The sequence below is a fragment of the Vibrio sp. R11-SG3-ISO9 genome (assembly GCF_059834255.1).
In genome coordinates this window covers 57,672-173,014 of the sequence record NZ_JCBDGU010000039.1, presented here as the reverse complement: position 1 = coordinate 173,014, position 115,343 = coordinate 57,672, and the positions used below count along the sequence as shown (strand labels likewise).

Sequence of the window (115,343 nt, the reverse complement as noted above, 5' to 3'; positions counted from 1 at the left end):
TGCGGCGCTTAATGCTTCTATATCACGGTTTTTAATTACGTAACGCAATCTAAACAACATCAAGCCTGCAGCGACGGTTAACCCTGTTAAGATGCCTACCCAAAAACCTGTCTCGCCCATAGCCGGAACTACATAGTCGGTGAGGCCGAGTACTATACCCATCGGCAATGCCAAGCCCCAGTAAGATGCAATCGCTAGAAACATTGGAATTTTAGTGTCTTTGTATCCACGTAGAGCACCATTCGCCGATGTTTGCAGTGCGTCACTAAATTGGTACATGGCGGTAAAAACAAGTAGTGTGGCCGCAGTTGCACTTATGGCTGGATCCGTCGTATAAAGTCGAATGATCCAATCAGGAAACAATAAGAAAGTCGCAACTGATAGCAGTGAAATCATTGCTGCCACTAAAATGCCGATTTTGCTGCGCTCAATCGCGCTCATTTCGTTTTTCTCACCTAGGGCATGACCAACGCGAATAGTAATGCCAAATGAGATGCTCATTGGAATTACGTAAGTCATGCTCGAAATATTCAGTGCAATTTGTGCAGCAGCTACGTTTTCGGCCCCAATACGACCAATCATAAGCGCAATAACCGCAAAAATACTGCCACACACCGCAATGTTCATTCCGATAGGTAAGCCAAGCTTTAGCAAGTGAAACATCTCTTTAGCTTTAGGTGCTGCGTCAGAGAAGTTGATAATCGTCTTGTAATGATGATGTGCGCGGATGTATGAATAGAGCATGCCCGACATTATCCAGTACACCAAACTTGTCGCCCAACCACAGCCAACAGCGCCCATTTCTGGGAAACCAAACTTACCGTAAATCAGAACGTAGTTAACCGGGATATTCACCAATAAGCCAATGACGGAGATGATCATCGGCACCTTAGTGTTGTTCATGCCTTCACAGAAGCCATTCAAGGTGTAGAACAGAGCAATGCCCGGTACACCAAAGGCCAGTGCGAACGCATAGTCACTACCAATTGGGATGATCTCTGAAGCAACACCAATCCACTCCAAAATAGGTTTGGCGCTAACAAGGTAGGCAATCAGTATGACGCTAGCGATCAGCGCTAGCCAAACCATCTGGAAGAACTCGACAGAGACACTTCGAAAGTCTCTCGCGCCTCTGTGGTACGCCACCACCGGCGTTAACGCCATGATAATACCGCGCAATAACAGCAGTACAGGGATCCAAAGGCTGGTTCCTAAGGCAATGGCAGCAAGATCTGCAGGGCTCACTTGGCCAGCCATGGTGGTATCCACAAAGCCCATCGCTTGTGTTGCAATTTGAGTCAGAATGATTGGAATCGAAAGCTGCATAAGAGCACCCGATTCGCGAGTAAAAGGACGTAGTTTGTTCAACATGAGTGTAAGAAACACCAATATAAATGCACCAATGATGGCAGGATGGCGGATGTGCATTTTAGGGTGTGCCCGTTAGGCGGCGTCAATATAAACACCTTACCGTACACGGTCAAGTGTTGAGTTTATGGTCCCATTTTTAGCATTCGTTAAGTAAATCACCTATTGCGTAACATAGACTTCTATTATGGAAAAACTAGCAGTTGTACAATTGATGGCGTATCTAATATTTAGGAAGTAGCACGCTTAGTGTGTTGTTTTTTATGATAATAAACACTGATGACGTACGATTTGAGGAATGTTGAATGGAGAACATCATTGATGAATTGGTCGCTCAGGGCTTTGAAGTATCTGGGGGAGATTCAGGTATAAAAGTTAAGATTAGTGCAATTACTGGCAAAGCAACTATCCGTAAAAATGCTTATTCAAATCGATTTGTTGTATCAAGCCACTCCTGGGTTCAACTTGCCGGATTATCTTTGACATTTTTTTCTATCTTGTTGTCTTTGTTCAGTTTCTGGGGACAATCAACGCCAAGCGGTACACTGTTGTATATTGTTTCAATAGGTATCCCGTTGGTGTTTTCAGGTTTTGTGTCAGTGATCATTGCTGAGATCCAGCTGCAACCTGTACGACAAATCGTACGAATGGCCAATATGAAGCTATCAGACCACTTACAGAATAATAGTTAGTGATTCATTTTAATTAGAAACGTTCCTAATGCCGACTCTCTTCCCAGAGTTGGTTATCCCATCTTAAGTGTTAATCCCGCTCTAAATGCTACAAAGTTGCAACCGTGAACTTATTTCGACGATAAAAGTTTGAAGAGCCTCGAAATGCGCGTTGGTTTAGTCTGATAATCTCCTTGATTTGACTGAGGGACAGCACTAATGATTGATCGGGAAAAGCTTGCAAGAGCTGACACTTACTTACGTTCTGTCGGGTTGTCATGTAACACAGACAAAACAATTTTATACCGATTTTTAAGAAGTAGAGGCGTCGCGTTGAAGCCCGTTTACTGGGAATCTTTTCACAAAAACGTGATATTGAAATTCACTGAATTCTTCATTGTGTATCTTGCTATTACCTATCTCTTTAGTTTGGCTCAGGATGAGGCGAGATTTATTAATACGCTCTTTAGTGCCGTTTTCGTCAGTTCAGTATTCTCCTTTGTTTTGAGTCTTTATTATCATTTTCAATCTAGAAGAAATGGCCTGAAAGATTGGAACAATATATAGAAACGGCAAGGGTTGAATTTTATAAGCTAGGAGAGATTCTTATGAGCGACCAATATGATTCAGAAACATCGAAACATTATGCAGCGTATCGTCCACCGATACATGGAAAAATATTGGAACACGCTTTAAGAGAAACAAGTCAAACAACATTTAATCTAGGCTTGGATATAGGGTGTGGTACTGGGGTCTCAACAGAAGTACTACGTCAGTATTGTGTAAACGTGGTTGGTATCGATCCGAGTATTGATATGCTCACAAAAGCACAGAGTCAAACAGGTGTAAGTTTCGCCCAAGGAAAAGGTGAGTGCATTCCACTTGGCGCTCATTCTGTGGACATCGTAACTTTCGCTGGTTCACTCTCTTATGCGAACAAAAGCTTGGTAGTGTCTGAATTACTTCGTGTTTGTCGCTCTAATGCGTTTATTGTTGCTTACGATTTCAAAGTGATGTTATCTGAATTTTTGGATCGTTTAGGTGCACAACTTCCACCACCTTCTTCTCAATACAATCATGCTGAAAACTTTACGGGTTTTAATGACCTTTATGAACTCAAAGTTTATGGCTGCGATATCACGATAGAAATGAGTGCTAAGCAGCTTTCTCATGTGTTGTTCTCCTCTACCAAATATTACAAGGTTCTTGTTGAACGCTTCGGTGCTGACGATACTTTTACGAAAGTCGTTGAAGCGCTAGGAGAGGATGAAACTCATCACGTCAAAGTAGAGACTTACTATTCAACCTATCAAGTGAAAGCGTGACTATAAGAAGCATGAAAGTACTGATATCAGGTTCCAATGGTTATGTCGGCCGTCACGTGACGCAATTATTTAAGGAAATTAGGGTTGAGGTGTATCTCTATGATAGGAAACGAAGCTCAGTTATCTGTCCTGAAGGCATTTATGAGAGATACTCGAAATTTGAAGATTACTTTGATGTTGTGATTAATTGCGCGAGACCTCATTGGTCAGAATATTCGCCACCAGAAATAGCCAATATCGAGTCCAAATTACTATTAAAGCTAGATAGCTTGGCAAAAGTAGGGGCGACAAAGATCCACACATCGGGCGTTTGGCTATTTGGGAAAGCAAACTACGATGAGTTAAGAGGGTTTAAACTCAAACCACTGTCTATTGTTGAGCCGGATGTAACAACGATTGAGCGAGCGCTAAGGCATAAATGGCATGTCGTTTATTGCCCGAGTTTGGTTTATGGCGGTGTAAACTGTCAGTTGATGAGGATTGTTGAAACGTTAGATGGATCTCTATCAGTGGCGACGCCAACACAAGGGCGTAACCGATATATACATGTCGAAGATATCGCGCACTTCTATTTATCTTTAGTACAAAACCAACCGGATACCAGGCAACATTTTATCGCAGAGAAAGAAGGTTACACTCCCGCAGATTTTGGCCGTCTACTTTTACAGGCTAGCTTGATTAAAAAGATCAACAGTATGGATTGGGTGGAATTTGAATCTCGGTTTGGTTCTTCTGCTGTTGAGATAGAAAGGTTGAACCTTGAACTACCCGTTAGTCCAATGTTCAAATCAACCTCAACTTTACGCCATTACATAGAAAACTCTTTTAATAAACGCGATAAGTAAGCTCTGCTGAAGAACCTTTCATATTGGCAAACACTTTGTCACGCAACCCGATAAATTTTAAAACAATATGTCATCATTTAGCTCCCAAATGAAAATGATTGTCATTTAATTTCTTTTTGAGTTACTCTATGTGAAATTTTACTACAGAGTGATATGCTTAAAGTTGAGCATTGAAATGGCATTTAACCATAGATAAAGTCAGGTTATACGTTTGCTCTGGTCTATTTTTAATCGGTTATACCTCTTTTGTTCTACCCCTTTTGGGTAGTTCATTTTCGTAATTGATTTACATCATATTTTCATTTTCTTTCATAATTCATTATTCGCTCAGTTAAGAAAATTATAACCTTTCAGGAATTCTTATGAGCAAGATGAAGCTAGTCGTAATCGGTAACGGGATGGTAGGCCATCGCTATATCGAAGATTTAGTCGAGAAGACAGACGTAGCCAACATGGACATTACGGTGTTCTGTGAAGAGCCACGTGTTGCGTATGACCGCGTACACCTTTCTTCTTACTTTTCACACCACACAGCAGACGAACTTTCTTTAGTTAAAGAGGGCTTCTACGAGAAACATGGTATCAACATGTTGATCGGCGAACGCGCTATCACAGTAAACCGTGAGAAGAAGATTGTTTATTCAAGCTCTGGTCGTGAAATCCAATACGACAAGCTGATCATGGCGACGGGTTCTTTCCCGTTCGTTCCACCTATTAAAGGCCGCGAGAGCAAAGATTGCTTTGTGTACCGTACTATCGAAGATCTTAAAGCGATCGAAGCGTGTGCGAAGAAGAGCAAAGTGGGTGTTGTAATCGGTGGTGGTCTTCTAGGCCTTGAAGCAGCTGGTGCTCTAAAAGCACTAGGTGTAGAGACTCATGTGGTTGAGTTTGCTCCTAAGCTAATGGCTGAGCAACTGGACCAAGCGGGTGGTAACCAACTTCGTCAAAAAATTGAAAGCATGGGTGTGAAAGTTCACACTAGCAAAAACACGCTTGAAATTGCTCCTGAAGGTAAAGAAGCACGTAACGTTATGCGTTTTGCAGACGGTACAGAGCTAGAAACTGACTTCATCGTATTCTCTGCGGGTATCCGCCCTCAAGATAAACTTGCTCGTGACATGAAGCTAGACGTTGCTCCACGCGGCGGTATCGCTATCAACGATTTCTGTCAGACTTCTGATGACAGCATCTACGCTATCGGTGAATGTGCGTCTTGGAACGAAACTTTCTACGGTCTAGTTGCGCCAGGTTACAAGATGGCGACTGTAGCGGTTGACCATATCGTTGGTAACGACAGCAAGTTTGAAGGTGCTGACATGTCTGCGAAGCTTAAGCTTCTAGGCGTGAAAGTAGGTTCAATTGGTGACGCTAACGGCCGTACTCCTGGCTGTAAGAGCTACGTTTACCAAAACGAAGAGCAAGAAGTCTACAAACGTCTAATCGTTTCTGAAGACAACAAGAAACTGCTTGGTGCAGTAATGGTTGGTGATACGTCTGATTACGGCGATCTTCTACAGCTTATGCTGAACGAAATCGACCTACCAGAGCACCCAGATGCGCTAATCCTACCTGCTCACGCTGGTGCAGAGAAGCCAACACTAGGCGCTGACGCACTGCCTGAGTCTGCAGTTATCTGTTCTTGTTTTGATGTTACAAAAGGCAAGATTGCAGAAGCGGTTGCTCAAGGTCACCACACTATTGGTGATATCAAAGCAGTAACGGGTGCTGGTACTGGTTGTGGTGGTTGTATCCCTCTAGTGACTTCTGTTCTAAACGCTGAGCTTGAAAAAGCCGGTGTTGAAGTGAAAGACGACGTATGTGAGCACTTTGCTTACTCTCGTCAGGAGCTATTCCACCTAGTACGCATCGGTGAAATCAAGTCGTTTGAAGAGCTACTTGAGAAGCACGGTACGGGTTACGGTTGTGAAGTATGTAAGCCACTTGCTGGTTCTATCCTTGCTTCAAACTGGGGTGACCACATCCTTAAGCCGTCTCTAGTTAAGCTGCACGATACCAACGATAACTTCCTAGGTAACATCCAAAAAGATGGTACTTACTCTGTTATCCCACGTATGGCAGGTGGTGAAGTGACGCCAGCAGCTCTAGCAGCATTGGCTAACGTTGCAGCAGAATACAACCTATACACGAAAGTGACAGGTGCTCAACGTATTGGTCTATTCGGCGCTCAGAAAGATGACCTTCCAACAATCTGGAAGAAACTAATCGAAGCGGGTTACGAGACTGGTCAAGCTTACGGTAAGTCACTGCGTATGGCTAAGACATGTGTCGGTTCTACTTGGTGTCGTTACGGTGTACAAGATTCTGTTGGTCTTGGTGTAATGATTGAGAACCGTTACAAAGGCATCCGTACTCCTCATAAGATGAAGTTCGGTGTATCTGGCTGTACTCGTGAGTGTGCAGAAGCGCAAGGTAAAGACCTTGGTATTATCGCGACAGATGCAGGTTGGAATATGTACGTGTGTGGTAACGGTGGTATGAAACCTCGTCACGCAACACTACTAGCAGGCGACCTAGACCAAGAAACACTAATCAAGTACATCGACCGTTTCATGATGTTCTACATTCGTACTGCTGCGCCACTACAACGCACTTCAGTATGGTTTGAGAACCTAGAAGGTGGCATCGACTACCTACGTGAAGTCATCATGGAAGACAAACTAGGCATCAATGATCAACTAGAAGCTGATATTGCTGGCCTAATTGAAAACTTCAGCTGTGAATGGACTGACACTATCAACGACGAAACACAATTGAAGCGTTTCTCTCACTTCATCAACTCTGATGAGCGTGATGACAACGTAATGTTCGTAACTGATGGTCGTGAGCAACACCGTCCAGCGACATTTACTGAAAAACACCCAGAAGCGAAGGGCGATATCCTTCACGTAGCGGCAGAGTAATAGGGGAACGACATCATGGCATTTACAAAAGTTTGTAAAATCGAAGACATCATCCCAGGTACTGGTGTTGTGGCACTGCTAAACGGCGAGCAAGTAGCAATCTTCCGCCCACGTGCAACAGAAGAAGTGTTCGCAATTAACAACATGGACCCATTTTTCCAGTCAAACGTGCTTTCTCGCGGCCTTATCGTTGAGCACAAAGATGAGCTATGGGTTGCAAGTCCACTGAAGAAGCAACGCTTCAATCTAGCGACTGGCCTATGCATGGAAGATGAGCGTATGAGCGTGAAATCTTACAAAGCACGTGTTGTTAAAGGTGCAGTAGAAGTCGCGGCGTAATCACTAAGATTCGATAGTTCAAGGGCTCTAGTGAGTAATGATTGTCATGACGACAACTAGAGCCTTTTCCTATCCAATTTTAACTTTTATTTTTAACTTTTAGTAAGGGCAATTTATGTCTGCTTTAAAACCTGTAGAATTCGTACAAACCATGATCGATGTTGGTGAAGCGAAAACAAAAACAAGTACTCGTGATCTTATTCTACGAGGCACGATGGCTGGTGTGATCCTTTCACTTGCTGTTGTAGTCGCGATTACAACTATTGTACAAACAGGTATCGGTATCGTTGGTGCACTTGTGTTCCCAGTGGGCTTTGTGATTCTAAGTATCATGGGCTACGACTTGGTAACAGGTGTATTCGGTCTAGCGCCACTAGCTAAATTCGATAATCGCCCAGGTATCACTTGGGGTAAAATCTTCCGTTGTTGGGGTCTTGTTGGTCTAGGTAACCTGCTTGGTTCTCTACTTGTTGCGTTCTTGGTTGCTGTTTCTCTAACAGGTAACTTTTCTCTAGATCCAAACGCAGTAGCTCAAAAGTTCATTGCGGTTTCAACTGCGCGTAGCCTAGGTTTTGAAAACATGGGTATGGACGGATGGATTACGTGTTTCGTACGCGGCATCTTCTGTAACCTTATGGTTTGTCTAGGTGTAATTGGTAACATGACTGCACGTTCTATGCCTGGCAAAGTTGCGATGATGTGGTTCCCAATCTTCATCTTCTTCGCACTAGTGTTTGAGCACACAGTAGTAAACATGTTCCTATTCCCACTAGGTATGATTCTAGGTGCTGACTTCGGTATTGCGACTTGGTTGAACTTCAACCTTATCCCAACAATCCTAGGTAACATCGTTGGTGGTCTAGTGATGACTTGTATCCCACTTTACCTAACTCACGCTAAAACAGCGCCAGCGATTAAATAATCCTGACCTGAGTGATTAAGCGAATGAATTAACGGAAAGGCTCTGCAGTATACTGTGGGGCCTTTTTAGCTTCTTTACCTCGTTTATCTTCTCTAGCATCGTTACCTTCTTTGGTTGTGAACATCAATATTCACTATGCTTTAAAGAGTACGACAGCCAGTGATAAAGAATTGCAACGAGAATAACCAAAAACGTTAATTCAATTAGTTATGAAATATGCAAAAACTGTGATCGACGAGATGTTTTCTTGTTGATACAGTGAATTACAGCAAAATAATTAAAATAGGCGTAAGCAATGAGTGAGCAAGCAGTAGAAAAAGGTTTTGTTTCTTTGGTGGGTGCCGGTCCTGGTGACCCTGATTTATTAACCGTTAAAGCAGCACGAGTGATTCAACAAGCTGACGTTGTGGTATACGACCGCCTCGTATCTAAGGCAATCCTAGCGATGGCTAACCCAGATGCAGAGATGCTTTATGTTGGTAAAAAATTAGATCATCATTGCGTACCACAAGATCAAATCAATCAACTACTTGTGACTAAAGCTCAAGAAAACAAACGCGTTGTACGTTTGAAAGGTGGTGACTCATTTATTTTTGGCCGTGGTGGTGAAGAGTGTGAAACCCTTGCTGAGAATGATGTTGCTTTTGAGGTTGTACCTGGGATTACGGCTGCTGCTGGAGCGACTGCTTATGCAGGTATCCCTCTAACGCATCGCGATCACGCACAAAGCGTACAGTTCATTACGGGTCACCTTAAGAAAGACGGTGAAGATATTGACTGGAAATCATTGGCTCAACACAACCACACCATCGTTTTCTACATGGGACTGAAAGAGAGTCCAAATATTCAGAAAAACCTGACTGACAACGGCATGCGCCAAGATATGCCTGTAGCGATTATCGAAAATGGTACGCGTCAGGAACAGAGGGTGTTTAGAGGTGGCTTGAGCGATTTGGCTGAGCTCGCTTCACAAGCTAAGAGCCCAGCATTGATTGTCGTTGGCAGTGTTGCTCAACTGCACGAGAAGCTGGCTTGGTTCAACCAACAATAACAACTTCTATTTGCTTGCCTAAATGCTGCAGCGGCTGGATTGTCGCTGCATCTCTTGCTGGCGCATCGGCATTTGGTCGATGAAGTTAGCTAAGAACGCCCAATCGGTAGTGCCACTCCATCGGTGTTTCTCTTTACCATCCTTGCCTATCAAAATCCCTGTGTGCTTACCCTTTGGGATCTCATAGATTTTCTTAACCGCTTCTAAGTTGAACTCTTCTTTTAGCCAACTCGGCATGGTGTAACCGTTCTCGGCAATAACCATAACCACAATGTCGCGTTCGTCGATTTGGCAGTTGTTGATCAAAACACTATTCATAAACTCTTTGACCTTGGTGTCTTGGTCTGGCGCAAACAGGATAACACTGCGATGTGGCAAACTGTGTGAGTGTTCATAGGCCGGGTAGGCGAGGGCAGTGTGAGAGCAAGCAACGATGCCTGCAATAGCGAGTAATCTTCCTAACATCCTATGACTCCTTTCAAACAACGCGTGTTGTTGTCACTAAAAACGCTCTAAAGAACTGTTTTTGAAAACGAGAGCAACAAACTCTGCACAATAATCAAGCAACGATTAAATGCCGATACGTAAAGCATAGTTGATAGGTTCAAAATCAACGATAAGCGACTCGCATTTATTAAGCAGATCGAATAGGGTAAAGGCTTATTTTTAAGAACCCAATAAAGGCATAGCGCCACAGGCACCATACATGGAAAATATTGCGATTCTGGTTGATGTTCAAAACGTGTATTACACAACAAGAGATAAGTATCGAAGTAATTTCGATTACAACCAATTTTGGTATGTGGCAACCACGGGGCGAAACGTCGTATCAGCTAATGCTTACGCAATTTCTAGCCAAGACCCAAAACAGCGTCAGTTCCATCATATCCTCCGAGGGGTGGGTTTCGATGTAAAACTAAAACCTTTCATTCAACGACGTGATGGCAGTGCTAAGGGCGATTGGGATGTCGGTATTGCGTTAGATGCAATCGAGTTGGCAGAGTCTGTCGATACGATCATTCTGGTTTCTGGTGATGGGGACTTCGAGATCTTAGTTGAACGTATGAAATCACGCTTCAATACAAAGGTGGAAGTCTACGGTGTACCGGGGTTAACAGCTCAAAATCTCATCGATTCTGCAACAAAATTTGTTCCAATCGAGAAAGATCTCCTAATGTAGCCAAATAGTGCAATTTTATAATTGAAATCAATTTTATGATAATTAAAATGCAAACCATTATTATTTAATGGGTGGTGGTGATGTCTCGCATTTTAGTCGTTGACGATGATATTCAGTTATGTGAATTGCTCTCTGAAGTGTTAGAAGCAGAGGGTTATCATGTTGATAAGGTCCATTGTGGCGAGAGTGCATTGGAGTTTATTCAGCAGAATCCGGTAGATCTGGTTCTACTAGATGTGATGCTTCCGAACCTTAACGGGTTACAGGTGGCAAGACGCATTTGCCAGCGCTTTGCCACTCCGATTCTTATGCTAACAGCGCTTAATGATGACGCCTCCATGCTAGATGGTTATCAAGCCGGTGCCGATCAGTACATCGCTAAGCCGTTCAACGTACCTGAGCTTCTAACACGAATTAAAGTGATTCTTCGTCGCGTTGGATTCGAGCGTCAGCGTCAATCTGTTGCAAGCTCGAACGAAGGCTTGTGTGAGCAACTGGCTCGTATACCTCTGACTGGGACAGAAAAAGACCTGCTTGATTACCTGATTAAGCATAATGGCATTGTTGTTTCTAAGTCTGATCTTCAAGTTCACGTGCTTAAGAGAGAGTTGTGCCCATTCGATCGTAACCTTGATATGCATATCAGCAACATCCGTCGTAAGTTAGTACAGGCGGGTATTTCAAAGCAGCACATTAAAACAGTGCGCGGCAAAGGCTACAGTTACTTAGAGTCTGTAAGTGCATGAGTTCACGTTATTTTCGTTGTCCTTCTTTTATTGAAAAACGTAAGGACGGTTTGACGTTTCAGCTGTTTGCCTACCTAACGATCATTATTGTCAGCATTTTTATCTTTCAGGGTATTGCGGAAAAGGCGTTAATGAGAGCCTTGCTAAAAGTTCCGGAGTCAGTGAAGTCAGATGTGTTAGATCTGGCTTACCAAGCCGATATCTTGATTGAAGAAGGGGATATGGATGAATTGGCGGATTGGGCCAATGCACAAGAGTACTATCTATTCGTGCTCGATAAAGATAAACATCCAATCACCCATCGCCACATGCACCCACACTTTGAGTTCAAATTGAGGTTCTTAAGGGATCTGGATCACCAGCTTGATGCGCAAGTAAATCAACCTATTCTTGGTATTCCTTTGAAACATGACAATCTGTTAGTGGTTCAGTTTCCTAGGTACTTTCACCCTGCTCATACCTTTTCGACTTACTCTTCATTGATGAAGGTGTTTATTGCTTTTGTCATTTTGATTTTGTTCTCTCAGATCCTCTCAAGGCGTCTCCAGCAGCCTTTAGATCGATTACGCGAAGCAAGTCGTCGATTAGCGCAAGGTGATTTCTCTGTCGAGGTTGTGTCTGAGCTGAAATCGAACACTCGTGAATTTAACGAACTAGCAAGCGACTTCGACCATATGACACAAGAGATCAAGTCGCTGGGTGAGAAGCAACGGCGTCTAATTCGTGATGTTTCTCATGAGCTAAGAACCCCACTGGCAAGACAAAACTTAGTGTTGCACCTGCTACGTAACAGTGTTGAAGATAAATCGGTGCGCCTGATTGATAGACTTGAGAATGAAACCAAGGAGATGAATGACCTCGTTGGCGAAATTCTCGAATATAGCCGTTTAGAGAATGCACGCTATGACGCTGATGTGACTTCTATGAACGTTGAACATTACTGTTCTCTGCTGGTTTCTGAAATGCAACACGACCTTAAAGGTGAGCAAACGCTGGTGGCTCATTTGTCGAATCAGACACCAAGTGTCGACCTTGATGAAAGGCTTGTCCTTCGTGTAGTGAGAAATATTGTTGGTAATGCCATTAAATATGCAGGACCAGAAGCGCGTATTGCATTGACCACGTATTACTACGAAGAAAGTTCGACCAAGCGTTACACTGTCATTTCAATAGAAGACAATGGTCCAGGTATTCCAGATGAGCAACTTTCGAGTGTGTTTAGCCCTTTCACTCGCCTAGAATCAGCGCGTGATAAAAAGTCAGGCGGTTATGGTTTAGGCTTAGCTATTGTTAAAGAGTCGATGGCGGTGATGAATGGCCATGTAAAGGCAGAGAACAAATCGGAAGGAGGGTTGAGGATCAATCTTATGTTCCCAGTTCAGCCTTAAATTAAATCGAAAACGCGATAGATAACATGAAAGCGGCTCCTGTATTAAGGGGCCGCTTTCGTTTCTACTCTACGCCGCTGTCGCGTTGGCTTGTTTGACATAATGCTGCAGCGCTGTGAGAGAGAGCGACTTAGAATAATACCAACCTTGTATCGAAATAGAGTCGTCATGAGGAATTAAATCGAGTTGCTGTTGAGTTTCAACGCCTTCCACCACACAGCTTAAATCTAGCTCTTGAGCGACTCTTAACATTGCGTAGAAGACCCGTTTGCCTTTTTCGTTGTCTAACGCTAACACAAAGCTACGGTCAATTTTAATGCAGTCCACATCAAACTGATTTAGATAGCTCAAAGATGAAAAACCAACGCCAAAGTCATCTAGGAAGATCTTACACCCGAGTTTCTTGAGGCGTTGTAGTGATTCCAACACTTTAGTTGTGTCTGTAACTAAGCTTTCTTCAGTGATCTCAATACGGACCCATTTGGCTACGGGCTCAATGGTTCGACAAATACGGTTCATTACCTCTTTATCTAATAGAGTCTCAGGTGTGATGTTGATGCTGGTAGGTAGCACCAACTGATTTACTTGAGAGACCTTGAGGTCGGACACCACTTTTTTGACCGTCCATAAATCGATATCTGGCATCATGTTCGCTTGCTCGAAATAGGGAAGGAATGCACCAGGGTAGAGTATCTCACCGGACACCGGGTCTTTGGCTCGAATTAATGCTTCACACGAAATTACTTTGCCTGATGCGGTTTGAACTTGAGGCTGATACTCCATACAGAAATCGATTTGAGCATAGCGGCGTAAACCTTGTTCTAATTCCAGCGTCGCTTTTTGCTTGCTCACTTTTTCGGAGATTCTATCTGCGCTCAAAACGTCGGCTTCTTCACGACGTCTAGAGTAACTAGAGTCAAAAAATGGAAATGCGATGCGGTCGGCTAGATTGAGTTTGTTCATTCGCATTACAAATGGCGTGTAAATAGTAAGGTCAACCAAGATCAGTAAGCATTGCAGTAACACCGCATTGAAATCCCCCTGAGTCGCCAACCAGCCGTTAAAGAGCACCGGGCTACTGAATGGGACAACAACCGATGGTATCGTCACAAGGCCCGCAGTGAGTACCGTATGAGATATAACTAAGTTAACGACAGGAACAATAAGGAAGGGCCAAAACAGTCGCGGATTAAAGATGATTGGAAGCCCGAATAATAGGATTTCATTGATGTTTAAAAGTACTAACGGTAAGGCGGCTATCGCGATCAGTTTGGAGGCTCTGTCTTTGGCAAAGAAAAGCAGTGAGATTACTAAGCCCAATGTACCACCACAACCGCCAATAAAAACAAAGATAGCCATCATGGAGTGATTTACTGCTGGGGTGTTTTGAGTCAGTGATGCTTGCTCAGGCACCGCTGCAATCAAAACATCGATCCAAGGTAACAGTGCGTAGTAACCATGGATGCCGATAAACCACAAGAAGGAGTTAAATAGTGAGTACAAAACGCCGAATGCTAGCGAGGAGTACTCGAACAGGTGGTCAAGCCCACCAAAATCGAGGAAATAACTGAAGAGTGATACAAGCAACCAGCTGACGTTTAACATTAAAACTGCAGCAATGATTGAAGGCACAATAAGGTTGAGTGAATCTTTTACCGTTTTTCCTACTTGTTCACTTCTTACAATTTTTAGCCATTTCTTTCGATAGAAGAAAGCAATCAGCGGGATGCTATAGAGTGGAGTTACTACCGAAATGATGAGTTCAAATGTAACTTTTACGTCAGAGAATATCTGATGGAACAGCGCAAGATAGACAATAGAGATAAGTGCGATAGGTGGGCGAGGCAGACGCCATTGCATCGCTAAGATGTAAGAGAGCGCAGCAGTCAAAAGGATAGGGAATATTGTATTTAACTGATGAGAAGCGTTATAGAGCGTTTGAACCCAATATCTATCTTTGCCAACGGTAAACTCACCGATAGAGGCACAGAATAAAATGAGAGAAGAGATCATCAGGCAAGGAAGGATCCAAAGAAGCCCTTCACGTATCGCAAGCATCTGATTCGCTAATACCAATCTTGCTGTTGGTAAGAATCGTTTTCTGTTGTTTGTAAGCTCTTGATCCATATGAGCACTTATACCGAGATGATTTAACGGTTATTGTACCAATTACTCGAGAGCTATCTATGATTTTATGTAAATATGAAGCAATGATTTTCATATATGAGACATATGTTTATAGCTGAATGAGAGTGGTTGGTTATGGATGGCGAAAGTAAAACAAAAACGCCGCTTCATGAGAAGCGGCGTTGCGTTATTTTGTGAAAAGAGATTATGCTTGGCGAGCTAGATTCACTTGCTCTTCTTTTTCACCTGCTGCAGGGTCGTTGAAGCGTGCTTCGTCGAATGCACCTTCTGACTTAGCAACAATAATAGAGACTGCGCTGTCACCTGTAATGTTAACCGCAGTACGGATCATATCCAGTAGACGGTCAACACCCATGATAAGAGCAATACCTTCTAACGGTAGACCAACTTGGTTAAGAACCATTGCTAGCATAACCAGACCAACACCAGGAACACCTGCTGTACCTACAGAGGCTAGGGTAGCTGTCATGATAACCATTAGGTAATCAGTCATAGATAGGTCGATGTTGTACGCTTGAGCGATGAACGCTGTTGCAACACCCTGCATGATAGCTGTACCGTCCATGTTTACTGTCGCGCCTAGAGGTACAGTAAACGAAGCTACTTTGTTATCAACACCCATACGGTTCTTCGCTGTTTCCATTGTTACAGGAATTGTCGCGTTTGAAGAAGCCGTAGAGAATGCGAACATGATAGCGTCTTCCATTTTACGTAGGAACGTAATTGGATTTAGGCCAGTAAAACCTTTTAGCATTAAGCTGTAAGTCACTAGGCCGTGAAGTACAAGGGTACCCGCAAGAACTAGGAAGTATTCAGCAAGGTTCCAAATCGCACCCAAGCCAAGACCAGAGAACAGTTTCGCCATCAAGAAGAACACACCGTAAGGCGCTAGGTTCATCAGTAGCGCAACAAGCTTCATGATTACTTCGTTAAGATCTTGGAATACAGCTGCAATACGTTCACCCGGCTTGCCCGCTGCACTAATTGCAATACCAAACAATACCGCGAATACGATTACTTGAAGTGTTTTACCTTCTGCCATCGCTTGGATAGGGTTGGTTGGGAACATGTCGATGATGACTTGGCCTAGAGAAGGCGCATCAGCTGATTTGAATGAGCTAGCTGCGGTTAGGTCAGCACCAGCACCAGGTTGGAAGAAATTACCGATTGTTAGAGCAAGGGTAATTGCAACCGCTGTAGTACCAATGTAAAGAGCCAGTGTTTTACCGCCCATACGACCCAACGTAGATAGGTCTTTCAAAGAACTAGTACCGCATACTAGTGATACAAAGACCAAAGGAACAACAAGCATTTTTAAGCTGGCAACAAAGATTTTGCCGCCGACTTCGAATAGTCCGTTAACAATGTATGTATTAACAAAGCCACTTTCTGCAAATAGGGATTGAATGGCGAATCCCACTAAGATACCTGCGACCATACCGAGAATAACGCGGCCGGTCAGAGACATAGGTTTCTTGGTATTCATTTAGAACACTCCTTTTAATTATAACTTTGAGACCTTTCAAAGTGAGCGGCAGATTAGCAGTCGCAAGATTAAATAAAAAAACAAAATTGTTAGACAGAATTATAGATGTGATCAAAGTCACCTGATTTTTATCGATAAAAACAAAATAAACACAAAGTTAGATCATTATATTTAACATTTGTTACTGATTTTTAATGGCTTTCTCAATAATCAGTGAAGTGGATCGAGTTACATATGAAAGGATGATTTCGTATCGACTTAACGGCTTTTAACGCATGATTGCGGCTGAAATCGCACTGATTCGACATTTAAGCGAATAATGCGTGAATCCAATATCGGTAACTGAGTAAATAACCTAATAAAACGGGCAGTTACCGCAATGCCTTTACATAACTTTACAAATGCAAAGATTGTAAATTTAATGCAAATAGTAATGGTTATCACTTATATTCCCCTCCGAAATATTCAGTAGTACCGGAAACGGTAGATCAAGCAACGTACCGAAAGGACAGTTACTTGAATAATAAAAAAGAGTCGGAGAAAAGGACATGTTTTCAAAAAGCCCATTGGCTTTGGTGATTGGCGCAGTATTGGCGTCACCAGCTGTATTAGCAGAAACAGCAAAAACAGATGAGCATATGGTTGTTGAAGGCCGTGACTACGGTTACAAGGCAGACACTAACACAACAGCAATGCGCATGGAGGCAACTCAGCTAGAGACTCCAGGACAAGTTTCAATCATTGATGGGCAAATTATCGATGAGCAACGTGCTAGCACGCTAGGTGAAGTACTAAAGAATGATGCTTCTATTTCTGCAGGTTCGAAATCAACGAACCGTGAACGTTTTAGCCTACGTGGTTTCTCTCTTGAAAGTAGCTCAGGTTACCTGCGTGATGGCGTACAACACTGGTCACACTACCGCCAACCGGTTGAACTGTTAGAAAGAGTAGAAGTACTGAAAGGCCCTGCAGGTCTACTATATGGTAAGTCTGCACCGGGTGGTCTTGTAAACATGGTAGCTAAGAAGCCTACTTACGAGACTCAAGTGAACGTGAGCCAAGATATCGGTTCTGATAACTACACTCGCACTGTTGCTGACGTGAGCGGTTCTCTTAACGATGATCAAACACTTCGCGCTCGCGTAATTGTTTCTCAAGAAAACCAAGATTCATACCGCACTCGCTTTGATGGCACTGATGTAGAAACAGAACGTTTTGTTGGTGGCTTATTCGTTGATTACGACATTAACGAAGATGTGATGCTTTCTCTACACTACGACCGTACGCAAGAGCTAGGTGATCTAGACAATGGTTCAAAGATCGATACAACTACGGGTAAAGTGATCAACCCAGATATCGTTAACGACCAACGTTTTGCGCAGACAGACAACGATGTAGCAAACTACGGTGCAACGATTGCGGCAAACATCAATGAAACGTGGTCTGTAAAGACGGGTATCTCACGTCAGTTCTACGAGCGTCAACGTACAGAGTCTAACAATACTGTCTACCAAACTGGCAGCGAGTATGGCTACAAAGTTTCGGACCGTCATGACGAGTGGACATTTGACACAGCTTACGTTGATTTCACTGGCGACTTCGATGCATTTGGCGTAAACCACCGTCTACTAGTTGGTGCTAACGGTCTTCATTACGATTACAAGCGTCTGTACGCATCAGGCTACGCATGTAAAAATGCAACAGAAGCGGAAGCAATCAAAGAGTGTGGCAACGGCTTCGACATGCCATCAGACATCAGCTACAAGAACGATACCTCAGTGTCTCATTCTGAGAGCCAACACTACGGTCTATATGTACAAGACTTAGTGACTCTAAATGAACAGTGGCAGGTTCTTGCGGGTGTTCGTTTCGCTTACGATAAGACCATCAGCAGCTCTGATAAAGAAGAAAGCTACAACAACATTCTTCCTAAAGCGGGTCTAATCTACTCGCCAGCAGAAAATGGCTCTATCTACGCGGTTTACTCTGAGAGCTTTGAGCCAGTAAGTGAAATTTCTGATTCAAGTGATGTTAACTTCGGTAAAGAGCAAGATGCGAAGAAAGGTACACTTTACGAAGTAGGTACTAAGTGGGAGCTATTCGATGAGCGTTTGTTTGTTTCTGGCGCACTATTCCAGATTACGCAATCGAACATGCAAGTTACAGAAGACCTAGCAACTCCAGTAAATGGTGCTGACCAAATCACAACGCAAGTGGGTGAACAGGTTCACACTGGTGCTGAGCTTGCTGCGACGGGTTACCTAACAGAAGCATTTTCTCTAAGCGCTTCAACAATGTTCCTAGATGCAGAATATAAAAATGATCCTGCACTAGAAGGTAAAACGCCAGCTGACGTGCCTGAGTTCACTGCTAGCATTTGGTCTACATATGCATTCAATAACGGTACAGATGTAAACCTAGGTGTTTACCACGTAGGCGAGCGTTATGCTGAGAGTGCAAACACGTTCAAGAAAGATGCATATACTCGCGTAGACATGGGTGTGGCACACACGTTTAAATACGACGAGAACCTAGACTTTGTAGCTCGTTTCAATGTAGAAAACCTATTTGATACTGACTACCTAGAGGGTGGTAGCACAAGTGGTGTAGTGGTTGGCGAAGGCCGTAACTACATGGCGACGCTACAAGTTAAGTACTAATTTGTTAGCAAACAATAGACGTTAAGTTAATGAATAGGGGGGAAGTTTTGGCTTTCCCCTTTGTTCGTTATTTTTTTACAAAAATATCCCTAGCCAAGTGAGTGACTTTTAATGATAATGAGAGTGCTTATCAATAAAATTCATTTGAACTTCTTCTAAAGTAATTGACGACAACTATGAATCTTCTAAAAACCAGTCTTGCCCTAGCGATTAGCATGATGGCAACGTCTTCAATAGCAAGCAGCTTAGATCAAGCGCAAGCTATCCAAAACAAGACCAACAACGCCTCGGCTGCAAGCCAAAAGGTTATCGATAAAAGCTCTGAAACGAGCTTAGCCCTCAAAGCGGAAATTGAGCGCTTACAGGAAGAAGTGAAAAACCTAGAAATTTATCACGACCACCTAGCTGCCTTAGTTGAAAGCCAAAATAAAGAAGCTGACAGCATTAATGCTCAGATCGATGAGATCAAATACACACGTCAAGGTGTTGTGCCACTGATGTATCAGATGATTGATGGCTTGCAGGTATTGGTCGAGAAAGATGTACCAATTAAAAAAGAACAACGTCTAGAACGTGTCGAAAAGCTGAAAGCGATGATGACACGCGCAGATGTTAGCGATGCAGAAAAATACCGCCGTATTCTTGAAGCGTACCAAATTGAAATGGATTACGGTATCAAACTGGGTGTTTACCAAGGCCGTATCGAGCTTAGCGATAACAAAGTGATTGAGGCAGACGTACTTCATTTAGGTCGCGCTTCTCTTGTAGCTCGTAATCTGAATGGCACTCAGTACTGGTCTTGGAACCAAGTGGCGAATCAATGGCAAGCTCAAGATGCTTCAATGAAATCTGAGCTAGATAAGGCTTTTGATATCGCAAGCCAACAGGCGGCACCAAGCCTGATCACTCTTCCTGTATCTTTGACTGTTGCGGAGGCTAAATAATGAAACTGAAACCTTTAGCAACCTTAATTTGTATCTCTACACTGACTCTTTCTGGCTTTGCTCACGCAAACACTAATGAACTTGTTGGTAAAGCAGCGACTGAAAACAAAGCTCAAGCATCGCATAACGTTGCTCGTGAATCTGGCTTTAAACAGACAGAGAAAGAACTAAAAGCACTTCGTGCTGAACTTGAAGCAAAGCGTAAGCAGATCCAAGAACAGACAGATGTTTTGACAAAGACGTTTAGCGACAATGAAAACACGCTAGCACGCCTTGAAGAGAAGCTGCGCCTAGAGACAGGTAGCCTTGGTGAACTGTTTGGTGTTGTTCGTCAAAATGCCAAAGAGCTTGAAGTTGAGCTTCACAACACAGTAAACAGTGTTGACCGTGCTGAGCACACTAAAACTGTTGATGAAATCATCGACGCGAAATCTCTTCCTTCGATGCCACAACTGACAGCACTGTGGTTAAGCATGTCTGAGCAGATTCAAGCGAGTAGCGAGCTTTCGAAGAATCAGATCGCATTCATTGATGGTGAGGGTACAACGAGTCAAGTTGATGCTTACCGTATCGGTTCATTAGGCCTAGTGACAGAGCAAGGCTACGTTAACTGGAACACACAGCGTGGCGATGCTATCGCTTACTTTAAGCAACCGGATAACGGTCCAACGCTTACATCACTGAGCACACTGGCGTCTGGTACTCCATCTAACATCGTTGTCGACCCGTCACGTGGTTTCATGCTAGAGCAACTGGCTCTGACTCCAAGCCTTCAAGACCGCCTAGAAGCGGGTGGTGTAGTAGGTAAAGTGATTCTTGGTCTACTTGCGATTGGTCTTATCATTGCACTTGTTCGTGGTATCGCACTTGCGGTTGCTCGACACAAGATTCGTTCTCAACTTAAGAAGCCTGAACAACCAGGTAATAACCCTCTAGGTCGTATTCTTGCTGTTTACAATAAAGAGCAAACTCAATCTGTTGAAGCATTGGAACTGCGTCTACTTGAAGCGGTAGTAGATGAGCAAACGCATTTAGAGAAAGGCTTGTCGATGCTTAAGCTGCTTGCAGCACTGGCTCCAATGCTTGGTCTATTGGGTACTGTGACAGGTATGATCGAAACTTTCCAAGTGATTACTCAGTTTGGTAATGGCGATCCAAAAGTGATGGCTGGTGGTATTTCTATGGCACTGGTTACGACAGTTCTTGGTCTTGTTGCTGCAATGCCACTGCTATTAGCTCACAACTTATTGAGCACTCAATCAGAGAATATTCGTAACATCCTTGAGAAACAGGGTATTGGTTTAGTTGCTGAGCAAGCAGAAAAAGCGACTCAACCAAAGGCGGATGTTGAGCCAATGGGGACAGCGGCGTAATGGATATCTTGTTGTCTAGTTCACTTTTTTCCAGTGACTGGCTGCTATCCTTGTCTGATTTCATGGAGCAGGGCGGTTTCGTCCTGTGGTGGTTGGCTGCTGTCGTACTCGTATATTGGGTACTGGTAGTTGAACGCGTTCTTTACTTGGCGTTTTATTTCCCAAAACAGCGTAAAGCCTGGATTGAACAATGGAATGAACGACATGACCAATCGTCTTGGCACGCGAAAGCGATTCGAGAAGGTTGGTTGGGTCAAGCAAGCCTATTACTTAATCAGAATTTAAACTTCATCAAACTCTTAGTTGCAATCTGTCCAATGCTAGGTCTGCTTGGCACAGTAACGGGCATGATCTCTGTGTTTGATGTAATGGCGACACAAGGCAGTAGCGATCCTAAGCTGATGGCTTCGGGCATCTCTCTAGCTACACTGCCAACAATGGCAGGTATGGTTGCAGCCTTAGCGGGTATGTTTGTTCATGCTCGTTTGGCGAAAGTATGCAGTCGCTTAGAAATAAAATTAGAAAAATCATTAAGGAGTCAACGATGAGACTCGGAAGACGTCATTCCAAAAACGAAGAGGCTCAAATCGACCTGACTTCGATGCTTGATATTGTATTTATCATGCTTATCTTCTTTATCGTGACGAGCTCATTTGTACGTGAGTCTGGGGTGGAAGTTAATCGCCCTCAAGCATCTAACGTTGTTAGCCAAAAAGATGCGGGTATCTTTGTTGCGATAACATCAGCTAATGATATCTACATTGATAAACGTCTGATTGATGTTGAGCGTGTACAAGCGACCCTTGAACACTTGCTGCTTGAGCAACCTGAAGCATCACTTGTCATTCAAGCGGATGAGCATGCTTATAACGGCACAGTTGTTAAGGTGATGGATGCTGCGAAAGGTGCTGGCGTTAAAAACATAGCGCTTGCCGCTGAACAGCGATAGCGTAGGGGAGTTCGCCGATGATTCGCTTATTTCTCGCTCTACCTATCGCCAGTGCCTTAGGTTTGGCTCTATTCTCGTTTATGGCTTGGATGGTGGACAATGGTCACCAACGTGCTCCTGAGAAAAGTGAGAGCCTAACCTTCAACATGGTGATGATGGAGCAAGAACAAGAAGTTCAGAGAAGACAACGTGCCGTTCCAGAGCAACCAGAGATGCCAGAGCCACCACCAGAAGCTCAAGCCTCAACATCGCAAGCGAACGTTACGCCTTTGAATACGATGTCTTCATTACCAGCGTTGGATGTGGACACTGCAATCGAAGGAGTTGCTATTAAAGCGCCAACGTTTTCGGATATCGGTACGAGTCAACAAGTGATGCCTCTGTATCGTGTTGAACCTCGATATCCAGCCAAGGCACTAAAGCGTGGTGCAGAAGGTTTTGTTTCGTTGAGTTTTACTATCGATGAAACTGGACGCCCAACAAATATTCAAGTAATTGGTGCTGAACCTAGGCGTATGTTTGAACGCGCAGCCATGCGTGCGCTCAAAAAGTGGAAGTACCAACCTAAGATAGTCAATGGTAAAGCAGTGGCTCAAACAGGGATAACGGTTAAAATTGACTTTAAGATGGATAAATGATGAAAAAAGTATGGATGTTAGCAGGCCTGATATTGATGCCCTTTGTCATAGAAGCCAAGGAGCTTAGTCAATATACAGCGATACGTGTGCAGAAAGCTGGTCAGTTAGCGCAAGACGAGAAAATTAAAGAAGCTATAGAGACTCTGGTTAGTATAGAAACTGAGCGAGCCTACGACAAAGCGTATATATCTTTTCGGCTAGGTAGTTACTATTGGCAAACTGATAACACATCAGCAGCGATCAAGCAGTTAACATATGCTGTTGATTCAGGGCTTCTTTTAAATGATCAACCTTGGTTTGCGCAACGAATGTTGGCTGATCTGTTATTGAATGAACAAGAGTTTAAAAAAGCCTTACCTCATTACTACGAGCTGGTCAAAACTGTACCGGAGACTGAAAAGACAGATCAGCTTTGGTTACGTATTGCTCAAGTAGAGTATCGACTTGAGAGTTGGCAAAAAATTCTATCAGCGATTGCTAAATATGAGGAGTTCAACAAGGCACCTGAACTCCTGCCTTTATCACTTAAATTTAGTGCTCAATACGAACTCAAACAGTGGAAGCAGTCTATTCAAACGCTCGAAAGTTTGATAACTCTACAACCGGACCAGGCCAAATGGTGGCGTTACTTGGCGAGTATTCAGATCACATTAGATCGTAGTCGAGATGCGTTGAACACACTCGCATTGGCTGAATTACAAGGTGTCGAGATCAGCGACTCTGATCGTCGTTTAATGGCACAACTGTATGCTAAACGTGGTATTCCAGAACGTGCCGCAAAAGAAATCAGTAAGCTGAGTAACGCATCGAGTGACGCGCAGCTACTTGCAGAGCAAGCAACGTACTGGCAATTGGCTCGCGAATGGGACCAAGCTATTGAAATCTGGACTCTAGCGGCTAAGCAGAAACCAAAATATCACTGGAATGTTGCTCAACTCATGGTGCAACAGGGTTATTACAGCAAAGCCTTGGTCGAACTGGATAAAGTCAAAGAGAAGGATAAGCAAGCGGATGTTGCGCTGGCTAAAGTTCGTTCTTGGTACAAACTAAAAGACCTTGAGAAAGCTCTGATTCATGCCAAGAAAGCAGAGAATCTAGAGTCTTCTAAAACGGCTCAAGGTTGGATCAAATACCTGTCTCAGCTCCGCAGAGTGAGCAATAACGACGCTGTCTAACTCTCGAAGTTATAAGGCCTTGTTCTAAACTCTATTTAAAACGCCATCGACTTACGTTGATGGCGTTTTTTTATAAATCTCACATCTAAATTCAATCACTTATCACTCCAAAAGCCTTACAAACGTAAACAATGTAAATTGAATGCCAATAAGAATGATTATCAACTAAATTGTCGCCCATAAATATTATAGGTACGTTTGGTATGTGGTTAAAAAGTAGGGCGGTTCAAATGTGGGCGCGCCGCCTTCATGTGTATATCTCAATGGCACTTCTTCTGGTGGTGTTGTTCTTCTCAGTAACTGGCATCACTCTAAATAGGCCAGAGCTTTTTGAGGCTTCGAAGCCAAATATTCAAAGTCATTCATTGACCTTACCTAGTCACCTATTCACGGTTCAAAATGAGCGATTGACCCCTAATGCAAAAGCTTTTCAACAGTTTTTGGTTGAAAAAGCAGACATATCGGGTACGCCTTCAGGCCTGGACATCTATACAGAAATTGAAGATGGCGAGCTATTGATTGGCGAAGTCTCAATGGATTTCAAAGGACCAGGTTATAACGCGTCTGTGTTCGCAGATGTGGTGATGCAAACCGTTGAAGTTGAGACGACAGATTATGGCGTTATCGCTTTGCTCAATGATCTGCATAAAGGTCGAAATAGCGGAGAGGTATGGAAGTGGTTCATCGATATCACTGCGCTTTTGATGATCTTCTTCGTGATCACTGGTGTGTGTTTATTACTTCCCAAAAAGAAAACGCTCAATACATCGATTAAGTGGATGCTGTTTGGATCTGTGTTGTCTTGGTTTATCTATTTTGTTGCTGTTCCGTAGTGCTGTTTAGTAGCGCTATAAACAAGTTAAATGGACTTTTTAAGGTTAAATAATGAAAAAAATCACCTGGAGTAAAGCTCTGATTGCGCTTTCTCTTCTTCCGACGTTCAGTATGGCTCAATCGTTGCCTGAATCGGCAAAGTTAGACGTTCAATTCGAATTACCAAAAATTGATACCACTATGTACGCAAGGCCTTATGTTGCTGTATGGGTGGAGGATAGCTCTCGTAAATCTGTAAAAACCATCGAATTGTGGGTGGGTAAAGATGAATGGCTGAAAGATCTCCGTAGTTGGTGGAGAAAAGTAGGGCGTTACGACCGCGAATTGGTTGATGCGGTTACTTCTGCGACGCGCCCAGCTGGTCAGTACCGATTCGTATGGGACGGAAAAAGTGATAGCGGTGAAAAGTTAGAACAAGGCGAATACACGATTCACATCGAAGTGGTTCGTGAGCACGGTGGTCGTAACTACTTACGTCAAAAAGTAATGCTCGGTAGCGAAAACGTCAGCTACCAACTAAAGCCTACCGAAGAAACTGGCGAAATTACTCTAGATTACCTAGTGAATTAATCACCCTACGAAATACAAAGCACATAAGCAGCTTTAAAACTCTATTAATCGATTTATACAGAAAGAATGGACTTATTCATGATGAAACAAACAAAGATGAAAGCGTTAGCTCTCGCTGGCGTTATGGCATTCGGTCTTGCAGCGACCACAACGGCTCAAGCACACCCACGCTGGATTCTTCCTTCTCATTTTACAGTTTCTAAAGAGGGCGGCGATTGGTTAACTTTTGATGTGACAGCGTCTCACGGAACATTTGTTTTTGATAAGCCTGCTGGTAGCGAAAGCGCACAAATCATCATGCCAGATGGCCGCAAAGAGCGCCCAAACTTTGTTATCCGCGGTAAACGCCGTTCAAGCTTTGACTTCTATTTTGAAGAAGAAGGCACGCACAAGGTCGCGGTAAACAACGTTCCTTCTTACTACACGCAGTATAAAGCAGGCCGTCGCGACACTGTAAAATGGATGCGCGCTAACAAAGCAGAGCGTGATGCGTTGCTTCCTGAAAAGGCTCGTGATGTTGTGACTCAAATTAGCTACACCCGAGCGGAAAGCTACATTACCGTGGGTAAGCCGACTGAGAAGGCGTTTGAGATTGAAGGCAAGCTGCTTGAGATGAAACCTATTACTCACCCTGCAGATATCATTGAAGGTGAACCGGTTACTTTCCAATTCTTCTACAACGGAGAGATTCAGAAAGGCGTAACTGCGGAAATTACACGTGAAGGTACACTTTATCGTAACCACCAAGAGCAGATTGATGTGGTGAGCGATGAAAATGGCGAAATTACATTTACACCAGATGTAGCGGGTCGTTACGTAATGAAAGCAAACTACAAAGGTGAACTGAAAGACAACCCATTAGCGGACAAAGCAAGTTCAAATGTTCACCTAACATTTGAAGCGCTTCTTCAATAATCGATAGAAAAAGACGGTTTTATATTTAGGGCTCACTTGAGCCCTTTGTTGCTCAGTAAAGACACTGAGTTTTCCCTTTGCTAGGTAAAGAGTTATGAGAATAAAAACAAAATTAATCGGTTTAGCTAAACCATGTTTGGCTTTGGGTCTTGGCGTGATCGCGTTACCAGCACAGGCACACTTCCCATTAATGAGCTGCTGGTTTGAGAACGAGATTGTTGCATGTGAAGCGGGTTACTCTGATGGTAGTAAGGCAATCGACTATTCAGTTGAAATGTTTGACTACGAAGACAACTTAATTGCCAAAGAGATGACGGATAAACGCTCTATCGCTGAATTCAAGAAGCCAGACGCGGACTTTTACATCGTGTTTGATTCGGGGCACGAGTTTCCTGTTGAAGTTGATGTCGTTGAGATCAGTGAAAAATGATCATTCAGTCTGTTAGAGCCGATACTGGCGGCAGAGAAGGTAAATGGGTGGCACTGATCATCGCTTCTATCTTAGGCTTTGCAACACTTGCTATACCATACCACCAAGCAGAAATTCACGTCACTACCGCATTTGAGCATCAGATTCTTGTTACCGACGTTGAACAAGAAAACCTCGCTATGCTTGCAGAGCTTCGATTGGCTCATGAAGAAATCCGGGATCTTTATCTAGACAATGATGAGCAATGGTCCGATGTAGAGTTCCTGCAAGAGGAATGGGTAGCGCCATTTACTCAAGATCAAAGCTGGAAAAGAAAAGGTGAACACAGCTGGAAGCTTCTAGGTTCAGGTTACTATTTTTCCTCACCGAAGCTAGAAGGTTTTGCCGACTCTTTTCTGATGAACGCAAACTCTATCGCTCCCGAGATTTGGATTAATCTGAAAGGTCAGGTTGAAGCACCAACGAAATTCGATATTGATTCATTATCAGCAGCAGGATGGAAGCAGGTGGTTACAGAGTCAGAAGCTTTGGTAAATCAGCATCACGAAGATGATGCACATTAAAAAAATATGAGAGAGCGCATGCGAATTATTACACTATTTGTCCTATTCTGGGCGTCTTTAAGCTCTATGTTTGCGAACGCCGCAGACTACAAAATTGATGAAAACAAACTGACTGTCGGCATCACACTTCAGCCTTACTATAGCTACGTTAAAGCGGTAGTTGGTGATAAAGTTAATATCCTCCCTTTGGTTGATGCAGGCTTTAACCCTCACAACTACTTGCCACAACCAAACGACTTAAAACGCCTCAGCCAGATGGATGCGATTGTTGTGAATGGTATTGGTCACGATGATTTCGCACTTAAAGTCATTGCTGCGTCACAACGTAACGACTTAGTGGTGATTGAAGCGAATAAAGAAGTGCCTCTACTGCCTGCACTCGGGCAATCTGTAGGCCAAGGTGCAGTAAATCCTCATACTTTCGTTGGGCTTTCTACGACTATCCAAAAGGTTTACACCATTGCTAGCGAACTATCTAAGCTTGACCCTGATAATGCGAAGTTTTACCGCAAGAATGCCCGCAAATACGCAAAGCAATTCCGTTACATGAAACGTGATGCGATGCTTTCTTTGGGTGAGCTAGACACGTCTGGGATGAAAGTAGCCACAACTCACAATGCTTACGGTTACATCTTACAAGAATTTGGTGTTGACGTAGCGGCGGTAATTGAACCAGCACACGGTGTAGAGCCAAGCGCAAGTCAACTTCAAGAAACTATCGAGAAGATCCGCCAATCGGGTATTGATGTACTCTTCTACGAACTGAATATGCCTAACCGCTTTGTCGACACCATTGAAACTGAAACCGGTGTTCAGTTATATCGCTTCTCACACATGACGCATGGTGAATATGAAGACGACAAAGTCGAAGTTGAAATGAAACAAAATTTAGAAACCCTGATCGAAGCGATGAAGTTCGCTGCTAAGAATCAATCAGAAAAAGGGAAGGCATAATGCAAGGCCCTTCAATTTCTATCAATCGGCTCGGTCTCCAATACGATAATAATGTCATTCTTGAGGACATTTCTCTTGAGTTGGGCTCTGGCGAGTGTCATGTGATCATGGGACCAAACGGTGGTGGTAAAACATCTCTGCTTCGCTCAGTTCTCGGTTTAACGCCTTTTAGTGGTGACATCGATATCCATTGGCCAGAAAAGCCAAGTATTGGTTATGTACCTCAGAAAGCGACTTTTGAGGCGAGTCTACCGCTAACTGTCATGGATTTCGTATTGCTTAACCAGAGCCGTGTACCATTGTTTTGGCGTCGTAAATCTAAGCAATTGCAAATGGCTTTGTCCCAACTAGACCGCGTCGGTATGGCAACACGTAGCGACCGCCGTATGGGACAGCTATCGGGTGGTGAACAGCAACGTGTTTTGTTTGCTCAAGCGCTACTGGATAACCCAAGCCTTCTGGTGCTTGATGAGCCAACTACAGGCATGGATGAACAAGGTGTTAGATATTTAGAGTCGCTCATTCGTGAGTGTGTTGATGAGGGTAGAACAATCCTTGCTGTTCATCACGACGTTACAGCCGTAAGACGACTCGAAGCGAATGTTCATGTTGTGAATCGTGGGTTGGTTGACAGTGGCGCGCATCAAGAAGTGTTGCACCCGAGCAAGATCGAAAGCTTATTCCAACACTATAGCAGTGGCTCAAATTACACCAAACAGTCGGAGGTAGCGTAATGGATTGGCTACGTGAATTGGCGGTTTCTGGTGTTGAGGCTGGCATACTGTCTGAAAGTTTTATGTATGCCTTTATGGTAAACGCACTGGTGGCAGCTCTATTGTTAGGCCCGTTACTTGGTGGCTTAGGTACTTTGGTTATTGCTAAGCGTTTGGCATTTTTCTCTGAGGCCGTTGGTCACGCCGCATTGACGGGGATTGCTATCGGAGTGTTACTTGGCGAGCCACCAGAGAATCCGTTTATTGGCCTTTTCAGCTTCTGCATGATCTTCGCATTGTTACTGCATTTCGTAAGAAACAGAACCAACGTTCCTTATGATACTTTGGTGGGGGTATTTTTAGCATTGGCGTTAGCTGTGGGCGCGGCGCTTTTGATGTATGTCGCGCGTAAGATCAACATCCATATGCTAGAGAACGTGTTGTTTGGTTCGATATTAACAGTGACGGACCGCGACTTAGCGATTCTAGCAGGAAGCTGCGCATTGATTATCTTGCTACTGATTCCAACGTTTAACCGTATTCTACTGACCTGTATTAGCCCTGATATTGCAAAAGTGCGCGGTTACAACACCAGTTTCTACGACTATCTGTTCGTAATGATGATCACCTTGGTTACCATCGCTGCGGTTAAGATTGTTGGAGCTGTGTTGGTGGGCGCACTGTTGCTTATCCCAGGCGCTACAGCTCGTTTGTTAACAAAGCGCATGGGCAGTTTTGTGCTGTTATCTGCGTTGTTAGCAACCATTGCGTGTTTAGTAGGAACCATATTACCGATGGAGCTGAAACTTCCAGTCCCTTCAGGTGCATCTATCATTATCGTGTCTGCAAGCTTCTTCCTTCTGGCGACACTATATCGAATCGTGAGAAAAGCGTAATGATTAATCGAAAGTTAAAGAAAGTAGGGCTAGCGTCGAGTTTAGCGACTGTGTGCATATTCTCTGCAGCAAGCCATGCGGAAGATATTTTGGTCAGCACACCTGTGACTTATGCATTGGCGACTGAATTAACAAAAGGCACAGAGCTAACAACGGAATACCTACCTCCAAAGCGATACGGTATTGAACGTTTGCCGAATTGGTTCTCAACGAAAGGCCAAGCGAAAGTCATGGCGTCGGGTGCGGAAGCAACGGTAGCGCTAACTCTGGGCTCAGTATGGCCTGAGGACCCAACGTTTGTACATGCGAGGCAAGCCAATATTCGTCTGGTCGAGGTAGATGCTGCACAAGCTATTACACCGAGAGCACAGGGCGTGGCTGCGTTGACGTTGCCGAATGGCCAAGTATCAAAATATGCGTGGTTGAATCCGACGAACTTAACTCGCATGGCGGCAATTGTTGCAGACGATTTTAAAAAGCTTTGGCCTACGAAAGCTGAGCAGATTGAAGGCAACCTACAACGTATCATGTTGGACGTGCGCGAGCTGATCAATCAACAACAAGCTGTGCTTCTCGATAATGAAGTAGATTCCGTAGTGTTGCTTAATGAAAGCCTTGAAGATTTTGCGTCAGGCAGTCAGTTGTTCGTTGAAGAGAGATTGTTCACGGCGGAACTAGAGTGGTCAGAACAAGACAAAGCAAACCTTAAAGCGTTGTTTGAAGATGATGATTCGTTATGGCTAGTCACATCACGAAAGCCAACCAAACTACTTAAATCTTTGGTACCAGAAAGTCGCATTTTGGTGGTCGACTCGTTAGATCGTTGGGGGCGTGCAGGTATTGACTCACAGATGCCATTAAAACGCTGGGAGCTAAAACCAGTTAAGAGCTAACTTCGATAACATCCATAACTAAAAAAGCAGCCACGAGGGCTGCTTTTTCGTATTTATGATTCGATACAGTGAATCTGTTTTATTCAGACGCGGTATCGCTATCGCTGCTTGTTTCAGAAGAAAGGTCACTTTGCTCTGCAGCAGCTTGTTGTGCTTTCTCTTCTTCTTCCATTTTTGCGCGCTCAGCTTTTGAGATGTAGCGAGGTTTATTGCTCTTATGCAGCTTGGCGTTCGCCTTTTTCTGTTTCTTTTTTAATATATCATTGATCTTTTTCTTGCGATTCATGGCTGCATAACCTTGTAATTTATTAAGGCGTTGGAGGATAATCATTTTAGATAAATAACTCAATGCTTGAGTGGCGATTTAACGCAATGAGATAAGGACATGATAGGTAGGCGAATACGATTCGTCTGTATACACAAAGGAGTGTGGATTTGTCGCTCAATGGTTGGCAAGTGAGAGTTCATGTACCAAAGCAAAGATATATTAATTGGTGGGTTAGCAACCGAGTTTAAAACGGTTGTTGCTATGGTTGAGATCTATTGTAAAGATCATCATAAGACGAACGTTCTGTGTCAGGAGTGCACCGCTCTGCTTGAGTATGCAGAGACGCGTTTGGACCGATGTCCATATGGTGAGGCAAAACCAACTTGCAATAAGTGTCCAATACACTGTTATAAACCTGACCCTAAAGAACAGATGCGCTTGGTCATGCGCTACTCAGGGCCGAGGATGTTACTTAAACATCCAATATTGGCGATTCGTCACCTGTTACACGAAAGGCGTGTTGCTCCAATTAAGCCCGAAGCGAATGCTTCAAATCGCCATGTAAGGATGAGTAAGAACAAATAGAATAAGGGCCTGTCAGTCAGGCCCTTATCTTTGATATTATCATTGTGTGTCAGTAGACATGTTTAGAAAAGTGTTAAGCTGTTTGAGGCTCTTCTGTACTAATCGTCAGGTTATTGATCCAACGGCGGCTCATATAGCGATGTGAACAGATCGCTAACTTCACCACTTCTTCTACTAACATCAGTCCGTAGATGTATTTGAAATCCCACCCTGCAATGAAGGCGCCGTAGAAGCAGACGGGAATACCCACCATCCACATTGCGATAAAGTCCATTCTTAGGCAGAAAGGGTTATCTCCGCCTGCGCGAATAATACCGTTGATGATCACCATGTTTAGCATACGAATCACCACCGCAAAGCACATGATAGTGATTGCTGGTGATGCAAGTGGGTAGAGTGCAGTCTCATCGAGGTTTAGCCATGTAAGAACATGTTCTTTGCCCATAAATAGAGCAGCACCCACTAGTACGCCGAAACCTACTACCGCTTTAATAAACGTCAGCCCCATACGCATCGCTTGGTCAAACTCGTCACGACCAAGTGAATGACCAAGCAACACTGAGCACGCGACGGATATACCGAAGAACACGGAATAACAAAGCGACTCAAAAGGCGCCAACATAGAGAACACAGCAAGCTCAGTGGTTCCCATGTGACCAAAGATCATTTGATACGCCATAGTCCCAACAGCCCAAAGAACGGCGTTAAGCGTCAATGGCAATGCTAACCGACGGTAAGAAAGCCATAACGAAGGGCGGTGCATTGAGCTCTCTGTTGTTAGCAACCAGTGTTTTTTCACTCTCATGTACGCGTACATCATGCCGACTTGAATTAAGCGCGCTAATGTTGTCGCTAAAGCTGCACCCGCTACGCCCATCGCTGGTAAACCAAATGCACCTTGAATCAGCACAAAGTTTAACGCGATGTTTAGTGCGATGGTAATCGCACCCAGAATCAGCGGTGTCACGGTATCTCCAGAAGAACGCATGCTTGCTTCTGTCACAATCACAATGTGTGTCAGTAGCAATACTGGGAAACCGTACCAAAGATAAGTTGCACCTAAGTCAATGACAGATTGATCGCTGGTTTGCAGCATCATTAACAGTTTTGCTCCTAAGGTGATTACCAAGGTAACAGGTACCAGTACCTTAAGACCGAACGTCATAGCGATTGAGGTCACGGTGCGAGCGCTCTTGCGGTCACTTTTGCCCCAATATTGAGCAACCAGCGTACCGTTTGCTGATGCTAGTCCTGCCATAATCATAATAGCGACGAAATGCCATTTTGATGCGATTCCCACAGCGGCAGCGGCTTCCATACCAAAATCACTCACCATTAGCACATCGGCTAAGGCAAGTATTGCAACCAAGGCGCTTTGTAAGGCGACAGGCAAACCAAGCTTGATTATACGAGATAAAAGGTGCTCTGGCTTGTGGATGGCATTTGAGTTAGGGTTAATGTTCGTGGTCATAAGCTCTCCAATTGATGGCAGAACTATAGTGATTTGGAAGAGATAAAAACATGTTCAAAAAACAACAAAGCCTGTGCAAATCCGTCATTGATGAAATGAAACCAAAAACCGTTTGGCAAGATGAAGTCTTTCTTGCCGAAACATGTAAAGAGCGGTTTTTGACCGTTGAAGATATTCCAGAAATGAAACGAAGTGGTGTATTCATGGGGGGAATGGCGAAGCTGTATGATCAGTATTGGGTCGAGCGAGAGCGAGTGAACGTTCATACTTTGATTTTCACTCAAGAAGGAGGAGGAATCTTAACCACGCCAGATTATGTCCAAGAGATCTCTCCTTACACTTTGGTTGTCCTTCCGGCGGGTAGCGCGTTTCGCTTTGAATTAGACCCACAACAAAACTTTTGGAAAATGGCGTGGATGCTATTGCCTGATACTGAACAGTGGGAGCACATTGCAGACTTAGGTCAGTCGATTGTGCCGTTCAGTGAGTGTGAGCAAGTCTGGTCATTAATGAATCTGATCTACTTTGAGATCGGAGGACGAGCTAGCTATCGCAAGTTGTTGGTCAGTGAAATCGTAAGAATGCTGACCGGATTTGAACCTAAGTCCACCAGCACAACAGCGCGAGTTCAAGCGCTCTACAATGAAATCGAAAGTAGCTTACACCTGCCTTGGACTGTTGCAGGTATGGCGGAACAGGTATTTGTTAGTGAAGAACAACTGAATAGGGTGACTAAGTCTCTGTTCCACATGTCACCAAGGAGTAAGCTGATTCAGTTAAGAATGGAAAAAGCCGCAAGTTTACTCAAGTATCGAGAATGGTCGATCTCGATGATCTCACATCGTTTGGGCTATAAAGATCCATATAATTTCTCGCACCGATTTAAAAAGCACTTTGGACTATCTCCAAGCCAATATCGTAAGCGGCTGATTGACCATGTTAAGTAATTAAAGGGCTAAATGATCATTGTTCGATTTTGCTGATGTAGAAAGCAAAGTAATGAATGAAAGAACGAGAGTGTTATTGGCCGGAGTGAGAATGCAGTGATGAGTGCTTGTGTTAGATTCGACAAGAAAATTTGGCGCTGAACTTAGTGTGTGGAGTGTACTAAAGTTTCAGCGCCAAAGTGTTTGTGGAGAAGCTTATTATTCGCCCGCAATTTGTAGGTGAGAGCGCTTTAGGCTTGCAATCAACATGTAGATCGTTGTCGCCAAAAGAGAGGCAAACAAGTAGGTAAACAAACCTGCTTGAGAATCCATGAAGCTATCCGCGACGATCGGGCCAGCAACCGAGCCAATGCTGTAGCAAAGTAGCATCACTTGCGTTACAGACACCAGGTAGCTTGGGTCTAAGTTGCGGCAACCTAGGTTAATTGCAATTGGGTATAGAGCGAATGTCGCCATCCCAAGTGCAAAAAGGCTCATGCCTAGCACGTAAAGGCCTGCGTTAAGTGTCAGTACCGCAATGCTAGCAACGCCCATTAGGCTAAATAGTGCCATCAATAGGACTTGACCAACATATTTAGACAACAAAGTGACAACCGGTTGTACTGCCATACCACCAATGATAACCAGTGCCATTAGGCCACCAATGTCTTCGTGTGCAATGTTACGCTGTTCTAGTTCTACAGGCATCAGACCGTAGATAGCACCTAATGTTAAGCCGGACACAATGCAGCCGATAAGCGCGCTGTGGCTCAGTTTGCTGATCTGCTTAAGTGACAATGTTTGTGCGTCGTGCATCTGTGGTGCGGTTGCTTGACCGTAAAGCAATACAATGATCGCGCCGAACAACAGTGTGAACATTGCAATGAACGGCACGCCACCAGTGATACCTAAGTAACCAATGCCTAACTGACCAATAGCAGAGCCACCGTAAAGTGAACACATGTAAATAGCCAAGCGTTTTGCACGTTGAGACTCTTCACCGCTCATTAGCCAAGATTCAACGATGACAAAGATACCCGCAACAGAGATACCCGCAATGAATCGTGCTGCTAACCAGACTGCTGCATTAGGAAGTAATGGCAGTACAAGAATCGTTGCGATAAACACACTTAAGCAAAGCACGAATGCACGTTGGTGACCAACTTTTGCAATCGCACGCTCAATCAGTAACGTGCCTGCTAATAGACCTGCATAGAACGCACTTGCTAACCAACTCGATAATGAGCTTTCTAGACCGTACTCAGATAACATTAATGGCAAAGAGCTCATCAAGTAACCTGATGCAATCGCGTAGAAAGACAGTGCAATAACTGGAACGGTTATGCGAGTGTTGGTTTGGATGTTGTCCAATGCGGGAGCCTCTATATAGTTGTGGAACAGTGAATTTTCCGCGACTATGGGGCACAAAGGGCGTTAGGTAAAACGAATTAAAATGACCGTTAAGATAAAGGATTTTTATCGAGCAGAATCGATAAATTAACGGCACAAGACAAACCCGAAAGCGGGTCGAAATGACGTTAAAACCGGTTAATTGATTGTGCGTCCAATAAAATTTGGACACAGATTTGAGGTGTTTTATTCGGCGGTATTGATTAACACAGTCGCTTTACTCTAATGGCGCTTCCGAAAGAAGGCTTTTTCGAAAGGCTCGGGGTGCAACACCGCTCCATTTTCGAAACGCATGTCGAAAGTTGGCACTGTCCGAAAAACCGATACGCTCAGAGATCTCTTCAATCGAAAATTGAGTTGAGTGCAAATAGTGTTTAGCTAGGTGAAAGCGCACATGATCGAGAATTTGTTGGTAGCTGGTATCGCAGGTTTTCAGGTGACGTCTTAGTGTTCGTGATGACATACCTAACTGTTTGGAGAGTGCTTCAATAGAAGGGTAGTTGCCAGGGTTCTCGAGAAAACACTGCGTAACTTGTTCTCGCAGGTTGCTTGGTGAACTGATCTTTTTAAGTAGATCATCACAAGAGTTGAGACACATTTTTAGTGTTATAGGATTAGCGGTTGGCAACGGTGCATAGAGGCAAGCCGAATCAAACTCCCATTCCAACTGTTGGCTATCGAATTCGACAGGGCAATGAAAAACTTCTTGGTAACGATGCCCGTATTCTGGTTCAGGGTAGGGAAAACGAATCACCTTTGAAGGAAAAGGCTGTTGCATTACTTCTTCGCATAGGCTTTGAATCGCTGCAAACCAGTATTCACAGCAGAAAGGTAGTAGGCCTTCGATATCGACAAGCTGTTCTGCGCGAAAATAACCGGTCTTTTCATTCACCGACATGGTTTTCTTGAGAACGGGTCCCGCAAGTTTTAAGTATTTAAATCCCATCAATAAAGAGTCGAGTAGGGTATTGCTACTAAAAACCGCATACCCTAAAACGCCAAAATCACTAAAGCGAGCCTGTAGCCCAACATTCAGCCCTAGTTCCTTCTCTTCAGTGATAGCCAGCGCATTACTGTATACAGCGAGCTTCTGTGCAAGGGAGATATGAGCATCAGGGGCTGCAAGCTGCAATGGATCAATATGGGTGCCTTCGAGTAAATCAGGGATTGGAACTCGAGTGTCTAAATAACGTAGCAATAACTGGACGTCCAAAATCCCAAAAGCTTGTAAATCGGGCTCATAAACCGCGCATTGCTCCATAATAGTCCTCCTAGTCTCACCCAAACAGTAACAATTCCCATTGCTTTGTCCGAATATCACCGTTTTTTGTCTTTATGCAACCTGTGTTGGATGTTATCAAAATGTTGTAATCATGAAAGTTCGATGATTGCTAAAGGAGACATGGAGTCCTAAAAGCATTCGGTAAACGCGATGAAATTTGAAATGGATCTAGCTGGTGGCGATGTATTAACGGCTTTATCGTTACATTGTCACTTGAATATGAGGAGAGCATGATGCACAACCTGGCAGTAAACCTAGAACGTAGCGCGGCAATATTCCCTAAGAAACCTGCATTGCAATGGCAAGACAAACAAATAAGTTATCAAGAACTTAACGAGTTGTCTGGTAAGGTTGCCTTTCATTTGAAGCAGCTTGGTATACAACGAGGTGACAAGGTAGCTTTATCTTGCCCTAATACCGCTGAATTCGTTATTGCTTATTATGGGATTCTTAAAGCGGGTGCTGTTGTGGTTCCGTTAAATATTCTATTTAAGGCTCGTGAAGTTGAATACCACCTCAAAGATTCGGACGCCAAGGCGTTCTTATGTCATCAAGGCGATCCAACTTTGCCTATTGCTGATTTTGGTAAGCAAGGCTTTGACCAAGTGGAAGGATGCGAACACTTTGTATTAATGAATGACGTGACTTCTGATGCCGAAAGCCAATTCAAACGTTGGTTAGAAGCCAGTGAACAAGAATTCGGCCACAGACAATTAGAAGCGCAGGTAGTCGCCGGTGATGATACGGCGGTTATCCTCTATACCTCAGGTACGACGGGACAACCTAAAGGTGCGGAACTGTCGCATACCAACATGCACACTAACGCAATGTCTTCACAATATCTGATGAGGTTAGAGTACAGTGACACCACACTCGCAACATTGCCGTTGTTCCACAGTTTTGGCCAAACTGTGATGATGAACGCCAGTATCTTAACGGGTGCGACAATTGTCATGATTCAGCGTTTTGATCCTTCAGATGTAATTGATCAGATTATTGATCACAAGGTGAGTGTGTTTGCTGGGGTACCTACTATGTACATGGCTATCCTTAAAGCAGGACAAGCGTGCCAAGAGCGCTCAGACAAAGTCAAACATAGCCTAAGGCTTGGTGTTTCAGGCGGTGCTTCAATGCCCGTGGAAACTATCCGTCAGTTTGAAAAACAGTTTGAATTACCCATTTTAGAAGGTTATGGACTATCAGAAACAGCGCCCGTTGCGACATTCAATCATATTGATGGTGATAGAGTCGCGGGCAGTGTTGGTCAGCCGTTATGTGGTCACTTGATTAAAGTGACAGACATTGAGGGAAATAGCGTTGTTCGGGGCGAGTTGGGGGAGATATGCATTAAAAGCCCGAGTGTAATGAAAGGCTATTACAAGAGGCCCAAAGCGACAGAAGAGAGTATTCGTGATGGATGGTTTCTAACTGGTGACATCGGAAAGCTTGATGACCATGGTAATCTGTTCATTGTTGACCGTGTGAAAGACATGATCATCCGTGGTGGCTATAACGTTTACCCGCGTGAGATTGAAGAAGTTCTAATGTGTCATCCAGATGTAGAGATGGCGGCCGTAGTTGGTGCGCCGGATGATAAGCTTGGTGAAGAGGTTCACGCTCATGTTGTTGTACGTGAACTGGCGTCGGTCAATGCCAAAGAGCTTCAGTCTTGGTGTCGTAGTCAGTTGGCTGATTACAAATACCCTCGACATGTGTATATACGCACAGTTCTACCAATGACAGCGACAGGTAAGGTTCTAAAACGAGAATTAAGCCCAACACAAGGAAAGGAGTTCATCAATGATGCAGTATGATTTCATTATTGTCGGAGGCGGCTCTGCGGGCTGCGTATTGGCTTCTCGGCTCTCAGAAGACCCTAATGTTGAGGTCTGTTTGTTAGAGGCTGGTGGTAAAGACAATAGCCCTTTGATTCATACACCTGTCGGTGTTGCCGCCATTATGCCGACAAAGATTCACAACTGGGGTTTTGAGACGGTTCCTCAACCAGGTTTGAATGGACGTAAAGGGTATCAACCACGCGGTAAAACATTGGGTGGTTCTAGTTCTATCAATGCCATGATGTACGCCCGTGGTCACAAATATGATTACGATTTATGGCAAGAACTAGGGAACGCAGGATGGAGCTATCACGATTGTTTGCCTTACTTTAAGAAGGCAGAGAACAACGAACAACACTGCGATGATTATCATGGACAAGGTGGTCCGTTGAACGTCGCTAACCTTCGCAGCCCAAGTCGAATGATTGAGCGTTACTTAGACGCTTGTGAATCCATCGGTGTACCACGAAACCCAGACATTAACGGTGCAGAGCAATTTGGCGCAATGGCAACTCAAGTGACTCAGTTAAACGGAGAGCGATGTAGTGCCGCCAAAGCTTATCTAACCCCAAACCTAGATCGAAAGAACCTAACCGTTGTCACCAATGCAACAGTTCATAAGGTGTTGTTTGAGGGAAAAACAGCAGTCGGCATTGAATACGGCACAAAAGGGCAATCATTTCAGATCGGTGCGCGCAAAGAAGTCGTACTATCTGCAGGGGCCTTCGGTTCACCGCAAATTCTGATGTTGTCAGGCGTAGGCCCAACAAATGAGCTTGAACAGCATGGATTGCCAATAGTTCACTCGTTAGAAGGTGTCGGGCAAAATCTTCAAGATCACATCGACCTGATTCACAGCTACAAGTGCAGCGACAAACATGAGACGTTTGGTATATCGCTGCAAATGAGCGCGGACATGACCAAAGCGCTACCTTTATGGCTCAAAGAGCGAACGGGCAAAATGACCAGTAATTTTGCTGAAGGTATTGGTTTCTTTTATTCCGAGCAGGGTTTGACGGTACCAGACCTAGAATTTGTGTTTGTCGTCGCTGTTGTCGATGACCATGCACGGAAAATTCATATGAGTCATGGATTCAGTTCTCACGTCACTCTATTGAGGCCTAAAAGTCGTGGAACAGTGACACTTCAAAGCAATAACCCATACGATCCACCAAAGATCGATCCGGCATTCTTCAGTGATCCAGACGATATGCAAGTGATGATAAAAGGATGGAAGAAACAATATCAAATGATGGAAAGCGCGCCGTTTGATGATGTTCGCGGAGCAAACTTTTATCCAGTCGACGCTTCAGATGACCAAGCCATTGAGCAAGATATTCGAAATCGTGCAGATACTCAGTATCACCCTGTCGGTACTTGTAAAATGGGTACGGCATCGGACAATACCGCAGTGGTGGATGAAGACCTTAAGGTTTATGGATTACAAGGAATCAGAGTGGTTGATGCGTCTATTATGCCAACCTTAGTTGGGGCGAATACCAATGCACCGACGATCATGATTGCTGAGAAGATTTCTGATCAGATCAAAAAGGAGCACGGCTTGTGTGAAGTTCGAGAGCCAGAAGAAGGTGAGATGACAAAAGAGCGTGAGCTAGCGATTTAAATGCGATATTAAGGCTTTTTATCGCCATATCTAACAAAGTGTTGCGGTTTAAGTAAGTACGCGAGAAAAGTCAGAACAGTGTAGGCTGTTCTGACTTAATGTATTTATTTGGTTAGAGCTTGATTAAGCCACTGATCAAATTGGCCTTTTGGTAAAGCGCCATTAATAGTGTCCACCACTTTACCTTGTTTAAACACCATAACGGTTGGAATACTACGAATAGCAAACTGAGCGGCGAGCTGTTGTTGCTCTTCGGTATTGATCTTCACAAAGCGCACATTGCCGTTTCGTTCAGCGGCAACATCACTAAATACCGGTGCAAAGCCGACACATGGATTACACCATGTTGCCCAGAAATCGACCACAACAGGTTGGGCACTGTTAAGTAGCGTTGAAAAGTTAACACTGGTTCCTTCCACTGGCGCACCATCTAGAAGTAGCGCTTTACACTTACCACATGTCGGGCTTTCTGAAACTCGCTCAGAGGGAACACGGTTAACACCCTGACAAGCAGGGCAACGAGTATTGAATGTAGACATAACTTTCTCTTTTTATTGCTCCACATTGACTAACGCGATTTACGAACTAGCCCCTGTGTGCTTATACTGTTTGAAACAACACTACGATACTCAAATAAAAACAAACAATAAATAGGTAAATGATGACAAAGTTTTACGCTGAAATTACCGGGTGGGGAAAGTGTCTACCGCCAGCGACGCTCTCCAATGATGACCTCAGTACTTTTATCGATACGTCTGACGAGTGGATTCGTACAAGAACAGGGATTGAAAACAGAAGAATTAGCCACGTTAATACATCTGATTTAGCGACAGTTGCAGCTCAGCATGCTATGGCTTGTGCTGGTTTGACTGCTGATGATATTGATATCGTCATTGTTGCGACTTGCTCTCCTGACTCTCTTATTCCAAACACCGCTTCAAAAGTACAGCAAAACCTTGGTATTAAAGGCGCAGCAGCATTTGACTTGAATGCTGCGTGTACTGGCTTCCTTTATGGTCTTGAAACGGCGACGCGCTTAATTCAAGCGGGTAACTACCGTAACGCGATCGTCATTGGCGCTGAGAGACTGTCTTTCTTCATTGATTGGACCAAGCGTGATACTGCAGTTCTATTTGGTGATGGAGCTGGTGCTGCTGTGCTGTCTCGCACTGAAAAGCAAGTTGGTCTACAACAAGCTCAAATTGGTTGTGATGCGGAAGGCCGTGATATTCTAGCGGTGCCTAAGTTCGGTACTTCTATGGATCGCTTTGCAGCAGACAATGGTTACTGGGATTTTGACTTCGTTGGTAAAGAGATCTTCAAGCGTGCAGTGAAAGGCATGGGGGCAGCCGCTCATACAGTTCTCAGCCGCACTGGTATCTCAACGGACAACATTGATGTGGTTATCCCACACCAAGCGAACATCCGTATTATTCATACTTTGTGTGACATGGCGGGTATTGAAAAAGAGAAGGCCTTCGTTAACATTCAGAATTACGGTAATACCTCTGCCGCAACTGTGCCTATTGCTATGTGTGAAGCGCTTGAACAGGGTGCTGTTAAGCCAGGTGCGAATATTCTTGTTGCTGCCTTTGGCGCAGGTCTTACATGGGGTGCTGGTCACATTACTTGGGGTGAGCGTGTTGAACCATTAGGGACTTCGGATGCTACACTTCCAGAGAATGATAAATCGGCGCTGGAGCTTTTAGAAAAAGCAATTTTACACTGTAAAACACGCCCTAATTCAGAGATGTAATTTGATGAACGTAAGGTTAATGCAAGCTGACGACCTTGATGGTGCAGCTATCGTTCACCAACAAGCGTTTGTACGCCAAACTAAGTCAAAAGAGTGGTTACAATGTAACTTAAATGCATCTCCACGCTTCATTAACTTCGTATTGGAGCTTGATGGAGAGATTCAAGGTTACATTATCTGGGTTCAAAAAAGCGGTTTTCGTCCAGAAGCTGTTTTAGAGCTAGAGCAATTGGCTGTTTCTACTGAACAACAAGGTAAAGGCTTAGGCCGTACACTGATACTTGATTCGTTAAAAGTAGTTAAAGAAGTGCTAGCTGAACAAGGCTCAACGCTCAAACATGTTTTGGTGACGACTCGTGCAGATAACTTTGCACAGCAGTTGTACAAATCAACACTGGGTGCTGAGGTTGAGACCACGATTTCAAACCTATACTCGGCTGATGAAGTACTCATGATCGCAAGAAACGTAGGTCAACGAATTTAGTTTGCTGTGTTTTTTAAAACGCCCGCAGTGATTTGTCTCTCTGCGGACGTTTTGTCGTTTTCCTAGCTTGCGGCTTTTGACTATTATTTTGAGTTGCGACTCTTACTTTTGAATTGAGTTAATGTCCTAACGTTCTATCTGCGTTGATACAGGGCAGTGATCACTAAGAAAGTAATCAAGGACATCTTGAGAAGGGAACACGTATTGTTTTGTCGATGATGTACTCAAATCGTCACTGACTACAATGTGGTCGATCAGAGAGCGGAATTGATGAGTACGGTTTTTGTTGCGGTTGGAGCGTACTTTACAGTCCGCCGCCGTTGAACGGGTTGCCAATTGCGCTCGGTTGTTTTCACTCAGTACAGACCAAAGCCAATCACCACGATAGGATAGGTTATGGTTGAAATCACCCAGTACCGCATAACTCTGTTGTTTCTTTTCCCGTTCTACTATCCAATCATTTAACACCTTAGCTTGCTGCTTGAGTCGCTCACAGTTGTTATTGCGCTTGTAAGCACCGCTACAACCCGCTTTTAAGTGTACCGAGAGCAAATGTACCGGCTTATCATGAAGCTCCGCTACAATGTAGCTTGCAAACCTAAGCTTACTGCCAGAGCGTGTTTCAAGCTTTAAGTCGGGCTTATTAACGACATTAATATTTTGCCTAACAGCGAAGCCTGTGTATTGGTTTACATCTGAGAACTGGTTCGCTTTGTAGCGGTTAGATGCTCGGTCAGACATTACGATACGAAAATCAGGACCAACAACGCGCTTTATCGCTTCAATATTATCGACCTCTTGGAATGCCATCACATCACTATCGAGTTGCTTAAAGTGATAATTGAGTTGGTTAAAATCATCCCGCGTACGAAGCTCACTCATTTTATTCACAGCCTCATTGGTTGATAACCATTCAATATTCCAACTAGATATGCTTAAAGGTGCACTTAAAACGGTACTACTAAATAGGCAGGTGGTGATAACCCACTTTTGAAGTCTATTCACGGCATTTTTCTCTGAATTTTATGTTGATTTTCCCTGAGGCGTTATCCTACAACACTTGGCAAAAATTCAAGGCTTTTTAGCCACTTTTTTATTGTTACATTGTTTCTTTTTCGACTTGAGAGATAACGTCATAAGATTGAATTGATCTTAGTCAGCACTCCTCTTTTATTGATCCAAATCAATACCCGCGTTTGGTGGTTCTCGTTAAATACGCCACAATATCTAGTGTTAGTTAAACGATAAATCGCTCTATATAGTGTGTTTGTGGATAAGTCTGTGAATACCTAGAGAGTAAGGAGAAGTGGTGAAATCAATCGTAATCAAGCGTGATGGCTCAAGAGCTCCATTCAGCAGAGATCGCATCCAAGCTGCAGTGGAAGCAGCATCAGAAAAGTCAGATAAGGAAATTGCCATTTATGCTTTGAATGTGGCATTGGCTGTGGAATTAAAGCTCGAAGAGTACGATGAAGTTCATATCTCTGAAATTCAAACCATGGTTGAGAATGAGCTTATGCAGGGACCTTATAAGTCTCTTGCTCGTGCGTACATTGAATACCGCCACGACCGCGATATTGCGCGTGAGAAGCAAAGTGCTTTGACACGCGAAATCGAAGGTCTGATTGAAGAGAGCAACGTTGACCTAATCAACGAAAATGCCAACAAAGACGGTAAAGTGATTCCAACACAGCGTGATCTTCTTGCTGGTATCGTGGCCAAACACTATGCGAAAACACACATTTTGCCACGCGATATCGTTCAAGCGCACGAAAGCGGCGACATTCATTATCACGATCTAGATTACGCACCATTCTTTCCGATGTTTAACTGCATGCTGATCGACTTAAAAGGCATGTTAACTCATGGTTTTAAGATGGGTAACGCAGAGATTGATACACCAAAATCAATCTCAACCGCGACAGCTGTAACAGCCCAGATTATTGCACAAGTGGCGAGCCACATTTACGGCGGCACGACGATCAACCGTATTGATGAAGTACTAGAACCTTATGTAATGGCGAGCTACGAAAAGCACCTTCAGCTTGCTAAAGAGTGGGACATTCATAACCCTGAAGCCTTTGCTATCGCTCGCACTGAGAAAGAGTGTTACGACGCATTCCAATCGCTAGAGTACGAAGTAAACACGCTACATACGGCGAATGGCCAAACACCATTTGTGACGTTTGGTTTTGGTTTAGGCGAAAGCTGGGGATCGAAATTGATCCAACAATCGATCTTGAAAAACCGCATCGCTGGCCTTGGTAAGAACCGTAAAACAGCGGTATTCCCAAAACTGGTTTTTGCAATCAAAGATGGCCTAAACCACAAGTCAGATGATCCGAATTACGATATCAAACAGCTAGCGCTTGAGTGTGCTTCTAAGCGCATGTACCCAGATATCCTTAACTACGACAAAGTTGTAGAAGTGACAGGTTCATTCAAAACACCGATGGGCTGCCGTAGCTTCCTAAATACTTACGAAGAAAACGGTGAGCTTATCCATGAAGGTCGTAACAACTTAGGTGTTGTGAGCCTTAACCTGCCACGCATTGCTATCAATGCGAAAGGCGACATGACTAAGTTCTACGCATTGCTAGACGAAAAGTTAAAACTGGCTCGTCGTGCACTAGAGACACGTATCAGCCGTCTTGAAAACGTTAAAGCACGTGTTGCGCCGATTCTTTATATGGAAGGTGCGTGTGGCGTTCGTCTGAAAGCTGACGATTCGATTGCAGATATCTTTAAGAACGGCCGTGCTTCGGTGTCTCTTGGTTATATCGGTATTCATGAAGCGATGACTGCGTTATTTGGTACAGAAACGCACCTTTACGATGACACAGAAATGCGCAACAAGGCACTTGAGCTTGTTCAATACATGAAACGCGAAGTGGAAACTTGGACCAAAGAGACAGGTTATGCGTTCAGCCTATACGGCACGCCAAGTGAAAACCTATGTAGTCGTTTCTGCAGTATCGATACTAAAGAGTTTGGTGTAATTGAAGGTGTAACGGACCGTGGTTACTACACCAACAGCTTCCACCTAGATGTTCAGAAGAAGGTTAACCCTTACGATAAGATCGATTTTGAGATGCCTTACCCAGAGATCTCAAGTGGTGGTTTTATTTGTTACGGCGAATTCCCTAACATGCAGAAGAATATCGAAGCGCTTGAAAACGTTTGGGATTACAGTTACTCACGCGTGCCTTACTACGGTACAAATACACCGATTGATGAGTGTTACGAGTGTGGTTATAACGGTGAGTTCGACTGTACGAGCAAAGGCTTTACTTGCCCTAAATGTGGTAACCATGACTCAACCAAAGTGTCAGTAACACGCCGCGTGTGTGGTTACCTAGGCAGTCCAGACGCTCGACCATTTAACTTTGGTAAGCAGGAAGAAGTTAAACGTCGCGTTAAGCATCTGTAACTCGACACGACTTCTAATCTGTTAAGCGAGGACTCCCTCTCATGTTAGAGGGAGTTTAGTCGTTTGAATCAAGCGGTCTTATCCTAAATATCGGCAACTCTATGAATTATCATCAATATCATCCAATCGACGTCGTAAATGGTCCCGGTACACGCTGTACACTATTTGTGTCTGGTTGCGTTCATCAGTGTCGTGGCTGCTATAATCAGTCAACACAGCGCTTAGACTCTGGTCACCTGTTCACTCAGGAGCTTGAGGATCACATTATTGCCGATCTTAACGATGAGCGAATCAAGCGTCGTGGGCTTTCTCTGTCTGGTGGTGATCCTTTGCATCCAGCGAATGTGGCTGATGTCTTGAAACTGGTTAAGCGCGTTAAAAGTGAATGCCAAAACAAAGATATTTGGATGTGGACGGGTTATGAGTTAGATGAACTCGACGAAAAGCAGAAAGAGGTGTTGAGCTATATTGATACCTTAATTGATGGCCGTTTTGAGCAAGATAAAGCCGATCCTATGTTGGATTGGCGTGGTAGTTCTAACCAAATAATTCATCGTTTCACTGACATTTAATCTTTTCTCGCTTAATCGAAGAAATAAGGGCTTATCCGCAGCTTAAACTGCAAATGAAGCCCTTAGGTGTGAGTTCTTTAGTTATTCCCGCGACTACATTGTCCTTCTTGGTTGCTCTTCGATGAGATTGTTAATCCATTTCTTCGATTGAATGCGTTGGCTTGTGAGTGCGATTTTGACCAACTCTTCAAGTAAAACAATCAACATCACCCATTCTAACGGCCAGCCCAAAACCAGTGCTGTGTAGTAGGCGAGTGGTATGCCGATCGCCCATTGTCCAAACAGATCGATAAAGATACTGTAGTTAATATCGCCACCGCTTTTCAGTACGCCTCCAATACCAACCATATTGAACACTCGTAGAATCATACCCAGTGCAATCACCAAAGTGACGTTTACCGCAGTCTCTTTTAACTCTAGGTGTGTTAACTGTACTAGGTAAACAATCACTGGTTTTGCGATAAAGCAGAGTAGTGCAAGGACTATTGCAAGCCCGCAACTGACTAATACATAGCCCCAAGCCGTGTTCTCGACTCTTTGATAGTTCTGTGCGCCTATTTCGTTACCTAGAACGATAGAAGCTGCAACGGCAAATCCCATAAAGGCAGAGATCAATATGCTTTCGACAGGTGACAGTAGTGAAATGATAGCCAGTTCACCGACGCCCATTTGGCCCACTATGACGTTGTAAATCAGCAAGCCACCAGCCCACGCAGTATCGTGGATGAGCATTGGCATAGCAATAGTTAGGTACTTTTTCCTATGTTTAACAACTATGGCATCTCGCCAGTTGCTGAGTGTTGGAAAAAGATGGGCGTAATGTTCTTTCGCCAAAACAAGTAGTGCGACAGTCTGAACAAACCTTGACACAGTGGTACCGACAGCGGCGCCAACTACGCCCAGTTCTGGGAAACCGAATAAGCCGAAAATGAGAAGCGCATTGAGCACAGCGTTGACCAAGATGGCAAAGATGCTGATCTTAGTGGGTAGCTTGGCTTCGCCAACGGATCGAAGGGCACTTTCTAATGGTACGACGATAGCGGTGCCGATAAGGCTGGCTCCTGTTATCCAAAGGTAGTCCGTTGCCTGTTGAACGTAATCAGGATCTGAGGCCACAACAGATACTACTGATTCAGGAGCCAATAAATAAACCGCAACAAATGGCACTATAGCGATGATGGATAACGCCCATGATTGCGCCAGCGTGCGACGAATGCCATTAAAATTACTTGCACCAAAATATTGCGAAGCTAGCACGCTTACAGCCCCGCTAATTCCAGACACCATAATCAAGTTGAAGAAAAAGATTCTGTTGCCCACACCAACTGCGGCTGTTGCTGTATCACCTAATTGGTTAACCATAAAGATGTCGATAACGCCGAGTAAAGAAAACATCATGGTTTGAAGTGAGACAGGCAGACCGATTTGTATTAGCTTTTGCCAAAATTCTTTGTCTAAATGACGATATGTAGAGCGCATCGCAATTCCTTGCTAGTTGATATGCAAGAAGTTTATCTAGGTTTTATTTGGCTGTATTTTCTGTACTCATCATTAACTTTTGCCAAACTCTCCATTTGGTATGGATAGCGCAAGCATGGGATTAGGTCAGTCAATGAGCGAAAAACAAGAACGCTATGAAATATCTGATACCACCCACCAAGAGTTTGTCGACCAAAGCCACGTATTGGCGTTTGAGCAGCTTGGGATTGTTCAATGCGGTACAGCCTCCTGCAGAGATTTCTTTTCTGTTTATCGTAAGAATCAACAAAAGCACATGTTGCTGTTTACTGTACGTGGCAAAGGGTGGCTAGAGAGTGGGGCGTGTCGTTACATTCTTGAGCCAGGATCATGTATTATCGTACCTGCTGGCATTGAAAATGGTTTTGGGATTGAGGAAGAGACTTGGCAGATAGCATGGATTTTCCTGTCCCGAGATAAGCGGTGGTCAAATATTGATAATGATATTTTATACACTTTGACGCCAGCAGCAGAAGTCGTCGCTTCTTGCATACATACCTTGCTTCGAAGTATTTCACTTCCCATAGATCTCGGTGGTGCGATTGCTATTCATAGCGTTGCTCAAATCGAAGCTTTGATCAATGCGCCGATTCCACAGCAATTGTCGAGAAACGCAATCCGCTTAAAGCAAGTTTTCGACACTGCTCAAAAGCAGTTGCACAAAGAGTGGAATGTTCACGAGTTAGCTAACTTGTTTCCATGCTCTGAACCGCATTTCCATAGGTTGTGCCAGCGTTACTATTCTCATAGCCCTATGACTCATCTCATGCGTATGAGGATGGAATATGCGGCACGACTACTTCGCTCAAGTGATTGGTCAATACAACATATCGGTGAGATAGTGGGTTATCCAAATGCAGCAAACTTCAGTACACGCTTCAAGGCATGGTCTGGCATGACGCCAAGGCAATTCAAACAGAGCGCACCATAGCTACATTGCTAAGTGCAATGATTAGGAAAGGTCAACACCAGTAAACAGCGTTCAATCTATCAACGAAGTCGGTCGATAAATCGACGGTTATCAGATTACTTATGCTAACTAAGCGCTTCTAATAAAAAATGTTTCTGATTTGACTATGATAATGTTAACGTAAAACTCATTACTTGAATTTCAAAGGGTTGTGACTTTCATGTTTTCACATCTACCAAAACCAACTTTAGATCCAATTCTCTCTCTTTCTGTGGCTTACCGTGGCGATGAACGTCCAAACAAAGTCGACCTTGGCATTGGTGTTTACCGCAACAACCAAGGTGAGACGCCAATCATGAAGGCCGTTTCAATGGCACAAGATATTGTCGTTGAAAACCAGAAAACCAAAGCTTACGTTGGCCTAGCGGGTTGCGAAGAGTTTAACCAAAGTATGATCGACCTGTTGTTGAAAGGAACTTCAGCAATGGATCGTGTTGCTGCCATTCAAACGCCAGGTGCGAGTGGTGCACTGCGCATGCTGGGTGATCTTATGAAAGTCGCGCAGCCAGATACAACGGTTTGGATCTCTAATCCAAGCTACGTGAACCACCAACCTGTGATGGAGGCGGCAGGACTTAAAGTTAAGCACTACTCTTACTTTAGTCCTGAAACAAAACAGGTTGATACAGCAAGAATGCTCGAAGAGCTTTCACAAGCGGGTCCTAATGATGTTGTGCTACTGCATGGCTGTTGTCATAACCCAACGGGTGCTGACATCGACTTTGCTGCATGGCAGGAAATCACCGCGCTATCACAGAAGAATGGCTTCTTACCGTTTGTTGATATTGCTTACCAAGGTTTTGGTGATGGTCTTGAAGAAGACGCAAAAGGTCTTCAATTCATGGCAGACAATGTTGAAGAGATGCTAATCACAACTTCGTGCTCGAAAAATTTCGGTTTGTATCGTGAAAGAACGGGCGCTGCAATCGTCGTTGGTAAAAGCAGCCAAGAAGTGGGTAACGCGAAAGGTAAACTTCTTACCCTTGCTCGTTCTACTTACACTATGCCGCCAGATCACGGTGCTGCACTCGTGAAAACAATTCTTCAAAATCAAGAGTTAACACGCATTTGGAAGCAAGAATTGAGTGAGATGCAGGGCCGTTTGTTAAATCTTCGCCAAACATTATGCAATGAATTGCGAAATACTTATAACACGTCACACTTTGACTTCATTGAAAGCCATAAAGGTATGTTTACTGTACTAGGCTTTAAAGAAGCTCAAATGAATCAATTACGTGAAGAGTATGGCATTTATGGTGTTGGTGACGGTCGCATCAATATCGCAGGTCTTTCAGAATCGCATATTCCTTACGTAGCTAACGCAATCGCTAATGTATCAAAATAAAATGGTGACTGAATGTACAATTGGAAAGCAATTATAACCCTGATGTTAAGTGGTGGCCTTGTTGCTTGTTCGACGACGAGTCAAGTTCCTGTCGAGCCAGAGCAGAAACCACAAATCGAGCAACCTGTTGTTGACGATTCAAGTAAAGCGGACGAAAAAGACGGGGAGTCTTCTAAAGATCCCGTAACTGAACCTGAAAAAGAGCCAGAAAAAGTCGAGAAACCTGCTGAGCCAGAAAAGAAACCAGTGCCGCCTAAAAAACCAGAGAAAGTAACGAAAACCTCTGATGGTAAGTTAATTCTTGGAGAAGAAGAGTGGGTTTATGTTCCTGGTTTAGAAGAGTCGTTTAAAGCACGCGTTGATACAGGTGCAACAACATCTTCAATCAGTGCCACTGATATCATTCCTTTCGAGCGAGACGGCAAAGACTGGGTTAAGTTCAAAGTTGAACACGATGGCATTAAGAGTCAAGAAGTGAGCTTACCGGTTGAGCGCTGGGTTAAGATTAAACAGTCAAGTGCAGAAGGCACACAACGCCGTGCCGTGATTGTTGCTAACATCCAGATTGGTGATCTTAAAGATAAAACGGAATTCACATTGGCTGACCGTACTCACCTAACTTACCCATTGCTATTGGGTCGTAGCTTCTTTAGAGACGTAGCGGTAGTAGACGTGAGTAAGAAATACGTTCAAGACAAAGTTAAAAAGTAATCATTACTCATTAAATTTTGTTGGAAGATTGATACAAATAAAAATCCCGATAAGCGTATAACTTATCGGGATTTTTTATTTAGTGGCGCAGTGGTTTAGTACTTGAACAGTTGTACTTGAGTGTTAAGCTGCTGCGCAATGCCACGCAACTCTTCTGACAGATGGCGTGAGTTGTCTGCCTCTGTCGACATTTTGTCAGATACGTCGTTCACAAGTTGGATATTCTTACTCACTTCACCCGTTACCGTGCGCTGCTCAGACGCTGCATTCGATATGTGCGATGCCATGTCGGAGATCTGTTGAATTGACGCCGCGATTTGCTCTAGTGCTTCTGTCGCATTGTTCGCATCATCAACGCTTGATTGCGCTAGATTTTGGCTGCGCTCCATAGATTCTACCGCAGAGACACTGTTTTTCTGTAACGTTTCAATCATTTCGCGAATTTCATCAGTCGAGCTGTGAGTACGTTGTGAAAGGACGCGGACCTCATCTGCAACGACAGCAAATCCGCGGCCTTGTTCACCTGCACGAGCTGCTTCGATGGCGGCATTAAGAGCAAGTAGGTTAGTTTGCTCTGCAATGTCTGAAATCGTAGAGAGAATCGCATTGATATCTAGTGCGTTCTTTTCTAGCTCTTGGATAATCCCAGATGCATTCTCTACTTGTTCAGCTAAGCTCGTGATTGATTCTTGGTTACGGATGATTACACGTTTTCCTTGCTCGCAGTTTTCTGTCGAGCTTATGGCTGAATCCGCGGTCATCTGAGCATTGTTCGCCACTTCTTCTGCTGTTGCCGACATTTCGTGCACTGCAGTCGCTATTTGTGAGATTTCGTGAAGCTGGACCGTTAAACCATCGCTAGTCTGGCGAGCAACATTGGTACTCACTTCTGATTGTTCATTAAGCTGGCTTGATGAGTGAGCAATATCACGAACAATTTCTTGAAGCTTGGCAATAAAGGCATTTACGTGCAAAGCCAATGTCCCAATTTCATCTTTACTGTTCACAGAAATACGCTGCGTAAGATCACCGTTGCCTTTCGACAGCGCTTCCATAGCTGTACTAAGTGTTGTGAGAGGTGCGAGTGCTTTCTTAATCACAAACATAGCAACGAAGGCAATGACGACTAACTGCAACATGCCAAAGATTGCCGATTGACGCAGTAGCGATCGATAAGACGCAAAAGATTTGGTTTTATCGATAACGATAGTGAAATACCAATCAGTGTGAGGGACTTTTTGTGCAGATAGGAATGATTCTGAATCGCCGATGACCATTTCTTCAAACTCTGAGCGACTCGCGATCGACTTGATCTTCTGTGCCGAGAGGTTGTTGGAGATGTTGGATATAGATTTCAACGTCAATGAACGATCTTTGTGAGCGACAATCTTGCCTGAACCATCAACTAGAAATGCATAAACACCCGGTTGCTCAACGTTAACTATGTCATTAACCAGTGCGGTGAGATTCAAATCTGCACCAATAACGCCTGAATAGCCATTTGTATTAAAAGGGGATGCAATGGTAACAACCAGTTCATTGGTGGCAACGTCTAAGTAAGGTTCTGTCACGACGGTACGACCTTGAGCCATTGGATTTTTGTACCAATCTCTGGTGCGTGGGTCGTAGCCTTCTGGTACAGGGAGATCAACACCTTGTAAAAAGCGGCCATCAGAAAGGCCGGCGTAGGCGATTTGGAAGCGTCCAGCGTTAGTACTTTGTGTAAAGTAGCTCTCTGGTGAACTTGTGTACTTGAAGGCGTCTTTCGCAGCATTAACTACGTTAATTCGGCCTTCAATCCACTTTTCAATGCCCGATACATTAGAAGTCGTTAATGTATTTGAGTATTGTTGAACTGAACGGTACGTCTCATTCAACAGCTGCTTACCTGTGACGTAAGTCTGAATCATCGTCATTGCGAAAATGATGACAACAAATATCAGAGTCAGTTTGTTTTTTATCGATATGCTGTTACCACCCATTACGGTACTCCATCTCTCAGCAAAATTTGTGAGAGATTAGCAGTACGCCATGTTGCGGTAAAGTGATTTTATCGCTTAGTCGTTAAATATTTATATTGCTTATGTTTCTCATGATTTTTAGTGATAAAAATCTAAATAAATTAATGAGTTAAACAATAAGAAATCAAGAGTAACTTAGAAACCAAATCGCGCTGACATCAGCACTTGGTGACCATAAGTACCGTTGTTACGCATATCAACACCGACAGACAGTTGTTCTGTTGAGTGGAAACGCGCACCAAAGCCTACGATAGAGTTAGTCCCATCATTATCGATAAGCTGACCGAGGCGAGCATTAACTTCGATGTTTGCCATTAACCATGCTTTCACACCAACGTTAACTTCGGTTTTAAAGCTGTTATCATCATTGCGTTCGATATTGTGCAGTAGCATTTGACCGTAAATGTCAGCAAACTGACCAATCGGGCCGTTGAAGCCAATGCCACCTGCTGCATCCCAGTCACTTTCAAAGCCGGTATCCACACGACCGATGAAGTGTGCGTTTTGGGTAAATAACGTTGTGAATTCGCCACCAAATGTACTTGGGCTAGCACCCATTCGGATTTCAAAAGTGTTGTAGTTGAAATTGTTCGCCGACGCGGCAAATGAACACAGCGTGGTTAATCCGATCAGTAGCGTTTTTTTTGCGTAACCCTGCATGGTGACTCCAATTTTTTGTATTTAGGGCAGTATATACAAAAAAGCCTGCAATATGCAGGCCATTTTAATTAGAGTCGATCGAGATTATAGAATTTGGATATGGTCAACTTCGATCTCTGGAGTTTTGCCACCTTCGTATTCACCAAAGATACGTACTTGTGTTTCAGCGGTCAGTGGTTGAGCTAGCTTGATATCGTCATCTAACTCGATTTGAATTTCACTTTGGCCGTCAGAGAAGATGAACTTGTCGTTGCGAACCTGGCGAACGATCTTACCATCTACAATAGCTTCTTGTTCGGAGAACATGCTTGTGTTTTCAAGCAGTGTCGCAATAGTCGTTGATTCTACTGGACCTGTGTAAGCGATACCGCTGTTGTTGTCTTTATGACCATCAGCTAGAGCGATAGCTGGAGTAAGGATAACTGATGCTGCGATTGCTAGGACTGCTTTTTTCATAATAAATACCTCATTGGTTATGTTTGGTTGAAACGTTTTGTTTCGATGAGGCTATTAAACAACAGTGGGGTTGAATTCAGCGTGAGTAACGTATTCATTTTCCATTCATTTTCATGAGCATCTTATTATCAATAACGCTACTATAGAGACAAAAGCGCGGTTGTTTGCGTCTAAGAATGAAGGAAATCAGTTTTCATGTTGACACCACTTAAGGCCCTTATGGTTCAGGGCACGACATCGGATGCCGGAAAAAGTGTATTGGTGGCAGGTTTATGCCGCGTATTGGCTCGACGCGGCGTTAAGGTCGCCCCATTCAAGCCACAGAATATGGCACTAAACAGTGCGGTGACCGAAGACGGTGGTGAAATTGGCAGAGCACAAGCTGTTCAAGCTCAAGCCTGTAATGTAAAGCCGACGGTTCACATGAACCCAGTACTCCTTAAACCGAATTCAGATACAGGTGCGCAGGTTATTTTACAAGGTCGTGCATTAACCAACATGGAAGCGACTGGTTATCACGATTATAAGAAAGTCGCCATAGATACCGTGATTGATTCATTCGATCGTCTTCAGGCTGACTATGAGAGCGTTATGATTGAGGGGGCGGGCAGTCCAGCCGAAATCAACCTCCGTGAAAATGATATCGCCAACATGGGTTTTGCTGAGAAAGCAGACGTTCCGGTGATTATCATTGCAGATATTGATAGAGGTGGTGTTTTTGCTCATCTATACGGTACTTTAGCCTTATTGTCAGAATCTGAGCAACAGCGTGTCGTTGGTTTTGTGATTAACCGTTTTCGAGGTGACATTAAGCTATTAGAATCTGGTTTAGATTGGTTAGAACAGAAGACAGGCAAACCTGTGATTGGTGTCTTACCTTATCTACATGGCTTTAACTTAGAAGCTGAAGACGCGATCACCACAGCGCAAGAGTCGAACGGTAACGCGAAGTTAAAGGTTGTGGTGCCTATATTTACCCGCATTAGTAATCACACAGATTTTGATACCTTGCGCCTAAACCCTGACATTGATCTGCGTTATGTTGGAAAAGGTGAACGCTTAGATAAAGCAGATCTCATTATTTTGCCTGGCACTAAATCAGTTCGTGCCGACCTAGACTACATGCGTGAACAAGGTTGGGACAAAGATCTTCAACGTCACCTGCGTCTTGGCGGTAAGGTCGTTGGGATTTGCGGCGGTTATCAAATGCTAGGCAAGTCGATTGATGACCCGGACGGTGTCGAAGGTCAACCAGGCTCTTCTACTGGTTTAGGCTTGTTAGAAGCAACGACGGTTTTGACGCAACAGAAGACACTGACTAATGTAAGTGGGCAGTTGACTCTGAATGGAAGCGCATCCGACGTAAAAGGTTATGAGATTCATGTTGGTAAGACTCAAGTCAAAGAAAAGGACATACCGATACAGTTAGACTCTGGTGCTATTGATGGAGCAGTAAATAGCGAAAACACGATCTTCGGCACCTATCTCCATGGTCTGTTTGATAATAGTGAAGCCCTAGCTTCGATTTGTGAGTGGGCTGGCGCGAGCGCTGTTGCTACGGTTGACCACCACGCTCTAAAAGAAGAAGGCATCGATCGAATCGCAGATGCCATCGAAGAGTATATGAAGCTAGATTTGTTGTGGCCTGAACTTAATACCATCAAGAAATAGAATGAACAAATAATCACGTGAAAGAGAGTGTGATGCAAAAACGATTGCTGACGGCAGCACTAGCTATTTTAGCTTTTCAGGTATCTGCGCAAGACTCCATTAAGGTCTATGCCGCATCTTCAATGACCAACGTCATTAATGAACTGATCTCTGAATTTGAAGAGAACCACGATATTGATGTTACACCTGTGTACGCGAGTACATCATCATTAGTTCGCCAGATAGAGCGAGGTGCACCTGCAGACGTGTTCATCGCAGCGAATGAAAAATGGATGACACATTTAGTCGATAGGGGGTATGTTTCAGGTGACAATGTCACTAATTGGGTTGGCAATGAACTGGTTTTGATCTCATCGAAATCAGACAAAACCGACTATTCTCAGTTCAGACTTGATGATGCAACTTCATGGCAGGCTACGCTACAGGGTGAACGACTAGCTGTTGGTAATACCATGTCGGTACCCGCTGGTATCTATGCGAAAGAGTCTCTAGAAGCGTTAGAAGTGTGGCAGAGTGTTCGCACTCGTCTAGCTCCAAGTAATAATGTACGCATGGCTTTGGCATTGGTTGAAAGACAAGAAGCGATACTTGGTATCGTATATAAAACCGATGCTATGCTTTCTACTGATGTTTCAATAGTCGATACATTTCCTGAGTCATCACATACTCCAATACGTTACCCTGTAGCGAAATTGAACGGTAATGAATCAACGCAAGCCTTTTATACCTTTATGCAGGGCGGATTTTCTAAGTCAGTCCTCGAGCGCTACGGTTTTAATACGTATTAATGTTTTATTTATCGGATTACGAATATCAAGCTCTGTTGTTAAGCCTTAAGGTCGCGGGCTTTGCTATTTTGTGGTTGGTACCTATTGGTATCGGCATTGCTTGGCTACTGGCGAAAAAACAGTTCATCGGTAAAGGCTTGGTGGAGAGCCTTGTGCATCTTCCTTTGGTTTTGCCTCCAGTTGTCATCGGTTATCTACTACTGGTCATGATGGGTAGGCAGGGCCCTATTGGCTCTTGGCTTAATGATGTGTTTGGGGTGGTATTTAGCTTTAGTTGGAAGGGAGCATCGCTTGCGTGCATCGTTGTGGCACTGCCGTTGATGGTGCGCTCTATCCGCTTAAGCTTAGAAACTGTAGACAGTAAATTGGAAGAAGCGGCTGCGACATTGGGTGCATCTCCAATTAAGGTTTTCTTTACGATAACTCTGCCATTAATGGTTCCGGGTATTATCACTGGCACTATGTTGTCGTTCGCTCGTAGCTTAGGGGAGTTTGGAGCGACAATCAGCTTTGTATCAAACATTCCAGGTGAAACTCAGACGATTCCTTTAGCTATGTACACGTTTATTGAGACTCCCGGTGCAGAGATGGAAGCTGCGCGCCTATGTGCTATCTCTATAGCAATTGCGCTTGGTTCTCTTATGCTATCTGAGTGGCTCAATCGAAAAACAGTAAATAAGTTAGGGGGGAATCAATGAGCGAATTGATACTCAAATATCAGCAGAAGCTTGGTGAAACTGAGTTTGATGTTGATCTGACCTTACCTAGCAAAGGCATTACCGCGATATTTGGTCGTTCTGGTGCGGGAAAAACTTCTTTGATTAACGCCATTAGCGGGCTTAAGAACCCTGACCGCGGTCAGATTAAGGTTTCCGGCAAAACCTTATTCGATAGCGCTAGAGGGATCGATTTGCCAGTCCACCAGCGACAAGTGGGCTACGTTTTTCAAGAGTCTCGTCTTTTTCCGCACATGAAAGTGTCGAGTAATTTGAAATATGGCGTTAAGACGCCTGACCAGAAACATTTTGATCAAGTCGTCGGTCTTTTATCTCTAGAAGCTTTACTTGAACGATATCCGGCAAAGTTATCGGGTGGTGAGAAGCAGCGAGTCGCGATAGGGCGAGCTCTGTTGTCAAAACCAAGTATTCTATTAATGGATGAACCATTAGCCTCGTTAGATTTACCGCGAAAACGGGAAGTGATGCCGTTTTTAGAAAACCTTTCGGAAAGCGTAAAAATCCCTATTGTTTATGTTACTCACAGCCTTAACGAGATTCTTAGGCTCTCTAACTACCTAGTAATCTTAGACCAAGGCAAGGTGCTATCTGCGGGGCAAACAGAACAAGTATGGGCGTCCAGAGCGATGAGGCCATGGCAATCATTTTCTGAGCAAAGTTCTCTTTTTGAGGCGAAAATTGTTGAGCACAACGATGACTATGCGCTGTCTAAGCTTGCGCTAGGTGATACGACGTCGCTTTGGGTTCAGCAGGTTGATAACCCAATTGACGCCTCAGTAAGGCTGCAGATTCGCGCTAACGATGTTTCACTGTCGCTTCAGCAGCCACAGAGCACGTCGATACGTAATATCTTGCCAGCAATTATTCGTAGAGTAGAGACACAACAACACGGACACAACAAACAGAGTGTTGCGGTCGAGCTTGAATTGGAGCCGGGGTGCCATTTGTGGGCAACCATCACTTTATGGGCATTGGATGAGTTGAGTCTAACGATAGGGCAACGCGTGTTTGCACAGATTAAAGGGGTGAGTGTCGCTCAGCGTGACATTGCAGTGACTCACTAGCTAGTGTTTATCGAAAATGTAAGTGTTGTTTGTAAATGGATGAAATAGTCACACAGGAACCTGTGATACTAGTACCATATATAAAGATTCAATTTGCGATGAATAGCAAAAAGCCGCTCAATAGAAGCGGCTTTTTATTTTCTTATAAAGAACAGAAGGTTACTTATCGATAACCTGAATTCACTACTTAGTGAAAACTTCTTTAAAGTCACGCTTCAAGATTGCATCACGACGAGCTTTCTTGATCTGTTTAACCATGTCTTTCACACAGTTGTGAAGAACTTGGTCAAGAAGTTGAGCGCGGTACTCTTCTTTCTCTTCGTCAGTCATGCCTTCTGGCAGTTTAAGAGTTGGGAACTCTTCCATAACGTTAATACCAGCAAATGACTGGCTTACAGAGATTAGAGCGTGGAACTGTTCGAAGTTGTCTAGAACGTTCTGTGCGCTTGCTGGAAGGCTATCCCACGCTTCGCGTACTGCTTCTTCAGACACCTCGTGAATAGAAGTAACCATGTTGTGCATCTCTTTTGGCACTTCATCAAATTCGATAACTTGACGTAGCTCTGGAGAGATAGTGGTTAAATCGATTTCTTGTTGCTCGTTGTTTGTAGCGTCTGACATAGTATTTCTCTTCAAAAAGAAACAATGCTAAAAAGATCTGTAAAAAAGTCAATATAATATAGAGACGACCGCATGAATTAGCGCCAGTTTTAGGCTATTTTCATAGTTCAACACAATATAAAGGTGACGTAATGGCAGAAATGGGATCATCAATGCGTATATTGCTTGTCGATGACGTTCAATTAGATCGAATGCAGCTTGCGATTCGTCTCAAACAGATAGGTCATGAAGTTGAAGCGGTAGGCAGTGGCAAAGAGGCATTAGACATTTACTCCCAGTTTGATCCTGAACTCGTCCTTCTAGATATCAGTATGCCAGATATGGATGGTTTCGAAGTGGCGAGAGAGATTCGTCGTCAATTTCCTGATTGGATCCCAATTATCTTCTTGAGTGGTCATGATGAACCAGAAATGATTGCAAAGGCTATTGATGCTGGTGGTGATGACTATCTAATTAAGCCTGTAAATAAAGTAGTCTTGAACTCTAAACTTATTGCAATGCAGCGTATTGCCGCGATGAGACGAGAGTTAAAACAGAGTACCGCCAAGTTAGAAGAGCTGAATTTGCTCCTGAAACAACAGGCAAATGAAGATGGCTTAACCAAGCTCTACAACCGCCGTTACATGGATACTAAGCTTGAAGAGAGCATAGCATGGCATGGTCGTAGGAAAGCGCATATGACCATCATCCTTCTCGATGTCGACTTCTTCAAACCTTACAATGACAATTATGGCCATATACAAGGCGATAACTGCCTGCAAGCGTTGGCCAGTACTCTCAAAAAACTGTTTGTTCGTGCCGGTGAGTATGTAGGGCGTTATGGTGGTGAAGAGTTCATTTTGATACTCGGTGATACAGACAGAAACTTTGCAGAGCAACAAGCTCAGCGGATTCAAGAAGCATTAGAGAAGATAAACCTCAAACATGAGCATTCAACTGTATCAGATAGGGTTACAGTGTCACAGGGGGTGTTAACATTTGTCCCGACTGGTGATGAGTCAATAGAGGGTAGTTATCAAGCGGTTGATAATGCGCTTTATCTAGCTAAAGAAGGTGGCCGAAATACTTATATATTGCGCGACATCGCTGAGATTAATCGCTAGCAGTAATCTATATGTGTACTTAAAACTATACCCGTACTGAAAATTATGTTTTCGATAAAGAAAAACAGTGGAGGGCAATGATAGTCTAGTGGTAAAGTCGGCCGCCGTTTTTATTGGCTATTGCCGTTTTATTCATTGTTGATAGAGGATTTTCTTGTTGGATCTTCGGTACTTACCTGTAGTGTTTTTCATTCCATCGTTGGCTTGTGCAACGAGCTTAAACGATGTTGTGCGGAAAGATCTCGAACAGAACTTTGCAACAAACGTTGTCCTCAGTGATTCCGACGTATTCACATTCGGTTTTCATAACTTTGACCCTAATAAAGTCTTTAAAATCGACAACGAAAACATTGGTACGACGGAATCAATCAGCCGACGCAAAGATATTGCCGCGCTGAGTTTACCTTACACAATTGAATTACCATCTTATATTGAAGATAACCGACAAGAACTAACATTGCGCTTGTCGGCTCTTAGTATCGACCAAGATGTTGATTTATCCTCGGGGACAGCCCCAGATGCTTTAAGCGAATATGTCGTCTCAGGTTATGTAGAATTTGCCAACGTAAATCAGTTAGACAAGCATTGGAGCGTCAACACTGCCATTGGTAATCACATTTCCTACTATCGTAACGACTATACCTATAGAAGCGGAATCCTAGAGCCTTATCGCAGCGTCTTGGATGGCTTCATCGTCAATACCGATGCTTGGGCCTATATTGTTGAACCGAATATTAAACTCACTTATCAAGATCTACATGATTGGGGAAGGCTCAAAATAAGTTCGAGTTGGCATTACTTCTACGGTTATGGTTGGGGTGAAGCCAATGAAGGGGATGTAGGAAACCCAGAGGGGTGGTATCTCGCCAATGAAGTTAAAGTTTTCTACGATTTGATCTCATGGCGTGACAATGTCACATCAATGTACTCTAGCGTCCGCAGAATCGATGTTGGCGGGGACACCTCAGCGCCACTAGGCACACACTCATATTATGAAGCTAGCCTAGGTTGGTTGTTAGACCCCGACTTACTTAATGACTGGGTCGACAATGTAGGCATCGGGCTTACCATAAATTACGGCAGCTCTCTTAAAGGGGGGAGCTTAGTGATCTTTTTCAATCAAGACTAATTGCCGTTTGTCTATTCTTTGCTAATAGACAAGCGGTTACGACCTGCTTTCTTTGCTTTGTACAAGGCATTATCCGCAAGCTTCATCACTTCTTCTGGCTTTTTGGTCGTTTTGCTATCAGCTAGGCCGATGCTGACGGTCACGTTAACGATTTTGGACTTAGCTGGGCCACGACCACGGTTTTTGCTTCCAGTCTCATCGCAATTTGGACGAGCTTGGTTGTCGCGAATTGTAATGTCGTACGCTTCTATGTCTTTAATCAACTCATTTAGATGGGTGACGACGTGTTTTGCCTGTTTACGCTTGTAGATAATCGTAAACTCTTCGCCACCATAACGATAAATACGCGGGCGACCAGAAGTAAGCTTCATGCGGCTTGCAACTAGCTTGAGCACCTCGTCTCCAATGTCGTGACCGTAAGTATCGTTAAAAGATTTGAAGTGATCGATATCGAGCATAGCCAGAGAAAACTTTCGTCCTAAATGCTTCATGTCACTCTCTAGCGCGTGACGTCCAGGGATATTAGTCAATTGGTCGTTAAAAGCTAAAGCATGACTGGCTGACATCATGTAGATGATGATGAGTATGCCAGACAAGGAGAAAAGCGTGCTTGAGATATACTGAACATCAAAAAATACAAAGGTAGCACTCGCCATAATAATCGAACTGTAGACCACAACATCAATAGGGCGGTTGTACATTAGAACTAAGATCGCAGTAAGGCCTGATAAGCAAAAGCTATACATCACCAGTACGAAAGGAATCTTTGAGAGGGCTGGGAATGTAAATAATATTCCCTCGCTCCACGAGTCAAATCCGCCATCGTAAAAATGACTAATGATCAACTGCGACCAAGCAATAAACAAAGCGATTGCTGCGAGATAAAAAGTGGTCGTACGTACAGATAGCGCCGTATTAGGAAAGGCGTAAACTAATAAGCAAGACACGGGTAGTAGTGTCGCCAATAAAGAGAGCTCTAGTAAGGTCGTTCCGGTATTGATGGGAGTCTGAAGGCGGGTCTGAATCACAATGTATGCGATAAGCATAGTCACTGAGACCATTGCCATTCGCCCTTGTTTAAACGTAAAGCATAAGATGCCCGCTACCGACAAAAGAATGTAAGGGAGATTGTTGGCAAAGCCGCGATTAGATTCCGCAATTAAGATGATGTTGTTCATACCGACGAGCAGTATGCAGAGTATAAGTAAGGGGAAGCTAAAACGAAACAAACTCGACGTTACAAACGAAGATGACATTTATGTGGAGTGCCTGACTAAACTGATGATTCTATAACTAAAGTAATTAGGTAGGATACGGCTTAAATTTCAATTGCCAAGCTTTTTACCCAAATTTCGACAAAAACATAGTGGTGAGTTATGAATAATGCAACAAGGTTGATATCTTTGTTGTTGATATTACTGGTATAACAGACTAAAAGTTAACTAGGATTAATCTAGTCACCAATCGTCAATCATGGAGAGAGAAGATATGCAGATCAGTGTTGACGTGCACAACTATATGGAAACACTTGTTGGCCAGGTGCTGACGACAGAAGAGTATGTTTCAAGTTATTCTCAGGAGCAGTTGGCCGATCTTGCGTGCTTAGCTCTAGGTCAGTTAAAGCCGATTTACATCCGCTACGATATTGATTTTTTGGCAGCGTTACCCGAAGAAAAGTTAGTTCTATACAAAAGAAATAGTGAGATCGCGGTCAAAAATGCTGAAGCGATGATTCTAGATGATCGCAGGAAAAATCGCTCTCAAGAGATCCCGATTATCTTCTCACATCACAATTTTGACGATGATGTTGAACTCGATTGGTATGAAAAGCCACTGTTGAAGAACAACTAGTCGTGGTACGTTAGATGAGTCCTTGGTTGTTCAATTAGGAGTATTAAAACGTGGGATTTTTTTCAAAGCTATTTGGAAGTAAAGAGAAAACCGAACAAGCCGTTGTTGTGGAACCTGTAGAATATAAGGGTTTCAATATCTATCAAGAAGCGTTGGCCGAATCCGGACAATACAGAGTCGCTGGGCGTATCGAGAAAGAAATTGATGGTGAAGTAAAATCTCACCGTTTCATTCGTTCTGATGTTGTTTCAAACAAAGACGACGCCAATGAACTGATGCTGAAAAAATCTCAAATGTTTATCGATCAAATGGGCGATAACATTTTTAGCTAGCCAATTAGGGTTAGAATTGATGTTGGTCATAATTTTAAGAGCCTTCAGTGTATATGCTGAAGGCTCTTTTTAGTTTTTAAGGAAAAAGAGCAGCTAGATAGTTGTTATTTAAGGGATTAATTTCAAGTGGTTTGACCTCTTAACCTGATTTGGTTGTCTTTTAGCCCCTAAAAATCGATGAAATTGCATCCAATCCGTTATATGTAATAACTTTTTCTGTTCTTTGAATAAAACGCTTGAAGTATTAGTTGTCGTTAGATACAAACGAATAAGTCATTGTGCCAATAGTCAAGGAATAGCTATGCAAATTGGTGTACCAAAAGAAACCCTCGCAGGTGAAACGCGAGTCGCTGCTTCTCCAAAATCGGTAGAACAGCTTTTAAAGTTAGGATTTGAAGTTTGTGTTGAAACACAAGCGGGCGCTTTAGCAAGTTTTGATGACTCAGCTTATGAAGAAGCTGGCGCTAAAGTTGTCTCTGCTGATCAAGCTTGGGAATCCGATATTATCCTCAAAGTCAACGCTCCTATTGTTGATGAAAATCTTGATGAAATCGCGCTTATCAAAGAAGGTGCGAGTCTGATCAGTTTTATCTGGCCAGCTCAAAACCCAGAATTGATGGAGCAGCTGTCTAGCAAGAATATCAATGTAATGGCAATGGACTCGGTGCCGCGTATTTCACGTGCTCAAGCATTGGATGCATTGAGTTCGATGGCGAATATTGCGGGTTATCGTGCTGTTGTTGAAGCTGCTCATGAGTTTGGTCGCTTCTTTACAGGTCAAATTACCGCAGCAGGTAAAGTTCCACCGGCCAAAGTACTGGTTGCGGGTGCTGGCGTTGCGGGTCTTGCCGCCATTGGTGCTGCAGGTAGTCTAGGAGCAATCGTTCGTTCATTTGATGTCCGCCCAGAAGTAAAAGAACAAGTCGAGTCGATGGGCGCTGAATTCTTAGAAGTGGATTTCCAAGAAGACACCGGCGCTGGTGACGGCTACGCCAAAGAGATGTCTGATGAATTCAATAAGAAAGCAGAAGAACTCTATGCCGCGCAAGCGAAAGACGTTGATATCATTATTACAACCGCATTGATTCCAGGTCGTCCTGCACCGAAGCTAATCACTAAAGAGATGGTCGATAGCATGAAGCCGGGTAGTGTGATTGTTGACCTTGCTGCGGCTAATGGTGGTAACTGCGAATACACGGTTGCAGACCAAGTAATCACAACAGCAAATGGCGTTAAGGTTGTTGGTTACACCGATATGGTAGGTCGCCTTCCAACTCAGTCTTCACAGCTATATGCAACTAACCTTGTTAACCTACTAAAACTCCTTTGCAAAGAGAAAGACGGCAACATCAATATTGATTTTGATGATGTTGTTCTTCGTGGTGTGACTGTGGTTAAAGAAGGTGAAGTGACGTGGCCTGCGCCACCGATTCAAGTTTCGGCCCAACCTCAACAGGCAAAACCGCAAGCTGCACCTGCTGAACCTAAAGTTGAAGAGCCTAAATCCCCAGCGAAGAAAATTGCAGGCATGGCGATCGCTGTTGGTGCCTTTGCATGGATCGCTTCTGTTGCTCCGGCAGCGTTCTTATCGCACTTCACGGTATTTGTACTGGCTTGTATTGTCGGTTACTACGTAGTTTGGAATGTTAGCCACTCACTACATACACCATTAATGTCGGTGACGAATGCTATTTCAGGCATCATTGTTGTTGGTGCGTTACTTCAAATCGGTCAAGGCAGTGGGGTTGTTACCTTCTTGTCGTTTATCGCCGTGTTAATTGCAAGCATTAACATATTTGGTGGCTTTACCGTTACCAAACGTATGCTTGAAATGTTCCGTAAAGACTAAGGAGTATAACGGATGTCTGAAGGATTAGTACAAGCAGCATACATTATCGCTGCTGTATTCTTTATCATGAGTCTTGCTGGGCTTTCTAAGCAAGAATCGGCTCGTGCCGGTAACTACTACGGTATTACTGGTATGGCAATCGCTCTGTTTGCAACGATCTTTGGCCCTTACTCTGAAGGTCTGGTGTGGATCATTATTGCAATGGTGATCGGTGGTGGTATCGGTATCCACTATGCGAAAAAAGTAGAAATGACTGAGATGCCTGAACTGGTTGCAATCCTACACAGTTTCGTAGGTATGGCGGCAGTATTGGTTGGCTACAACAGCTACATTGATGCACCAGAAGCAGCAACACACGCAGAGCACGTTATCCACCTTGTGGAAGTTTTCCTTGGCGTGTTCATTGGTGCAGTAACGTTTACTGGTTCTATTGTCGCATTTGGTAAGCTGCGTGGCATTATTTCATCATCAGCATTGAACATCCCTCATAAGCACAAATGGAACCTCGCTGCGATCGTTGTTTCGACTTTGCTTATGATCATGTTCGTTAAAGCTGACGGCAGCATGTTTGCTCTGATTGTGATGACGTTGATCGCATTCGCATTCGGTTACCATTTGGTTGCTTCTATCGGTGGTGCAGATATGCCGGTAGTGGTTTCTATGCTTAACTCTTACTCAGGCTGGGCTGCCGCCGCAGCTGGTTTCATGCTAGCAAACGACCTGTTGATCGTAACAGGTGCTCTAGTAGGTTCATCAGGTGCAATTCTGTCTTACATCATGTGTAAGGCGATGAACCGCTCATTCGTTAGTGTTATCGCTGGTGGCTTTGGTCAAGAAGTTACTGTATCCGGCGATGCTGAAGAGCAGGGTGAACACAGAGAAGCGTCGGCAGAAGAAGTCGCTGAAATGTTGAAAGGTTCTAAGTCTGTAATTATCACACCTGGATACGGCATGGCCGTAGCGCAAGCTCAGTACCCAGTGCATGAAATCACTGAAAAGCTTCGTGCCCAAGGTGTTGAAGTGCGATTTGGTATCCACCCAGTGGCGGGTAGGTTACCGGGTCACATGAACGTGTTGCTTGCGGAAGCTAAAGTACCGTATGACATCGTTCTAGAGATGGACGAAATCAACGACGACTTTACTGAGACTGACACCGTACTAGTCATTGGTGCGAACGACACAGTTAACCCTGCAGCGTTAGAAGATCCAAATAGCCCAATCGCAGGCATGCCTGTACTAGAGGTTTGGAATGCGCAAAATGTTATTGTGTTCAAGCGTTCTATGAATACTGGTTACGCGGGTGTACAGAACCCACTGTTCTTTAAAGACAACACTCAAATGTTGTTTGGTGATGCAAAAGAAAGCTGTCTAAGCATTCTAGAGCACTTATAAGAAACCGTTAAATGACAAGGGACTCGATTGAGTCCCTTTTTTTGGTTAGTGCTTTTACATTCATATAAATTATTGGCGCATAATTGATGCCAGTTATCGGATTGCTAAGGTAAAAATTTATCTTTGATAGCGAATGGTATATATTTGATTTATCTGTATGAATTAGCGCTTGGCTTGTGACGATTAAACAAACATTATCATTTATTACATTAAGCTTTTTCGTTTCAGCAACTGCTTTCGCTGATTCGTTGCCTGAGCGTATCGATCATTTTACTAAGTTGTTTGATCATGAAACGGCGGTCGAATCCTACGACATTCGTGTACTACAAGCCGATTATCCAACCAGTTTAATCATGCCATCAGCCATGCTACCGCAAACGGCAAAGTATCCGCTGAAAGATATTCAAAGGCTGTATCAATTATCGAAAACGTGTAGTGGAAAACTACCGCTTAGCCCTTTAATTACGGAGCCTTTAGTGTTTACACGAGCCATGTGTAAAGGGACAGTGTTATCGGATCGCTGGTTCAGTCGTAGTGGTTTGATTCACCCTGGTGGCGGTTCATACGCAGCACGTTACGTAGAACAGTACCCGGAAAAGTTTGAATCGCTAAAGCGCTTTATGCACATTCAAGAGCGACCAAATGAAGATCATGATGAGCTTCTGACTCGCCTAAAACACATGAACAGCGAAGCGATTACCGCATTATTGGCTGGTGCGAGCATGTTTGTAGAGCTCGATGAGCTTTGGCTGAAACGCGGTGACCGATACTATTTGTATCAAGAACCAATCTGGACTGAGAATGCACAGTTAGCCGGACTTTCATATCGTCTGTCAGATGAAGACAATAGCTGTTTCGTTCAGCGAGGCAATATTTGTTGGGAGATCGAAGACCACTCAGAGCTGCTTCAAATTGCGATGATTGTCCTAGTGGTTGCGAATATCTTGTTGGTGATTGGCTGGTCTATCTATCGTTGGAACGTACGCAAACAAGAGATGAAGAGTCGTATGTTAGTACTGCAGATCCTAACGCACGAACTTAGAACGCCTATCGCTAGCCTGTCATTGACGGTAGAAGGTTTTAGGAGAGAGTTTGAACACCTTCCTGAAACGGTTTATGACGAATTTAGACGCCTTTGCGAAGACACTCGCCGATTAAGGCAGCTTGCCGAAGCGAGTAAAGACTATTTACAGTCCGACAATCAACCTCTCGCTACAGAGTGGGTACCAAGCGTACAAGAGTGGTTGGAGTTTAAAATTGAAGAGGAGTTTGGTCCTGATATCAAACTTGTCATTAACCAAGACATCGCTGCGAAAGTAAACGTTTATTGGTTGGGAACTTGTATAGATAACTTAATCAGAAATGCAGTTAAGTACGGAGTTCCACCAGTTACGCTTGATCTCACGACTTCTGACAAGAAGCTGACATTCAAAGTGATAGATAATGGAGACTTGACCCGCAAAGACTGGGGGCAGTTACGTAAACCGTTTGTAAGTAAGAGCGGTCTTGGTTTAGGCCTAACGATAGTTGAATCTATGGTTGGGAAAATGGGTGGACACATGACTCTCATCGGGCCCCCGACAACATTTATTTTGGAGATACCTTGTGAAACAGACATTGCTTCTCGTTGAAGATGATAAAAACTTAGCTGATGGTCTTCTAGTTAGCCTAGAGCAAGCTGGATATGAATGTTTGCATGCAGAACTCATCTCTGAAGTTGAAGGCTACTGGGAACAGGCTGATCTGGTAATCCTCGACCGTCAACTTCCAGATGGCGATTCAGTGGATTCTCTACCTGGTTGGAAAAAGAAGAAAGATATCCCAGTTATTCTGTTAACGGCACTTGTTACAGTAAAAGACAAAGTTGCAGGTTTAGATTCTGGTGCTAATGACTACCTAACAAAACCATTTGCAGAGGCTGAACTATTTGCACGTATTCGCGCGCAACTTCGTTTACCGGATGCAGAAGAGCAGGATAGCTCGAAAGTTGTTGCTCAAGACTTAGTCATCGATAAAGCAACACGTGAAGTCTTCTTTAAAGATCAAGAAGTAACATTAACTCGTACTGAGTTTGATTTGCTTCTGTTTTTAGCGAGTAATCTGGGGCGTGTTTTCACGCGTGATGAACTGCTTGATCATGTGTGGGGTTACAACCACTTCCCAACGACTCGAACTGTTGATACGCACGTACTTCAGCTTCGTCAAAAACTACCTGGTTTAGAAATTGAAACACTACGTGGCGTTGGCTACAAAATGAAAGCGTAATAATGAAACGAAAAGCACTTCCACTATTACTGATGGCGATGACCAGTTTCTCTAGCTCGGCAACCGAGTGGTTTACTGGCAGTAATGCATTAACACAGGTCCATAAGCATATATTGAATGATGACCTGACGTTGATGTTCGATTCATTGGTGGAAGTGTGGCAAAGCAATACTTCTAAGGTGCGAGAGCAGCACCTTAATGAACTGTTCAATCAGGCGCTAAACAAAGATTGTGGTAAGACGTTAACCAAGAATACTTTGCCTGATTGGATAAGTTCAGTCGTTATAAAGCGACACATGATTCAAAGCCCGGGCAGAGATACGTTTCGCTTGGTCATCGACTTAGAGTCTACTGAAAACATTCAAAACATATCCCTAGACAAGTGGGTTGATAAAACTCTTTCATCCGATAGCCAGATGACTAAGAGTGCTAAAAAGGTTGAGAATAGCGACGCGTATTTGTACAACAAGCGCTATAACTTGTCGTCACCCGTTCAGTCCGGCCTTTATCGTCTAAGCGTAAAAGTTGAAGATGGAGCAACTTGGAGTACTTGGGTTATTTTTGGTGAAGTAAAGCTCAAACAGCAAGTACGTTGGGCATCTAAAGACTCGTGGCGTATTGATAAGAAAGAGCTTTTAAATCCGTATTGTCCGTTGCCGCGCTTGGAAGTTGGGCTTTATGATTACGTCAATGAACGCTATGAGCGTGTTTGGGGTAAGAGCTATGAGTCAGATTATCCAATGCAACTAAAGGGTGAAGATATTCCAAGTGATCGCTACGTTCTGGCCGTTTCAATGGCACACGCGCGTTGGCAAGGTGATATAACCATCGAACAGACACAAACGATAAGTAAAACGTATGATATTTCTAGCGAGGAGGAGTTAAAGTAAATTACAATCATGCCGATAACAATGTAAAGGACTTAACAAAGAACTATCAGCATGAACAAAACGACAAAACTACTCGCAACGTCAATAGCCTTAGCTAGCCTTCCTGCTACTGCAGCAAACTATGCCATCGAAGCGCGCGGAGACGCTATGGGTGGCGTTGGTGTTGTATCAGCTAACTTCTTAACAGCCCCATTTTATAACCCAGCTTTAGTTGCTATTTATCGTCGTAACGATGACCTAGGTATGATCACGCCAAGTTTTGGTGTTAATTACAACGATCCAAACAATCTAGTTGATGACGTAGACAGCTTAGTGGACAAGATTAGTGATGGTTCAGTGACCAACGCTGATATCGCTGCACTAGATGGTGATAAACTCAAAGTGGATATTGGCGGCGTTGTCGCATTTGCACTTCCAAATCAATATGTTGCCGCGAATATTTTTGGTAAAGCCTATACAGAATCATTTGTAACACCTGATACTTATACCGCAAATGCAAGCGATATTGTCAATGCGGAGCTAACAGCAGTTAAAGCCGTCTCTATCGGTATTGCTGAGGCTGGTATTTCATTAGCAAAATACCAAACATTCCTTGGTCAACATTTCTCATTCGGTGTATCTCCAAAACTTCAACGAATTTATACCTATAACTACATAGCATCTGCATCAAACTACGATTTGAGCGATGTGCGTGAAAATGAAACTGCTGAAACAACATTTAATATAGATGCGGGTGCGCTCTGGTTTTATGGCCCTTTTAGAGTGGGTTTTTCTGCAACGAATATAATCGATAGAGATATTGATACAAAAGCAGTCACCCAAACTCTTACAAGTACAACTAACCCTGGAGCTTCGAGAGTTGTGACTTCCAACCATTCATACAAGCTTGGTCCAGTATATACAGTAGGTGCTGGTGTTGTTGCTGATTACTTTACGCTAAGCGTTGACTACGATATCAATGAAGCTGAAAAGTTCACAAGCTTTGATGACAATGAACAGATGATTCGTGTCGGTACCGAGGTGGACATTTTACGTCAACTGAAGCTGAGAGGAGGGTACTATAAAAACCTAGCTTACTCTGATTCAGAAGGTACTGTTACAGCTGGTATCGGACTATCTCCTCTAAACCTATTCCAGCTCGATATTAGTGCTAACTACACTAACGAAAATGCAATGGGCGCTTCTATCAATTTCCTTGCTAGTTACTAATTGTGCCTATATAGTTCAGCTCCAAAGTAAAAGGAGCTGAACATGCTAAACGACTTACCAACACTGACTCACGAAGAACAACAAGCTGCTGTTGAGAGAATTCAAGAACTCATGACCAAAGGTGTTAGTACAGCAGAAGCTATCAAGATAGTGGCTCAACAAATTCGAGAAGAAACAGAAACTAAAGAGTAGGGCATTAAGCCCTTCTTTTTTACCTATTAGTGCACTATAACTAAAATATTCTTTTCTACATCTATGACCTCTCAACCTCCAAATAAACGACAAAGCCTCCTCTCCATAACAGAAATCATCATAAATTCAGCATCTTAGCATGGTATAAAATTCCACGTAAAACCCAATACAATTAAGTGTGTAATAAAATTACATTTCACATTACATCAGGTTGCCCATATGCATTCCCGCTTCAAACCTTGGTGTCAATTTGTGTGGCGCTGATTGATTCTGGCGGCTTGATATTTGTTAAGCAGCTGTTTTTATTGATATTAAACGGATTTTCGGTGTGGCAATTATTCTGACTTTGAATCAAGTGATAGATTAGTGTTACGTGAACTTAGAAAGTAATAATTGTAGGATTTAGATTATATAGCGCTTTGATGGACTGGGCGGTTAAAGGTAGACAACTCTATTACGACCTTGGTTCTTTGCTTGGTAGAGAGCTGTATCAGCACGCTTGATCGCGGTACGCATCGATTCCTTTCGCTCCAATTGAGTTAAGCCAATAGACGTAGTGATCTCTAATGATTGTGGCCAAAGATTACGAGCCATGGCATCCATAAACTCCGATATCTTATCGTTACACTGTGACGTAGTTTGCTCTAAGCATACTAGTAAGAACTCTTCGCCACCCCAGCGATACATTAAATAGTTTTCATTGAAGACTTGTTCAGATAGGTCGGAGAAATCCCGTAAGACACTGTCGCCAATGTCATGGCCATGTGTATCATTGACCAATTTGAAATGGTCTAAATCGAATAGCGCGACATGAATAGCCTTACCTTGTTGTATAAGCCTTTCGAAGTCGTAGAAGCTGTCCAAGGCTTGAGTACGATTTCTTGCTCCAGTGAGCGGGTCGGTTGTTGCTTTAACTCGAAGCTCAGCGATCTCGCGCTTGAGGCTGATCGCTTTGGCATCAGAAACCTTACGACAACGATGTATTTGATACATAGAACCCGCTACGTAATAAATTGCGAATGCGACCCATATGCCGATCAAAACTCTGATGAGCGTTAAGTGTGAAATGACTTTTCCGTGAAAAACTATGCTATGGACAGTTAACTGATGAAGTCCCTCTAGGGTACTCGAACCCAATCCAAGTTCTACCGATACGGTATTGGTGATATCCACACCACTGTTGTTAATTGGATGGTTGTAGAAGTCAACCCACCATAAAGGCACGTTGAAATACTCTAAATCAATATTTTCTTTGTCATCAAGCGAAAAGTCGAATCGGTTAAACTTATTGGATATAGGGTCTCCAGTAACACTGTATGCATCATTATGATTTCTCGCGTAAAACCTAAAGCGGGGATTCTCTTGACCTTTATAATCCATATTGATTGTTACAGAGTCATATTTGGAAAGATCTACGCCTTGTCCGTCTTCTGATATAACAAATTCAACCTCACAGAAAGGCGAACGATAATTTCTTTTAAAGTTGCAGTGTAACGTTATTGAACCATTTTCTTGGGTAACATCACCGCGCGTACCACCACCATGGTCTTGATCGGTATTCACTTTGGGCTCGAAACGTTCAGGCGTAATGGTAAAGTTTTTATCCATACCTATGTGGAATGAGATTAGAGAAAATGCAGTGATTGCGAGACATGTTACCGCTAGGAACACATTAAGCTGTCTAAATGTTCTTTCATTCATTAATCAAATCCGTGGAAATTCTTCTATCAAGTAATTGATATTGAAACGATTTCGAGAAGCGAACGATTCTAAAAGGCTAGGGAGCTCACTGATACTGTACACACGTAACTCTGACACACATTTGACATAGATAAACAACAACTATTTGGATTGGGCGCATTTAGTCACAACGTAACTTAATAGCGGTTATTTTTGTAAGTCAGAACTCTATTTGAAAGTGCTTCTCTATGTCGCGATCGGATAATCAGACAGCTAGAATCACCATTGCCCGTATATTGTGAGTTCACAATTGACTCATGTGGACAGGGATTGGTAATCAAGTTCTTCGATAAAGACTAAAAGGCAACATTTATCGCTGCGGCCTTCAAACCAATCATGGTGTGAACCGTCGATTTGGATGAGCTCACCGAGACAATCACGGCGATAGCGAGGCTGATAGATTCTAGGCTTGCGCCTAGAGTATGGAGTCCAAAGCCCGTCAGCAATCATCCATTGTCGGAGAGTTTCTTTAGAAACAATCAGATTATGGTGCTCAGAGAGTTTTTCTAACGCAAACGTGGGTGAAAAATCAAAGTATTATTCACGTACAATCCTTAATACTTCAGAACGAAAGTTATCATTATAGCGCCGGTTGCTTGGGCGACCGCGGGTTGCATGTGCCAAGCTTTTAGCGCCATAAGTTGCTAACTGCTTCAACAGTCGTCTGACATGTCGAGTCGAGACATTTAAAATGTCTGCAGCGTCGACTTGTCGTAAGCGTTTTTCTTGTACATCCGTTAGAACTTTGAATCGATTTATCTCGTGATCACTCATAGCAATTAACATCAGTTTAGGTCCTCAAAGCCAAGCAACACTTTAAGCTTAGGAGGACATTTTAAAGTTGCTCAAACCGGACATTACTATATTGCTCTTACAAAATCAGTGCGTATTATCTATCTTATGTTAAATTGAGTTTGCAATAACTAAGGCAGAGCTCAACTGAGTTACCCTGCCTTATCTTATGCACACTCTCTGTGCTTGATATTGAAGTTATTTAACCGAAACGCTTATTTACCATAAAATAGCTAATATCTAATGATAATAATCTTCGATTCTTAACTTTAATATTAGCCAGCTTAGCCACCGGCCAATTTAACTTTAAGACCTTTCTTTTCAAGGTGCGCTTTTATTTTATCACGAGCGTCACCCTGAATTTCAATGTTGCCGTCTTTTACAGAGCCGCCACAACCGCAAACTTTTTTAAGTTCCGCAGCCATTAATTTAAGTGGCGCGTCATCTAGGTCTAAACCTGTTACAACGGAAACGCCTTTGCCTTTACGACCTTTAGTTTCACGTTGAATTCGAACAATACCGTCACCCTTAGGGCGCTCGACTTTTTCTTCCTCAGGTTTAATACGACCCGTTTCTGTGGAATACACTAAGCTCATAGTCTTTTACTTCTTTTGTTGTTGCTGTGCTTTTTGCTTTGCTACCAAGTAAGCTTCGATATGGCGCTGGATTGCCATTTTCGATCCCTTAATAAGACGACCGTTAAACATGCAGTACCAAGCGTTAGGTTCGCCTGTATCGTTCTTGATTTGATAGCCATTAAAGTTTTCCGCTTGGCCACCTGAACCTGCTCGAGGTTTATTTAATGAAGTGAACTCTTTTGGATCAATGATAGATGCAGTGTCAATCCACCAATCGATGCTCTTCTTCAAAGCGGTCAAGTTACCTTGAATTGCGTGGTTTTTTAATTTTGCACGCCAAATAGTATTCGTCGCATCTGTTGATTGCAGATGAACTCCTCGATAAATCGAATTAGCCATATCTATGAATCATCTTTCTGTTTTCACTACACTAATCATAAGTGTACTATTAATGATATCAAGCATAATATGACAAAAACACCTGACCAGGTACGGTAATTTGAGAAAAAAAGTTCCGGTTTTGACCGACCCTTCACAAGTTAATTTCTTTGTTAAGAAACTCAATAACGAGGCTTCACTAGATGTTATAGATGAGTTGACCGACAATCAATATTCTCGAAACTCTATGCTAGGAATTCTATCTGACTGGAACCGTTATTTAGCATTTTGCCTTAAACATCATATTAATACCTTGCCTGCTTCCGTTACAGCAATTCGTCGATTTCTCGAAACAGAGGCTCACGAACGTAAGTTTTCCTCACTAAAACGTTACACTGCAACGCTATCCCTTCTGCACACGATTTTAGGGTTCCCTAACCCAATAAAACACAAGCAGGTAAGATTTACCTTAGTTCAATTGCAGATATCGAAATCAGGCGATGCGAAACAAACAAATGCGATGACTTATCATCATTTAAACCAGCTCAACAACAACTTAGCCAAACCCAATGCACCTCTTAAAGATATCCGTGATGTTTCGATTTATAACGTGATGTTTGAATGTGCTTTAAAACGCTCAGAGCTCAAGAACTTAAAAGCTAGCCATATCTCAACCAGAGATAATGGTAATTGCGTCCATGTGGCAGACTCAACATATCAACTCTCAGAAGTAGCTTCTGGCCACCTACAACGTTGGATTGAAATGAGTGAGCCTTTCGATGAGCAACCTTTGTTTCGATCCATAGATCGACACGGTCATATTCACAACCAACCGTTAGATGATTCTTCGATCTATAGAATCGTAAGGCGCGCAAGTGATCTGCTTGGACTAACCGGAAGTTTGAGCTTTTCTGGTAACTCTATCCGCGTGGGTGCAACACAAGAATTGGCGAAACAAGGAATGACGATCAGAGATATTCAAGACTTTGGACGCTGGATGAGTCCGGTCATGCCGGCGCAATACTTAGGTCAGTTGGCTAAATCCGAAGAAGGGAAAATTGTCTTTAAAGAAATTATTCCGTGGCAGTCATGATACCGCCACGGAGAGATAGTGCTTTATTTCAGGCTCGTGCGCACACAGTTCTCAAGGAATGAACTAAATGTGTGACCGTTATGCTCAACCATCTTCGGGAACATTGAAATAGGTGTCATACCAGGGAAGGTATTCACCTCATTTAGGTATATCTCATTATCTTCTGTTAGGAAGAAATCGATTCGTGACAGGTGACGAAGCTTCATCTGAGTAAATACTTTTCGAGCATCGTTATCAATCTGCTTCAACTGCTCTTCAGTTAAGTTCGTCGCTTCAACTTCCGTCGTTGAGTGACTATCGGCACCATATTTCTCTTCATATGTGTAAAACGCACCGTTAGGAGCTATAACTTCACCTGGTTTACTAATGTGCAGCTCACCATCGATCTCATAAGCTGCAACTTCTAGTTCACGAGGTACAACCGCTTTCTCAACTAATACTTGATCTGAGAAGGTAAATGCTTTGTTCACGGCTTCTTCAAGCTGCTCACTTTCAGTCACTTGGTAACAACCCACTGAAGAGCCTTGTCTTGCCGCTTTAACAAATACTTTGCCCCACTTTTCGAATGCTTCTTTCGCAGCTGTGTGGCTTTGTTCGTTATTATCTGAAAGGAAAAGATATGGCGTGTTAGGAATACCTAAAGCGTCGTACCATAACTTAGACGTGATTTTATTGAAGCTATTATTGCTTGCTTCTGAACCACAGCCTAAATACGGTATCTTCGCCATCTCAAACAGAGATTGGATATCACCAGTTTCACCAGGGAAGCCGTGAATACAAGGTGCAATAAAATCGATCTTCATTTGATCTTTATCGCCACAAAGCATTTGGTTATTGATATCTAGGTAGACCAACTCACCCGAATCAAGACACCACCCTTCACTTTTGATTTCGACACGTACAACATTGAAATCTTCAATACTATTGAGTTGTTCGAAAAGATAGCCAGCTGATACTAACGATACTTCATGCTCTGATGAGCCGCCGCCGCATAGTAGAAGAATATTTGTGGTGTTCATTGTTTAATTCGGTCCTTGAGAACTCGGTTTACTTTCGTTCAATGATAAACAAATAGAGAGCGAGTTTCAGTATTTTGAAGGTGAAAGTGTTGATATCAAGCTTAAGCGTCTAACTATTGCGCGAATACAACGATAAAAGAAAAAGAAGGAGCCACTGGCTCCCTCTTTAAATGATTAGTTCAGCTTATTTAAAGTTGGATATGCTGAGTTCTTGATCTCGTCGATGCTTTTAACAAATGGCTTCAAGTTTTGGAAAGTCTTTGGAAGCGTTGCGATAGCTTGTTTAGCTTCAGCTTTAGTCGCGTAGTCACCGTAAAGTACCGTGAACCATTTGGTACCATTAACAACTTTGTAGTTTTCCCAAACTGGTTGAGACGTTGTTGGCAATTGATTTACAAAAGAGTCCACTTTGCTTTGGCTGCCTACAGCAACAACTTGAACGGTGTAACCAAAACGCTGGTTCATTTGCTGCTTCTTGGAAGGACCTTTTACTGTAGCCACTGGTTTTACAGTTGTTGTCTGAGTAACTTCTTGTTTAACAGGTTCAGTTTTAACAACGTTCACAGTTACGTTTTCTTCGCTAACGCCTGAGCCCATTTGGTCTGATTTTGATACGACCGGAGCTTCAACTTGCGCAGTTTTGTACTCTTCTTGATAACTTTCTGAAGTCACATCCGTAATGTAGTTTTCGGATACACACGCAGCCAACAGAAGTGGCAGAGTCGCAATTGCAATTTTTTTCATGGAAAGCTCAACGTCCTTAATAAATAACTACTATAAATCATGCCGATAGCTCGGTATAGAATCAAGTTAACTTTAATATTATACACAATTTACGGGTGACCTATTTCACAAACTTAATCGCATATCGCATACATGATCTAATTTCGGTGAAATTCCCATCAACCTGGTTAGGAAAAGTACGCTAGGATGATGGTGTGTTTATCTGAAGGAAGTATTATGAACCCACTCGACTCGTTACTGAAACCTCGTTCAATTGCTGTCATTGGAGCATCAAAACGAGAGTCTAGAGCCGGCTACATCGTAATGAACAACCTACTCCATGGAGACTTTAAAGGCGCAGTAATGCCAGTCACTCCAAAATACGATTCGGTCGCTGGTGTTCTTTCCTATAAAAATGTATCACAACTCCCGATCACACCAGATTTAGCTATTCTCTGTACACACGCATCACGCAATATTCAGCTTTTCAAAGACATCGCAGACAAAGGAATTCGTTCGGTGATCGTTCTTTCGTCTGATATGCACCAAATTACACCCGACGGCGTAACGATTGAGTCCGAATGTTTGAACATTGCTAAAGAGAATAACATTCGAGTGTTAGGGCCTAACAGCTTGGGGATTATTCTCCCTTGGATAAACCTCAATGCTTCGTTTTCCCCGGTATCGGCTCTCCCTGGAAAGATTGCGTTCGTTTCCCAATCCGCAGCTGTGTGCACCACAATTTTAGATTGGGCAAATGACAAAGAAATCGGCTTTTCCGCCTTTATTTCTATCGGCAACGGCAGCGAAATCGACTTTTCCGAGCTACTCGATTACCTCAGTACCGATTCTCATACAGAGGCCATCCTTCTCTATATAGATACCATTAAAGATGCTCGCCGCTTTATTTCAGCCGCGCGAGCAGCTTCACGTAACCGAAGAATCCTAGTATTAAAAGGCGGTAGAACTGAACGTGGTCGTGCAGCAGCAATGGCTCACACTGGTGGCACCGATACTCTCGATATCATTTATGACTCAGCGATTCGACGTAGCGGTATGTTGCGTGTAAAGAACATGCACGAGTTGTTCGCCGCAGTAGAAACATTAACACACTCTGTACCACTTAGAGGCGAACGCCTTGCCATCGTTACCAACGGTGGAGGTCCTGCAATAATGGCCGTTGATACCCTGTTCGAACGAGGCGGTAAACTTGCCGAACTGTCAGAAAATACGTATCAAAAACTCAATCAGCGATTACCTGACAGTTGGTCTCACAGCAATCCAATTGACATAGTGGGTGATGCTGGTGAACAGCGTTACATTGACACTATCAATACACTCCTCGATGGTGATGAAGCTGATGCTATTCTGATTATGCATAGCCCTTCTGCCATTGCGCATTCAGCGCGGACAGCTGAAAAGGTCATTGAAGCTATCAAACGACACCCAAGACATAAGCACTTCAATATATTGACAAATTGGTCTGGTGAACTCACAGCTAAGCCTGCAAGAAAGCTCTTTACCGACGCCGGAATCCCAACCTATCGCACTCCCGAGAGCTCAATTGTCGCTTTCATGCACTTGGTCGAATACAGGCGTAACCAAAGACAGTTAATGGAAACCCCAACAACTGCAGAAAAAGTTCACATTGATGATCTCGCTGATGCGAAAAATTGGATAAACACGCAACTACTGGATAAAAAAACAGTAGTTCTTGATACCCACCAAAATAGCCAATATTTTAAACACTTCAACTTGGATGTACTGCCGACGTGGATAGCATCTGACCCGAGTGAAGCGGTACATATTGCGGAAACAATTGGCTATCCAGTTGCTGTTAAACTTCGCTCACCAGACATCCCGCACAAGTCGGACGTTCAAGGTGTAATGCTGAACCTTAGGAATAGCAATGAAGTAGCTAACGCCGCGCAAGCTATTCTCGATCGCACGCAGCTCTCCTACCCAACCGCAAACGTCCACGGATTACTGATCCAAGGTATGGCAAAGCTTGCGGGGGGACAAGAACTGAGAATTAAAGTCACAACTGACGAAACATTCGGGCCAATCATTCTATTAGGGCAAGGTGGTTCTGAGTGGGATGAATCGTTAGACGCGGCAGCAGCTTTTCCACCACTCAACATGACGCTTGCTCGCTATTTGATTATCCGTGCTATCAAGAGCGAAAAGATTCGTTTGCAGAAACTCCCTAATCCTATCGATATTGAAGGCTTGTCAGAACTCTTAGTTCGAATATCACAAATGGTGGTCGATTGCCCAGAAATAAAAGAACTGGATATTCATCCAGTACTAGCAAATGGGGATAAATTTACCATTCTTGATGCAGATATCACGCTAGAGCGTTATGAGGGTGACGCGCAGGAAAGGTTAGCGATTCGCCCTTACCCTGTAGAACTTGAAGAAACTATTACGTTAAAAGATGGTTCGACGGCTCTTCTCAGACCAATCCTACCGGAAGATGAGCCAATACACGCTGACTTTATAAGTAGAGTATCAAAGGAAGACCTCTATAAACGTTTCTTCAGTGATGTGGGAGAGTTTAATCATGAAGCTCTGGCTAACCTCACTCAAATCGATTTTGATAGAGAGATTGCTTTTGTCGTTCTCAAAGAAGAACAAGGTCAACCATCAATCATCGGCGTTTCTCGAGCATTAATCAATCCAGAAAACACCGACGCCGAGTTTGCGATACTGATACGGTCAGACTTAAAAGGTGTCGGCTTAGGCAAAGTGTTGATGAAGAAGATTATCGATTATTGCCAATCGAAACAGACCAAGCAGATCTCTGGAATGACGATGCCAACTAACCGCGGCATGCTGATGCTTGCGCAGAAGATGGGATTCAAACTAGACATCAGCTTTGAAGATGGGACGGCTGATATGGTGTTACCCCTTCAGCCATAGTAGATATTGAGAGTCGCATAACGTGACTCTCAACGTCATCACTTAAGAGGCCAAGTCTTTTTCAAATGTTGAATGCACCAAGACTTGGCATCCCCCATCTTGTTGCGGCGCCATGCGATGACAATATCAATACTTTGCTTCTCCGTGCCGGCAATTTGTTTAATTGCACCACTCTCAATCAGAGGTTGAGCAACAACTGTCGGTAATGTCCCTATCCCTAAGCCCGAGGTAACAGCTTCTACCTTTGCAGCGAAATTGGTTACTGTCATTCGTGGTTGGCGCTCAAGGATATTTACGCTTATGGCAGGTTTGTCACGAGCAGTATCAGCGATGGCTATTACCCTGTAACTTTCTCTAGCCTTCTGATCGAACTCACCAGCACGCTTGTGTACGTAGTGATCTGTAGATGCTACCCACATCATCTCGAGTTTACCAATGACTTCACTTTTCATGTCATTAGGTACCGCTTCCATCTTAGGGCAAATCAACAAATCTGCTCGATCATCTATCAAAGACTCCCAACATCCTGCCAGAATCTCCTCTTGCAGTTTCACGCGGGTCTTGCTGATCTTACCCAGTTCATCAATGAGTGGGAAAAAGTTCGATACCGGTAGAATACCGTCAAATGCAATAGTCAGGTCGAGCTCCCAACCATTCGCTAAGATACTAGCTTCATTAACCAACCTTTCTGTCGCACCTAAGATGATTCTACCTTGCTCTAAAATCAGCTGACCCGCTTCCGTAAAGTTAGCTCGGTGGCCAGAACGGTCAAAGATCATGATATCTAAATCTTGTTCAAGCTTTTGAATTTGATAGCTTAAAGACGAAGGTGCCCTATCAAGCTCGTTAGCGGCAGCAGCAAAACTACCACGACGGCTGATTGCATCTAAAATGTGTAATGCTTCTAAAGTGATTGGACTCTGCAAATTACACCTCTTCCCACTGAGTGATATACATCACAAAATTTAAAATCAAAATGAACTATTAATAGATTCAATAATACATCTAATTACATGTTTTAAAAGGAATTTTATACCGTCGCATTTACTGTGTAAATACTTTAATTGACATAAATAACAATGATAACAATAGTAATTCTCATTTAGATCCAATAGGATGGCATACGCCCAAGCAACCTATTATGGATTTAAGGTTTCAAATAAATGTATAAAAAGTCACTATTGTCAGCTTCCATTATTTTAGCTGTATCCCCCGCTCTTCATGCTGAAGAATACTCACTTTTTGATGAAGTCGTTGTTTCTTCTACTCGTACAAATCAACAACTAGAAGATGTAGCCGCATCTGTTGCTGTCATTAACGACAAAGACATCGAATCAAAGATGATGAACAGCGTCGAAGATCTATTCCGTTATACTCCAGGAGTTACCGTAACAACAAACTCTCGTCAGGGTATTCAAGGAATCAACATTCGTGGCATGGAAGGTAACCGTGTCAAAGTTATCGTTGATGGTGTCTCACAAACAAACCAGTTTACTCCAAGCGGCACACAACAATATAACTTCATCAACTCTTCTCGCGTTGATGTAGATGTAGATATGCTAAAATCTGTCGAAGTTGTAAAAGGCGCTGCATCGTCACTTTACGGCTCTGACGCTATCGGTGGTATTGCCGCATTTGAAACCAAAGATCCAAGTGATTTCTTAAAAGGTCGTGATTTTGGTGGCCACGCTAAGTTTAATTTCTCTTCGGCAGACAACACTTTCAGTGAATCAGTCGCTCTTGCAAACAAAATCGGTGATTTAGAAACTTTAGTTGCTTATACAAGACGTGACGGAGAGGAAGTAGATAACTTTGGTTCTCCTGACGAGCAAGAGACTCAAAACAACAACCTACTCGTTAAGCTCCAATATCAATTAAATGATAATCACCGCTTAGAATTTTCTGGAAACTTCATTGAAAACTCTGGTGATACAGATTTACAAAGCGCGAGCTATAGCAATTACTACGGTGAAGATTCGACGAGCCAGCAACAGGTCGGCATCAAACACATTTGGAATGCTAACCGAGCGTTTGCTGATGAAATTACTTGGCAATTAGATTGGTTAGCTAAAGAAGAAAATGGTGTAACTCATCGTACGTCGAATGGTGGTAGCCCTTTCTTACCGCCAGCAGGTAACGTTCAGAAAAAAGACTACATCTATTCTGATGAAGGCTATCAGTTTGATGTTCAACTCGACAAGTTCTTCACTACGGGTAATGTAGAGCACTACTTCATCTATGGTGCAGCGTACTCAGATAAAGACATCAAAAACGTCAATAAAGAGTATAACTCGATCAGTGCTGATCAAACTATTTTCTATATTCCAGCAGCATCAGAGAAAAAATACGGTTTCTTTGCACAAGACGAGATGACAATTGGTAATTGGCTAATTACTCCTGGTGTGCGATTTGACGGCTTTGAAACCAATCCTGGTGACACTAGTCAGAACCCGAGTGGCAACCCAGCAAGTGATTACGCTAAATACTCAGATTCGGCAGTCACTGGTCGTTTAGGTACGACGTACACGCTAAATGATGAAAACAAAATTTTCGCGCAAATCAGTCAAGGTTTCCGTGCTCCTGATTTCCAAGAACTTTATTACTCTTTTGGCAACCCTGCTCATGGTTATGTAAATATCCCAAACCCAGATTTAGAAGCTGAAGAGAGCATTTCGTACGAACTAGGTTGGCGTCATAACACTGACTTATCATCGTCTGAAATTGCAGTTTTTTATAGTGACTACAAAAACTTTATTGATAGCCAACCGGTCGGTGGCTCAGGCAGTCCTACAGACCCTACGATTTACCAAAGTGTCAACATCGATGAAGCTGAGATCAAAGGTATTGAGGCATCGAATACCCTTTCTTGGAATAGTTTCATGCCGGTACAAGGTGTTAGTAGCCGTTTAGCTGCAGCATACACTGAAGGTAAAGATGGTAAAGGTAATCCTCTTAACACCATTAACCCTTGGAATGCTGCTGTCAGCTTAAACTATGACTCTCCAAGTGCAATGTGGGGTACGTCGATTGATCTAAACTACACAGCTAAGAAAAAGTCATCAGACATCGATAGCACTGGTTTAACGTCTCCAATCCGTGAAAATGCCGCATCTACAGTTGTCGACTTAACGGCTTACTACATGCCGATGAAAGACTTGACGCTTCGTGCTGGTATTTTCAACGTTACAGACGAGGAGTACTACGAGTGGAATGATGTTCGTGGTTTCTCGCAAGAAGACAAAGATTACACACAACCAGGTCGTAACTGGTCTGTCACTGCAAAATACGAATTCTAATAAGCTTTACCAAACTTAAAGTACAAAAAAGCCAGCATATCTGCTGGCTTTTCTATATTTCACTTAAAATTGTAATAAAAAGGGAAAGTGAAATTACTTTTCTGCCATTTCTTTCTTAACCATAACAGCTGCAGCGATGATGAAAGTAACGATTAGGCCTAATTCCATGATTAACTCCAAACAAAATTAACATTAAAGATATATTTTGCGCGTATAGTAACACAATGAATGCGTAAAGATACTTTTTAACCACAAATTTACTTTTATTCCGATTCAGATCAAAAAAGGCGCCCTAAGGCACCTTTTTGGCAAATAAATCGACCTGATTTTATTAAATTAACCAGGAAAACCGTTAGGATTATTAGACTGCCAACGCCACGTGTCTGCTGTCATTTCGGATAGCGTGCGTGTCGCTTTCCATTCCAGTTCTTTTTCAGCTTTAGCAGGGTCAGCCCAGCACTCAGCAATGTCACCAGGACGACGTTCAACAAGTTTAAAAGGAACTTCTTTACCACTTGCCTCTTCAAACGCTTTTACCATTTCTAGAACACTAGAACCATTACCCGTTCCTAAGTTATAGATATGAAGACCATCCTTTTTGCCCACTTTTTCTAATGCAGCGATGTGACCATCAGAAAGATCCATCACGTGGATGTAATCACGCACGCCAGTGCCATCTTTAGTTGGGTAATCACTACCAAATACAGATAGGAATTCACGACGGCCAACTGCAACCTGAGAAACAAATGGCATTAAGTTATTTGGAATCCCTTGCGGGTCTTCACCCAATTCACCGCTTGGGTGTGAACCAACCGGATTAAAGTAACGCAATAAAGTAATGCTCCAGTCAGGGTTGGCTTTTTGGAAGTCTGTTAAACACTCTTCAACCATTAACTTACTGCGGCCATAAGGGTTAGTTGCACTTGTTGGGAAATCTTCGGTAATAGGCACGTTAGCAGGGTCGCCGTATACCGTCGCTGAAGAACTGAATACCAGTGTTTTTACGTTCGCTTCGCGCATCGCATCCACAAGCGCAAGTGTTCCATTCACATTGTTATCGTAGTACTCAAGCGGCTTTTCTACAGATTCACCAACCGCTTTAAGGCCCGCAAAGTGAATAACGGCTTCAATGTTATTCTGCTTAAGTGTGTCGATTAACAGAGCTTTGTCGCGAATGTCGCCTTCAACAAAAACTGGTTTAACACCAGAAACTTTTTCGATACGTTCAAGAACGCTTGGCTTACTATTATATAAATTATCAAAGATGAATGGCGTCATCCCTGCTTTGATCATCTGAATACTTGTATGGCTACCGATGTAGCCCATACCGCCGGTTACTAAAACGTTCATTTTAAGCCCTGTTTTTATATGTATGTGATATTGGCCTTATGTTACAACAAGTTATCCATAAGATGTAGGTAAAACTAAAGCCAATGCTTGCATGGTTAAGTTTAGAGCATAGAAAGCAACTCCCTTGCTAATATTTGCTCTTTCCATCAAGAGCATTTAAGGAATTAGAGATTATTTCTAAATTAATGTATACACGTTACGTTAATAGAAATTTGAATATGATCACTGTTTAAATCAGCGATTTAGTGGAACGTCTAAGAGCACTAAAATTTAAGGATAGTCTATCTGTGACAACAAAAGTACTACTGAACTGCGACATGGGCGAAAGCTATGGCAGTTGGACAATGGGTGACGATGAAGCCGTCATGGAATGGGTAGATATGGCCAATGTAGCGTGTGGCTTTCACGCTTCAGATCCACACGTCATGTCGAAAACCATTAAACTGGCGAACCATTACAATACTAAGGTGGGCGCGCATCCCGGTTATCAAGATCTGGTAGGTTTTGGCCGTCGCTCTATTCCTCACTCGATGAAAGAGATCGCTGAATTAGTCTGTTATCAAGTTGGGGCGTTAAAGTCCCTTTGCCAACATCATGGAAGCCAACTGCATTACGTAAAACCCCACGGCGCACTGTACAACGACATGATGGCGAATACGCAAATCTTCAATGCGGTTTCAGAGGCCGTTTCAGGTTTTGGAATCCCACTTATGATTCTCTCTACCGCCAACAATCAGAAGTTCCTCGATATTGCAGATAATTACGACCTTCCACTTTTACTTGAAGCCTTTGCAGATCGTGCCTATCTCAATAATGGACAGCTAGCCCCGCGCTCTGTGGCTGGTTCAGTGTATACCCAACAAGACGATATTTATAACCAAGTCATGCAGATAGTAAACTATGGTTCTGTGACCACTATCGAAGGCGAACGGCTTGAAATTGAAGCTGACACAATTTGCGTCCATGGTGATAACCCTCAATCCATCGCTTTGATTAAACGAATCAGCCAAGACATCAATGCAATTAGATAGCACCAATAAATCTCTTTACCCTTCTTCAGTGAATACGGAAGCTTATGAAGAAACTAACATTTAATGTAGCGATCGAACCCATTGCTGAGTGCAGCGTAATGATCACACTTGATCTTGATGGCGAAACGCAATCATTAACAAAATCACAACAAAATCTCATTAACCCAATAGCGATAGACGCTCCCATCTTCATCGCATCTATCGCTCAGCGTATAAGGCAAACATTCACGCCCTACTTAATGAACGTCACCCCTGCCTACAACACAATTCTTGTGGACTATCTCCCATACAGGCTTCAAGAGTCGGAGTTTATTAGTCGACTAGAGCAGCTGATTTCAGACATTGATATATCTAGTCTTTCGAGCGACCAGTCAAAAGCAATATTGACCATACCCACGTACTACAGCAAAGAAACCGCGCTCGATCTCTCTCGTTTTGAGCAACAAGGGATATCACTAGAGGAACTTGTTGAACTTCATACCAATACCATCTATCAAGTAAGTGCCGTCGGCTTTATGCCCGGGTTTGCTTTTCTTTCCGACGTCGCACCAGAACTTTCTATGCCAAGACACGAAACGCCGCGTCTCTCAGTTCCGAAAGGCAGTGTCGGAATCGCCGATAGAAAGACGGCAGTCTACCCAGATCAATCCCCTGGTGGTTGGAATATTATTGGTCGCTCTCCTTTACAGCTGTTCAATAGCAAAGTTTCCGTAGAACATTTGAATGATGCATCCTTTTTTAACGTAGGCGACCAAGTGAAGTTTGAAGCGATTAGTAGACAGGATTTTCTTGATCTTGGAGGATGCTTGAATGACTAAAGGTTCCATAACAATATTAAAACCTGGGCCGCTCTCGCTAATTCAAGACTTTGGACGTTATGGTCTTTCACATCTCGGGCTTACACAGGGGGGACCCGTTGACGATTACGCGTACAGTTGGGCAAACCATCTACTCCAGAACCCTAATAATTGCCCTGCACTCGAAATTACCTTAGGACAATGTGCAGTTGAAGTGAATCAAGAGTGTGTATTGGCTATCACGGGTGGAGATCTACAGGCTAAGCTCGACGGCGTTCCAATAGCGAATTGGTCGACCTTTATAGTTCGTAAAGGACAAGTGCTTTCGTTTGGATTACCGACAAATGGGCTTAGAGCCTACTTAGCTGTAAGAGGTGGTTTTAAAGCACCTGTAAGTCTAACCAGTACTTCGACCGTAGTACGAGAGAAAGTTGGAGGACCAACTCAAGACGGGCAAGCTTGCCAAGCAAATCAACAGATTCATTTTGAGAAACACCCTATTCCGGCTGATTTTAAACCTCTCAGTGTGACGTTCCGTTACACACCAGATTACAACCTCCCCCTCAAACTACGAGTTATTGAAGGGTACCAATCAAACCTATTCTCAGAGAATGCTAAGTCAACGTTCTACAACACCTCTTTCACGGTCAGCCAAAACTCCAATCGCATGGGCTACCGATTAAGTGGTGAGCCGGTTGAGTCACCGGCTACGAATATGTTGTCTGAAGGCATTGCATTAGGTGCGATTCAAATACCAAAAGATGGGCAGCCTATTATTCTGCTCAACGATAGGCAGACAATTGGCGGTTATCCAAAGCTAGGTTGCGTTGCACGTATCGATTTACCAAGACTGGCTCAAGCCAAGCCGGGGCATCAGGTCACGTTTGTTGAAGGTGATCGCTCAGGGCTACAAGATGTTTGGTGCCAATGGGCTAGGTTCTTTGGATATTAAGTCACCACACTATATAAAGCCCAGTGTTAGCTAAATTCACTATAAAACAAAGGGTGACGCTCATGTGAGCGTCACCCTTTTTATATCTATGCTTATCGACAAACGTCAGCGAGCCTAAATTAATCGATTCTCACCAGTAACAATCGCTAGGGCTGCAGGATAGCCTCGCTCTTGAGTAAGAGTAACCGCTTTTGCCTCAACGTCATCAATATTAAGTGACATTGTCACTGGATGTGCGCCTTCAATGGTTGTTTGCTGCGCTTCGCCGTCAAACCAACGGCTATTGATCTTCTGAGCCGCTTCCAGAGTTGAGGATGCTTTTACAACCTCTAGTCTTGCGTATTTCTCACCGCAGAAAGAGACATCAGAAGCGCGCAAACTTGGGTCGGTACCAGGGATCTGTTGAGCACCAAATAGAGGCTTTCCACCAACCGTCGCCGATTTGAAGCTAGGGATAAATTGAGCCATGTGTTTTATCGCAGCTTGTGTTCGTTGCTCTAACTGTTCTTCCGTCCACCCCGATACGATCTTCTTCAATAACTTCTGGGGAAGTTGAGGTTGAGAAGATTCTGCAGAGGAAGAAACCAATCCACCTTCAAATAGCGTAATACCTTCTGTCATGCCGTGTAACTGAAATACACCATCAGCATAAGGCGTTAATTGCGCCATGCCTTGCGGTGTGCCTCGTGGCCCGTGGAATATCACTTCAGGCCACTCTTCATTGTGTTCACGACAGTCAGCCCAATCCGTTACATACGCAGCCTTAAATTCGACAAGACGTTCTTGTTTGGAGCCAACATAATCGTCGACAACACCGGTTTCAAACCCACTCGCATTAATCAGATACTGAGCAGTAATCTTTTGCTTATTCCCCTGTTGATCGGAATAGCACAGCTCCCACTCATCCTTTATCTGAGTGACCGATATTAATCGGCTGTTGGTGAGAATATTACAATTGTTCTGCTTTTCTAAAGACAACTGAGCCATTGCTGATAAGCGGAACACGCTCAATCCATACTCCTGAACCACAGCTACTGGGTACTTCAGCGTGCCTAAATCAGTATGCTTTGCAAATGGAATACACCACTCATCCAATGTACTTGGATTTTTTGGTTGGTTTTTAGTTGATAAAGCGACTAGTTCTTCTTTGTGATACAGCTTGTAATACTCGTCAGGGTTGCCGAGTACTTGATTGCTGGCATCCTCCTCAACTAAAGCTTGATACGCAGACTTAATGACTTTCAAGCGTGGTAACAACTCTTCAGGCTGACCACCGTCACTATGAGGTACCGCAATAACAGTTGGGCGAATATTGAGCGTGTGAGGAAATAGACGAACAGTATCGATAGATTGAGCGAGAAGTTGAAGACATTGCTCTTGAGAAATATCACGATACAAATTTCCACCAGCGTGCAGATGACAAATCGGAGGCCCATTCACCAAGCTTGGCCCTTTCTCCAACAAGGTAACCTCATATCCAAGCTCGCTGAAATGAATTGCACTGGTTGCACCTGCAATACCACCGCCTACTATCGCTATAGACGGTTGTTTTTTATCCATTTTGTTCTGGTTCATTGGACTCTAAAGCCTAAAATTAACTACTTTGTATTCTACGTAGGATTGACGGTGAATTAAATCACATTTTTATCAAGGTCTTAGTTTGTCATCATCAGAAGTCAAACTAAAAAAACAAAATTTATTGCTTGACTCAATATGTGTGAATGAAAAAAAGAGCAAGATAAAACACGCCAAAACTGGCCTAAGTACGGCAGCACAAAGGCTCGAAGATAACTCATGTGACATCTTAATTAACTTATCCCTAAAGTTATCCACCGATTTTGTGGATAACTGTTGATAAGATGCAATTCTGTTGCGCAAACCCTTTGTTTACAGGGACTAAAGAGAAATAACTGCAAAGATGAATTTATTATTACAGCCTATGAACAGGTATAAACAGCCCTCTGTTCGGGTAATTTATCCCCTCTTTACTTTACCCTGTGGGTAACCTTACTAATGACCGCTCCAAAAACAACAAAAGTGCGCACAACCGAAAACGTTTGAACGCACTCATTTGATGTTGGCTTACCCATAACGTCAGCTTCAATACCAACGATCACTTTGAAACCAATTATTTATAGGTATTGAATGCCATAGCCCTTTGAACAGAGCGAGAATTCGACCCAAAAGCACTGTCGAGCTAGTTAAAGTCCTTCTTCATAGGCGCAAGAAGTCGCTTAATCAGACTATTGACCACCGCAGCTAATGTAACAAAGGTAATCACTGGTAACGCAATCCATAGAACAGGATGAAGCGTCACGGGCAATTCAAAGCCAAAAGTCATTAAACTCGCCACGCTTAGCTCAGCACCCAGTGCAGCAATACTGCCAGCGACAAGTGCCATGATGCCGTATTCACACCAAATCGTGTTTAGAATGCGACTTTTGCTAGCACCTAACGTTCGATACAAGCGAATCTCTTGTTGACGTTGAGATAAGCTCAAACGCAGTAACGTGAAGATCAGAAGCAATCCTGCTACAACGCCAAGGCCCGCTAATACAGTGATCGACCATACGATCTGCTTGAGCAACTCTTGGATCTTACTTCCCATCTTACGAATATCCATCAAGCTAACTGTTGGATGGTTACGAGAGAGTTGACTCAACATTTCATCGTGTTGTTCTTGCAATCTAAAGCTTACTAACCAAGTCGATGGTATCGAACTCAGGACATCCGGTGTAAAGATAAAGTAGAAATTTGGCTTCATTTCACGCCACTCTACTTCACGAATAGTATTTAGCTTGGCATCAAAACGCTGACTGTTAATCGTAAATGAAAGTTCGTCACCAATTTTAAGACCTAGTTGATCAGCTACCTCCGATTCAACAGAAACACCATTCTCCGAAGTCCATTGCCCAGCAACCACTTCATTGTATTCAGGGAGAGATTCGCCCCAAGTAAAGTTGATTTCGCGGCTTAGCGCATCAGTGTCTCCCGCTTTTTCACTATACTCACCCGCTTCAACGCCATTAATCGTCGTTAGACGACCACGAATTATCGGAAAAGCTTGTGTACGCTCGACGTTGTTTGCATCAATCGCTTCGAGATAAGCCTCTTTCTCATAATCTGCGATATTAAGTGCAAACGCGTTCGGAGCGTTCTCAGGGAGCGTCTGTTGCCAATCAGAAAGCAAATCACTGCGCACGAGCCAGATGATAGAGAGCAGCATCAAAGATAACGAGAGAGCGCCAAACTGAATACCCGTTGCAACAGGCGTGCGATTGATGCGGCTGATCGCTAAGCGCATTGCCGTCGAAACGCGGAGTTTACCAATCAATCTCAAAACGAGAATACTCACCAGCGCAAGCACCGCAAACAGCGCAACGATACCACCAAGGACAATCCACACCAGCAGGTTATTACCATACATCAGCAGCATTGGCACAACTGGTACTAACAGCAATAGGTAACGCTTACTGCTATTCTGACCCTGGTGACTAGATTGAATTACACTGATAGCAGATGTATTGACGAGCCCTAGTAGAGGGATCCCCAAAGCCGGAACACCAATTAGTACACTGGTAAGTACAGACAGCAATATTGGTTGGTAGCCGTAGCTTGGTAGTGGGTTTGGAAGTAAATCTCCCAAAGGTATACGCAGCAAAAACTCGAGTCCGATACCAATCGCAATACCAAAGACAACACCAATAACCATCAACATCAGAACTTGAATCGATAGCCAATGGATCACCCACTGTTTGCTCGCTCCTAAGCTCTTAAGCATAGCAATTGTCTTTTGTCGGCTTGCTACGTAGTGCTGACAAGTGAGAACCAATGTGGTTGCCGCCATGATGACAACAATCGCAACAGTCAAAGATAGATATTGAGTCGTTTTATCGAACATCTCATTGGTGCGACTCGCGCTGTCTTGGTTACGCCAGCGATCGCTTGGTGTAAGTTCGACAGAGTCTTGAATCGCTTGAAGATCACTATCCTCACCATTTAAGAACAGGCGAAAACTGACGCGGCTGCCTGGTTGAATCGCACCCGTTGCGTCTATATCGCTACTGTGGATTAGCACAGCAGGCATTTGTTGGAATGGGTTAAAGCTCAATCCCGGCTCTTGAGTAATACGCCCTGTAATCGTCAGATCGGCATCACCAATCGTGACATTGTCACCGATATTAACTTCTAGTTGAGCGAAAATTCGTTCATCAAGCCACAACTCACCCGGCTTAACGTTGGTTTGCTGTGCATCTGCGCTCTCCAGAAGCATCTCACCGCGCAATGGGTAGTTACTCTCGACCGCTTTTACCGTAACCAGCTGCATACCATTGTCACTAAAAGCCATAGTAGAGAAGCGAGTGAGTTCGCTCTTGTCGAGATTCTTATCCGCGACCAGTTCAAGAAGTGGTTCAGGAAGTGGGTTTGCAGAAATAAATACACTGTCAGCGGTCAGTGCATCTTTGCCTTGTTTAACGATAACCTGCTCCATTCGCTCGGCTAATGCAGACAGAGCGAATACGCACGCGATGATTAAAGTCAGAGCAATAGAAACAGGCCACAATTGGCCATGACGTATCTCTTCAATGCTCCAACTAAAAAGTCGTTTGTTCAGTCCTTTTGAATGACTCACCCTACACCTCCGTAATTTGACCAAGGTGCATTTTTAGGGTGCGCTGGCAGCGTTGTGCAAGTTTAGGGTCGTGAGTCACCAGAACTAAGGTTGTGCCGTGAGAAGCGTTAAGCTCAAACAGTAGCTCCACAATCTTTGCTGCAGTTTGTTGATCTAGGTTGCCTGTCGGTTCATCAGCAAACAAAATTTTAGGTTTAATCATAAAGGCGCGAGCAAGTGCCACGCGTTGTTGCTCACCGCCAGAAAGCTGTGATGGTAGATGATCGACACGGTCTTTAAGCCCAACAGACTCTAAAAGCGCAGTCGCACGTTCAATATCTTCTTCTTCACCTTTTAGTAAGCATGGCAAAGTGACGTTCTGCAGAGCAGACAAGCTCGGAATAAGTAGAAAACTTTGAAAAACAAATCCAACCGATTCACTTCGAATTTGAGCTCGCTGTTCATCGTCGAGTTGAGAAAGAGGTTTGTTGAGAAGATGGATTTCACCAGAACTTGGAACATCGAGCCCCGCAAGCAGTGTCATTAAAGTCGATTTACCCGCGCCAGACGTACCAACAATAGCGACGGTTTCTCCTTCAACAATATCGATGTCAACCTTCTCTAAGATTGTCAATTGTTCTTGATTAGTAGACACTGTCTTCGAAACAGATTCAGCTTTTATTATGGATGTATGCATGACTCGACTAATTTCCTTTTTGATTTTTATACTTTTTTCCACAACAACACTTGCGCAAAACCAGACGATCTTAGTACTTGGTGACAGTTTAAGTGCTGGCTACAACATGGATATCAAACAGAGCTGGCCTACCTTACTCCCTGACGCTCTATCTGAATACGATAAAGAAGTCACTGTTATTAACGGCAGTATTTCTGGTGATACCACAGGTAATGGCTTGTCTCGTTTACCGCAATTATTGACTGAACACACTCCAGACACAGTGCTCATCGAACTGGGTGCCAACGACGGTCTTCGCGGCTTTCCACCTAAAGTGATCGAACAAAACCTTGTAAAGATCATCGAACAGATCCGAGCGTCCGGTGCAGAGCCAGTCATGATGCAGATACGTATCCCACCTAATTATGGCAAGCGTTACAACGAACAGTTTGAGTACGTATTTACCTCGTTATCTGATCAGCAAAAAGTGCCTCTACTACCGTTCTTCCTCGAGCATATCATTCTGAAGCCTGAATGGATGATGAACGACGGACTGCACCCTAAGCCTGAAGCGCAACCTTGGATTGCGGACTTTGTTGCCGAGAAATTATACCAGTATCTTTAGCTTTTAATGGTCTAGCTCAATCTTTTTTACATAGCTTTACGTTAACGTGAGTTCATAACAGCGTTAAGTGTAAGGTTATTTATGATAATAAAACCCGTTATAAAGGGTGTCGTTGCCAAAAATGCGCACCCTCTTGGCTGCCAGCAAGCCGTCAAACAGCAAATTGAATTCGTAAAAAGTGCCCCGCAGATAAAAAATGGACCTAAGCGTGTATTGATTATTGGGGCATCTTCAGGCTTCGGCCTTGCCGCCAGAATCGCCCTCACCTTTGGCGGAGCGCAGGCCGACACGATCGGTGTATCTTTTGAACGTGGTCCTAATGAGAAATCCCTAGGCAGCGCCGGCTGGTACAACAATATCTATTTCAAGCAGGAAGCCAAACGTGAAGGTCGCAAAGCGATAAACATCGTTGGTGATGCTTTCTCCAAAGAAACTCGCTCACAAGTCGTTGAAGCCATTGAAACGTACTTCGAAGGCGAAGTTGATCTAATCATCTACAGCCTTGCTGCTGGTGTACGCCCTAAAGCTAATACTGACGAGTTCTGGCGCTCTGCTATTAAGCCAATCGGCCAAAGCGTCACAGGAAACACCATTTCTCTTGAAGATGGCAGCTGGAACACCACCACACTGGAAGCTGCGACGGAAGAAGAAGCTGAAAGCACGCTCAAAGTCATGGGTGGTGAAGATTGGAGCCAATGGGTCGATGAACTGATTAACTCCGAATCCATTGCAGAAGGATGTAAAACCATCGCCTTCTCTTATGTGGGCCCTGAAGTAACACACCCAATTTACCTTGATGGCACTTTAGGTCGTGCGAAGATCGACCTTCATCAAGCGAGCCATGCGCTTAACCTCGAAATGGCGAACTTTAGCGGGGGCGCATACGCGACTGTTTGTAAAGCACTAGTCACCAAAGCAAGTGTCTTCATCCCGGGTTTAAGCCCTTATCTACTGGCTCTTTATCAAGTAATGAAAGAGAAAGGCACGCATGAGACGTGTATCCAGCAAATGCAACGTCTATTCAGCACTAAGCTCTATGGTCAAAATAAGGTTCCACTCGATGGTGAGCGTTTGATTCGAATGGATGACTGGGAGTTAGAGCCAGAAACTCAATCTCATGTTTCAGAGCTTCTTCAAGCAATGAACGAAACCAACTTTGCCCAAATTGGTGATTATGCTGGTTTCAAACAGGAGTTCATGCAACTCAACGGTTTTGAGTACTCAGGAATTGATTACACTCAGCCTTTAAAAACAGAAGATTTTATAAATCTCAAGCCATAATGTCTTTGTTTCTCAGGTATGAGACTTAGATTCAGTTTTGAAAGCCTCTAGCAAATTGCTGAGGCTTTTTTATGTAACCTACCTATACTCAAATTAACAGTTTCATTACATCTCTAGGTGCATATAACATCGACAGAGAGACGAAATCACAGGAAGTGGTTCGTCTGGTGACAATGACATGGAGTCTTATGAAAAAGATCAAAACGCTCGATTTAGATATTCCCAGTGACATGAAAGTCGGATGGCAAAACATCGTGGACTTACTGGCGAACATAACGCACGTACCCGCAGCGCTAATCATGCGAGTACACCCCTCATCAATTGAAGTTTTTTCAACCAGTAAATCCAATGGCAATCCATACAAAGTTGGAGACTCTGAAGAGTTAGGGCACGGCCTTTATTGTGAAACGGTAATGAAGTCGAACAGGCGATTGGTTGTTCCCGATGCGACTAAAGATCCTGCATGGAAAAATAATCCTGATGTCGAACTGGGGATGATCTCGTATTGTGGTATCCCTCTGCTTTGGCCCAATGGCGAGGTATTCGGCACCATCTGTATTCTCGATAGCAAAGAGAACCACTACACACCAACTTACATCCAGCTACTCGAGAGTTTTAAACTATCCATTGAGTCGCAGCTCCAGACACTCTATCAAAATGCCAAACTTTCTAAGTTGAATAAAGAGCTAAAATCTAGAGTCCATACGCGAACCCAAGATCTGGCCAGCCTTAACTATTCACTCAACCTTGAGATCGACAAACGCAAAGCCGCTGAACAGAAGATCAATTACCAAAAGAATCACGACCTAGGCACGGGCTTCCTTAACCGTAATGCATTCGAATCTCGATTAAACCTGCGCATGTCCAATGAGCTCAAGTTAAACAACCAGCCTTTTGCTGTTGTACATATAGGGTTTACCAACGGTAGACGAATTCAAGCTCGTTATGGCTATCAAGCTTTCGATGATGTGTTAGTAGAGTATCGACGTAAGCTATCGACAATTGAAGGTATCGAAGTGCTGACAGGAAGGCCCACCTCGGTCGATTTAGCCCTCGCATACACGACAGAAGGATTACATTCGCACCTAGATACACTTTGTGAACAACTGGTTCAAGTTGGGCACTCAGAGTTTTCCATAGGCAGAGACAAAATTCATCTACACGCGTTTATCGGCTTATCTATCACCGAGAGTGAAGACAACGCAGAAACAGCCCTCAAAAAAGCCTCCGCAGCCATGTTGGCCTGTAAAGACTCAGGACAAAAATACTGCTTTTATTCGCAAGCGTACAACGACGATCAAATCCACCTTAATAAGATTGAAGGTTATCTGCTTCAGGCGGTGCGCAATGACGACCTTATGCTCTACTTCCAACCGAAAGTGTCACCAATGACACATAAGTGGGTTGGAGCTGAAGCACTTCTTCGCTGGCGTCACCCTGTTCTTGGGGATATTTCCAATGAAACCCTTATTCATATGGCAGAGCAAAACGGGTTGATCTTTGAAGTCGGAAACTTCGTGCTTCGTTCGGCCATAGAAAAAGCCAAAGAGTGGTCTGAGTATGTTGACGACTTTAAAATGGCGATAAATGTTTCGGCGGTACAATTAAAGAACGTTCAGTTCTATGAGCAAATCGTCCACCTGCTTGAAACCTATCACCTACCTGCTCGATTCCTTGAGCTAGAAGTGACTGAGAGTGGTTTAATTGCCGATGAGGTTATTGCTAAGAATACATTAGAATCATTGCATGACCTAGGCGTGACATTGTCACTTGATGACTTTGGTACCGGCTACGCATCCTTTGGATATCTCAAGAAGTTCCCATTTGATGCTATCAAAGTAGATAAAAGCTTTATCGACCAAATGCATAACTCAGAAGACGATACTGAAATCGTTCGCTCTATTGTTCAAATTGCCAAAAAGCTCGACCTCCAAGTAGCGATTGAAGGTATAGAGAACGAAGAACAAGAGCAGTTCATCATTCAAGAAGGTTGCGATATCGGACAGGGATATCTCTACGGTAGGCCAATGACATGCCAAGAGTTCGAGCATAACTTAGCTGACCAAAACTACCCAAACAGCAGTCGATACGCCTAATTGGATCATTTACTCACCAATCCACGCTCACATGGGAAGATTAGTGACGTAAATTACCGATACTTTGCAATTTACTCCGACTTTCCCTTTACTCTATAGGTGGTGATTTTTATAATCGCCGCCTTTCTATTTGTATCTTTCTCCAATTAAGGCATTTCTCGTTATGGATCAGTTGACTGCAAAGCTCAAAAAGCTCGAAAAACAAAACTACCGTGCATATCAACAAATCAAGGGTCAATACGACTTTGCTGACTTTGAACTTCACATCGATCACATTCAAGGTGACCCGTATGCGTCCCCTTCTCGCTTTCGCGCTACGCGCGCTTGGTCGCTGACGGGTTTAGAGTGGCTGAAAGACAAATCACACGTATATCAAATCGCCGCACGTGACTTTATTGCGCGTAGCTTTGCTGAATTTGCTAAGCAAGAATCAAGCATTTCGATCGCGTTGACTGGTCAAACGGTCCTTGATAGCACAGCGGTACTGTTCACTGAGCACGGTATCGAAATCCGTTTCCGCATTAACCTGCCAGCTGATGGTCGCAGTATTCTAGCGAAGAAAGCAAACAACATTATTACGTTCTATCTGCCTAAGTTTATTCGCCGTGCAACACTAGAACGTGAACTAGACTTTGACGCGCTGATTGAACACTGCCAAACCATCGAAGATCAAGAAGCACTTCGCTCGCAGCTTGATGAACATAACCTAGCAGCTTTCGTTTCCAACGGTAGTGTTTTGCCACGTATTGCAGGTAACTGTGACCTACCAATGAAAGATGCTGTCGCGTTTGAGGCTCCTGAATCTCTCTCTGTGACACTAAAAACACCTAATCGCGGTGAAGTAAAAGGCCTAGGTATTCCTAAAGGTATTACTTTGATTGTGGGTGGTGGCTTCCACGGTAAGTCAACACTACTTAATGCCGTTGAGCGCTCTATCTACAATCACATTCCAGGCGATGGTCGTGAAGGTATTGTTACCGCGCTAGATACAATGAAGATTCGCGCCGAGGATGGTCGTTGTGTCCATAGCTTGAACCTATCGAACTACATCAATCACCTACCAATGCAGAAAGACACTTCAGACTTTACGACTCAAGATGCTTCTGGTTCAACATCTCAAGCAGCATGGCTACAAGAATCTATTGAAGCAGGTGTCCAAACGCTACTGATCGATGAAGACACCTCTGCAACCAACTTTATGATCCGCGATGAGCGTATGCAGGCGCTAGTTACGAAAGGTGACGAGCCAATTACGCCACTTGTTGATCGTATTGGTCAGCTACGTGATGAAATGAACGTTTCTACCATTGTTGTTATGGGTGGTTCTGGTGATTACCTAGACGTTGCAGACACGGTTATCCAAATGCACGACTACCAAGCAGTAGATGTGACTGAAAAAGCGAAAGAAGTGATTGCGCAGCACCCTACCCAACGTCACAACGAGTGTGAAACAGCACTTGAAATGTTCGTACCACGCTCACTAAACCGTGCGTCTCTAATGAACATTCTGTCTGATGGCAAATTCCGAGTGAACGCGAAAGGCAAAGATTCGCTGCGCTTTGGCAAAGAATTCACCGATTTATCAGCACTTGAACAACTAGAGTCTGCATCAGAAGTTAACGCGATTGGTTGGGCATGGTTCCAGTTTGCACAGCTACCAGGTTGGTCAAACAACCCAGCGAAAGAGTTTAACGCTATGCTGGATAAAGACTGGCACGCGAACATGCCGAATTACGGTGATCTAGCGAAGCCAAGAACTCTCGATATCATGGCTGCTTTGAACCGTATGCGTAAGTCTCAGTTCAAGCCATCTAATTAATTCGCTAACTGGCAGACCGATTCAGCGATTTTTGATCACTAAGCTCAATAAAAAATAGTGCGTTCAGCGCACTATTTTTTTATCTATAACATATTGAATATTAGTGTCTTAAGACATTCCACGCTTCACACAAGACTCGAAACTGATCACTATTCCCATCTTCTCTATCAGGGTGCCAACGCAATGCGAGTTTTCTCCATCGCTTACGAATTTCAGCTGGTGACGCATCCATTGGCAATTCAAACAACGAAAGTGCTTTGCCTCTGTCCATGTCACCAATATCTTCTCCACCGACAAACTTACGATAGCGAGTCCAAAACTCATTCAAGAGTCTTTTCACCTCACCTTCATCGGCTTCGTAATTTTCCCAATGCACGTAATAATCTCGTAAAGGATCTTCTGGATCGATTGCATGTCCATTGGCGTAATAACGGCCATGCATCAGCTCTATATCCATCGCCTGTACCTGTAACCAGCTTTCTGGGAACAAAGTCTCTTGTAATTGATACAAAGCGTTCATAATTAAGAAGTTCTTCTTAAAGAGATCCTTTTCTGGTTTCGGGTCCAAGATAGGAACTAAACCGAGCTCGTTTAGATGCGTCGCAAGCGTATGAACCTTCCAGCCCCGAGGTTGCTTCTTCAGTACCTCCATGATCGGCCAAAGCAATGGATTTTCCATATGAGTCTGAAAAGGTGCACTCACGTCTTGTTGTTCTAACATAGTATGGAGCCAGTTTTATAATGCAGATTGGTTCATATATATATTGAAAGCCATCATTGCTGATTTGTCGAGGCTTTAACCAAAAGTTTCAACGATTGAGCCCAATAATACTAAATCAATAACTCTTTGAAATTGAACTGCTAGTCAAATAGTTAGCCGTCATTGAAATACAAAAAAGCCAGCGAAATGCTGGCTTTAAACTTGTTATGGAATCAGGCTTGCTTAGATAACACCTAGCTCGCGTAAACGTTCCATTAGGTATTCATTCGCTGTGTACTTCTCAGACAACACCACTTCTGGTTTAGGGTGTAGGAAAAGAGGCAATGAAATGCGAGACTTCTCTTGGCGCTCACCTGTTGGGTTAATTACACGGTGCGTTGTCGATGGGAAGTAACCACCTGATGCTTCTTGAAGCATGTCACCGATATTAATGATCAGGTTACCGAAATCACAAGGCACATCTAGCCATTGGTCGTCTTTAGTTTTCACTTGTAGACCCGGCTCATTAGCTGCAGGAAGAACTGTTAGTAGGTTGATGTCTTCATGAGCAGCAGCGCGGATTGCACCCGGCTCTTCATCACCCTGCATTGGTGGGTAATGTAGAACACGAAGCAGAGTCTGCTCGCTACCGTTGATCATTTCAGATAGTGCTACAGAGAACTTCTCTTGCACTTCTTTTGGAGCGTGAGCTTCAACCCAACCCAATAGCTCTTGAGCAAATGCGTTTGCGCGCGCATAGTAATCTAGGATCTGCTCTTTTAGCTGCTCAGGGATTTGACCCCAAGGGTAAACGTGAAAATACTCTTTAATGTCTTTAACGCTGTGTCCTTTAGCGACTTCTGAAACAGAAGGTGGAAAGTATCCGTCTTGTGTATCAACATTAAACTGAAAATCGTTCTTCTCTTCTGTCATGAAGAATTGGTACCAATTTTCATAGATAGATTCTACGAGTTCTTTAGGGATCGGGTGGTTCTTTAGAACACCGAAGCCGGTTTCACGTAGTGAGCGAACAAATTGCTCTGCTGCATCGTCAGCAAGATAATCGACAGTTTCCAGTTTCATGGCTTTCTTTCTAGTTATGTATGTAGTGAACGGGGATTTTAGGGGGCGCTTTGTCGTAAATCAAACTTTTGTGAAACTCTAGCAATCGTTTGTCTAGATACTGGGCGTTAACCCGCTTTTTCAACATATTTTGTAAAGTGAAAATCAATTGTACACTGTTCAATATTATGACAACATACTCAATTATTGACGAGGACCACTTATGACCACCACGACTGAACCTTTGCCCACTGCTCTGAGCCGTAATCGCTCCCTCTTAATACTGTCTGCAGCCTATCTAGCCGTTTTTCTATTTTCTGCAATTGAGCCCTCATCAAGAGCAGTCTGGATAGCAGAGATTATTCCAGCCATTGGCATTTTGGCGGGTATCTGGTGGTTTTCACGCAAGCTAACCTTCTCAAACACTGCATATGTTTTGATGTTTATCTGGTTAGCTCTTCATACGATCGGTGCCAAATACACCTTCGCAGAAGTACCTTTTGATTGGTTTAATACATTGATCGGATCTGAGCGTAATAACTTCGACCGTGTTGCTCACTTCTCTATAGGGCTATACGCCTACCCGCTAGCTGAATACCTGATTCGCAAGAAGCTATCGTCACCGATTGTCGCAGTTTGGTTCTCTCTATTTGCGATTATGAGTGTGGCAGCCGGTTATGAAATCATTGAGTGGTGGTACGCGGAATTAGCTGGTGGAGATGAAGGCATCGCATTTTTAGGCTCGCAAGGTGACATTTGGGACGCTCAAAAAGACATGCTGTGTGACACATCAGGCGCTATCGTTGCGTTGATAATCATGAAGCTACAAGGCCGAGTAAGTAAGCCAAAAGCATAGATGTCATCAAACAGGCTTTGATAATTCAAACTAAAACAAAGGAGCACTTCATAGTGCTCCTTTGTGTTTTCTATCTCTTATTTCATAGTGACCTTTCCGCCTATCATCTTAAACGCAGGCGTTCCTCTCACTAACGTATCTCTGGCGAATTCAATCTTACAGCCGGGGCAATGGCATGGCGTTGTGGTGTAGTCTTCAACGATCCTTTCCTTAAAGCATTTTACCAACGCTCCTTTGCCACCTTTTCGGTACTTGAAGAGTTGCGCCTTACACTTGGCACAGAAAACCTGAACCGTTTTGCTTGGTTGTTTCTTGTTAGGTTTAGCCATAAATAATTGGGATTAACTGTTTTTAGGAGCAAAGATTACCGCTGCGATACCGACAAAGATAATGCCGGATGCAATAACAAACTGTAGCGTGATGGGTTCGGATAAGAATACAACACCACCGAGAGTCGCAATGATGGGCACACTTAACTGCGCCACAGATGCCGTCAATGTACTGAGTTTTTTCACCACTTGATACCAGAGCGTGTAGCCCATTGCAGAAGCAAAAACACCAGACAATAGAGCATAAGTGACACCAGAGCTGTCCATAAACATCGAGTCAGACATCACTTCATTGAATGAAACCACAATAAGCAGCACAAGAGATGCCAGCCCTGCATAGCTAAAGTTGATCATGGTAGCATGCAGTGGATCATTCACTTTACGCCCAGCCAAGGTATAACACCCCCAACCTATGCCTGCCAACATCATAAGCAGTGCCGCTTTAAAATCTAAAGCGTGTTGTTGGTTATCAGGCCAAAGCAGTATAACTAAACCACTAATTGCAATCGCACAACCAAACCACTCTAGTAACGACATGCCTCTCGCTTGAATCAAGTGCGCCACCACCATAGTCAGTTGGACCATCACAAACAAGATTAAGGCGCCTAAACCGGCTCCGAGCGCGACATACGCATAAGAAAAACCAAACATATAGACGAGCAAAGCGCCAATTGAAATTGGATTGCCCTTCCATTTCGATGACTGATTATTTTCTCCACCAGCAAGTTGCTGTTTTGAGCGAGTCACAGCCCAGTAAATGAGTATTAAGGTGATTGCACCGGAGACAATACGAATCAAGGAGAAACTCAAAGGGTCGATACTATTGTCCGCAAGTGCCCATCGACACAGTACGGAGTTAGCAGCAAAAGCAATGAGTGTAACGAGCGCTAGAAAAACAGTAGACATAGTGTGCCTTTAACTAAGGTCCGGCTTATTCCAAACCTGACTAAAATCGAACCAACCTAACGCATTACACTTGGCATTTTGTAAGGTTCCGCACTGATCTTTGTTCACACCTAACCAGCAGTGAAACATAGGTATCAATTGATTGCTATGAACCAGTTTCTTGCCAAGCTGACGAGCTGGGAATGTTTCATATTCACCGGCACGCCACTGTTCAACCATGGTGCACCACTGATCAAATTCATCCAACGGGCTCGACTCTTCAATAAAGCTATAATCCATTAGCCAACCAACCAGTGCATCATCGCGATTGTTGGCGATTCCCATCGGGTTAATCCAAATATCGACATCATCTGCGTGTGGCGGATCCATGTCGTAACCAAACAGCTCAACTCCAACTCTATATTGTTTTAGTACGGCTTCAATAGCGTGTGCCAAGGTTGGAAACATCGGATGCTGGCGCTGAAAGGCAATCTTAATTACTGGCTTTGTTGAAGATTGCGGACAAACGGGAGGAGCGAGTTTTACATCGTACCAACCCGGCTTGAGCCCATAGGCGTGTAGGACGCCAAGATCAATGACAGTCTCTTTGGGAATATGAGTAAACAGGTCGGCTGCATTTAGCGCGTTAGAGAGAAACTCTGCCCAGAGTGGATTTTTGGCAATGCCCTTCTGACGGTTAAGCAATAGATAGGTACAACCCGGATCCAACTCAACCTCATCACTATCTCCACGATCAGCCATCACTGGCTTTGAGAGGCTAGGATAAACCATCGAAGAGTATGCTTCATCGACTACCCAGACTTCCACTCTATCTATCAGTGGTCGGAACCCAAAATATCCATCAAAGGCATGAAGTATCAATTGTTGATCATCATTCTTTTCAACGCGATAAGGTCCGGTACCAATCGGACGAATATCATAATCATCGCCACGCAAACTTACGGGCAAGGTGACTTTGGCAATCGACTCGGTCAGAGCTAGAGGAAAATACTTATCTGGACGAGTCAGGTAGACATCAACCACACAGTTAGCTGGAGATTCCACGCGCTTGATATGCGAGAACATGTTTAAGCTCTCTAATGAATCGAGTGTCTCAACAATATGGCAGGTTTGAAGCAACTCGCCATTATGAAAACGAACACCCGGACGGATGAAGAAACGCCAATGGTCGTCTTGAACCTTCTGCCACGAATGAGCAAGGTCTGGTTGCAGTTGATCGTTGTCATCAAGCCTTGTTAAACCACTGAACACCTGACGCGCAATGTGCTGCTCTGAACGACGCATAGATTTAGCAGGGTTAAGCATTGATAGAGGGCGGTAATACGGTAGACGAATCACCTGCTCGCCTTCTTGATATTGCACACCTAAGTAGTTCTGTATCACTTGGGTGAGTTTGGCCGCATCTCTATCTAGCACATTCAGTGCTTGTCCGATTTTCCCGTCTTCAAGATAACGACGTGCAAGGGTTTCACTCACATCGTTTCTGTTCTGTTTGAAGATCAGCTTAGACTGTTTTCCCCTACCCGCAGCGGGTTGCCACTCAATCCAGTTCTCTTCTTCGAGCTTGTTCAGAACCATCCGCGCATTACGACGCGTACAACAAAGTACGTCGGTAATGTCATCTAATTGGACTTCTGAGTCTTTACCGTCAAAGTACTCAAACAAGGTTTCAAACTGGACTCGTAATCTTGGGCTGCTCATAAAGAGGAAATATCAACTAATTAGAATTGGTTTCAGTTTCCTTATTTTAGTAACTGAAATCAACAAATACCTAATGAATTTACAAGGTATTGTCTTAAACGTTATGTATTAAAAAGGAGCTCAATTGAGAGCCCCTTAAATGTCTTATCAGTGAGTTATCGTGCAAGATAGAGGATAGTTAAAGAATATCGCAGCCAATTTCATTTGCGACATCTCTTAACTGCTGTTCGTCGTCTAGCTTAATCGACCATTTGCACTCCGATCCATTGGCAGAGACGACATTTGCCCCTTTTCCGATCAATTGAATCGCATCAACTTGCGCTTGCAATGTAACGCGGTGCTCTCCGTCTAATCGAACAACTAGCTCATGAGGTGTGGCAATGATCTTTCCACCACTGAATGTAATAACCATAAATACTCTAATTAACTTAAGTGACTAACGTTTGTGTTTTTTCACTGCAATGGTTAAGCGACTAGAGCAGACCAAACGCTCACGCTCATCGGTAATATTAATCTGCCAAACCTGAGTCGAAGCGCCTAAGTGAATCGGCTCTGCCTTACCAATCACATGACCTTCACGCATTGAACGCACGTGGTTGGCATTGATATCTAATCCAACACAAAAGTACCCATCTGATACACAGAAATTCGCAGCTAAAGAACCCAAAGTTTCCGCTAAAACAACCGATGCGCCCCCATGAAGCATACCAAGAGGCTGATGAGTAAAATGACAAACGGGCATGGTCGCAACCAAAGAGTTGTCGTTCACCTCTGTGTATACGATATTGAGGTGTTCGATTAAGGTATTCTTAGATGTCGCATTGATGATGTCGAGGTCTATGGGCTTTTTCCAGATAGACATATCATGTTCCTATTCATTGTTATAATTATGGGTAAGTCGTGATTGTTATCGCTCAGCTATTAGCTATCACGCAAGTTGATGTTAACATGCATAAAAACGGCAATACACAGAGGATAATGTATGACGTCATGGACGAAGTTCGCTTCACTTCTCACTCTTGCTGGTATCACAGCATGTAGCTCTTCTCCTACAGGGCGAAACCAAATCTTGCTATTCTCAGACCAAGATATGTCGCAGCTCGGTGCTCAATCATTTGAGCAGATGAAGCAACAGCAAAAAATCAGTCAAGATGCCAAAACAAACGCTTACGTTCAGTGCGTGACCAACAGCATCACCAAACATATTCCTAAACAAGGCTTTGACGAGTGGGAAGTCGTTGTTTTCGAGAGTGACCAAGTTAACGCATTCGCTCTTCCAGGGGGCAAAATCGGCGTATACACAGGTCTATTAAAGGTTGCTGTTAATCAAGATCAACTCGCAACAGTGATTGGCCATGAGATCGCGCACGTCATCGCCGACCATAGTAATGAACGTCTTTCCCAAACACAACTTGCCAATACTGGGTTGTCGATAACCAGTGCCGCCCTTGGTGCTTCCGAATACGCTCAATATCAAGGGATGACTATGGCAGCGCTCGGTTTAGGCGTTCAATACGGTGTGATTCTTCCTTACGGACGTACCCAAGAGTCAGAAGCTGACATTGTGGGCTTGCGATACATGGCAGATGCAGGCTTCGATCCGAACCAAAGTGTGAATTTGTGGCAGAACATGGCCAAGGCGTCGGGCGGAAACCAACCTCCAGAGTTGCTCTCTACTCACCCTTCACACAGCACTCGTATTCAAGATCTCCGTGCGACAATCACCACTTTACCTCAATCTAATGTGCAGAGACCAAACTGTAAGGTCTAAAAACGAGCTTTGAAATAACGCAAAAGCCCTAAGTTTTGCAACCTAGGGCTTTTCTATTGGAGTACTAATGTAAGCAGTTTACGCGATTAGGTACCTAGAATTTGCAACGGTAAACTCAGTAGTTGATCGCCTGTTGATGCAAAATACCAAATAACACCAATTAGCCCACTTACCAACCCCACATACCAAACCGCTGAAATGATCTGACCATAGCGATCAAGCGGTAGTAAATGACTGTGATGACGCCCTCGCCATTCAATCAGAATTTCTATACTCCCCATAATCAACAAGAAACCAAACAAGGTTAAATTGAGCTGATAGCTCAGTATCACACCACCAACGGCTGCAGCAGCACACAAAATAATGCCCAATAGACTATTCATCGAAAAGCTGATGCTTTTAAGCACGTGGCCGCCATCGAGAGGCAAGATTGGTAGCAGGTTGAATAAGTTGAGTAGAGCATTGAACACGGCGAGACCCGCGAAGAAAATCTCTCCTGTCACCCAATACAACACCGTAAAAATCAGGGATAAAATCAGACCAAAGAACGGCCCCATAATGGAGATAACCACATCTTGCCAACGCGTGTTGATCTTCTCATCAGACAACGCGAGACCACCTAAAAATGGGATCAGGTAGATTCCTTTTGTTTTCATACCAAAGTATTTCATCGCACGAATATGGCCGTATTCATGAAACATAAGGCACGCTATTAATGCCAAGGCAAATTGAATTGAGAAAAGCCAAGAGTACGCCGCTAAACTTGCGGAAGCCAAAACCACTTTGATCAACTTGGCGCTCTTTAGGGCTTTCATACCTAAAGAAACTAAACCAATCAGACTAAAACGCTTTTCTGCCTTAGGTGCAATTTCTGGTACTTGCTGTTCAATGTCTTTGGTATTGCGAGCACCTTGGCTAACCACCTCTTCATTCACCGTAGCGCGATATTCCATATCAAACGGTTGCCATTGGACTTTAACATCCAACTGGCAAGTCAGAACTTGCTCACCGGCTTGAAGCTGAAATTGATGCGTACGTGAATCTTCCGCTTCTGATGTTGCATCAAGTTGAGAGACCAAGGTGTTATTCCAAAACAACTGTTGCCAACCGGCCATCGAGCCTTCTAGACGAAGCGTTTTCCCGAGGAAATCTACTGCGAGTAACTGCAATTTGTTATCCAAAATTAATGATTAAACAAGTGGTGCGTATTATGCCCAGTTCAGTGATTCCGGTAAACAGATTCAGATATGTTAAAAAATATACAATATCTTTCTTATCGTTCAGTTAATGCTCAAAAATACTCTGGTCACACCTCTTACCTTGGATAATGTATTGATAGTATTTATATAATCAATGTTAGAGTCCCGCATCTAATAAATATAACTTCACAAAATATTTGTTCTTCCTTTGACTTTTCGTAAAACATAACCTTAACATATGCTTAACATTTAGCATGGTCGCTCATGTTTGTTTTCACGTATAAGAAAGAAATAAATGCCCTAGGAGGGTTTAAATGAAAACAGTACAACGCTCTCTCGTTTCACTGTCAGTGCTGGTCGCTTGTAACTCTTTAGCTGCCGGATTCCAAGTTGCAGAACACTCAGCATCAGGTTTGGGACGTTCATTTTCAGGCGAAGGTGCCGTGGCAGATAACGCCAGCGTATTAGCACGTAACCCTGCTGCCATGACCCTTTTTGATAAAGCACAATTTTCAGGCGCAGTGTCTATCGTTGACCCGGAAGTTAATGTTACGCAAAACGACGTACCCGGTTCAGGTGGGCAAAGCCAATCGTCGGATGACGTTGCACCATTGCAAATCGTACCGGCGGCTTACTACATCAGCCCGATAAATGACAAATGGGCTTGGGGTATCGGCATGTTCACTAACTACGGTGTTGCAACCGATTATCCAGATGATATTTATGCCGGTGATCTTGCAGGTGATACAGCGCTAGTGTCTGTCAACCTCAACCCTAACCTTGCTTATCGTGTAAACGAGCAAATAAGCGTTGGTGGCGGCGTCAATGTCGTCTATGCACATGCGGAATTAAACCGACATGAAGGTGCTATTTCTAACATCACAGGTAACCCTGCATCTCAAAAATTAATTCAGATGACCGGGGAAACATTCGCTTTCGGTTGGAATATCGGCGGCCTATATGAACTTAACGAGAACAACCGCTTCTCGATAGCTTACCGCTCTGAAGTCGACCTTGACTTTGATGATGGTGAGTTCACCGATTATACAGGCGGAATCGTACAAGGCAGTGCGACCAAAACAACAGGTCGACTTCAAATTACCCTACCTTCGATCATCGAAGTTTCAGCGTTCCATCAGCTGAATGACCAATGGGCAGTCCACTACGGTTGGCAGCAGACACACTGGAGCAGCTTTAAAGAACTTAAAGCAACAAGCCCTGACTGTAATGACGGTATTGCTGGGCAATGTTTCCAAAAGTCAGAAAAATACGACGACAACAATCGCTACTCTTTAGGTGCGACTTACACACTTAACCAACAGTGGACACTTCGTGCAGGTTTTGCCTACGACGAGCAAGCTGGTGAAGCAACGCTGAGTATCCCTGATAGTGATCGTTATTGGTATAGCGCAGGCCTGACTTACGCTATCAACCCAGACCTAACTCTTGATGCAGGCTTTGCGATTGTTCAGAGTAAAGAAGGTGACTTCACCGAGACTAACAAATTAGGCCAAGACCTTTCATTCAGCGCGGAAGGTACAGCTTACCTATCTGCCGTTCAACTAAACTACACCTTCAACTAATGGAATGATGCTATGAAAAAGTTATTTAAAGTTTCAGTCTTGGCGTCAGCCATTATTCTTGCTGGCTGTGGCGACGATACATCCAGCTCAGGTGCTTCAACGACACCGCAATACGAACAACACATTCAAGACTCGTTAGCTCAAGCGACGAATATTAAGTTCCACTTGTCTGGGGCAAATACTTCGGTTCCCCTACCTAGTTTTGCTTTAATGGATAGTACTGATGGTACTTTAGGATTACCGACAAGTGGCAACGATGCGCTAACCAATCCACTAGCAGCTATGAACACTATGGATGGTTGGTCAACCTCAATGCCAATCATCATGAACTTTGAAGGCGCAGGCTTAGCCGACGGCGCTGCTGCTGCAGGTGTCTACCTACTTAAACTTAGCGGTTCATTAACATCTGCAACAGCACCTACTGTCACACAAGTACTGACGCTAGGCACTGATTTCAATGTGTTATCTAGCGCCGCATCGGACACGTTTACGATCTTTTTTAATGACTCTCTCGATGCATCAAGTGAATACGTGTTGGCTCTGTCTAACGAATTGACAGACGTTAATGGCGATCCAGTTGGCATGTCAGCAAGCTATGCTGCGCTAAAATCAATGGCCACCACCTACACAGAAGGTAGCTTGGCTCAAGCGCAACAAGTCACACGTGGTGTCGAACAAATTTTTGCCGGCGCCAATGCCGCAGGTGCGATTACACTTGATACGCAAGACATCATCTATTCAACTTGGTTTACTACCCAATCTATCGGTGACACGCTATTCGCTACTAAAGGAGCCACGGCAACGGGCCTAGGCGGTACCGGGCTCAATGATGTATGGAAAGGAAGTGCAAAAGCTGATGGCGTAGACCTATCTACGGCATATGGAATGCAGTTTGTTTCGACGAAAGAGTTTACTACTGCGCTAGACGAAGATGCAGATTTTGACAAGTACATTGGCGGTGGTGATGCTACAGCGATTGCCTTAGCAAAAGGCGCGATCAACACAATGTACGCTGCTTCCGGAGCCAGTGTAGACGTCAGTGAAGGCTTTGTTCAGCTACCGCATTATCTAGAAAAAGGGGCGGCGAATTGGAATTCTCAGCCATTCGAATCAGCGATGCCGAGCCTAGCTAAAGTTTCTGGAGCCTTGGGTAATAGTGCAGAACAAGCCAATATGGTTGCACAACTTATGGCGGCTGGCATTGATCCTACTCTACTCGCTACGAGCCAAACTGAACAACTTAAACTTATAGGCTTAGATTTAACGCTAGTAGACGGCACTCCACTTGATAGTGAAAGAGTCATCACTAAGTACTCGCCAGTACCACAAGTTAAATCTTTAGAGACTGTTGAGTTTCTGCTGTTCACACCAAATGGCTCAGATCCTACAAATGTCGTGATTTATCAACACGGTATTACGTCAGCTAAAGAAAATGCTTATGCCTTTGCTTATAACTTGGCGCAAGCGGGTCTAGCAGTATTGGCTATCGATTTACCGATTCATGGTACTCGTAGCTTAGACGATGCACGTTCTGCGAACGCAAACGTACTTGCATATTTAAACCTAACCAACTTACCGGTAGCACGCGATAATGTACGTCAAAGTGCTCTCGACGTAATGGGCTTACGTGCATCTCTTGCTGTGTCATCACAAGCTAATTTGTTAGGTGCATCACCGCTAAAAGGCTTCGACCTAACCACAGGATCTCAAGTTAAGTTCTTGGGGCATTCATTAGGTGGTATTGTAGGCACTACTGCAGTCGCCTCATCTAATCGTACGTTAGGTAGTGCAACAGCTGATGCTCTGTACAACTTTAGTGCTGCGGCAATTGAAAACTCAGGCGGACAGATTTCCAACCTTCTTCTTGGTTCTACTGAGTTTGGTCCACAAATCAAGCACAATGTAGCATTAGGCGCATCATCAGAATATGTGGCATTTGCTACGGCAGCTTGTGGAAGTTTGACAGATAAGCAGTGTTACGAAACTTTCGAACAAGGCGCGACAGCTGTTCAAAAAGCACAGATGGAAGCGGCGTTTCAACAGTTTGCGTATGCTGCACAAACTCTGTTAGACACGATCGACCCGTTTACTAATGCGGATCATTTACTAAATGCAGGTTCACCTGTACTTCCTGTTTACATGGGCCAAGCACAAGACGATGACACTGTGCCGAACTCAGTAGCTACAGCTCCATTTGCCGGAACAACACCACTAGCAACAAAACTTGGTTTAAAAGTAGTTGACGCGAGTAGTGTAACACCAGATGGCGTTAAAGATTTTGTGAAGTTTAATAACACAGCGGCACACAGCACGTTTGTTATCCCACAAGACGACACGCAACCATTACCTTTGGATGCAGCTCATCACGCAGCGATGCAAACACAAGCTGTGGATTTCCTACTTGATAACAAGTTAGATTCTGTTTCAAATGCAGCTTCAGTTTTAGAGTAACATTAAGTCTAACCTTAACCCAAAATGCCAGCCTAACCGCTGGCATTTTTATTTGGAACTCTCCTACTTCGTCTCTCGAAAAATCGTTTGCATATAGAATTAAAGCACTTCGATTGATCTCAGCTAAAATTAATCAAGACAGAATACCGTACGAGGCCTTTCATTCTATTAAATAAAGTGGATAATAGCCCCGTAAATTAACACCTAATAAATGTGAGTCCATTATGTCTTCTGAAGCAACTATGCTAGAACGCTGCCAATCTAAATGTGAACTATGTGGTTCTGATTCTTCTCTTACTGCATACGCAGTACCACCACACAGCCACGTTACGGTAGACCACGGCATCATGGTATGTGACAAGTGTCTTGGTGAGATTGACGATCCTAAAGACATCAACCACTGGCGTTGTCTAACAGACAGCATGTGGAGCCAAGAGCCACCTGTACAAGTAACAGCATGGCGCCAACTAACGCGTCTAAACACAGAAAGCTGGGCGCAAGACGCACTAGACATGATGTACATGGAAGAAGAGACTTCTGTTTGGGCTCAAATCGGCATGTCTGCTGATGATAAGCCTCTTGATTGCAACGGCGTTGAACTGAGAAAAGGTGACGACGTAACGGTAATCAAAGACCTGCCAGTTAAAGGTACTAACCAAGTAATTAAGCAAGGTACAGTTATCCGTGGCATCAGCGTTGGTGACGACCCTAAACTGGTTTCTGGTAAAACAAACGGTGGTCAGTCTATGTACGTGATCGCCGAGTTCTGCCGTAAGAAGTAATCGCTTCTGCCAAAAACTCAAAAAGGCGCTCATCGAGCGCCTTTTTAGTATCAAAACCTAGCTATTTTTCAGCCACACATCTTTGTTTTGTGCTGCTTTTTTCTTCTTTTTCTTCTTACCCGTTCCCGCTGGTGGCGCGACTGGTTTAAGTGCTGCAATCAGTTCTGCAACCGCCTCTGCATCCACTTCAAACCCTTCTACTTGCTCTCGATCCAGACGAATCTTGTTCTTCTTCTCGATGATCTTGAAGTGGTGGTAGTCTTCATGGTCGATCAAAGAAAGCGCCAAACCAACCTCTCCTGCACGACCACTTCGACCGATGCGGTGCATATAGTCTGATGGGCTACGCGGCAGATCGAAGTTAATCACAACTGGTAGCTTCTCAATGTCCAGACCACGAGCCGCAATATCAGTCGCGATAAGTACATCGATTTCACCCAACTTAAAGTCTTCTAGAATGCGTGTACGGGAGCCCTGACCTTTATCACCATGAAAGACTTCCGCGATAATACCGCGCTTGTACAGTTTATCCGCTAGGTGCTCACAGCCATTTTTTGAGTTGACAAAAATTAGAGCTTGTCGCCATTGGTTCTCTTTGATCAAATGCGCAAGTAAAGCGGTCTTACGTCCCTTCTCGACTTCAAATACACGCTGAACAAGCGTGCTTGCATTCGCGCTTTGTAGTTGAACCTCAAGCGGTTCGTTAAGTAGTTCTTCAGTCAGCGCTTGTACTTGTTCTGGGAACGTAGCAGAGAAAAGCAAAGTCTGTTTTTTAGTAGGTAACAACTTACGAATAGCGTCTAGCTCTTCCGTAAAACCTAGACTCAGCATTCGGTCAGCTTCATCGAGGATCAGCGTTTTTACACGATCCAATTTAACTGCGTTGCTAGAGACCAAATCAAGTAGTCGACCCGGTGTCGCAACAAGAATATCAGCACCACCACGTAGGGCTTGCATCTGGCGATTTACTGATACACCACCAAATACACAAACCGTTTTAATCGCACCATTAAAATGCACAGCGTATGACTTTACGCTGTCTGATACTTGCTTTGCCAATTCTCGGGTTGGAACCAAGATTAGTCCTGAAACATGGTTTCCTTTACCACGGCTTACCGGGCTTTCATGGAAAACCTGTTGTAATAGCGGCAATGCAAAAGCTGCAGTTTTGCCTGAACCCGTATTTGCGCCCGCAATAAGGTCACGGCCTTGTAATACACTCGGAATCACTTGTGCTTGAATAAGTGTTGGTTGTTGGTACTCAAGCTCAGTTAAGCGAGAAACAAGTGGCGAGATTAAACCAAGCTCTGAGAAGTTGGTTGCTGTTGTGGTATCAGTCATTAATGGAAGAGACTCAATGATAAAATAGAGCGCGCAATACTAGCGCATTTAAGCCTCTTTCCGTACTGATTTCCTAGTAATTACCTAAATCCAAGCTCAAATAACGCGAGTTATCAGGTAAATCTTATCAAATGGGGCATCGAACCTTACCAACTCATCATTGATCAAACCATCCGGCAACGGTTTGTTCCGGTTGATACGAGTTGGGTTTGGTGAGCCACACCGCTACCGCATCCGGCTTAACGACAAGTGGACTAAAATCAATATCAAACTCCCAACTGGACTCACCACGTTGAAAGCCGTTATAAACCACCACGAAGTCATGTTCGAGCTCTCTGCCACGATTCTCACCCGCTTTCACTTGAGTTACTTGGTTCATCGCAAGTAGGACGATATGAGCAATATAGTCGCCATCCCCTTCATAGTTCACTTTAAAGGTATTATCCGAGCGGTTTAGGCTCAAAGCGGGCTTATCGGTTTGCTGCATCGAAGGCAATGTACGATCAAGCCAATTAAAGTAACCACGCCACTCTTTACCATCGACCACGAAGCCGGGTGTATAAACGCTGCTTACAACTCCATAAGCTTTATACAAACGCTGTTTTTGACTAAAAGCTTGGCTAGCGAATTTGTCACTCCAACCTAGATAGTTCCAATAGTCGACATGGTATGCAAGTGGGATTACCTCTTGCCAGAGTTCAGGGTGGGTTTCGATCTTACTCAGATACTCATCAGCCGGAGGACAACTCGAGCAGCCTTCTGATGTGAATAACTCGATAATTTGAGCAGGTTGGCCTTTATGCTCCCAACTTTCAGCAAGAATAGGCGTTGAACACAGCGCAAGCGGTATACCTAGCCAATGACTTTTGCAGATACGACTCATAACGACTCCTTTCCTGATCTTTCTTATCTCACGTGCATTAAGTGCACCAAGTTATAGATAAGACCGAGTCGTCATTAATTTCCTTTCAGACACAAAAAAGCCAGCTACGTGAGCTGGCTTTCATCAATTCTTATCTCGCAAGATTAACGGTAGATACCGATATCTTTTTGCATGTGACCAGAAAGGTCGCTTGCGTAGTAGCTGCGAGGAGTGTTATCAACGAACAGGATATCGATGATGTGTGCAATCAGTCCTTTGAAGTTAACCGCGTAGGTCTTCTTATCCATAGAGTTTGGAACAGCGATAGTATTCATTTGCATTGCTTGAGCCATGATTGCCTCTCTATAAATTTTTTAAGTGTTTCGTCTTGTTGGTGAGAATAATAGGCGATTATTTGCAGGTTAAAAAATGACAAAAACTAGAAGTTCGGATAAGTTTTTCTAATAAAACAAACCATTAACAACCGTATAGAATACGCACTCACACAAAGTGAATTTAAATTCAAATTTACGCTTAAAACTTGAATTTAGTACAAATTAGACTCTAAACAAAGAGGCCAAGGTCACAAAAAATTTACATAAATAAATTCTTTGCTCGCTTGGCCTCGAGAAAATAACCACTATTTAGATAAGTTATTTTGACTTTAATTTGTCTGTTCTATGTCTGACTTATTTCCATAGAT

At 43.6% G+C, this 115,343-nt stretch carries 107 protein-coding genes (2 of these 107 cut by a window edge); 68 read left to right on the top strand and 39 right to left on the bottom strand.

Going from position 1 to position 115,343, the window contains the following annotated elements; translation table 11 throughout:
• A protein-coding gene (locus AC6R05_RS13140) for an MATE family efflux transporter (protein ID WP_500647621.1) crosses the window boundary here: on the bottom strand, positions 1 to 1,371 show its 5' portion. It extends 3 nt beyond the left edge of the window; only the first 1,371 of its 1,374 coding nucleotides appear in the window; the start codon lies at positions 1,369 to 1,371; its stop codon lies beyond the left edge, outside the window.
• A gap of 302 nt (positions 1,372 to 1,673) precedes the next feature.
• Here AC6R05_RS13140 and AC6R05_RS13135 point away from each other — a divergent pair, with 302 nt between their 5' ends.
• The 8 genes from AC6R05_RS13135 (at position 1,674) to cobA (ending at position 9,442) form a co-directional block, all read left to right on the top strand.
• Complete coding sequence (locus AC6R05_RS13135) at positions 1,674 to 2,060, top strand: hypothetical protein (protein ID WP_500647620.1); 387 nt, start codon at positions 1,674 to 1,676, stop codon at positions 2,058 to 2,060.
• Positions 2,061 to 2,258: 198 nt separating this feature from the next.
• Positions 2,259 to 2,606 carry a DUF6404 family protein gene (locus AC6R05_RS13130; protein WP_500647619.1) on the top strand — a complete coding sequence of 116 codons (348 nt, stop codon included), beginning with the start codon at positions 2,259 to 2,261 and terminating at the stop codon, positions 2,604 to 2,606.
• A gap of 41 nt (positions 2,607 to 2,647) precedes the next feature.
• Positions 2,648 to 3,364, top strand: coding sequence for a class I SAM-dependent methyltransferase (locus AC6R05_RS13125; protein ID WP_500647618.1), 717 nt, complete (start codon positions 2,648 to 2,650; stop codon positions 3,362 to 3,364).
• Positions 3,365 to 3,375: 11 nt separating this feature from the next.
• Positions 3,376 to 4,209 (top strand): Rossmann-fold NAD(P)-binding domain-containing protein, encoded by an 834-nt coding sequence (locus tag AC6R05_RS13120; RefSeq protein ID WP_500647617.1) that lies wholly within the window; start codon positions 3,376 to 3,378, stop codon positions 4,207 to 4,209.
• A 362-nt stretch (positions 4,210 to 4,571) separates the two neighbouring features.
• Positions 4,572 to 7,130 carry a nitrite reductase large subunit NirB gene (gene nirB, locus AC6R05_RS13115; protein ID WP_032552472.1) on the top strand — a complete coding sequence of 853 codons (2,559 nt, stop codon included), beginning with the start codon at positions 4,572 to 4,574 and terminating at the stop codon, positions 7,128 to 7,130.
• A gap of 15 nt (positions 7,131 to 7,145) precedes the next feature.
• Positions 7,146 to 7,469, top strand: coding sequence for a nitrite reductase small subunit NirD (gene nirD / locus AC6R05_RS13110; protein WP_032552473.1), 324 nt, complete (start codon positions 7,146 to 7,148; stop codon positions 7,467 to 7,469).
• 115 nt (positions 7,470 to 7,584) lie between these two features.
• Positions 7,585 to 8,391 carry a formate/nitrite transporter family protein gene (locus AC6R05_RS13105; RefSeq protein WP_032552474.1) on the top strand — a complete coding sequence of 269 codons (807 nt, stop codon included), beginning with the start codon at positions 7,585 to 7,587 and terminating at the stop codon, positions 8,389 to 8,391.
• 295 nt (positions 8,392 to 8,686) lie between these two features.
• Positions 8,687 to 9,442: a uroporphyrinogen-III C-methyltransferase gene (gene cobA / locus AC6R05_RS13100; protein WP_150896359.1), complete on the top strand. Its 756-nt coding sequence runs from the start codon at positions 8,687 to 8,689 to the stop codon at positions 9,440 to 9,442.
• A gap of 18 nt (positions 9,443 to 9,460) precedes the next feature.
• Here cobA and AC6R05_RS13095 read toward each other — a convergent pair whose 3' ends face one another.
• On the bottom strand, positions 9,461 to 9,907 hold the full coding sequence (locus tag AC6R05_RS13095) for a DUF4174 domain-containing protein (protein WP_050487459.1): 447 nt from the start codon (positions 9,905 to 9,907) through the stop codon (positions 9,461 to 9,463).
• 241 nt (positions 9,908 to 10,148) lie between these two features.
• On the opposite strand from AC6R05_RS13095, the gene AC6R05_RS13090 reads away from it, so the two are divergent.
• From AC6R05_RS13090 to AC6R05_RS13080, 3 genes are all read left to right on the top strand, one after another.
• On the top strand, positions 10,149 to 10,622 hold the full coding sequence (locus AC6R05_RS13090) for a LabA-like NYN domain-containing protein (RefSeq protein WP_032552476.1): 474 nt from the start codon (positions 10,149 to 10,151) through the stop codon (positions 10,620 to 10,622).
• Positions 10,623 to 10,702: 80 nt separating this feature from the next.
• Positions 10,703 to 11,368, top strand: a complete 666-nt coding sequence (locus AC6R05_RS13085; protein ID WP_032552477.1) for a response regulator transcription factor — start codon at positions 10,703 to 10,705, stop codon at positions 11,366 to 11,368.
• Positions 11,365 to 12,756, top strand: a complete 1,392-nt coding sequence (locus AC6R05_RS13080; RefSeq protein ID WP_500647616.1) for an ATP-binding protein — start codon at positions 11,365 to 11,367, stop codon at positions 12,754 to 12,756. Before AC6R05_RS13085 ends, AC6R05_RS13080 begins: the two co-directional genes overlap by 4 nt.
• A gap of 69 nt (positions 12,757 to 12,825) precedes the next feature.
• On the opposite strand, the gene AC6R05_RS13075 is transcribed toward AC6R05_RS13080, so the two are convergent.
• Positions 12,826 to 14,883 (bottom strand): EAL domain-containing protein, encoded by a 2,058-nt coding sequence (locus AC6R05_RS13075; protein ID WP_500647615.1) that lies wholly within the window; start codon positions 14,881 to 14,883, stop codon positions 12,826 to 12,828.
• Positions 14,884 to 15,088: 205 nt separating this feature from the next.
• A complete protein-coding gene (locus AC6R05_RS13070; RefSeq protein WP_032552479.1) occupies positions 15,089 to 16,390 on the bottom strand; it encodes a dicarboxylate/amino acid:cation symporter in 1,302 nt (433 codons plus the stop codon).
• A gap of 548 nt (positions 16,391 to 16,938) precedes the next feature.
• Between AC6R05_RS13070 and AC6R05_RS13065 the strand changes: the two genes are divergently transcribed.
• From AC6R05_RS13065 to AC6R05_RS12990, 16 genes are all read left to right on the top strand, one after another.
• Complete coding sequence (locus tag AC6R05_RS13065; RefSeq protein ID WP_500647614.1) at positions 16,939 to 19,050, top strand: TonB-dependent siderophore receptor; 2,112 nt, start codon at positions 16,939 to 16,941, stop codon at positions 19,048 to 19,050.
• A 176-nt stretch (positions 19,051 to 19,226) separates the two neighbouring features.
• Positions 19,227 to 19,994, top strand: a complete 768-nt coding sequence (locus tag AC6R05_RS13060; protein WP_500647613.1) for a DUF3450 domain-containing protein — start codon at positions 19,227 to 19,229, stop codon at positions 19,992 to 19,994.
• On the top strand, positions 19,994 to 21,367 hold the full coding sequence (locus AC6R05_RS13055) for a MotA/TolQ/ExbB proton channel family protein (protein WP_500647612.1): 1,374 nt from the start codon (positions 19,994 to 19,996) through the stop codon (positions 21,365 to 21,367). The genes AC6R05_RS13060 and AC6R05_RS13055 overlap by 1 nt, the downstream gene beginning before the upstream one ends.
• Complete coding sequence (locus AC6R05_RS13050; protein WP_239840062.1) at positions 21,367 to 21,915, top strand: MotA/TolQ/ExbB proton channel family protein; 549 nt, start codon at positions 21,367 to 21,369, stop codon at positions 21,913 to 21,915. Before AC6R05_RS13055 ends, AC6R05_RS13050 begins: the two co-directional genes overlap by 1 nt.
• Positions 21,912 to 22,316 carry an ExbD/TolR family protein gene (locus AC6R05_RS13045; RefSeq protein ID WP_032552484.1) on the top strand — a complete coding sequence of 135 codons (405 nt, stop codon included), beginning with the start codon at positions 21,912 to 21,914 and terminating at the stop codon, positions 22,314 to 22,316. The genes AC6R05_RS13050 and AC6R05_RS13045 overlap by 4 nt, the downstream gene beginning before the upstream one ends.
• A gap of 17 nt (positions 22,317 to 22,333) precedes the next feature.
• Positions 22,334 to 22,954 carry an energy transducer TonB gene (locus tag AC6R05_RS13040; protein ID WP_032552485.1) on the top strand — a complete coding sequence of 207 codons (621 nt, stop codon included), beginning with the start codon at positions 22,334 to 22,336 and terminating at the stop codon, positions 22,952 to 22,954.
• The gene (locus tag AC6R05_RS13035) at positions 22,951 to 24,129 is read left to right on the top strand and encodes a tetratricopeptide repeat protein (RefSeq protein WP_500647611.1); all 1,179 of its coding nucleotides are present in this window, start codon (positions 22,951 to 22,953) and stop codon (positions 24,127 to 24,129) included. The genes AC6R05_RS13040 and AC6R05_RS13035 overlap by 4 nt, the downstream gene beginning before the upstream one ends.
• Before the next feature lie 203 nt (positions 24,130 to 24,332).
• Positions 24,333 to 24,962: a PepSY-associated TM helix domain-containing protein gene (locus tag AC6R05_RS13030; protein WP_500647610.1), complete on the top strand. Its 630-nt coding sequence runs from the start codon at positions 24,333 to 24,335 to the stop codon at positions 24,960 to 24,962.
• Positions 24,963 to 25,014: 52 nt separating this feature from the next.
• Positions 25,015 to 25,533, top strand: coding sequence for a DUF2271 domain-containing protein (locus AC6R05_RS13025; RefSeq protein ID WP_285464599.1), 519 nt, complete (start codon positions 25,015 to 25,017; stop codon positions 25,531 to 25,533).
• 78 nt (positions 25,534 to 25,611) lie between these two features.
• Positions 25,612 to 26,448 (top strand): DUF4198 domain-containing protein, encoded by an 837-nt coding sequence (locus tag AC6R05_RS13020; protein ID WP_150869537.1) that lies wholly within the window; start codon positions 25,612 to 25,614, stop codon positions 26,446 to 26,448.
• 94 nt (positions 26,449 to 26,542) lie between these two features.
• A complete protein-coding gene (locus AC6R05_RS13015) occupies positions 26,543 to 26,878 on the top strand; it encodes a type 2 periplasmic-binding domain-containing protein (RefSeq protein WP_331442094.1) in 336 nt (111 codons plus the stop codon).
• Positions 26,875 to 27,441 carry a DUF6162 family protein gene (locus AC6R05_RS13010; protein WP_500647609.1) on the top strand — a complete coding sequence of 189 codons (567 nt, stop codon included), beginning with the start codon at positions 26,875 to 26,877 and terminating at the stop codon, positions 27,439 to 27,441. Before AC6R05_RS13015 ends, AC6R05_RS13010 begins: the two co-directional genes overlap by 4 nt.
• Before the next feature lie 18 nt (positions 27,442 to 27,459).
• A complete protein-coding gene (locus AC6R05_RS13005; protein WP_331442092.1) occupies positions 27,460 to 28,395 on the top strand; it encodes a metal ABC transporter solute-binding protein, Zn/Mn family in 936 nt (311 codons plus the stop codon).
• Entirely contained in the window at positions 28,395 to 29,129 is a 735-nt protein-coding gene (locus AC6R05_RS13000) for a metal ABC transporter ATP-binding protein (protein ID WP_500647608.1), read from the top strand. The genes AC6R05_RS13005 and AC6R05_RS13000 overlap by 1 nt, the downstream gene beginning before the upstream one ends.
• The gene (locus tag AC6R05_RS12995) at positions 29,129 to 30,004 is read left to right on the top strand and encodes a metal ABC transporter permease (protein ID WP_150896373.1); all 876 of its coding nucleotides are present in this window, start codon (positions 29,129 to 29,131) and stop codon (positions 30,002 to 30,004) included. The genes AC6R05_RS13000 and AC6R05_RS12995 overlap by 1 nt, the downstream gene beginning before the upstream one ends.
• A complete protein-coding gene (locus tag AC6R05_RS12990) occupies positions 30,004 to 30,897 on the top strand; it encodes a metal ABC transporter substrate-binding protein (RefSeq protein ID WP_500647607.1) in 894 nt (297 codons plus the stop codon). The genes AC6R05_RS12995 and AC6R05_RS12990 overlap by 1 nt, the downstream gene beginning before the upstream one ends.
• Before the next feature lie 79 nt (positions 30,898 to 30,976).
• Here AC6R05_RS12990 and AC6R05_RS12985 read toward each other — a convergent pair whose 3' ends face one another.
• Positions 30,977 to 31,183, bottom strand: a complete 207-nt coding sequence (locus tag AC6R05_RS12985) for a DUF2986 domain-containing protein (protein WP_032552933.1) — start codon at positions 31,181 to 31,183, stop codon at positions 30,977 to 30,979.
• Between the two features lie 180 nt (positions 31,184 to 31,363).
• On the opposite strand from AC6R05_RS12985, the gene AC6R05_RS12980 reads away from it, so the two are divergent.
• A complete protein-coding gene (locus tag AC6R05_RS12980) occupies positions 31,364 to 31,750 on the top strand; it encodes a nitrous oxide-stimulated promoter family protein (protein WP_500647606.1) in 387 nt (128 codons plus the stop codon).
• 73 nt (positions 31,751 to 31,823) lie between these two features.
• Here AC6R05_RS12980 and AC6R05_RS12975 read toward each other — a convergent pair whose 3' ends face one another.
• The gene (locus AC6R05_RS12975; RefSeq protein ID WP_500647605.1) at positions 31,824 to 33,221 is read right to left on the bottom strand and encodes an MATE family efflux transporter; all 1,398 of its coding nucleotides are present in this window, start codon (positions 33,219 to 33,221) and stop codon (positions 31,824 to 31,826) included.
• Between the two features lie 50 nt (positions 33,222 to 33,271).
• Here AC6R05_RS12975 and AC6R05_RS12970 point away from each other — a divergent pair, with 50 nt between their 5' ends.
• The gene (locus AC6R05_RS12970; protein WP_500647604.1) at positions 33,272 to 34,168 is read left to right on the top strand and encodes a helix-turn-helix transcriptional regulator; all 897 of its coding nucleotides are present in this window, start codon (positions 33,272 to 33,274) and stop codon (positions 34,166 to 34,168) included.
• Between the two features lie 198 nt (positions 34,169 to 34,366).
• Here AC6R05_RS12970 and AC6R05_RS12965 read toward each other — a convergent pair whose 3' ends face one another.
• Together AC6R05_RS12965 and AC6R05_RS12960 are read right to left on the bottom strand one after the other, a co-directional pair.
• A complete protein-coding gene (locus AC6R05_RS12965) occupies positions 34,367 to 35,518 on the bottom strand; it encodes an MFS transporter (RefSeq protein WP_500647603.1) in 1,152 nt (383 codons plus the stop codon).
• A 256-nt stretch (positions 35,519 to 35,774) separates the two neighbouring features.
• Positions 35,775 to 36,818, bottom strand: a complete 1,044-nt coding sequence (locus AC6R05_RS12960) for an AraC family transcriptional regulator (RefSeq protein WP_500647602.1) — start codon at positions 36,816 to 36,818, stop codon at positions 35,775 to 35,777.
• A 254-nt stretch (positions 36,819 to 37,072) separates the two neighbouring features.
• Here AC6R05_RS12960 and AC6R05_RS12955 point away from each other — a divergent pair, with 254 nt between their 5' ends.
• Both AC6R05_RS12955 and AC6R05_RS12950 read left to right on the top strand, forming a co-directional pair.
• The gene (locus AC6R05_RS12955; protein WP_500647653.1) at positions 37,073 to 38,653 is read left to right on the top strand and encodes a long-chain-fatty-acid--CoA ligase; all 1,581 of its coding nucleotides are present in this window, start codon (positions 37,073 to 37,075) and stop codon (positions 38,651 to 38,653) included.
• Positions 38,640 to 40,301 carry a GMC family oxidoreductase gene (locus AC6R05_RS12950; protein ID WP_500647601.1) on the top strand — a complete coding sequence of 554 codons (1,662 nt, stop codon included), beginning with the start codon at positions 38,640 to 38,642 and terminating at the stop codon, positions 40,299 to 40,301. Before AC6R05_RS12955 ends, AC6R05_RS12950 begins: the two co-directional genes overlap by 14 nt.
• A 104-nt stretch (positions 40,302 to 40,405) precedes the next feature.
• Here AC6R05_RS12950 and trxC read toward each other — a convergent pair whose 3' ends face one another.
• Positions 40,406 to 40,840 (bottom strand): thioredoxin TrxC, encoded by a 435-nt coding sequence (trxC, locus tag AC6R05_RS12945; protein WP_500647600.1) that lies wholly within the window; start codon positions 40,838 to 40,840, stop codon positions 40,406 to 40,408.
• Positions 40,841 to 40,962: 122 nt separating this feature from the next.
• Here trxC and AC6R05_RS12940 point away from each other — a divergent pair, with 122 nt between their 5' ends.
• A complete protein-coding gene (locus tag AC6R05_RS12940; RefSeq protein WP_150869550.1) occupies positions 40,963 to 42,057 on the top strand; it encodes a ketoacyl-ACP synthase III in 1,095 nt (364 codons plus the stop codon).
• A gap of 19 nt (positions 42,058 to 42,076) precedes the next feature.
• The gene (locus tag AC6R05_RS12935) at positions 42,077 to 42,541 is read left to right on the top strand and encodes a GNAT family N-acetyltransferase (protein WP_500647652.1); all 465 of its coding nucleotides are present in this window, start codon (positions 42,077 to 42,079) and stop codon (positions 42,539 to 42,541) included.
• A gap of 126 nt (positions 42,542 to 42,667) precedes the next feature.
• Here AC6R05_RS12935 and AC6R05_RS12930 read toward each other — a convergent pair whose 3' ends face one another.
• A complete protein-coding gene (locus AC6R05_RS12930) occupies positions 42,668 to 43,546 on the bottom strand; it encodes an endonuclease/exonuclease/phosphatase family protein (protein ID WP_500647599.1) in 879 nt (292 codons plus the stop codon).
• A gap of 304 nt (positions 43,547 to 43,850) precedes the next feature.
• On the opposite strand from AC6R05_RS12930, the gene nrdD reads away from it, so the two are divergent.
• Positions 43,851 to 45,971 carry an anaerobic ribonucleoside-triphosphate reductase gene (nrdD, locus tag AC6R05_RS12925; RefSeq protein WP_331441026.1) on the top strand — a complete coding sequence of 707 codons (2,121 nt, stop codon included), beginning with the start codon at positions 43,851 to 43,853 and terminating at the stop codon, positions 45,969 to 45,971.
• Between the two features lie 101 nt (positions 45,972 to 46,072).
• On the top strand, positions 46,073 to 46,543 hold the full coding sequence (nrdG, locus tag AC6R05_RS12920) for an anaerobic ribonucleoside-triphosphate reductase-activating protein (RefSeq protein WP_032552507.1): 471 nt from the start codon (positions 46,073 to 46,075) through the stop codon (positions 46,541 to 46,543).
• 93 nt (positions 46,544 to 46,636) lie between these two features.
• Here nrdG and AC6R05_RS12915 read toward each other — a convergent pair whose 3' ends face one another.
• Entirely contained in the window at positions 46,637 to 48,022 is a 1,386-nt protein-coding gene (locus AC6R05_RS12915; protein WP_500647598.1) for an MATE family efflux transporter, read from the bottom strand.
• Positions 48,023 to 48,155: 133 nt separating this feature from the next.
• Here AC6R05_RS12915 and AC6R05_RS12910 point away from each other — a divergent pair, with 133 nt between their 5' ends.
• The 3 genes from AC6R05_RS12910 (at position 48,156) to AC6R05_RS12900 (ending at position 51,087) form a co-directional block, all read left to right on the top strand.
• A complete protein-coding gene (locus tag AC6R05_RS12910; RefSeq protein WP_500647597.1) occupies positions 48,156 to 48,992 on the top strand; it encodes an AraC family transcriptional regulator in 837 nt (278 codons plus the stop codon).
• Positions 48,993 to 49,191: 199 nt separating this feature from the next.
• Positions 49,192 to 50,376: an amino acid aminotransferase gene (locus AC6R05_RS12905; RefSeq protein ID WP_500647596.1), complete on the top strand. Its 1,185-nt coding sequence runs from the start codon at positions 49,192 to 49,194 to the stop codon at positions 50,374 to 50,376.
• 12 nt (positions 50,377 to 50,388) lie between these two features.
• Positions 50,389 to 51,087 (top strand): ATP-dependent zinc protease family protein, encoded by a 699-nt coding sequence (locus AC6R05_RS12900; protein ID WP_500647595.1) that lies wholly within the window; start codon positions 50,389 to 50,391, stop codon positions 51,085 to 51,087.
• Positions 51,088 to 51,182: 95 nt separating this feature from the next.
• Here AC6R05_RS12900 and AC6R05_RS12895 read toward each other — a convergent pair whose 3' ends face one another.
• The 3 genes from AC6R05_RS12895 to AC6R05_RS12885 all read right to left on the bottom strand — a co-directional run bounded on the left by AC6R05_RS12895 (position 51,183) and on the right by AC6R05_RS12885 (position 54,224).
• A complete protein-coding gene (locus AC6R05_RS12895) occupies positions 51,183 to 53,069 on the bottom strand; it encodes a methyl-accepting chemotaxis protein (RefSeq protein ID WP_500647594.1) in 1,887 nt (628 codons plus the stop codon).
• A 174-nt stretch (positions 53,070 to 53,243) separates the two neighbouring features.
• Complete coding sequence (locus AC6R05_RS12890) at positions 53,244 to 53,768, bottom strand: hypothetical protein (RefSeq protein ID WP_032552512.1); 525 nt, start codon at positions 53,766 to 53,768, stop codon at positions 53,244 to 53,246.
• A gap of 84 nt (positions 53,769 to 53,852) precedes the next feature.
• Entirely contained in the window at positions 53,853 to 54,224 is a 372-nt protein-coding gene (locus tag AC6R05_RS12885; protein ID WP_150869558.1) for a YgiW/YdeI family stress tolerance OB fold protein, read from the bottom strand.
• Between the two features lie 195 nt (positions 54,225 to 54,419).
• Here AC6R05_RS12885 and AC6R05_RS12880 point away from each other — a divergent pair, with 195 nt between their 5' ends.
• Genes AC6R05_RS12880 through modC form a run of 4 tightly spaced genes read left to right on the top strand, consistent with a single transcriptional unit; the run spans position 54,420 to position 58,484 of the window.
• Positions 54,420 to 55,895 carry a cobyric acid synthase gene (locus tag AC6R05_RS12880; RefSeq protein ID WP_500647593.1) on the top strand — a complete coding sequence of 492 codons (1,476 nt, stop codon included), beginning with the start codon at positions 54,420 to 54,422 and terminating at the stop codon, positions 55,893 to 55,895.
• 32 nt (positions 55,896 to 55,927) lie between these two features.
• The gene (gene modA / locus AC6R05_RS12875) at positions 55,928 to 56,683 is read left to right on the top strand and encodes a molybdate ABC transporter substrate-binding protein (protein ID WP_500647592.1); all 756 of its coding nucleotides are present in this window, start codon (positions 55,928 to 55,930) and stop codon (positions 56,681 to 56,683) included.
• Complete coding sequence (gene modB, locus AC6R05_RS12870) at positions 56,683 to 57,381, top strand: molybdate ABC transporter permease subunit (RefSeq protein WP_500647591.1); 699 nt, start codon at positions 56,683 to 56,685, stop codon at positions 57,379 to 57,381. The genes modA and modB overlap by 1 nt, the downstream gene beginning before the upstream one ends.
• Positions 57,378 to 58,484, top strand: coding sequence for a molybdenum ABC transporter ATP-binding protein ModC (gene modC / locus AC6R05_RS12865; RefSeq protein WP_500647590.1), 1,107 nt, complete (start codon positions 57,378 to 57,380; stop codon positions 58,482 to 58,484). The genes modB and modC overlap by 4 nt, the downstream gene beginning before the upstream one ends.
• A 183-nt stretch (positions 58,485 to 58,667) precedes the next feature.
• On the opposite strand, the gene AC6R05_RS12860 is transcribed toward modC, so the two are convergent.
• The gene (locus tag AC6R05_RS12860; protein ID WP_150869563.1) at positions 58,668 to 59,105 is read right to left on the bottom strand and encodes a DUF3069 domain-containing protein; all 438 of its coding nucleotides are present in this window, start codon (positions 59,103 to 59,105) and stop codon (positions 58,668 to 58,670) included.
• A gap of 131 nt (positions 59,106 to 59,236) precedes the next feature.
• Between AC6R05_RS12860 and AC6R05_RS12855 the strand changes: the two genes are divergently transcribed.
• Positions 59,237 to 60,208, top strand: coding sequence for a diguanylate cyclase response regulator (locus AC6R05_RS12855; protein WP_500647589.1), 972 nt, complete (start codon positions 59,237 to 59,239; stop codon positions 60,206 to 60,208).
• 157 nt (positions 60,209 to 60,365) lie between these two features.
• Complete coding sequence (locus tag AC6R05_RS12850) at positions 60,366 to 61,337, top strand: Solitary outer membrane autotransporter beta-barrel domain (RefSeq protein ID WP_500647588.1); 972 nt, start codon at positions 60,366 to 60,368, stop codon at positions 61,335 to 61,337.
• An 11-nt stretch (positions 61,338 to 61,348) separates the two neighbouring features.
• Here AC6R05_RS12850 and AC6R05_RS12845 read toward each other — a convergent pair whose 3' ends face one another.
• Entirely contained in the window at positions 61,349 to 62,593 is a 1,245-nt protein-coding gene (locus tag AC6R05_RS12845) for a GGDEF domain-containing protein (protein ID WP_152470577.1), read from the bottom strand.
• Positions 62,594 to 62,825: 232 nt separating this feature from the next.
• Here AC6R05_RS12845 and AC6R05_RS12840 point away from each other — a divergent pair, with 232 nt between their 5' ends.
• From AC6R05_RS12840 to AC6R05_RS12800, 9 genes are all read left to right on the top strand, one after another.
• Positions 62,826 to 63,188, top strand: coding sequence for a late competence development ComFB family protein (locus AC6R05_RS12840; RefSeq protein ID WP_152470578.1), 363 nt, complete (start codon positions 62,826 to 62,828; stop codon positions 63,186 to 63,188).
• A gap of 50 nt (positions 63,189 to 63,238) precedes the next feature.
• Positions 63,239 to 63,520 (top strand): HlyU family transcriptional regulator, encoded by a 282-nt coding sequence (locus AC6R05_RS12835; RefSeq protein WP_500647587.1) that lies wholly within the window; start codon positions 63,239 to 63,241, stop codon positions 63,518 to 63,520.
• A gap of 301 nt (positions 63,521 to 63,821) precedes the next feature.
• Positions 63,822 to 65,369 carry a Re/Si-specific NAD(P)(+) transhydrogenase subunit alpha gene (gene pntA, locus AC6R05_RS12830; protein ID WP_500647586.1) on the top strand — a complete coding sequence of 516 codons (1,548 nt, stop codon included), beginning with the start codon at positions 63,822 to 63,824 and terminating at the stop codon, positions 65,367 to 65,369.
• A gap of 12 nt (positions 65,370 to 65,381) precedes the next feature.
• Positions 65,382 to 66,761, top strand: a complete 1,380-nt coding sequence (pntB, locus tag AC6R05_RS12825; protein WP_446577734.1) for a Re/Si-specific NAD(P)(+) transhydrogenase subunit beta — start codon at positions 65,382 to 65,384, stop codon at positions 66,759 to 66,761.
• 161 nt (positions 66,762 to 66,922) lie between these two features.
• The gene (gene vxrA, locus AC6R05_RS12820; RefSeq protein WP_032552525.1) at positions 66,923 to 68,392 is read left to right on the top strand and encodes a sensor histidine kinase VxrA; all 1,470 of its coding nucleotides are present in this window, start codon (positions 66,923 to 66,925) and stop codon (positions 68,390 to 68,392) included.
• Positions 68,367 to 69,026, top strand: a complete 660-nt coding sequence (vxrB, locus tag AC6R05_RS12815; protein WP_032552526.1) for a response regulator transcription factor VxrB — start codon at positions 68,367 to 68,369, stop codon at positions 69,024 to 69,026. The genes vxrA and vxrB overlap by 26 nt, the downstream gene beginning before the upstream one ends.
• 2 nt (positions 69,027 to 69,028) lie before the next feature.
• Entirely contained in the window at positions 69,029 to 69,916 is an 888-nt protein-coding gene (locus AC6R05_RS12810; RefSeq protein WP_285464629.1) for a DUF2861 family protein, read from the top strand.
• A 51-nt stretch (positions 69,917 to 69,967) separates the two neighbouring features.
• Entirely contained in the window at positions 69,968 to 71,125 is a 1,158-nt protein-coding gene (locus AC6R05_RS12805; protein WP_500647585.1) for a conjugal transfer protein TraF, read from the top strand.
• Between the two features lie 42 nt (positions 71,126 to 71,167).
• The gene (locus AC6R05_RS12800) at positions 71,168 to 71,317 is read left to right on the top strand and encodes a YoaH family protein (protein WP_152470585.1); all 150 of its coding nucleotides are present in this window, start codon (positions 71,168 to 71,170) and stop codon (positions 71,315 to 71,317) included.
• A gap of 435 nt (positions 71,318 to 71,752) precedes the next feature.
• Here the strand turns inward: AC6R05_RS12800 and AC6R05_RS12795 are convergent, their stop codons facing one another.
• The 4 genes from AC6R05_RS12795 to AC6R05_RS12780 all read right to left on the bottom strand — a co-directional run bounded on the left by AC6R05_RS12795 (position 71,753) and on the right by AC6R05_RS12780 (position 74,826).
• Positions 71,753 to 73,018, bottom strand: coding sequence for a GGDEF domain-containing protein (locus tag AC6R05_RS12795; protein WP_500647584.1), 1,266 nt, complete (start codon positions 73,016 to 73,018; stop codon positions 71,753 to 71,755).
• Positions 73,019 to 73,594: 576 nt separating this feature from the next.
• Complete coding sequence (locus AC6R05_RS12790; RefSeq protein WP_500647583.1) at positions 73,595 to 73,831, bottom strand: helix-turn-helix domain-containing protein; 237 nt, start codon at positions 73,829 to 73,831, stop codon at positions 73,595 to 73,597.
• A 302-nt stretch (positions 73,832 to 74,133) separates the two neighbouring features.
• A complete protein-coding gene (gene yciH, locus AC6R05_RS12785; protein ID WP_032552543.1) occupies positions 74,134 to 74,445 on the bottom strand; it encodes a stress response translation initiation inhibitor YciH in 312 nt (103 codons plus the stop codon).
• Between the two features lie 6 nt (positions 74,446 to 74,451).
• Positions 74,452 to 74,826 carry a DUF3319 domain-containing protein gene (locus AC6R05_RS12780; protein WP_032552544.1) on the bottom strand — a complete coding sequence of 125 codons (375 nt, stop codon included), beginning with the start codon at positions 74,824 to 74,826 and terminating at the stop codon, positions 74,452 to 74,454.
• Positions 74,827 to 74,926: 100 nt separating this feature from the next.
• Between AC6R05_RS12780 and AC6R05_RS12775 the strand changes: the two genes are divergently transcribed.
• Positions 74,927 to 75,898 carry a tyrosine-type recombinase/integrase gene (locus tag AC6R05_RS12775; RefSeq protein WP_500647582.1) on the top strand — a complete coding sequence of 324 codons (972 nt, stop codon included), beginning with the start codon at positions 74,927 to 74,929 and terminating at the stop codon, positions 75,896 to 75,898.
• A gap of 23 nt (positions 75,899 to 75,921) precedes the next feature.
• Here the strand turns inward: AC6R05_RS12775 and AC6R05_RS12770 are convergent, their stop codons facing one another.
• Together AC6R05_RS12770 and AC6R05_RS12765 are read right to left on the bottom strand one after the other, a co-directional pair.
• Positions 75,922 to 76,917, bottom strand: coding sequence for a D-alanine--D-alanine ligase (locus tag AC6R05_RS12770; protein ID WP_285464639.1), 996 nt, complete (start codon positions 76,915 to 76,917; stop codon positions 75,922 to 75,924).
• 174 nt (positions 76,918 to 77,091) lie between these two features.
• Positions 77,092 to 77,661 carry an SPOR domain-containing protein gene (locus AC6R05_RS12765; RefSeq protein WP_150896404.1) on the bottom strand — a complete coding sequence of 190 codons (570 nt, stop codon included), beginning with the start codon at positions 77,659 to 77,661 and terminating at the stop codon, positions 77,092 to 77,094.
• A gap of 216 nt (positions 77,662 to 77,877) precedes the next feature.
• Here AC6R05_RS12765 and AC6R05_RS12760 point away from each other — a divergent pair, with 216 nt between their 5' ends.
• Complete coding sequence (locus tag AC6R05_RS12760; protein WP_500647581.1) at positions 77,878 to 80,562, top strand: bifunctional acetate--CoA ligase family protein/GNAT family N-acetyltransferase; 2,685 nt, start codon at positions 77,878 to 77,880, stop codon at positions 80,560 to 80,562.
• Between the two features lie 38 nt (positions 80,563 to 80,600).
• Here the strand turns inward: AC6R05_RS12760 and AC6R05_RS12755 are convergent, their stop codons facing one another.
• Entirely contained in the window at positions 80,601 to 81,488 is an 888-nt protein-coding gene (locus AC6R05_RS12755) for a LysR family transcriptional regulator (RefSeq protein ID WP_032552549.1), read from the bottom strand.
• Positions 81,489 to 81,725: 237 nt separating this feature from the next.
• Here AC6R05_RS12755 and AC6R05_RS12750 point away from each other — a divergent pair, with 237 nt between their 5' ends.
• Positions 81,726 to 83,858 (top strand): TonB-dependent hemoglobin/transferrin/lactoferrin family receptor, encoded by a 2,133-nt coding sequence (locus AC6R05_RS12750; protein ID WP_500647580.1) that lies wholly within the window; start codon positions 81,726 to 81,728, stop codon positions 83,856 to 83,858.
• A 336-nt stretch (positions 83,859 to 84,194) separates the two neighbouring features.
• On the opposite strand, the gene galE is transcribed toward AC6R05_RS12750, so the two are convergent.
• Positions 84,195 to 85,208 (bottom strand): UDP-glucose 4-epimerase GalE, encoded by a 1,014-nt coding sequence (gene galE / locus AC6R05_RS12745; protein ID WP_500647579.1) that lies wholly within the window; start codon positions 85,206 to 85,208, stop codon positions 84,195 to 84,197.
• Positions 85,209 to 85,495: 287 nt separating this feature from the next.
• Between galE and AC6R05_RS12740 the strand changes: the two genes are divergently transcribed.
• The 3 genes from AC6R05_RS12740 to AC6R05_RS12730 are packed head-to-tail and all read left to right on the top strand — an operon-like array spanning position 85,496 to position 87,988.
• Positions 85,496 to 86,239 (top strand): 5-oxoprolinase subunit PxpA, encoded by a 744-nt coding sequence (locus AC6R05_RS12740; RefSeq protein WP_500647578.1) that lies wholly within the window; start codon positions 85,496 to 85,498, stop codon positions 86,237 to 86,239.
• A 44-nt stretch (positions 86,240 to 86,283) separates the two neighbouring features.
• Positions 86,284 to 87,057 (top strand): 5-oxoprolinase subunit B family protein, encoded by a 774-nt coding sequence (locus tag AC6R05_RS12735; protein ID WP_500647577.1) that lies wholly within the window; start codon positions 86,284 to 86,286, stop codon positions 87,055 to 87,057.
• Positions 87,050 to 87,988, top strand: a complete 939-nt coding sequence (locus AC6R05_RS12730) for a 5-oxoprolinase subunit C family protein (protein WP_500647576.1) — start codon at positions 87,050 to 87,052, stop codon at positions 87,986 to 87,988. The genes AC6R05_RS12735 and AC6R05_RS12730 overlap by 8 nt, the downstream gene beginning before the upstream one ends.
• A gap of 114 nt (positions 87,989 to 88,102) precedes the next feature.
• On the opposite strand, the gene AC6R05_RS12725 is transcribed toward AC6R05_RS12730, so the two are convergent.
• The 3 genes from AC6R05_RS12725 to AC6R05_RS12715 form a co-directional block, all read right to left on the bottom strand.
• On the bottom strand, positions 88,103 to 89,563 hold the full coding sequence (locus AC6R05_RS12725) for an FAD-dependent oxidoreductase (RefSeq protein ID WP_500647575.1): 1,461 nt from the start codon (positions 89,561 to 89,563) through the stop codon (positions 88,103 to 88,105).
• A gap of 622 nt (positions 89,564 to 90,185) precedes the next feature.
• Positions 90,186 to 92,621, bottom strand: a complete 2,436-nt coding sequence (locus AC6R05_RS12720; protein WP_500647574.1) for an ABC transporter permease — start codon at positions 92,619 to 92,621, stop codon at positions 90,186 to 90,188.
• A 1-nt stretch (position 92,622) separates the two neighbouring features.
• Positions 92,623 to 93,297, bottom strand: a complete 675-nt coding sequence (locus AC6R05_RS12715; RefSeq protein WP_500647573.1) for an ABC transporter ATP-binding protein — start codon at positions 93,295 to 93,297, stop codon at positions 92,623 to 92,625.
• On the opposite strand from AC6R05_RS12715, the gene AC6R05_RS12710 reads away from it, so the two are divergent.
• The 4 genes from AC6R05_RS12710 (at position 93,296) to AC6R05_RS12695 (ending at position 99,097) form a co-directional block, all read left to right on the top strand.
• Positions 93,296 to 93,901, top strand: a complete 606-nt coding sequence (locus AC6R05_RS12710) for an arylesterase (protein WP_152470600.1) — start codon at positions 93,296 to 93,298, stop codon at positions 93,899 to 93,901. The two genes, AC6R05_RS12715 and AC6R05_RS12710, sit on opposite strands and share 2 nt — an antisense overlap.
• A gap of 81 nt (positions 93,902 to 93,982) precedes the next feature.
• Entirely contained in the window at positions 93,983 to 95,182 is a 1,200-nt protein-coding gene (gene fabV / locus AC6R05_RS12705) for an enoyl-ACP reductase FabV (RefSeq protein WP_500647572.1), read from the top strand.
• 188 nt (positions 95,183 to 95,370) lie between these two features.
• Entirely contained in the window at positions 95,371 to 97,278 is a 1,908-nt protein-coding gene (locus AC6R05_RS12700) for a sensor domain-containing phosphodiesterase (protein WP_500647571.1), read from the top strand.
• A 163-nt stretch (positions 97,279 to 97,441) separates the two neighbouring features.
• The gene (locus tag AC6R05_RS12695; protein WP_500647570.1) at positions 97,442 to 99,097 is read left to right on the top strand and encodes a P-loop domain-containing protein; all 1,656 of its coding nucleotides are present in this window, start codon (positions 97,442 to 97,444) and stop codon (positions 99,095 to 99,097) included.
• 100 nt (positions 99,098 to 99,197) lie between these two features.
• Here AC6R05_RS12695 and AC6R05_RS12690 read toward each other — a convergent pair whose 3' ends face one another.
• Both AC6R05_RS12690 and AC6R05_RS12685 read right to left on the bottom strand, forming a co-directional pair.
• Complete coding sequence (locus AC6R05_RS12690) at positions 99,198 to 99,818, bottom strand: DNA-J related domain-containing protein (protein WP_500647569.1); 621 nt, start codon at positions 99,816 to 99,818, stop codon at positions 99,198 to 99,200.
• Between the two features lie 222 nt (positions 99,819 to 100,040).
• Positions 100,041 to 100,880: an isopenicillin N synthase family dioxygenase gene (locus AC6R05_RS12685; RefSeq protein ID WP_032552564.1), complete on the bottom strand. Its 840-nt coding sequence runs from the start codon at positions 100,878 to 100,880 to the stop codon at positions 100,041 to 100,043.
• A 202-nt stretch (positions 100,881 to 101,082) separates the two neighbouring features.
• On the opposite strand from AC6R05_RS12685, the gene AC6R05_RS12680 reads away from it, so the two are divergent.
• A complete protein-coding gene (locus tag AC6R05_RS12680) occupies positions 101,083 to 101,715 on the top strand; it encodes a DUF2238 domain-containing protein (protein WP_500647568.1) in 633 nt (210 codons plus the stop codon).
• A 77-nt stretch (positions 101,716 to 101,792) separates the two neighbouring features.
• On the opposite strand, the gene AC6R05_RS12675 is transcribed toward AC6R05_RS12680, so the two are convergent.
• From AC6R05_RS12675 to AC6R05_RS12655, 5 genes are all read right to left on the bottom strand, one after another.
• On the bottom strand, positions 101,793 to 102,044 hold the full coding sequence (locus tag AC6R05_RS12675) for a hypothetical protein (protein WP_500647567.1): 252 nt from the start codon (positions 102,042 to 102,044) through the stop codon (positions 101,793 to 101,795).
• Positions 102,045 to 102,056: 12 nt separating this feature from the next.
• Complete coding sequence (locus AC6R05_RS12670) at positions 102,057 to 102,950, bottom strand: DMT family transporter (RefSeq protein ID WP_500647566.1); 894 nt, start codon at positions 102,948 to 102,950, stop codon at positions 102,057 to 102,059.
• 9 nt (positions 102,951 to 102,959) lie between these two features.
• Complete coding sequence (locus AC6R05_RS12665) at positions 102,960 to 104,651, bottom strand: SgrR family transcriptional regulator (RefSeq protein WP_500647565.1); 1,692 nt, start codon at positions 104,649 to 104,651, stop codon at positions 102,960 to 102,962.
• A 178-nt stretch (positions 104,652 to 104,829) separates the two neighbouring features.
• Complete coding sequence (locus AC6R05_RS12660) at positions 104,830 to 105,063, bottom strand: DUF3389 domain-containing protein (RefSeq protein ID WP_500647564.1); 234 nt, start codon at positions 105,061 to 105,063, stop codon at positions 104,830 to 104,832.
• A 24-nt stretch (positions 105,064 to 105,087) separates the two neighbouring features.
• The gene (locus AC6R05_RS12655; protein WP_032552569.1) at positions 105,088 to 105,513 is read right to left on the bottom strand and encodes a hotdog fold thioesterase; all 426 of its coding nucleotides are present in this window, start codon (positions 105,511 to 105,513) and stop codon (positions 105,088 to 105,090) included.
• A 120-nt stretch (positions 105,514 to 105,633) separates the two neighbouring features.
• Here AC6R05_RS12655 and AC6R05_RS12650 point away from each other — a divergent pair, with 120 nt between their 5' ends.
• Positions 105,634 to 106,422: a M48 family metallopeptidase gene (locus tag AC6R05_RS12650; RefSeq protein ID WP_500647563.1), complete on the top strand. Its 789-nt coding sequence runs from the start codon at positions 105,634 to 105,636 to the stop codon at positions 106,420 to 106,422.
• A gap of 86 nt (positions 106,423 to 106,508) precedes the next feature.
• Here AC6R05_RS12650 and AC6R05_RS12645 read toward each other — a convergent pair whose 3' ends face one another.
• On the bottom strand, positions 106,509 to 107,591 hold the full coding sequence (locus AC6R05_RS12645; RefSeq protein ID WP_500647562.1) for a site-2 protease family protein: 1,083 nt from the start codon (positions 107,589 to 107,591) through the stop codon (positions 106,509 to 106,511).
• A 344-nt stretch (positions 107,592 to 107,935) separates the two neighbouring features.
• Here AC6R05_RS12645 and AC6R05_RS12640 point away from each other — a divergent pair, with 344 nt between their 5' ends.
• From AC6R05_RS12640 to AC6R05_RS12630, 3 genes are all read left to right on the top strand, one after another.
• Positions 107,936 to 109,204, top strand: a complete 1,269-nt coding sequence (locus tag AC6R05_RS12640) for a porin (protein WP_500647561.1) — start codon at positions 107,936 to 107,938, stop codon at positions 109,202 to 109,204.
• A gap of 12 nt (positions 109,205 to 109,216) precedes the next feature.
• The gene (locus tag AC6R05_RS12635) at positions 109,217 to 111,655 is read left to right on the top strand and encodes a VolA/Pla-1 family phospholipase (protein ID WP_500647560.1); all 2,439 of its coding nucleotides are present in this window, start codon (positions 109,217 to 109,219) and stop codon (positions 111,653 to 111,655) included.
• A gap of 224 nt (positions 111,656 to 111,879) precedes the next feature.
• The gene (locus AC6R05_RS12630) at positions 111,880 to 112,437 is read left to right on the top strand and encodes a PhnA domain-containing protein (RefSeq protein WP_500647559.1); all 558 of its coding nucleotides are present in this window, start codon (positions 111,880 to 111,882) and stop codon (positions 112,435 to 112,437) included.
• 57 nt (positions 112,438 to 112,494) lie between these two features.
• On the opposite strand, the gene AC6R05_RS12625 is transcribed toward AC6R05_RS12630, so the two are convergent.
• From AC6R05_RS12625 to AC6R05_RS12610, 4 genes are all read right to left on the bottom strand, one after another.
• Complete coding sequence (locus AC6R05_RS12625; RefSeq protein ID WP_500647558.1) at positions 112,495 to 113,778, bottom strand: DEAD/DEAH box helicase; 1,284 nt, start codon at positions 113,776 to 113,778, stop codon at positions 112,495 to 112,497.
• 157 nt (positions 113,779 to 113,935) lie between these two features.
• The gene (locus AC6R05_RS12620; RefSeq protein WP_500647557.1) at positions 113,936 to 114,661 is read right to left on the bottom strand and encodes a DUF1223 domain-containing protein; all 726 of its coding nucleotides are present in this window, start codon (positions 114,659 to 114,661) and stop codon (positions 113,936 to 113,938) included.
• Positions 114,662 to 114,804: 143 nt separating this feature from the next.
• Complete coding sequence (locus tag AC6R05_RS12615; RefSeq protein ID WP_032552577.1) at positions 114,805 to 114,993, bottom strand: hypothetical protein; 189 nt, start codon at positions 114,991 to 114,993, stop codon at positions 114,805 to 114,807.
• Between the two features lie 311 nt (positions 114,994 to 115,304).
• A protein-coding gene (locus tag AC6R05_RS12610) for a TerC/Alx family metal homeostasis membrane protein (protein ID WP_500647556.1) crosses the window boundary here: on the bottom strand, positions 115,305 to 115,343 show its final stretch. The gene runs 963 nt beyond the window's last position; only the last 39 of its 1,002 coding nucleotides appear in the window; its start codon lies off the right edge, out of view; it ends in the stop codon at positions 115,305 to 115,307.

What these genes read in the sequence shown, in the direction of transcription:
- AC6R05_RS13135 (WP_500647620.1), top strand. Translation starts at nt 1,674, where the DNA reads ATGGAGAACATCATTGATGAATTGGTCGCTCAGGGCTTTGAAGTATCT.
- AC6R05_RS13130 (WP_500647619.1), top strand. Translation starts at nt 2,259, where the DNA reads ATGATTGATCGGGAAAAGCTTGCAAGAGCTGACACTTACTTACGTTCT.
- AC6R05_RS13125 (WP_500647618.1), top strand. Translation starts at nt 2,648, where the DNA reads ATGAGCGACCAATATGATTCAGAAACATCGAAACATTATGCAGCGTAT.
- AC6R05_RS13120 (WP_500647617.1), top strand. Translation starts at nt 3,376, where the DNA reads ATGAAAGTACTGATATCAGGTTCCAATGGTTATGTCGGCCGTCACGTG.
- nirB (WP_032552472.1), top strand. Translation starts at nt 4,572, where the DNA reads ATGAGCAAGATGAAGCTAGTCGTAATCGGTAACGGGATGGTAGGCCAT.
- nirD (WP_032552473.1), top strand. Translation starts at nt 7,146, where the DNA reads ATGGCATTTACAAAAGTTTGTAAAATCGAAGACATCATCCCAGGTACT.
- AC6R05_RS13105 (WP_032552474.1), top strand. Translation starts at nt 7,585, where the DNA reads ATGTCTGCTTTAAAACCTGTAGAATTCGTACAAACCATGATCGATGTT.
- cobA (WP_150896359.1), top strand. Translation starts at nt 8,687, where the DNA reads ATGAGTGAGCAAGCAGTAGAAAAAGGTTTTGTTTCTTTGGTGGGTGCC.
- AC6R05_RS13095 (WP_050487459.1), bottom strand. Translation starts at nt 9,907, where the DNA reads ATGTTAGGAAGATTACTCGCTATTGCAGGCATCGTTGCTTGCTCTCAC.
- AC6R05_RS13090 (WP_032552476.1), top strand. Translation starts at nt 10,149, where the DNA reads ATGGAAAATATTGCGATTCTGGTTGATGTTCAAAACGTGTATTACACA.
- AC6R05_RS13085 (WP_032552477.1), top strand. Translation starts at nt 10,703, where the DNA reads ATGTCTCGCATTTTAGTCGTTGACGATGATATTCAGTTATGTGAATTG.
- AC6R05_RS13080 (WP_500647616.1), top strand. Translation starts at nt 11,365, where the DNA reads ATGAGTTCACGTTATTTTCGTTGTCCTTCTTTTATTGAAAAACGTAAG.
- AC6R05_RS13075 (WP_500647615.1), bottom strand. Translation starts at nt 14,883, where the DNA reads ATGGATCAAGAGCTTACAAACAACAGAAAACGATTCTTACCAACAGCA.
- AC6R05_RS13070 (WP_032552479.1), bottom strand. Translation starts at nt 16,390, where the DNA reads ATGAATACCAAGAAACCTATGTCTCTGACCGGCCGCGTTATTCTCGGT.
- AC6R05_RS13065 (WP_500647614.1), top strand. Translation starts at nt 16,939, where the DNA reads ATGTTTTCAAAAAGCCCATTGGCTTTGGTGATTGGCGCAGTATTGGCG.
- AC6R05_RS13060 (WP_500647613.1), top strand. Translation starts at nt 19,227, where the DNA reads ATGAATCTTCTAAAAACCAGTCTTGCCCTAGCGATTAGCATGATGGCA.
- AC6R05_RS13055 (WP_500647612.1), top strand. Translation starts at nt 19,994, where the DNA reads ATGAAACTGAAACCTTTAGCAACCTTAATTTGTATCTCTACACTGACT.
- AC6R05_RS13050 (WP_239840062.1), top strand. Translation starts at nt 21,367, where the DNA reads ATGGATATCTTGTTGTCTAGTTCACTTTTTTCCAGTGACTGGCTGCTA.
- AC6R05_RS13045 (WP_032552484.1), top strand. Translation starts at nt 21,912, where the DNA reads ATGAGACTCGGAAGACGTCATTCCAAAAACGAAGAGGCTCAAATCGAC.
- AC6R05_RS13040 (WP_032552485.1), top strand. Translation starts at nt 22,334, where the DNA reads ATGATTCGCTTATTTCTCGCTCTACCTATCGCCAGTGCCTTAGGTTTG.
- AC6R05_RS13035 (WP_500647611.1), top strand. Translation starts at nt 22,951, where the DNA reads ATGATGAAAAAAGTATGGATGTTAGCAGGCCTGATATTGATGCCCTTT.
- AC6R05_RS13030 (WP_500647610.1), top strand. Translation starts at nt 24,333, where the DNA reads ATGTGGTTAAAAAGTAGGGCGGTTCAAATGTGGGCGCGCCGCCTTCAT.
- AC6R05_RS13025 (WP_285464599.1), top strand. Translation starts at nt 25,015, where the DNA reads ATGAAAAAAATCACCTGGAGTAAAGCTCTGATTGCGCTTTCTCTTCTT.
- AC6R05_RS13020 (WP_150869537.1), top strand. Translation starts at nt 25,612, where the DNA reads ATGATGAAACAAACAAAGATGAAAGCGTTAGCTCTCGCTGGCGTTATG.
- AC6R05_RS13015 (WP_331442094.1), top strand. Translation starts at nt 26,543, where the DNA reads ATGAGAATAAAAACAAAATTAATCGGTTTAGCTAAACCATGTTTGGCT.
- AC6R05_RS13010 (WP_500647609.1), top strand. Translation starts at nt 26,875, where the DNA reads ATGATCATTCAGTCTGTTAGAGCCGATACTGGCGGCAGAGAAGGTAAA.
- AC6R05_RS13005 (WP_331442092.1), top strand. Translation starts at nt 27,460, where the DNA reads ATGCGAATTATTACACTATTTGTCCTATTCTGGGCGTCTTTAAGCTCT.
- AC6R05_RS13000 (WP_500647608.1), top strand. Translation starts at nt 28,395, where the DNA reads ATGCAAGGCCCTTCAATTTCTATCAATCGGCTCGGTCTCCAATACGAT.
- AC6R05_RS12995 (WP_150896373.1), top strand. Translation starts at nt 29,129, where the DNA reads ATGGATTGGCTACGTGAATTGGCGGTTTCTGGTGTTGAGGCTGGCATA.
- AC6R05_RS12990 (WP_500647607.1), top strand. Translation starts at nt 30,004, where the DNA reads ATGATTAATCGAAAGTTAAAGAAAGTAGGGCTAGCGTCGAGTTTAGCG.
- AC6R05_RS12985 (WP_032552933.1), bottom strand. Translation starts at nt 31,183, where the DNA reads ATGAATCGCAAGAAAAAGATCAATGATATATTAAAAAAGAAACAGAAA.
- AC6R05_RS12980 (WP_500647606.1), top strand. Translation starts at nt 31,364, where the DNA reads ATGTACCAAAGCAAAGATATATTAATTGGTGGGTTAGCAACCGAGTTT.
- AC6R05_RS12975 (WP_500647605.1), bottom strand. Translation starts at nt 33,221, where the DNA reads ATGACCACGAACATTAACCCTAACTCAAATGCCATCCACAAGCCAGAG.
- AC6R05_RS12970 (WP_500647604.1), top strand. Translation starts at nt 33,272, where the DNA reads ATGTTCAAAAAACAACAAAGCCTGTGCAAATCCGTCATTGATGAAATG.
- AC6R05_RS12960 (WP_500647602.1), bottom strand. Translation starts at nt 36,818, where the DNA reads ATGGAGCAATGCGCGGTTTATGAGCCCGATTTACAAGCTTTTGGGATT.
- AC6R05_RS12955 (WP_500647653.1), top strand. Translation starts at nt 37,073, where the DNA reads ATGCACAACCTGGCAGTAAACCTAGAACGTAGCGCGGCAATATTCCCT.
- AC6R05_RS12950 (WP_500647601.1), top strand. Translation starts at nt 38,640, where the DNA reads ATGATGCAGTATGATTTCATTATTGTCGGAGGCGGCTCTGCGGGCTGC.
- trxC (WP_500647600.1), bottom strand. Translation starts at nt 40,840, where the DNA reads ATGTCTACATTCAATACTCGTTGCCCTGCTTGTCAGGGTGTTAACCGT.
- AC6R05_RS12940 (WP_150869550.1), top strand. Translation starts at nt 40,963, where the DNA reads ATGACAAAGTTTTACGCTGAAATTACCGGGTGGGGAAAGTGTCTACCG.
- AC6R05_RS12935 (WP_500647652.1), top strand. Translation starts at nt 42,077, where the DNA reads ATGCAAGCTGACGACCTTGATGGTGCAGCTATCGTTCACCAACAAGCG.
- nrdG (WP_032552507.1), top strand. Translation starts at nt 46,073, where the DNA reads ATGAATTATCATCAATATCATCCAATCGACGTCGTAAATGGTCCCGGT.
- AC6R05_RS12915 (WP_500647598.1), bottom strand. Translation starts at nt 48,022, where the DNA reads ATGCGCTCTACATATCGTCATTTAGACAAAGAATTTTGGCAAAAGCTA.
- AC6R05_RS12910 (WP_500647597.1), top strand. Translation starts at nt 48,156, where the DNA reads ATGAGCGAAAAACAAGAACGCTATGAAATATCTGATACCACCCACCAA.
- AC6R05_RS12905 (WP_500647596.1), top strand. Translation starts at nt 49,192, where the DNA reads ATGTTTTCACATCTACCAAAACCAACTTTAGATCCAATTCTCTCTCTT.
- AC6R05_RS12900 (WP_500647595.1), top strand. Translation starts at nt 50,389, where the DNA reads ATGTACAATTGGAAAGCAATTATAACCCTGATGTTAAGTGGTGGCCTT.
- AC6R05_RS12895 (WP_500647594.1), bottom strand. Translation starts at nt 53,069, where the DNA reads ATGGGTGGTAACAGCATATCGATAAAAAACAAACTGACTCTGATATTT.
- AC6R05_RS12890 (WP_032552512.1), bottom strand. Translation starts at nt 53,768, where the DNA reads ATGCAGGGTTACGCAAAAAAAACGCTACTGATCGGATTAACCACGCTG.
- AC6R05_RS12885 (WP_150869558.1), bottom strand. Translation starts at nt 54,224, where the DNA reads ATGAAAAAAGCAGTCCTAGCAATCGCAGCATCAGTTATCCTTACTCCA.
- AC6R05_RS12880 (WP_500647593.1), top strand. Translation starts at nt 54,420, where the DNA reads ATGTTGACACCACTTAAGGCCCTTATGGTTCAGGGCACGACATCGGAT.
- modA (WP_500647592.1), top strand. Translation starts at nt 55,928, where the DNA reads ATGCAAAAACGATTGCTGACGGCAGCACTAGCTATTTTAGCTTTTCAG.
- modB (WP_500647591.1), top strand. Translation starts at nt 56,683, where the DNA reads ATGTTTTATTTATCGGATTACGAATATCAAGCTCTGTTGTTAAGCCTT.
- modC (WP_500647590.1), top strand. Translation starts at nt 57,378, where the DNA reads ATGAGCGAATTGATACTCAAATATCAGCAGAAGCTTGGTGAAACTGAG.
- AC6R05_RS12860 (WP_150869563.1), bottom strand. Translation starts at nt 59,105, where the DNA reads ATGTCAGACGCTACAAACAACGAGCAACAAGAAATCGATTTAACCACT.
- AC6R05_RS12855 (WP_500647589.1), top strand. Translation starts at nt 59,237, where the DNA reads ATGGCAGAAATGGGATCATCAATGCGTATATTGCTTGTCGATGACGTT.
- AC6R05_RS12845 (WP_152470577.1), bottom strand. Translation starts at nt 62,593, where the DNA reads ATGTCATCTTCGTTTGTAACGTCGAGTTTGTTTCGTTTTAGCTTCCCC.
- AC6R05_RS12840 (WP_152470578.1), top strand. Translation starts at nt 62,826, where the DNA reads ATGCAGATCAGTGTTGACGTGCACAACTATATGGAAACACTTGTTGGC.
- pntA (WP_500647586.1), top strand. Translation starts at nt 63,822, where the DNA reads ATGCAAATTGGTGTACCAAAAGAAACCCTCGCAGGTGAAACGCGAGTC.
- pntB (WP_446577734.1), top strand. Translation starts at nt 65,382, where the DNA reads ATGTCTGAAGGATTAGTACAAGCAGCATACATTATCGCTGCTGTATTC.
- AC6R05_RS12810 (WP_285464629.1), top strand. Translation starts at nt 69,029, where the DNA reads ATGAAACGAAAAGCACTTCCACTATTACTGATGGCGATGACCAGTTTC.
- AC6R05_RS12805 (WP_500647585.1), top strand. Translation starts at nt 69,968, where the DNA reads ATGAACAAAACGACAAAACTACTCGCAACGTCAATAGCCTTAGCTAGC.
- AC6R05_RS12800 (WP_152470585.1), top strand. Translation starts at nt 71,168, where the DNA reads ATGCTAAACGACTTACCAACACTGACTCACGAAGAACAACAAGCTGCT.
- AC6R05_RS12795 (WP_500647584.1), bottom strand. Translation starts at nt 73,018, where the DNA reads ATGAATGAAAGAACATTTAGACAGCTTAATGTGTTCCTAGCGGTAACA.
- AC6R05_RS12790 (WP_500647583.1), bottom strand. Translation starts at nt 73,831, where the DNA reads ATGAGTGATCACGAGATAAATCGATTCAAAGTTCTAACGGATGTACAA.
- yciH (WP_032552543.1), bottom strand. Translation starts at nt 74,445, where the DNA reads ATGAGCTTAGTGTATTCCACAGAAACGGGTCGTATTAAACCTGAGGAA.
- AC6R05_RS12780 (WP_032552544.1), bottom strand. Translation starts at nt 74,826, where the DNA reads ATGGCTAATTCGATTTATCGAGGAGTTCATCTGCAATCAACAGATGCG.
- AC6R05_RS12770 (WP_285464639.1), bottom strand. Translation starts at nt 76,917, where the DNA reads ATGAACACCACAAATATTCTTCTACTATGCGGCGGCGGCTCATCAGAG.
- AC6R05_RS12765 (WP_150896404.1), bottom strand. Translation starts at nt 77,661, where the DNA reads ATGAAAAAAATTGCAATTGCGACTCTGCCACTTCTGTTGGCTGCGTGT.
- AC6R05_RS12760 (WP_500647581.1), top strand. Translation starts at nt 77,878, where the DNA reads ATGAACCCACTCGACTCGTTACTGAAACCTCGTTCAATTGCTGTCATT.
- AC6R05_RS12750 (WP_500647580.1), top strand. Translation starts at nt 81,726, where the DNA reads ATGTATAAAAAGTCACTATTGTCAGCTTCCATTATTTTAGCTGTATCC.
- galE (WP_500647579.1), bottom strand. Translation starts at nt 85,208, where the DNA reads ATGAACGTTTTAGTAACCGGCGGTATGGGCTACATCGGTAGCCATACA.
- AC6R05_RS12735 (WP_500647577.1), top strand. Translation starts at nt 86,284, where the DNA reads ATGAAGAAACTAACATTTAATGTAGCGATCGAACCCATTGCTGAGTGC.
- AC6R05_RS12730 (WP_500647576.1), top strand. Translation starts at nt 87,050, where the DNA reads ATGACTAAAGGTTCCATAACAATATTAAAACCTGGGCCGCTCTCGCTA.
- AC6R05_RS12725 (WP_500647575.1), bottom strand. Translation starts at nt 89,563, where the DNA reads ATGAACCAGAACAAAATGGATAAAAAACAACCGTCTATAGCGATAGTA.
- AC6R05_RS12710 (WP_152470600.1), top strand. Translation starts at nt 93,296, where the DNA reads ATGACTCGACTAATTTCCTTTTTGATTTTTATACTTTTTTCCACAACA.
- AC6R05_RS12715 (WP_500647573.1), bottom strand. Translation starts at nt 93,297, where the DNA reads ATGCATACATCCATAATAAAAGCTGAATCTGTTTCGAAGACAGTGTCT.
- fabV (WP_500647572.1), top strand. Translation starts at nt 93,983, where the DNA reads ATGATAATAAAACCCGTTATAAAGGGTGTCGTTGCCAAAAATGCGCAC.
- AC6R05_RS12700 (WP_500647571.1), top strand. Translation starts at nt 95,371, where the DNA reads ATGAAAAAGATCAAAACGCTCGATTTAGATATTCCCAGTGACATGAAA.
- AC6R05_RS12695 (WP_500647570.1), top strand. Translation starts at nt 97,442, where the DNA reads ATGGATCAGTTGACTGCAAAGCTCAAAAAGCTCGAAAAACAAAACTAC.
- AC6R05_RS12690 (WP_500647569.1), bottom strand. Translation starts at nt 99,818, where the DNA reads ATGTTAGAACAACAAGACGTGAGTGCACCTTTTCAGACTCATATGGAA.
- AC6R05_RS12685 (WP_032552564.1), bottom strand. Translation starts at nt 100,880, where the DNA reads ATGAAACTGGAAACTGTCGATTATCTTGCTGACGATGCAGCAGAGCAA.
- AC6R05_RS12680 (WP_500647568.1), top strand. Translation starts at nt 101,083, where the DNA reads ATGACCACCACGACTGAACCTTTGCCCACTGCTCTGAGCCGTAATCGC.
- AC6R05_RS12675 (WP_500647567.1), bottom strand. Translation starts at nt 102,044, where the DNA reads ATGGCTAAACCTAACAAGAAACAACCAAGCAAAACGGTTCAGGTTTTC.
- AC6R05_RS12670 (WP_500647566.1), bottom strand. Translation starts at nt 102,950, where the DNA reads ATGTCTACTGTTTTTCTAGCGCTCGTTACACTCATTGCTTTTGCTGCT.
- AC6R05_RS12665 (WP_500647565.1), bottom strand. Translation starts at nt 104,651, where the DNA reads ATGAGCAGCCCAAGATTACGAGTCCAGTTTGAAACCTTGTTTGAGTAC.
- AC6R05_RS12660 (WP_500647564.1), bottom strand. Translation starts at nt 105,063, where the DNA reads ATGGTTATTACATTCAGTGGTGGAAAGATCATTGCCACACCTCATGAG.
- AC6R05_RS12655 (WP_032552569.1), bottom strand. Translation starts at nt 105,513, where the DNA reads ATGTCTATCTGGAAAAAGCCCATAGACCTCGACATCATCAATGCGACA.
- AC6R05_RS12650 (WP_500647563.1), top strand. Translation starts at nt 105,634, where the DNA reads ATGACGTCATGGACGAAGTTCGCTTCACTTCTCACTCTTGCTGGTATC.
- AC6R05_RS12640 (WP_500647561.1), top strand. Translation starts at nt 107,936, where the DNA reads ATGAAAACAGTACAACGCTCTCTCGTTTCACTGTCAGTGCTGGTCGCT.
- AC6R05_RS12635 (WP_500647560.1), top strand. Translation starts at nt 109,217, where the DNA reads ATGAAAAAGTTATTTAAAGTTTCAGTCTTGGCGTCAGCCATTATTCTT.
- AC6R05_RS12630 (WP_500647559.1), top strand. Translation starts at nt 111,880, where the DNA reads ATGTCTTCTGAAGCAACTATGCTAGAACGCTGCCAATCTAAATGTGAA.
- AC6R05_RS12625 (WP_500647558.1), bottom strand. Translation starts at nt 113,778, where the DNA reads ATGACTGATACCACAACAGCAACCAACTTCTCAGAGCTTGGTTTAATC.
- AC6R05_RS12620 (WP_500647557.1), bottom strand. Translation starts at nt 114,661, where the DNA reads ATGAGTCGTATCTGCAAAAGTCATTGGCTAGGTATACCGCTTGCGCTG.
- AC6R05_RS12615 (WP_032552577.1), bottom strand. Translation starts at nt 114,993, where the DNA reads ATGGCTCAAGCAATGCAAATGAATACTATCGCTGTTCCAAACTCTATG.